The organism is Streptomyces sp. NPDC018263 (assembly GCF_055562575.1).
The window spans coordinates 1-111071 of record NZ_JBVHFA010000010.1; the positions used below are offsets into that span (position 1 = coordinate 1).

The following is a 111071-nucleotide window of genomic DNA, read 5'->3' on the forward strand; positions in this document are numbered from 1 at the left end:
AACGCCCGGTTACATTCCGAACCCGGAAGCTAAGCCTCACAGCGCCGATGGTACTGCAGGGGGGACCCTGTGGGAGAGTAGGACGCCGCCGAACTCCTTTTACAGCTCCGGCTCTTGGGCATACAGCCCGAGAGCCGGAGCTTTTTTGCGTTGCTGTAGTGTCAGGGTGCGTTGTCGTCACTTTCGTACAGGAGGCTTCCGGGTGGAGGTCCAGGAGACCCGTGTCCAGACGGACCGGGTCCTCACCATCCCCAACATCCTCAGCATGGCCCGGCTCGCCGGCGTCCCACTGTTCCTGTGGCTGATTCTCCGGCCGGAGTTCGGAGGCCCCAAGAGTGATGGCTGGGCTCTCCTGGTCCTGGCACTGAGCGGCGTCAGCGACTATCTGGACGGCAAGCTCGCCCGGCGCTGGAACCAGGTCAGCAGCCTCGGCCGGCTCCTCGACCCGGCCGCCGACCGGCTCTATGTACTTTCCACGCTCCTCGGCCTCACCTGGCGCGAGATCCTGCCACTGTGGCTGACCGCGCTGCTGCTGGCCCGGGAACTGGTTCTGCTGGTGATGGTCGGCATCCTCCGCAGGCACGGCTATCCGCCGCCCCAGGTGAACTTCCTCGGCAAGGCGGCCACCTTCAACCTGATGTATGCCTTCCCGTTGCTGCTGCTCAGTGACGGGAGCGGTTGGATCGCGTCACTCGCCGCTGTTTTCGGATGGGCGTTCGCCGGATGGGGTACAACCCTGTATTGGTGGGCAGGAGTGCTTTATATGGTCCAGGTCCGGCGTCTGGTGCGCGCGGACTCGTTGGCCGACGGAACTCCGCGATCGTCCACGACGTGACGCTTCGATGGCCCGCGAGGTAAAAGTGCGGGACAATCTGGACGGGTGAAGTCGGCTAGACCGTCATCTCTTCGAGGAGGACGCTTCCGACATGAAGGCCGTCGTGATGGCTGGAGGCGAAGGCACACGCCTGCGCCCCATGACCTCTAGCATGCCCAAGCCGCTCCTGCCCGTGGCCAACCGCCCGATCATGGAGCACGTGCTCAGGTTGCTCAAAAAGCATGGGCTCAACGAGACCGTGGTCACCGTGCAGTTCCTGGCGTCGCTCGTCAAGAACTACTTCGGGGACGGCGAAGAACTCGGCATGGAGCTCACGTATGCCAATGAGGAGAAGCCACTCGGTACCGCCGGAAGCGTCAAGAACGCCGAGGACGCGCTCAAGGACGACGCGTTCCTCGTCATTTCCGGTGACGCTCTGACCGACTTCGACCTCACGGAGCTGATCAACTTCCACAAGGAGAAGGGAGCCCTGGTCACGGTCTGCCTGACCCGGGTCCCCAATCCGCTGGAGTTCGGCATCACCATCGTGGACGAGGAGGGCAAGGTCGAGCGCTTCCTCGAGAAGCCGACCTGGGGCCAGGTCTTCTCCGACACGGTGAACACGGGCATCTATGTGATGGAGCCCGAGGTGTTCGACTATGTCGATCCCGATGTCCCCGTCGACTGGTCCGGAGATGTCTTCCCCCAGTTGATGAAGGAGGGCAAGCCCATCTACGGCTACATCGCCGAGGGCTACTGGGAGGACGTCGGCACCCACGAGAGCTATGTGAAGGCCCAGGCCGACGTCCTCGAGGGCAAGGTCGACGTCGACATCGACGGATTCGAGATCTCGCCCGGCGTCTGGGTCGCCGAGGGTGCCGAGGTGCATCCTGACGCGGTGCTGCGCGGCCCGCTCTACATCGGTGACTACGCCAAGGTCGAGGCGGGCGCGGAGATACGCGAGCACTCCGTCATCGGCTCCAACGTGGTCGTCAAGAGCGGTGCCTTCCTGCACAAGGCCGTCGTCGCGGACAACGTGTACGTCGGACAGCAGAGCAATCTCCGCGGCTGTGTGGTCGGCAAGAACACCGACATCATGCGGGCCGCGCGGATCGAGGATGGCGCGGTCATCGGTGACGAGTGCCTGATCGGCGAGGAGTCGATCATCCAGGGCAACGTCCGGGTGTACCCGTTCAAGACCATCGAGGCCGGCGCCTTCGTCAACACCTCGGTCATCTGGGAGTCCAGGGGGCAGGCGCACCTCTTCGGGGCGCGCGGGGTCACCGGCATCCTGAACGTGGAGATCACGCCGGAGCTGGCCGTGCGGCTGGCCGGCGCGTACGCCACCACCCTGAAGAAGGGCACCACGGTCACCACGGCCCGTGACCACTCCAGAGGCGCCCGTGCGCTCAAGCGCGCGGTGATCTCGGCCCTCCAGGCCAGCGCGATCGACGTGCGCGACCTGGAGAACGTGCCGCTGCCCGTGGCCCGGCAGCAGACCGCGCGGGGCAGCTCCGGCGGCATCATGATCCGGACCTCGCCGGGTGTGCCGGACTCGGTGGACATCATGTTCTTCGACGCCAAGGGCGCCGACCTCTCCCAGGGCAGCCAGCGCAAGCTGGACCGGGTGTTCGCGCGCCAGGAGTACCGGCGGGCGTTCCCCGGCGAGATCGGGGACCTGTACTTCCCGTCCAGCGTCTACGACTCGTACACCGGGTCGCTGCTGCGGAACGTGGACACGACCGGGATCGCCGAGTCCGGGCTGAAGGTCGTCGTCGACGCGTCCAACGGCAGCGCCGGTCTGGTGCTGCCCAGCCTGCTCGGCAAGCTCGGCGTGGACTCGCTGACCATCAACCCCGGTCTGGACGAGTCCCGGCCCACCGAGACCGAGGAGATGCGGCGCAAGGGCCTGGAGCGGCTCGGGGAGATCGTGGCGTCCTCCGGGGCGGCGTTCGGTGTGCGGTTCGACCCCGTCGGCGAGCGGCTGTCGCTCGTGGACGAGAAGGGCAGCATCATCGAGGACGACCGGGCGCTGCTGGTGATGCTCGACCTGGTCGCCGCCGAGCGGCGCAGCGGGCGGGTGGCGCTGCCGGTGACCACGACCCGCATCGCGGAGCAGGTCGCCGCGTACCACGGCACCCAGGTGGAGTGGACGACCACCTCGCCGGACGACCTCACGCGGGTCGGCGGCGAGGAGGAGACCATCTTCGGCGGTGACGGCAAGGGCGGCTTCATCGTCCCCGAGTTCAGCAGCGTCTACGACGGCACGGCGGCGTTCGTGCGGCTGATCGGGCTGGTGGCGCGGACGCAGCTCACGCTGAGCCAGATCGACGCCCGGATTCCGCGGGCCCATGTCCTCAAGCGGGACCTGGCGACGCCGTGGGCGGTCAAGGGTCTGGTCATGCGCCGGGTCGTGGAGGAGGCGGGCGACCGCTTCGTGGACACCACCGACGGCGTGCGGGTCGTGGAGAGCGACGGCCGCTGGGTGATGGTCCTGCCCGACCCGGCCGAGGCGGTCACGCACCTGTGGGCGGAGGGCCCGGACGACGCCTCCGCGCAGGCCCTGCTGGACGAGTGGTCGGCCGTGGTGGACAGCGCCGGCCGCTGATCCCCCTCACGCTACGAATCTGCCGGGCAGTGCCCCACCGGGGGTGCTGCCCGGCAGGTGTATGGGGCTCGTTCGAAGACACCGCTCGCGGCATGCGACGATGTGCGGCATGCCGCAGCAACCCCCCGTTCGGAGCAGCCCCGCGCGGCCGAGGCGTCCGGATGCCTCCATGTCGTTGATCACCAATGTGATGGACCACAGTCTCGACGACGGGTACGCCGAGGCCGCCGCGCGCCGGAAGTCGCTGGGTGAGGGCGGTCTGCCGAAGACCCTTCGCGCCAAACTGGGCCTCGCGGGCGGGCTGGTGCTCGCGGCCCTGGTGGTGACGGTCGGCGCGTCGCAGGCGCATGTCGCGGCTCCCGTGGTGGCCAAGGAGCGCCAGGAGCTGATCGACCGCATCGACCGGGAGACGACGGCCGCGGACAAGCTGGAGAGCGGTGTGGACCGGCTCCGCGAGGATGTCGGCGCGCGGCAGCGGGCGGCGCTGCGGCAGACCGGGGGCAGCCAGGTGGACCTGGTGAGTCTGCTGTCGGGTGCCACCGCGGTGCACGGGCCCGGGGTGAAACTCGTGGTGAACGACGCCAAGGAGGCGGGCACCGGGGGAGACGGCACCGATCCGCGTGAGTCCGCCGGCTTCTCCGACACCGGGCGGGTGCGCGACCGGGACATGCAGCGCGTGGTCAACGGGCTGTGGGCGTCGGGCGCGGAGGCGGTGTCGATCAACGGGCAGCGGCTGACCGCCCTGTCCGCGATCCGTGCCGCGGGTGACGCGATACTGGTCGACAACAGGCCGCTGGTGCCGCCGTACACGGTGCTGGCGGTGGGTGACGGCCGAAAGCTGAGCACCGCGTTCCAGAACAGCGCCGACGGGCTCTATCTGCACGCGCTCCAGGACAACTTCGGTATCCGCACCGCCATCTCCGCGGAGGGCGACGTCCGGTTGCCCGCCGCACCGAGTGTGATCGTACGAACAGCACAGCCGAGCGCCGAGCAGGCCGAGAAGACAGAGAAGGGCACATCGTGATCGCCGTACTGGGCCTCGTCGTGGGAGTGGTGGCCGGACTGTTGGTCCGGCCCGAGGTTCCGGCGGTGGTCGAGCCGTATCTGCCCATCGCCGTCGTGGCGGCGCTGGACGCCGTGTTCGGCGGGCTGCGGGCGATGCTCGACGGGATCTTCGACGACAAGGTCTTCGTGGTGTCGTTCCTGTCCAACGTGGTCGTGGCCGCGCTGATCGTGTTCCTGGGCGATGAGCTGGGCGTGGGCGCGCAGTTGTCCACCGGTGTCGTCGTGGTCCTTGGCATCCGGATCTTCTCCAACGCGGCGGCGATCCGGCGCCACGTCTTCCGGGCGTGAGCGGGATGAGCGACCAGGAGGAGCGGCCGGAGAACGGGCTGCGCAAGGAACTGCCCGCGGAGCAGCCGCCCCGGGCCCCCGAGCCGCAGCCGGCCCCCGCGCCCGAACCCGCGCCCGCCGGGCCGGTGTCGGACCAGGCACCGCCGCCGCAGCTCACCGGGCGTCAGCGGCTGATCGACGGCCTCTGGCCGCCCCGGCTGACGCGGGCCCAACTCATCGTGGCGCTGCTGCTGTTCGGGCTCGGTTTCGGCCTGGCCGTGCAGGTGGCCTCCAACAGCGACGGCGACAGCGCGCTGCGCGGGGCCCGCCAGGAGGATCTGGTGCGCATCCTCGATGAACTGGACGACCGTACTCAGCGTCTTGAGGACGAGAAGCAGGGACTGGAGAAGCAGCGTCAGGAGTTGCAGAGCAGCTCGGACCAGGCCGCGGAGGCGCGCCGGCAGACCGCCGAGAAGGAGCGCCAACTCGGCATACTGGCGGGCACCGTGGGTGCCACCGGTCCCGGCATCACCATGACCGTCCAGGACACGAAGGGAGCAGTCGAGTCCGACATGCTGCTCGACGCGATCCAGGAGCTGCGCGCGGCCGGGGCCGAGGCGATACAGGTCAACGGGGTGCGGGTGGTGGCGAACACGTACTTCTCGGACGCCGACGGCAGCGTCGCGGTCGACGGGAACAAGATCAACGCCCCTTATCGTTTCAAGGTCATCGGCAAGCCGCAGGACCTCGAACCGGCGTTGAACATCCCTGGAGGCGTGGTGCAGAGCTTGGAGAAGGAGCAGGCCACGGTGAGTGTGGAACGCTCGGACAAGATCGTCGTGGATGCCTTGCGGCAAGCGAAGCTGCCTGACTACGCTCGGTCGTCCTCCCGGTGAACCGGGGGTGCATGGGCGGCGTCGGGCGGGGGCATGAGGTTGCGGGGGGTCGCCGCACCGAAGAGGTGGTGCGTGGTGGAAACTGTCGAGTGGACACGGACGTTGTGAAGATGTCCGGATCGGTCGGCATAGGCATTCTGGGTTCGTCCTGCCCCACGGGCGGGTCTGTTTCGGTCAAGGGGAATCGCCCGTGAAGTTGTTTGGGAAGTTGTTCGGCAAGAGCGCGCGAGAGGCCAACGAGAACGCGACGGCCCGTCATCGCGCACAGCCCGACGAGGAAGGGCAGCGTCCGCTGTTCCGGGACCAGGTGGCTGGTCCGGGCGGTGGCACTTCCGGGGGACAGGGCGCGGCGTCCGTTGACCCTGGCCAGGGCGGCGGCATAGGTTTCGGGCAACCGTCGCGGCAGGAGGCTCCGTCCATGTCGGCCCTGGTGTGTACGAGGTGCGGGAACCGCAACGCGGAGAACGCCCGGTTCTGCTCCCACTGCGGCGCCCCGCTGCGTCCCGGTGTGGCACCGGAGCGTCCGTCGGAGACCACGTCCACGATCTCGATCTCGGGAATCGAGGCGTACGACTCCGAGGCCACCGGCCAGACGGCGATGCCGATGCTGTCGCCCGAGGCGCAGGCGGCGGTCGACGCGCTGCCGATCGGTTCGGCGCTGCTGGTGGTCCGCCGGGGTCCGAACTCCGGCAGCCGCTTCCTCCTGGACAGCGACCTGACCACGGCGGGGCGTCACCCGCAGAGCGACATCTTCCTGGACGACGTGACGGTCTCCCGCAGTCATGTGGAGTTCCGCCGCTCGCCCGACGGTTCCTTCACGGTGGCCGACGTGGGCAGCCTCAACGGCACCTACGTCAACCGCGAGCGGATCGACCAGGTGGCGCTGGCCAACGGTGACGAGGTGCAGATCGGCAAGTACCGGCTGGTCTTCTACGCGAGCCGGCAGGGAGTCTGACCGACCCCCGGGCGCCCGTCCGGGGGAACCCCAGGGAAGGTCCATGCTTCAAACACCGAGCGGCGGTGCCGGAAGCGGTACCGCCGCCAGGGACAGTGGGCTGATGAGCATCGGCACGGTGCTGAACGTGCTGCGCGACGAGTTCCCCGAAGTCACCATCTCCAAGATCCGCTTCCTGGAGACGGAGGGGCTCATCGAGCCGCAGCGGACCCCCTCGGGGTACCGCAAGTTCAGCCCCCGTGACGTTGAGCGCCTCGGCCATGTCCTCAGGATGCAGCGGGACCACTATCTGCCGCTCAAGGTGATCCGGGAGCATCTGGACGCCATGGAGCGCGGCGACGCCGCCCCCTTGCCCGTGGTCGGCCGGCAGCGCAGCGGCGACGGCGAGCCCGAGGAGGCCGAGCGGTCCACGGTCGCCCGCATCGGCCGGGACGAACTGCTGGCCGCCGCCGACATCGGCGAGGCCGACCTGCGCGAGTGGGAGTCGTACGGCCTGCTCGCCCCCCTGGCGGACGGCGTGTACGACGCCGAGGCCGTCACCGTGGCCGCGCTGGTGGCCGAACTGGGCCGGTTCGGTATCGAGCCCCGCCATCTGCGGGTGATGAAGGCGGCCGCCGAACGCGAGGCCGGGCTGGTCGACCAGGTCGTCGCCCCCCTGAAGCGGCACCGCAATCCGCAGACCAGGACGCTCGCCGAGGCCCGTACCAAGGAGCTGGCGGCGCTCACGATGAAGCTGCACTCGGCGCTCGTGAAGGCCGCGCTCGGGGTGCGGCTGCCCTGACGGGTGGTGTGCCGCGACCCGGCCGGCTTGCGCCGGATCGCCCACCTGTTCCCGGCCCGACTACCCAAACGTCCCGAGCACGGCCTAGGGTTGCTGTGTGAACGAGCTCGATGTCGTAGGTGTCCGGGTCGAAATGCCCTCCAACCAACCGATCGTGCTCCTGCGCGAAGTGGGAGGCGACCGCTACCTCCCCATCTGGATCGGGCCGGGGGAGGCGACCGCGATCGCCTTCGCCCAGCAGGGCATGGCTCCCGCGCGTCCGCTGACGCACGACCTGTTCAAGGACGTGCTGGAGGCGGTCGGCCAGGAGCTGACCGAAGTACGCATCACCGATCTGCGAGAGGGCGTCTTCTACGCGGAGCTGGTGTTCGCCAGCGGAGTCGAGGTGAGCGCGCGGCCGTCCGACGCCATAGCGCTCGCCCTGCGCACCGGCACGCCGATCTACGGCAGTGACGGGGTGCTGGACGACGCGGGCATCGCCATCCCGGATGAGCAGGAGGACGAGGTGGAGAAGTTCCGCGAGTTCCTCGACCAGATCTCGCCCGAGGACTTCGGTACCAGCAGCCAGTGACGCCGGGGGCCGGCCGGGTGGACGAAGGGTCCGCATCCGGCCGGCCCGTGGCGCACTGTGACGCCCGAGCGAGGGCACATGCCAACGTCCCGTGAGAGCGTCCTACGCCTCTCCGCGAGCGCATTCGGCTAGCCTTTCCCCGCGGTGGGACACGAGAAACCACTCTCAGGGTGATTATCACTCGGCGTGCCGAGTGTGGCGATCGTTGACGCACCCCTGGTGACTGCCTACCGTCGACAAGGCAGGTCAAGGACGGAGGTCGGCGTGAGGATGAGCGGCGACGGTACGGCTGGGGGTGCCCCCGGACACGGTTTCGGGGACAGCGGCCCGTACCTTCCCCCGAGCGCACGGTTTCGGCCGGGCGGGGGACACCCACAGCTCGGCGGCGTGGCCGATCACGCTCCGCAGCGGCCGACGGTGGTGCCTGACGGTGAAGGGGCGGCGGCCATGACGTCCGAGGAGATCGGATACCGCGGTCCCACGGCCTGTGCGGCCGCCGGGATCACCTACCGGCAGCTCGACTACTGGGCCCGTACGGGACTGGTCGAGCCCAGTGTGCGGCCCGCCCACGGCTCGGGCACCCAGCGGCTGTACAGCTTCCGCGACGTGGTCGTGCTGAAGATCGTCAAGCGGTTCCTGGACACGGGCGTCTCGCTCCAGAACATCCGCTCGGCCGTGCAGCACCTCAGGGAGCGCGGATTCCGCGACCTGGAGCGCATGACCCTGATGAGCGACGGCGCCATGGTCTACGAGTGCACCTCGCCGGACGAGGTCCACGCGCTGCTCCAGGGCGGCCAGGGCATCTTCGGGATCGCCGTCGGCGTGGTCTGGCGGGACGTGGAGAGCGCCCTGTCGCAGCTCCACGGCGAGCGGGTCGACACCGGTGAGACGCTCATCGGGCACAACCCGGCCGACGAACTGGCGCGGCGGCGCAACCGCGCCGTCTGAGACCGCTCGGCACCGTTTTCCACAGAGCGCGCCCCCGCGCGGGGCGGTTGTCAGTGGCGTGGTGCAGCATCGGACCTGTGAGAAACGCGCCCACCATCCTCCATCTCGACATGGATGCCTTCTTCGCCTCGGTGGAGCAGGCGTCCAAGCCGAGTCTGCGCGGGAAGGCCGTCGTGGTGGGCGGGATCGGGCCCCGCGGGGTGGTGGCCACAGCGTCGTACGAGGCGCGGGTGTTCGGCGTGCACTCGGCGATGCCCACCGCGCAGGCCCGGCGGCTCGCGCCGAACGCCGCGTACCTCACGCCGCGCTTCGCGCTGTACCGGTCGATCAGTGACCAGGTGATGGCGTTGCTGCGGGAGTTGTCCCCGCTGGTGGAGCCGCTGAGCCTGGACGAGGCGTTCGTGGACCTGGAGGCTGGGAACGCCGCCTGGGACGAGGCGTCGGCGCGCGAGACCGGGGCCCGGCTGCGCGCCGACATCCGCGCGGTGACGGGGCTGACCGGGTCGGTGGGGCTGGCCGCCTCCAAGATGCTGGCGAAGATCGCCTCGGAGCGGGCCAAGCCCGACGGCCTGGTCCTCATCGAACCGGGCACCGAACGCGCCCTGCTGTCCCCCATGTCCGTGCGCACGCTGCCCGGCGTCGGCCCCGCCACCGGCGACCACCTGCGGCGCGCCGGGATCACCACGGTGCTGGAGCTGTCCGAGGCGGGTGAGGACGAACTGGTCCGGCTGCTCGGCAAGGCCCACGGACACGCGCTGTACGCCATGGCGCTGGCCCGCGACGACCGGCCGGTGGTGGCCGAGCGGGAGGCCAAGTCGGTGTCGGTGGAGGACACCTACGCCGTCGACATCCACGACCGGCTGCGCATCGGCCTGGAGGTCCGCCGCCTCGCCGACCGGTGTGTCCGGCGGCTGCGCGGGGCCGGGCTCTCCGGGCGCACCATCGTGCTGAAGGTGCGGCGGTACGACTTCTCCACCCTGACCCGCTCCGAGACACTACGGGGGCCCACGGACGACCTCGCGGTCATCCGGGAGGCGGCCGCGCGGCTGCTGGAGTCGGTGGACACCACGGGCGGGGTGCGGCTGCTGGGCGTCGGCGTGTCCGGGCTCGCCGACTACACCCAGGAGGACCTGTTCGCCCAGGCGGCGGGGGAGCTGCCCGAGGAGACCCCGGAGGAGTCCTCGCCCGCCTTCGGCCCGGAGAGACCCGAGCCCGCCGCGCCGGAGTGGCGGGCGGGCCAGGACGTACGGCACCCGGAGTACGGGCACGGGTGGGTGCAGGGCAGCGGCCTGGGGCGGGTCACCGTGCGCTTCGAGACCCCGCTCTCCGCGCCCGGCCGGGTACGGACTTTCCGGTCCGACGAGGCCGGGCTGGAACCGGCCGACCCGCTCCCGCTGGTGGCCCAGGCGGAGGCGGCCGTCGCGGAGGGGGAGACGGACGGCGGATGAGGGGAGCGGCTCAGGACTCCTCGGTGCCCGCCACATGGCCGAAGTCGCGGTCCGGGGTGGGCCGGGCGGAGGGGCCCACGTCGAGCCCGTAGTGGTGGTAGAGCTGGAGTTCCTGCTCGGGGGAGAGGTGGCGGCCCACGCCGAAGTCGGGGGCGTCCTTGATGAGGGCGCGTTCGAAGGGGACGCGGAGGGCGCCGTCGACCAGTTCGCTGGGCTCCAGCGGGACGAACGCGTCGCGGGAGAAGAGGCCGGTGCGCACCGCCGCCCACTCCGGGACGCCGGTCGCGTCGTCGAGGTACACCTCGTCTATGGTGCCGATCTTGGTGCCGGCGCGGTCGAACGCCTTGCGGCCGATCAGGCTGCGCGGATCGATGTCGGTCTGCACGATCCCTCTCCCTTCACATGGTCGCAACTCATCCGTAAGCACCACAAAAGAGCAGAATCAGCCGGTCGGCCACTCGAACGCCGCGCTCAGGACCCCGCTGGTAGGCTGAACTCGGCTGCTGACCCCGTGCGGGAGAGTCCTCCGATCACATGCGGAGGCGCCGAAGGAGCAACTCCTCCCCGGAATCTCTCAGGCCCCCGTACCGCACGGACGAGGTCACTCTGGAAAGCAGGGCGGGCGTCCATGACTCCCGCTCTCACCGACGGTGCAAGCCGGGGTCCGCGAAACCCCCGGTGAAGCTCTCAGGTACGAGATGACAGAGGGGGAGGCCGGTGGGCACCCGAGCCGTGGTGCCCCTCGCAGGTCGCGTCAGACCAGGAGGCCTCCGCACATGACCGCCCCTCGCATTCCGCTCACCGAGCTCGAAGCGGGCATCCCCTTCGAGCAGCGCCACATCGGGCCCGACCAGGAGGCGCGCGCCAAGATGCTCGCGCAGGTCGGTTACGGCTCCCTCGACGAGCTGACCGCCGCCGCCGTGCCGGACGTCATCAAGAACGCCGACGCGCTCGACCTGCCCGGCGCCCGCACCGAGGCCGAGGTGATCGCCGAGCTGCGCGGTCTCGCGGACCACAACGAGGTGCTCGGCTCCATGATCGGCCTGGGTTACCACGGCACCTTCACCCCGCCGGTCATCCTGCGCAACGTCATGGAGAACCCCGCCTGGTACACGGCCTACACGCCGTACCAGCCGGAGATCTCCCAGGGCCGGCTGGAGGCCCTGCTGAACTTCCAGACCATGGTCGCGGACCTCACCGGGCTGCCCACCTCCGGCGCGTCCCTGCTGGACGAGGGCACCGCCGCCGCCGAGGCGATGGCGCTCTCCCGGCGCATGGGCAAGAACAAGAAGGGCCTCTTCCTGGTCGACGCGGACACCCTGCCGCAGACCATCGCCGTCATCGAGACCCGCGCCGAGCCGGCCGGTGTCGAGGTCGTCGTCGCCGACCTGAGCGACGGCATCCCGGCCGACATCGCCGCCCGCGACATCACCGGCGTCCTGCTCCAGTACCCCGGCGCCTTGGGTGCCGTGCGCGACCTGAAGCCGGTGATCGAGCAGGCGCACGAGCTGGGCGCCCTCGTCACCGTCGCCGCCGACCTGCTCGCGCTCACCCTGCTCACGTCGCCCGGCGAGCTGGGCGCGGACATCGCCATCGGCACCACCCAGCGCTTCGGCGTCCCCATGGGCTTCGGCGGGCCGCACGCCGGCTACATGGCCGTGCACGAGAAGTTCGCCCGCAGCCTGCCCGGCCGGCTGGTCGGCGTGTCCGTCGACGCCGACGGGCACCGCGCCTACCGCCTCGCGCTCCAGACCCGTGAGCAGCACATCCGCCGCGAGAAGGCCACCAGCAACATCTGCACCGCCCAGGTGCTGCTCGCCGTCATGGCCGGCATGTACGCCGTCTACCACGGCCCGGACGGGCTGCGGACCATCGCCCGCCGCACCCACCGCTACGCCACGATCCTCGCCGGGGGCCTGCGCGCCGGCGGTGTCGAGATCGTGCACGGCGCCTACTTCGACACCCTCACCGCGCGCGTGCCCGGCAGGGCCGCCGAGGTCGTCGCCGCCGCCCGCGAGGGCGGGGTCAACCTGCGCCAGGTCGACGCCGACCACGTCTCCCTCGCCTGCGACGAGACCACCAACCGGGCCCAGGTCGAGGCCGTCTTCGCCGCCTTCGGCGTCGAGGGCGACATCGAGGCGCTCGACGCTTCGGCCGAGGACACCCTGCCCGAGGCGCTGCTGCGCACCGACGACTACCTCACCCACCCGGTGTTCCACGAGCACCGCTCCGAGACGGCCATGCTGCGCTACCTGCGCAAGCTGTCCGACCGCGACTACGCGCTCGACCGGGGCATGATCCCGCTCGGCTCCTGCACCATGAAGCTGAACGCGACCACCGAGATGGAGCCGGTCACCTGGCCCGAGTTCGGCGCGCTGCACCCCTTCGCCCCCGCCGAGCAGGCCGAGGGCTACCTCACCCTCATCCGCGAGCTGGAGGACCGGCTCGCCGAGGTCACCGGCTACGACAAGGTCTCCCTCCAGCCCAACGCCGGGTCCCAGGGCGAGCTGGCCGGGCTGCTCGCCGTACGCGCCTACCACCGGGCCAACGGGGACGCGCAGCGCACGATCTGCCTCATCCCGTCCTCCGCGCACGGCACCAACGCCGCGAGCGCGGTGATGGCCGGGATGAAGGTCGTCGTCGTGAAGACCGCCGGGGACGGCGAGATCGACGTCGAGGACCTGCGCGCGAAGATCGAGCAGCACCGTGACGAGCTGTCCGTGCTGATGATCACCTACCCGTCGACGCACGGCGTCTTCGAGGAGCACGTCGCCGACATCTGCGCCCAGGTGCACGACGCGGGCGGCCAGGTGTACGTGGACGGCGCGAACCTCAACGCCCTCGTCGGCCTCGCCAAGCCCGGCCACTTCGGCGGCGACGTCTCCCACCTGAACCTGCACAAGACGTTCTGCATCCCGCACGGCGGCGGCGGCCCCGGCGTCGGTCCGGTCGGGGTCCGCGCCCACCTGGCGCCGTACCTGCCCAACCACCCGATGCAGCCCGCGGCCGGTCCGGAGACGGGCGTCGGCCCGATCTCGGCGGCGCCCTGGGGCAGCGCGGGCATCCTGCCCATCTCCTGGGCGTACGTCCGCCTGATGGGCGGCGAGGGCCTCAAGCGGGCCACCCAGGTGGCCGTGCTCTCCGCCAACTACATCGCCAAGCGCCTGGAGCCGCACTTCCCGGTGCTCTACACCGGCCCGGGCGGTCTGGTCGCGCACGAGTGCATCATCGACCTGCGCCCGCTGACCAAGGCGACCGGCGTCAGCGTCGACGACGTGGCCAAGCGCCTGATCGACTACGGCTTCCACGCGCCGACCATGTCCTTCCCGGTGGCCGGCACGCTGATGATCGAGCCGACCGAGTCCGAGGACCTGGGCGAGCTGGACCGGTTCTGCGACGCGATGGTCGCCATCCGCGCGGAGATCGAGAAGGTCGCCTCCGGCGTCTGGCCCGCCGAGGACAACCCGCTGCGCGGCGCCCCGCACACCGCGGCCGCGCTCGGCGGCGAGTGGACGCACGCCTACAGCCGCGAGGAGGCCGTCTTCCCGGCCGGGGTCTCGGCGGCCGACAAGTACTGGCCGCCGGTGCGCCGTATCGACCAGGCGTTCGGCGACCGCAACCTGGTCTGCTCCTGCCCGCCGCTGGACGCGTACGAGGACTGAGCACCCGCGTGAGAGAAGGCCCCCTGCCCGGGGTTCGGGCGGGGGGCCTTCCTCGTGTCCGCTCAGGCCTCGTGTCCGCTCAGGCCGTGGCGAGCGAGACCTCGGTGGACTTGATCAGCGCCACCACGGAGTCGCCCTCCGCCAGCTTCAGCTCGGCCGCCGACTCGTGGGTGATGGCCGAGGTGACCTCGGCGCCGGGCACCGCGACCTTCACCGAGGCCATCGCCGTGCCCATGGTGATCTCGCTGATCGTGCCCGCGAGCTGGTTGCGGATCGAGATGTGGTCGACCGGCCCGGTGGCCAGGGACACCTCGGTCGCCTTCACCAGGGCGCGCACGGGGGTGCCCTCGGCCAGCCGGAGTTCCCTGGCGGCCTCCTCGGTGATCGCCGCAGTCAACTGCTGACCACCGGCCAGCCGGATCTTGACGGTCGCCATGACCTCACCGGGGTGGACCGCCGTGACGGTGCCGGGAAGCTGGTTGCGGATGCTCATGCTCATGGGGCCACACCGTAGCCGCAGCAAGGGCTCATGCCGGGTATGCGTGGGTCTGCGTCGCCTTGACGGTCGCCCACACCGACGCACCGGTGTGCAGGTCCAGCTCGGCGGCGGCCGCCGTGGTGAGGTCGGCGGCGAGGTCGATCTCCCCGGTGAGGTCCGCGCGGATCTGGTCGCCGTGCGTCTCCAGGCCGGCCACCTCGCAGCGCCACAGGTTGCGGGCGCTCGCCCCGGTGGGCCGGTCACGGAACAGGGTGACGGCCACCGGCGGGAACGCCACGAACACCGGCCCCGACAGGTCCTCCGTGGTGGCGACCGACGGCCCGCCGTCCAGCCGCACCGCGTGCCCGTCCGCCTCGCCCCGGTAGAGGTTGAGGCCGACCAACTGCGCGATGTAGTCGGTACGGGGATGCCGGGCGATCTCCGTGGGCGTGCCCTCCTGCACCACCTGGCCGTCCTCGACCACCACCAGCCGGTCCGCCAGCACCATGGCGTCCAGCGGATCGTGCGTCACCAGGACGGCGACCGCCTCGAACTCGGCCAGGTGCCGCCGCAACTGCGAGCGGACCTCCAGGCGGGTACGGGCGTCCAGCGCGGCGAGCGGCTCGTCCAGGAGCAGCAGCCGGGGCCGGGTGGCCAGCGCCCTGGCCAGCGCGACCCGCTGGGCCTGGCCGCCGGAGAGCCGGCGGGGCTTGGCGCCCGCGTGTCCGGACAGGCCCATCCGCTCCAGCCAGGTGGCGGCCTGCGCGCGTGCCTCGGCCTTGCCGGTGCCCTGACAGCGCGGGCCGAAGGCCACGTTGTCCAGCGCGGTCAGGTGCGGGAAGAGCAGATAGTCCTGGAAGACCACGCCGACCGGGCGCTTCTCCGGCGCGGTGCGCTCCAGCGCGGTGCCGTCCAGCCGCAGATGGCCCTCGGAGAGCGGGACGAGGCCCGCGAGGGCGCGCAGGGCGGTGGTCTTGCCCGCGCCGTTCGGGCCGAGCAGCGCGACCACGTCACCGGGGGCCGCGCGCAGGGACACGTCCAGCCGGAAGGTGCCCCGGTCGACCACGAGACGGGCGTCGAGGCCCTGTTCGTCCGCCGCCCTCAGCAGGGCGGGAGGCGCGTCGATGTCGGTCATGGGGCGGTCGTCCTCCGTCGGCGCCGGCGTGGTCGGTGTCTTCCATCCTGGCGGCACCGTCACGCTCCCGTCATCCACCGGTCCCGCAGCCCCGCGAGCACCGCGATGGACACGGCCAGCAGGATCAGGCTGAGCGCGATGGCGGCCTCCGGGTCGTTCTGGAGGGCGAGGTAGACCGCGAGCGGCATGGTCTGGGTACGGCCGGGGAAGTTGCCCGCGAAGGTGATCGTGGCCCCGAACTCACCGAGCGCGCGGGCCCACGCCAGTACGGCGCCGGCCGCGATGCCGGGGGCGATCAGCGGCAGGGTGACCCGGCGGAACGCGGTGAAGCGGGATGCGCCGAGCGTGGTGGCCGCCTCCTCGTAGCGCGGGTCGGCCGCCCGCAGGGTGCCCTCGACGCTGATGACCAGGAACGGCATCGCGACGAACGCCTCCGCGATCACCACACCGGCGGTGGTGAACGGCAGGGTGATCCCGAACCAGGCGTCCAGCGACTTGCCGACGACGCCATTGCGGCCCAGGGCCAGCAGCAGCGCGACACCGCCGACGACCGGGGGCAGCACCAGGGGCAGGGTCACCAGCGCGCGCACCAGACCCCGGCCGGGGAACTCCGTACGGGCCAGCAGCCAGGCCAGCGGCACGCCGAGCACCAGGGCGACGGCGGTGGCCGCGGTCGCGCTGACCAGGGAGAGCTGGAGCGCCTGCCACACCTCGGGGCTGGTGAGCTGGGCGGGCAGGCTGCGCCAGGGGGCGCGGACCAGCAGGGCGAGCAGCGGCACCAGCAGGAACGCCATCGCCAGCAGGCCGGGCACCAGCAGCGGGACCGGCACGCCGCCGCGGGCGGCGCGGACACGCGGGCGCCGTGGCCCGCTCCTGCCGGGACGGGCCGCAGCGGGCTGCTTCAGATCGGTCACGGCTTCAGGAAGCCGGCCTGCGTCAGCACCTTCTGGCCGTCGGGGGACTTGACCAGGGCGATGAACGCGGCGGCCGCGTCGGCGTTGTCCGAGTTCTTCAGCGGGGCGATCGGATAGTCGTTGATCGCGTCCTCGGACTCGGGGAACTCCACGCCCTGGACCTTGCCGGCGGCGGACTTCACGTCGGTCCTGTAGACCAGGGACGCGTCGGCCTCCTTCAGCTCCACCTTGTTCAGGGCGGCCTTGACGTCCTGCTCGTAGGAGACCGGGGTGACCTTGACGCCGGCGGCGTCGAGCACCTTCTGCGCGGCCGCGCCGCACGGCACGGTCCTGTCGCAGAGGACGACCTTGAGCTTCGGGTCGGTGAGGTCCTTGAGCGAGGCGATCTTGCCGGGGTTGCCCGGCAGGGTGGCGATCTCGAGCTGGTTGCGGGCGAAGGTCGACGGGGCGCTCGTCGTGTCCTGCTTGCCGGTGACGATCGCCATGGTCTTGGGGCTGGCGGCGGCGAACACATCGGCCGGGGCACCGCTGGTGATGCTGGCGGCGAGGGTGTCGCTGCCACCGAAGTTGAAGGCGACCTTCGTGCCGGGATGCCGCTGCTCGAACTGCTCGCCCAGCGTGGTGAAGCTCTCCTTGAGGGAGGCGGCCGCGAACACGGTGACCGTGCCGGACAGCTTGGGGGAGGCGGAGTCGGAGCTGTCGGCCCTGGCGGGCGTGGACCCGTCGGAGTTGGAGCAGGCGCTGAGGGCCAGCAGGGCGGCGACTCCGACACCGGCAAGCGGCAGCGTCCGGCGGGTCCGGCGTGCGGTACGGGTCTTCACGGGTCTTCTACTCCTCGTCTCGGCGGAACAACGCTCGCGCCCTTCCAGGGGGCCGGAGGTCGGCCACGAGAACGATGATACTGCCGCATCTGCCAGACGTAAGCTGCCTGTCATGCCGCATGAGCCGTGAAGTTGTGATGGGGGGCTGGCATATGCGCCAGGCCGGGGACGCTCAGTAGCGTCAGTAGCGGTCGATGTGCACGTTGGTCGACTTCACGCGCGCGGTGGCCTCCATGCCGACCTCGAGACCGAGTTCGTCGACGGCCTCACGGGTGAGCAGCGAGACCAGCCGGTGCGGGCCCGCCTGGATCTCCACCTGGGCGGCCACGTCGCCGAGCTTGATGGCGGTGACGATGCCGGGGAAGGCGTTGCGCACGGAGGTGACCGACGTCTCCTCCTCGGCCGTCCCGCCCGCCTGGGCCAGCTCGACCGAGAACGCGGCGAGGTCCTGGCCGGCGATCAGGCGCCGCCCGGACTCGTCGCGGTGGGTGGCCATCCGGCCGGCGTCGGCCCAGCGGCGGGCGGTGTCGGGGCTCACGCCGAGGAGCCGGGCGGCCTGGCCGATCGTGTAGGACTGCATGCTGGTCACCATAGATCGAGAGGCCGGCGGCCGGGCACCGGGGCGTGTTCCGGGCGGACGCGGCGGCGTCCGGACGGGTCAGCCGGTGTGCACGCGGGGGCGGCGGGCCCGGTCCGGCTCCGCCTCGCGCAGCACCTCGCGGGTGACCGGGGCGACCTCGCCCTGGCCGAAGAGGAAGAAGCGCAGGAAGTTGGCGAACGGGTTGCCCTCCGTCCACTCGAAGAAGATGTGCGGCGTACGCCCGGTCAGGTCCCGTACGTGCAGCAGGAGTGCGGCGAGGGCGTTGGGGATGGAGGAGGACTCCACGGTCAGCACCCGGTAGCGGTTGTGCAGGACCTCGCCGCGCACCGTCAGGCACGTCTCGAACTCGGAGGGGTCGACCACCGTGACCTCGACGAAGACGAAGTCCTCCTGCTCGGGCATGTCGTTGTCGGTACGGATCTGCTCGATCTTGTCGCGGTACTCGGCCCGGTCGCGGTTGTCGGGCTCGTTGGCGATGAACCGGATCTTCCGGCTGGCCATGTCCCGGACGAACCGCTCCGCCATCGGGTCCATCGCCACGCTGGTCACCCGCAGCTCGAAGGAGCGGGCCAGCCGGGACAGCAGGGAGACCAGCATGATGCCCGCGATGAAGCAGGCGCCGATCTTCACGCCGTCCGGGCGCTCGATGACGTTGGCGACCGTGGTGTACAGGAACACCGCGGAGATCACGCCGAAGCCGATGGTCCAGCCGCGCTGCCCCGCCTTGCGGGCGGCGATGGTCACCGCGATGGCGGCCGAGCTGATCAGCACCAGCACACCGGTGGCGTAGGCGCCGCCCTGCTTGTCCACGTTGGCGTCGAAGAGCCAGGTGACCAGGAAGGCGATCAGGATGAAGACGATGACCATCGGGCGCACCGCCCGCGCCCAGTGCGGGGCCATGCCGTACCGGGGGAGGTAGCGGGGCATCAGGTTGAGCAGGCCGGCCATGGCGGAGGCGCCGGCGAACCACAGGATGGCGATGGTCGAGACGTCGTAGACCGTGCCGAAGGCGTTGCCCAGGTACTCGTGGGCGAGGAAGGCGAGGGCACGGCCGTTGGCCTGGCCGCCGGGCTTGAACTCGGCGGCCGGGATGAGCAGCGTGGTGATGAAGCTGGTGGTGATCAGGAAGCAGCTCATGATCACGGCGGCGGTGGTGAGCAGCTTCTTGGTGTCCCGGATGCGGCCCGCCGGGCGTTCCTCGGCGTCGTCCTCGTCGCCCTGCACGTGCGGCATCACCGCGACGCCGGTCTCGAAGCCGGACAGGCCGAGGGCGAGCTTCGGGAAGACGATCAGGGCCACGCCGATCATCACGAAGACGTTGCCGTGCTGGACGGTCAGCGCGTCGGTCCAGTCGGTGACCACGTGCTCGGCGGTCAGCACGTGCCACAGGCCGGTGATCACCACGACGAGGTTGAGCGCCAGGTAGACGCCGACCAGGGCGACCGCGACCCCCATGGCCTCCAGGAAGCCCTTGAGGAAGACCGCCCCGAGCAGCGCCACCAGGATCAGCGTGATCAGCATCTGGTGGCCGCCCAGCGTGCTGGTCAGATGCGGGTTCTCCACCAGGTGGGTGGAGGCGTCGGCGGCCGAGAGGGTGATGGTGATCAGGAAGTCGGTGGCCGCGAACCCCAGCAGGGTCAGCACGAACAGCTTGCCCTTCCAGAAGGACAGCAGCCGCTCCAGCATGGCGATGGAGCCCTGCCCGTGCGGGCTCTCCTGCGCCACCCGCCGGTACACCGGGAGGGCGCCGGCCAGGGTGACGATCACCAGCACGATGGTCGCCAGCGGGGAGAGCAGTCCGGCCGCGAGGGCCGCGATGCCGGGCTGGTAGCCGAGGGTGGAGAAGTAGTCGACGCCGGTCAGGCACATCACCCGCCACCAGCGCTGGCCCTGGTGCGGGGGTTCCGGCTCGGCGTGCGGACCGGTCAGGCCACCCCGCTTGCCCATGTCGGAGAGCCCCTGCAGCATCCAGCCGCGCAGACGGCTGGGAGGGTGCTCGGTCGTGGCCATCGGCGTGCTCCAGGTGGTGCGGCTCGGCTGCCTGCGGTCACTGCCTGCGGTCATGCGGACAGCCGGACCAGCGTATGCGGAGAGTGACGCTTGCCCCATGGGTTCCGGACCGGGGAGGCGTCAATCCTGCGTTAAGAATGGGCCGACGGGGGCTGCTGGTGGACGATAGGTGGAGGCCCGGAGCCTGCCTGGACAGGAACGCGGTGTACGGGCGGCGCCCGGAGGGGAGGTGTTCTGGGCTCCGGGGGCGGACACCGAGCGTCATCTCGGGCAAGATCGTCGGGCGGTCGTCCGCACCTTGTCCATGCTGCCTCGCGCGGGGGCGGTCCGCAGCCCAGCGCGCGCGGGGTCAGAGGCTCGCGGGGTCAGAGGCTGCGGATGTCCATGCGCCAGTGCCAGGCGTTGCGGCGGTGGACGGCCGTCAGGTCGGACTCCAGCGGCGAGGGCGGCACCGCGAGCACCGGGCAGCGGGCGTGGGCCAGGCACTGCCGGGAGACCCGCCCGGAGAAGGCCCGGCGCAGTCCGCGGCGGCCCGCGCCCACCACCAGCAGGTCGTCCTCGCGGTCCGCGACCGCCAGCAGCGCCCGGCCCGGCGTGCCGCGCACGATCACCGCGTGCAGCGGGAGGCCGGGGCCCTCCTCACCGAACAGGTCGTCGAGCAGGGAGGTCAGCCGGTGTTCCGCCGTCCGCTGCCACTCCTCGGTCAGCGGGTCGGCCACCGCGGAGCGCCGGCCGGTCGGATCACCGCCCGGCGGCGTCCAGGCGAGCACCGGCCACAGCTCGGCGGCCAGCCGGTGGGCGAGCGCGGTGGCCCGGCGCAGGACCGTGACACTGCCCAGGGACCCGCTCACACCGACGACCACCCGCGAGGCCAGGGGGGCGTTGTAACCGGACATCACTTCACGCTCCTCGGGGGACGGACCGCTCGCGCATCCTTGTTCCATCCCACTCCCGTCCGGCCCGTTCGACCAGCCGGCGGCCTCTTCGCCGGCCCCGGACACGCGTCGGGGCCGGTGCGCACCGTGTGTGCGTCCGGCCCCTCGGGTCGTCGGGCGGCCTCGGCGGACCGCGTCGGGCACTGCTCAGGCGGCGGTCATGAGTGCGCCGAGCGGTCGGTGGGGGGCGATGACGCGGCCGTCGGGCAGCAGCTCACCGGTGTCCTCGAAGAGCAGAACGCCGTTGCACAGCAGACTCCACCCCTGTTCCGGGTGGTGCACCACGAGACGGGCCGACTCGCGGTCGGCGGACTCGGCTGGCGGGCAGGTCGGTTGATGCTGGCACATGGGCGGGATCTCTCGCTTTGTCGTGGTCATGTCCGTCCCCCGTGGTGAAACATCGGTCGGAATCCAGTGTTGCCCGCTGGGCGTCGTTCCGCAGGGATTTCGCAGCACCGCTCCTTACCAGTTCATGACGCGTCACTCTCGCGGACGGTTCAATCCAACCGCACTGTCCCTTTGGGTGGTTCGGTGTGACCGGAAAGGGCTAGTCCACTTGGGGGAGTGGCAACTATTCGCTCACAGGAGCGGGCAATTACTCGCACGAGCGAAATGTGTGGGGCTCACGGAAATGCGCGCACGCCGGGCAGGAATCCGGCGTACCCGGAGAAAAGGCCGTACCCCGCTTCCGCGCCGGGAAGCGGGGTACGCGGGGGGCCGGATCAGGCGGGTGAGCCGAGAAGGGGCACGGGAGTCGCACGATGGGTCAGCACCGGCAGCAACTCCGAGACGCGGTGCGGCCGGTGGGCCCGGATGCCGGGCGGCGCCGGGGCGAGCGGCACCAGGAGGTCGGTGGCGGCGGGGTGGCCCTCGGCCGGGTCGGCGGCGGGGTCACCGTGCAGCCACAGGGTGAGCATGTACAGGCCCGGCACCGACAGCAGGCGCGGCTGGTACGGCTGGAGCAGCGCCTCGGCCTGCTGGAGCGCCCGTTCGGTGGACGGGATGTAGGGGCCCTCGAAGAAGTGCGAGAAGGCCCAGCCGTCCGGGGTGAGCACGGTGTCGGCCGCCGCGACCGGGCGGTCGCCGGCCCGGATGACGAACCGCCAGCCCGTCAGCCGCGTCGCGGACAGACCCTCGGGGGTGATGTGGTCCAACACGTGCAGGGCGAGCGGGAGTTCGGGCGTGACCGGACCCTGCGCGGCGCGCAGGGCAGGGGTGCGCGCCTCACGGACCGCGGTGGGGGAACCGAGGGCCGTGAGGACGGAGTGCAGTGCGGGCGCGGGCGCGGGGGGCACGTGCAGCGGCATGGTGGGTCGCCTCTCGTTCGACAGGCGCGGCGGCGCGAGGGGTGGGGCGGACAGCACTGTCTGCTCACAGGTGGAGGGCCGGGGGCGGCGGGGCCCGGAGCGGACGCGGCTGCGCGGAGATCTGCCGGTCGTCGACCGACGCCCGGAATACGGCGGAAACGCGTCAGAAACCGGTACCGAGGCACCATCCTTCGGCCCTGTCCGCGAAGTTTATACGACACGTGTTCACCTGTTGTTTCGGCTATCCGATTTCGACGGCCCGGGCAAGGCGATATCCGGTCGCGGATACGTGCTGAACATCCCGATTTCCCGGCTGCGGGGCTCCGCTGACCTCGCCGGACCCGGCTCACGCGGTCGGCCGATTGTCGTCGGCGTTTTTCACGAGGCGATCAGGGCACCCGAAGATGCGTGATGCGGCATGCCTCGTGAATGTGCCGCAGGACACTTCCGTCAGAATAATGGGCGGCGAGGCCGGATGCGGCGTTATCGATCGCTTCCGCTGGGCATCATCCCAACCGATCCGGGAGCCCCGGCGGCCGGACCCTCGGGCCGCCCATCCGAGGAGGGACACTTCCATGGGGGAGAAGGTCGTGGCAGGCCCGTTCGACCTGTCCGATCGCCAGCGCTACCGCGAAAAGCTCCAGAAGTGCCTGGCGGGACTGGAGCGACTGCTGGCCGAGAAACGGTTCGACCGTCCCAAGAACCTGATGGGGCTGGAGATCGAATTGAATCTGGCCGGCCCCGACGGTATGCCGAAAATGCTGAACGGCGAGGTACTGGAGCGGATCGCCAGCCGCGATTTCCAGACCGAACTCGCCATGTTCAATCTGGAGGTCAACATAGCCCCGCACCGGCTGGGCGACCGGGTATTCGACCGGCTCGCGGAGGAGCTGCGCACCTCCCTCGCCTACGCCGACCGCAAGGCGGGCGAGGTGGACGCCGGAATCGTGATGACCGGCATCCTGCCCACGCTCGGCCGGGACGACCTGGTCTCGTCCAACCTCTCGGAGGTGGACCGGTACGCCCTCCTCAACGACCAGATCGTCGCCGCGCGCGGTGAGGACTTCCGGCTCGACATCGAGGGCGTGGAGCATCTGCGCTGCACCTCACGCTCCATCGTCCCCGAGGCCGCCTGCACCTCCGTGCAGCTCCATCTCCAGGTGACGCCCGACCGGTTCGCCGACGTGTGGAACGCGGCGCAGGCGGCCTCGGCCGCCCAGATCGCGGTCGGCGCCAACTCGCCGTTCCTGTTCGGGCACGAGCTGTGGCGCGAGTCCCGGCCACCGCTCTTCCTCCAGGCCACCGACACCCGCCCGCCCGAACTCCAGGCCCAGGGCGTGCGACCGCGCACCTGGTTCGGCGAGCGCTGGATCACCGGCGCCCACGACCTGTTCGAGGAGAACCTGCGCTACTTCCCGCCCCTGCTGCCGATCTGCGACGACGAGGAGCCACTGGAGGTCCTCGACGCCGGCGGAGTGCCCAGGCTGGCCGAACTCGTCCTGCACAACGGCACGGTGTACCGCTGGAACCGCCCGGTCTACGACATCGCCGACGGCGTTCCCCACCTCCGGGTGGAGAACCGGGTGCTGCCCGCGGGGCCCACCATCACCGACGTGATCGCCAACGCCGCCTTCTACTACGGGCTGGTGCGCGCGCTCGCCGAGGAGTCCCGCCCGGTGTGGAACCGGCTGCCCTTCGAGGCCGCCGAGGCCAACTTCGACGCGGCCTGCCGGTACGGCATCGACGCCCGCTTCACCTGGCCCCGGCGCGGCCGCTACGGCGGTACGGCCGAGGTCGACGCCGTCACCCTGGTCCGCGACGAGCTGCTGCCGATGGCCGCCGCGGGGCTGGACGCGTGGGGTATCGAGGCCGCCGACCGGGACTTCTATCTCGGGGTCATCGAGGAGCGGTGCCGCAAGCGGGTCAACGGCGCCTCCTGGCAGGCGGCCACCTTCCACCGCGCGCTGGAAAAGGGCCTCGGCCGGGAGAAGGCACTGGCCGCGACGACGCGCCGGTACGCCGAGCTGATGCACGCCGGGGAACCGGTGCACACCTGGCCGGTGGGGCTGCCGGAGCCGGTGCCGCTGGGCTGAGGGCCGTTTCCGGAGGCCCTGTCCGAGGGCACGGCCGCGCGCGGGTGTCCCGTCCGTGTGCGGCCGTGCCGTGTGCCACCCGGTGCGCGGCCCGGCCGGGTCCTTCTGCGATCCTTTGCCCGAACACAGGCGCGCGGGGGCAGGTCGAGCCGCCCGGCGCCCGGAACGCGGGTGGAGGCGGAACCGGTGGCCGAGTCCTTGGCGTGGCAGCAGCCCTCCCGGCGGACGCTGCGGGACGAGACGCTGATCGTGCTGGCGCTCTCGCTCGGGGCGAGCGGGGTGTCCGCGCTCATCAGCTTCATCGGCTCGGTCACCAAGCCCGGCGGGCTCAAGGACCAGGCGGCCACCCTCAACGCCTCCGCCGCGCCCGGCCGGCCCTGGCTCGACCTGGCCTGGCAGCTCTTCGGGATCGCGTCCGCGCTGGTGCCGGTGGCACTGGTCGCGTATCTGCTGTGCCGGGAGGGCGCGAGCCTGCGCGTTCTCGGCTTCGACCGGGGGCGCCCCTGGTCCGACCTGGCGCGGGGCGCCGCCGTCGCGGCCGTGATCGGCAGTACCGGGATCGCCTTCTACCTGGCGGCGCGCGGGCTCGGCTTCAACCTCACCGTGGTGCCGGAGGCGCTGCCCGACGTGTGGTGGAAGTACCCGGTGCTGGTGCTGTCGGCGGTGCAGAACGCGGTCCTCGAAGAGGTCATCGTCGTCGGCTATCTGCTGCGCAGGCTGGGCCAGTTGGGCTGGACGCCGGGGACCGCGCTGGTGGCCAGCGCGGTCCTGCGGGGCTCGTACCACCTCTACCAGGGCATCGGCGGCTTCATCGGCAACATGGTGATGGGCGTGGTGTTCGTCTGGCTGTACCGCCGCTGGGGCCGGGTCGGCCCGCTGGTCGTCGCCCACTCGCTGCTCGACATCGGCGCCTTCGTCGGATACGCCCTGCTGGCGGGCAAGGTGGGCTGGCTGCCGACGCCCTAGGCCAGGAGTTCGCCGTCGATCACGGTGACCGCGCGGCCCCGGAGCAGGGTGCGGTCGCCGCGCAGGCCGGTGTGGACCAGGCCGGTGCGGCGGGACGCCTGGAGACCGGTGAGGTCGTCGCGGTCCAGGCGCGCGGACCAGTAAGGGGCGAGCGCCGTGTGGGCGCTGCCGGTCACCGGGTCCTCGTCGATGCCGACGTTCGGGAAGAAGCAGCGGGAGACGTAGTCGGCGCCCAGGGTGGGGTCCTCGGCGCGGGCGGTCACGATCACGCCCCGGCTGGAGCAGCCGCCGAGTTTCCGGTGGTCCGGGGTCAGCTCCAGCACGGTCTTCTCGTCGGCCAGTTCCACCAGCAGGTCTCCGACGTTCGGTCCGGTGTCGAACGCGGCCACCGGCTCGGCGCCCAGCGCGTCGGCGAGCCCCGCCGGGACCTCGACCTCGGTGAGCGGGGCGGTGGGGAAGTCCAGGGTGATCTCCCCGTCCCCGTGCCGCGTGGCGACGAGGACACCGCTGCGGGTGGCGAACCGCAGGAGACCTTCGTGGGCGCCGGTGGCGTACAGCACGTGCGCGGTGGCCAGGGTGGCGTGCCCGCACATCGCCACCTCCGTGACCGGGGTGAACCAGCGCAGCGCCCAGTCGGCCTCGCCGCCGCCGGGCAGGCGGTGGGCGAAGGCCGTCTCGGAGAGGTTGACCTCGGCGGCCACTTTCCGGAGCCAGTCGTCGTCCGGGAACGGGTCGTCCAGGAGCAGGACCCCGGCGGGGTTGCCGGTGAAGGGGCGGTCGGCGAAGGCGTCGACGATTCGGATGCGCATGCGCAGACCCTAGGGGGTCCTTGGGCCGTGCGGCCAAGGCCAGTTGAGCAGGAGTGGCCTTGGCCGGACGGGGCTCAGGGCGCCAGCGGAAGCTGCCGCTTGTGCTCGGTGCGGTGGTAGCGGTCGACGATCGTGGTGTACGCGGGCTCGCCGACCGGCTTGCCCTCCAGGAGGTCGTCGATGTCGTCGTAGGTGACGCCGAGGGCCGTCTCGTCGGCCTTGCCGGGGTCGAGGGTCTCCAGGTCGGCGGTCGGGGTCTTCCACACCAGCTCGGCGGGGGCGCCCAGGGCGTCCGCCACGGCGCGGACGCGGCGCTTGGTGAGACCGGTCAGCGGGACGACGTCGGCCGCGCCGTCGCCGTACTTGGTGAAGAAGCCGGAGACCGCCTCCGCCGCATGGTCGGTGCCGACGACCAGGCCGTCCTCGGCGCCGGCCACCGCGTACTGGGCGATCATGCGCTGGCGCGCCTTGATGTTGCCCTGCACGAAGTCCTGGTGGTACGCGTCGCGGAAGACCACCCCGCCGGCCACGATCGCGTCCAGCGCGGCGTCGCTCGCGGGACGGATGTCGACGGTCAGGGTGCGGTCGGGGCGGATGAAGTCCAGCGCGAGCTGGGCGTCGGCCTCGTCGGCCTGGACGCCGTACGGCAGCCGCATCGCGTAGAAGACCGCCTCGTGGCCGGCCGCGCGGGCCCGCTCGACCGCGAGCTGGCACAGGCGGCCCGCCGTGGTCGAGTCCACTCCGCCGCTGATCCCGAGCACCAGTGAACGCAGGCCCGTGGAGGTCAGGCGCTCGGCGAGGAAGGCGGTCCGGCGCTCGATCTCCTGCTCCGCGTCGAAGGACTCGGGGACCTGGAGATCGCGGGCGATCTCCTTCTGCTGCGGCGTGGGGGCCAGGTCGGTCATGCTGCTCGTTCCTCACACTTCGGCGGCGGCCCTCACCTGCGGGGCCCGTGCCATTCTGGCAAACGCCGGGCGCCCCGCTGCGCGACGGGTCACGCCTCCCGCGCCGCCCGCTCCACCCGCGCCCGGTGCACCACCCACCAGACGGGGTCGTCCGACGGCATGCTGGTGTTGCCCCGGTCCATCCCGGTCGCGCCGTCCACCAGCTCCCGGACGATGTCGGCGTGCCCGGCGTGCCGCTGGGTGTCGGCGAGGACGCGTACGACCGCGTGGTGCAGGGTCACCTCGTCCCGGCCGCTCGGCCACCAGGGCACCCGGCCGACGGTGTCCAGCGGCAGTGCCTCGACCGTCGCGTCCGCGTGCGCCCAGGCGCGCCGGTACAGCCCCACGATGTCCGCCCGCGACTCCTCGGCGGTGGCCCACATGTCCGCGTTGACCTCCGCCCCGTCCGCCAGCCACGGCAACGGCTCCTTGGAGGGCCGCCCGAAGGTGTCCCCCAGATACCCCAGCTCGACCCCGGCCGCATGCTTCACCAGCCCCAGCAGATTGGTACCGGTCGGCGTGAGCGGACGCCGGACGTCGTACTCCGGGAGCCCGTCGAGCTTCCAGAGCAGGGCTTCCCGCGCGGACCTCAGATAGCGGAGGAGGTCGGCCTTGGGGTCGGGCGTGGTCATGGGGCGGGTCCGTCCTGGAAGTCGTCGGGCGGGGGTCTCCTGGCAGCGGACGGTCGCGCCGCGCGTTCTACAGCGGGACCAGGAGGCAGAACTCGTTGTTCTCCGGGTCGGTGAGGACGGTCCAGGAGACGTCGCCCTGCCCGAAGTCGAGGTCGGTGGCGCCGAGGGCACGGAGGCGGTCGGCCTCTGCGGCCTGGTCGTCGCCGGGGTAGGGGCGGAGGTCGAAGTGGACGCGGTTCAGGCCGGACTTGGCGTCGGGGGTGCGGACGAACTCGAGGTAGGGGCCGACGGCCTTGGCGGAGCGGAGCCGGGCGAGGTCGTCGGTGACCTCGTGCACGTTCCAGTCCATGGCCTCGCCCCAGAAGCGGGCCATCGCGTGCGGGTCCGCGCAGTCGACGACCACCGCGGCGACGGGGCCGGTGTCCCCGTACAGCTCACGGGGTTCCAGTACGCAGAACTCGTTGCCCTCGGGGTCGGCGAGGACGGTCCACGGGACGTCGCCCTGGCCGATGTCGACGGGCGTGGCGCCCAACTCGGCGAGCCGGGCGAGCAGTTCCGTCCGGTGGGCCTCGGAGGTGGTGGCGAGGTCGAGGTGGACGCGGTTCTTCACCGTCTTGGGTACCGGGACATTCAGGACGTCGATGCAGACGGCCTCGGGCGAGGGGTACGTGACGCCCTCGGGCTCGACATTCGTCTCGTCGGGCGTGTCCCCGGTGACCTTCCAGCCGAGCGCGTCCGCCCAGAACCGCCCGAGCGCGGACTTGTCCGTGGCCTTCATGGAGATCTGCACCAGGCGCGTCGTCATGCGGGTGATCGTATGCCCGCGGGGTGGGCGGCGGGCAACCGATTTGCCGGCCGCCGAGCAGGCTCGGGCGGAGCGGCGGCACCCGTGCGGGTTTTTCACGGCAGGGGCTTGTCGGTGAGCTGAGTACCGATATATCGTTGACGTGTCGCGTAAGGAACGCGATGGGATGTGATGGATCGAGAACGGAACGGAGTGATCGTGATGCACGGTCATGGATTTCAGCGAGGGCCCTGGGCAGCGGGTCCGGGGCGGCACGGGCGGCCCGGGTTCGAGGGGGAGCGCGGGGCGTTCGGGCCCTTCGGGCCGGGTGGGCCCGGGTTCGGGGGCCCGATGTTCGGCGGACCCGGATTCGGGGGCCACCGTGGACGCGGCGGACCGAGGGGGAGGGCTCGGCGCGGTGACGTGCGGGCCTCGATCCTGGCGCTGCTCAAGGACCGGCCGATGCACGGCTACGAGATGATCCAGGAGATCGCCGAGCGCAGCGGCGGCGCGTGGAAGCCGAGCCCCGGCTCGGTGTACCCGACGCTGCAACTGCTGGAGGACGAGGGCCTGATCGTCAGCGAGAGCGAGGGCGGCAAGAAGCTGTTCGCGCTCACCGAGGCCGGCCGCACCGCCGCGGAGGAGGGGCCGGACGCCCCCTGGGAGGAGGCTTCGCGGGGCGTCGACTGGGAGGCGCTCAGCGAGATCCGCCAGGCCGGGTCCGGTCTGATGGAAGCCTTCGGGCAGGTCTGGAAGACCGGCACCAAGGAGCAGCGGGACAAGGCGCTGGCCGTCCTCAACGACGCCCGCAAGAGGCTGTACCTCATCCTCGCCGACGAGGACTGAAGCCCTGGCCGGCGAGCGCCGGGGGCTCAGGCCGCCGGCACCCGGCGTATCACCGCCGCGTCGAACAGGTCCCACGCCCGCGGGAAGGGGCCCTCGTCATGGCAGTGCCAGGCGTCCCAGAACAGGTCGGCCGGCAGTGCGTCCCCCGGGGCGTACACCCGGTAGACGTACTGCTTGCCGTCGACCGCCGGCAGGCCCACCAGCCAGCACAGGCATCCTTCCTTCACTTCATGTGAGACGTGTGAGGGAGCCGTGTGGTTGCCCTGGGGGCGCGCGACGGACCGGACGCGCCCCCGAGAAGGAAGGCGCGGCCTCATCCGTGAGGAGGAGACGGCGTACGCCGGTCTCCACTCTGCGTGGGACGCGCGAATGGTTCCCCTCGCTGATGTGGAGGGACCGCCGTGACTGATGGGGTGGGGCCGTGGAACCCCGTACAGCCGGTCGGGCCGTCCCCGACGAGGGCGACGCCGGCACGCCGGACGACACCGGACTCGACGCGACGCTCGCCGCGGTCGTCGCCGGTGCCCGCCGCCGCGCCGTGCGGGACGGCGACCGGCAGATCGACACCGCGCACCTGCTGCACTCCCTCCTCGACGCCGACCCCGAGGCCCGCGCCGCCATGGGTCCCCAACTGGTCCGGCTGCTCGGCTACCTGGTGCAGCGCAGCATCGGTTACGGGCTCGGCTGGCAGCGCGTGGCGGAGGGCGGCGGCACACCGGGCGCCGTACCCAGGCCCGTGCGCGGCGACGGCACCTTCGAGGGCCCCGAGCGCTGGTCGCCCCTCGCGGCCGAGGCCATGCGGGACGCCCGGCGCCGCGCCGTACGCCGGGGCGAACTCCAGGCCAACGGGCTCGATCTCCTCGCCGCCCTGGTGGCCGACCCGCGCTCGCGCGCCGTCGAGGTGGTGGAGCGCGCCGGGATCCCGGCGGGCGCCCTGGCCGCCGGGAAGGCACCCCGCGCCACGGGCGGCTGACCCACCGTCCACCTTCTGAGACAGGTGTCAACAGGGGTGACGCTCATGTCATCGCCTGTCATCATGTGCGCGTGCGTACGTCCGGAAACAGTGGGAGCGGCCGAGGCGCCGGGCTGGGCCTCGCGCTGGTCTCGGCCCTGGCCTTCGGTGGCTCGGGAGTCGCGGCCAAGCCGCTGATCGAGGCGGGCCTGGACCCGCTGCACGTCGTCTGGCTCCGGGTCACCGGTGCCGCCCTGGTGATGCTGCCCCTCGCGGTGCGGCACCGCGCGCTGCTCCGGCGGCGCCCGGCGCTGCTCGCCGGGTTCGGGCTGCTCGCGGTCGCCGGAGTGCAGGCGTGCTACTTCGCCGCGCTCTCCCGCATCCCGGTCGGCGTCGCGCTGCTGATCGAGTACCTGGCTCCGGCGCTGGTGCTGGGCTGGGTCCGGTTCGTGCAGCGGCGGCCGGTGACCAGGGCGGCCGCGCTCGGCGTGGTCCTCGCGGCCGGCGGCCTCGCCTGTGTGGTCGAGGTGTGGTCCGGGCTGCGCTTCGACGCGCTCGGCCTGCTGCTCGCGCTGGGGGCCGCCTGCTGCCAGGTCGGCTACTTCGTCCTGTCCGACCAGGGCGGCGACGCGGGGGAGCGGGCGCCCGACCCGCTCGGCGTGATCGCCTACGGCCTGCTGGTCGGCGCCGCCGTGCTCACCCTCGTCGCACGGCCCTGGACCATGGACCGGTCGGTGCTGACCGGCACCGCGCACCTCGACGGCACGCCGGTGCCCGCGCTCGCGCTGCTCGCCTGGATCGTGCTGGTCGCCACGGTCGCCGCCTACGTCACCGGCGTGCTGTCGGTACGGCGGCTGTCGCCGCAGGTCGCCGGGGTCGTCGCGTGTCTGGAGGCGGTCATCGCCAGCGTGCTGGCCTGGGTGCTGCTGGGCGAACATCTCTCGCTGCCGCAGGTGGCCGGGGGTGCGGTCGTCCTCCTCGGCGCGTTCATCGCGCAGTCCTCGGCGCCGGCCAAGGCACGTGACGTGCCGGTCGCGGAGGGCGGCGCGGAACGGGAGCTGTCGGCACGGGGGACCGCGGCCTAGGCTCCCGCCGGGGCTGCATGCCCCACGCCTCCGAACTTGTGTTGGGGCGGACTCCAACTCCTAGGTTCCGGAGCATGCGATACATCAAACTCGGAACGACCGGACTGCAAGTCTCCGCCATCGCCCTCGGCTGCATGAGCTTCGGCGAGCCGGACCGGGGCGGCGAACCCTGGTCCCTGGGCGCGGACGCCAGCCGGGACATCATCAAGCAGGCCATCGAGGACGGCGTCAACTTCCTCGACACGGCCAATGGGTACAGCGCCGGAAGCAGCGAGGAGATCGTCGGCCAGGCGGTCAAGGACTTCACCCGGCGCGAGGAGGTCGTTCTCTCCACCAAGGTCTGGATGCGGATGCGCCCCGGCCCGAACGGCGCCGGACTGTCCCGCAAGGCGATCTTCGCCGAGCTCGACGCCTCCCTGAAGCGGCTGGGGACCGACTACATCGACCTGTACCAGATCCACCGCTGGGACTACGACACCCCGATCGAGGAGACCCTCGAGGCGCTGCACGACGCGGTCAAGTCCGGGAAGGTCCGCTACATCGGGGCCTCTTCCATGTACGCCTGGCAGTTCGCCAAGGCCCTTTACCTGGCTGACCTGAACGGCTGGACCCGGTTCGTGTCGATGCAGGACCACTACAACCTCATCCACCGAGAGGCAGAGCGGGAGATGCTCCCGCTCTGCGCAGACCAGGGCATCGGCGTGATCCCGTGGAGCCCGCTGGCGCGGGGCAGGCTGGCACGGGTCCGGGACACCGCCACGGCGCGTGCCGAGACCGACGAGGGCGGCAGGATCCTCTACCGCGACGGGGACCAGGCAGTGGCCGAGCGCGTCCACGAGATCGCGGCCAGGCGGGGTCTGTCCCCGGCCCAGGTCGCCCTGGCCTGGGTCATGCGCAACCCGGTGGTGACCTCGCCCATCGTCGGGGTCACCAAGCCGGCCCAGTTGGCCGACGCGGTGGCCGCGGTGGACATCGAACTCGACGAAGACGAGGCCGGCTACCTGGAGGAGCCCTACCAGCCGCACGAGGCCGCCTACCTGGAGGAGTCCTTCTACAAGTCGCGCCCTGTGGCGGGCTGACGGGCGCCCCTGGTCAACTCGGAGAGGTAGCCCGGCAGTTCGGTTCCGGGGGCCAGGTCGGCGTCGGGCAGCGGGGCCGTGTACGTCCTCTGTACGGGGACGACTCCGGCCCAGTGCGGGAGGGTGAGGTCCTCCGGCTCGTCGTTGACGCCGCCGGTGCGGACCTTGGCCGACACCTCCTGAAGGTCCAGCCGGATCACCGCGGTCGCCGCCAGTTCCTTGCGGTTGGCGGGGCGGGAGTCGGCCGAGCGGCCCGGCACCACCTGGTCCACCAGGGCGTCCAGCGCTGTGCGGCGCTCCTCGGGGTCGGTGACCTCGTACGCGACGCCGTGCACCACCACCGAGCGGTAGTTGATCGAGTGATGGAAGGCGGAGCGGGCCAGCACCAGGCCGTCGACATGGGTAACCGTCAGGCACACCGGCAGTCCGGGATCGGCGGCGCCGGTCATCCGCAGCGGGCGCGAACCCGTGGACCCGTGCACGTACAGCCGCTCGCCGACCCGGCCGTACAGCGTGGGCAGGACCACCGGGGCGCCGTCGCGGACGAAGCCGAGGTGGCAGAGGTAGCCCTCGTCGAGGATCGCGTGCACCGCCTCGCGGTCGTACGACGCCCGCTGCGGGGCCCTGGTGGGCACGGTGCGGTCGGTCGGTGCGTAGTCGGCCTGCGGCGCTGCCTGTCCGGTGCCCTGCATGGCGTCCCTCCCTGGACTGATGGATTGCACTAGTGCATAATCTGATTTGTGCTAGGAGAGTATCCGATTCAGGGGCGCGGCGCAGCGGAGATCGCGGCCAGCGTCGAACACGCGGTCGGCTCGGGGGAGCTGTTGCCGGGCCAACCGCTGCCGCCCATGCGGGAGTTGGCGGCCCGGCTCGACGTCAATCCCAATACGGTCGCGGCCGCCTACCGCACCCTGCGCGAGCGCGGGGTGATCGAGACCGCGGGGCGCCGGGGCAGCAGGGTCCGCCCCAAGCCCGCCACCACCGGCCGCGACGAACTGCGCCTCGATGTGCCCGAGGCTGCGCGGGACCTGTCCACCGGCAACCCCGACCCGGCGCTGCTGCCCGCCCTGGGCCCGGCGCTCGCGGAGGCGGCCGCCCGTGCGGACCGCGCCCCGGCGCTGTACGGCGACGACCCCGTCGACCCGGAGCTGGTCGGCGCCGCCCGCGCGGCGCTGGACGCCGACGGGGTTCCGGCCGGGCCGCTCACCCTCACCTCCGGCTCGCTCGACGCCATCGAGCGCGTCCTCGCCGCCCATCTGCGGCCCGGCGACGCGGTCGCCGTGGAGGACCCCGGCTGGGGGAGCGTGCTGGACCTGATCCCGGCGCTCGGGCTGCGGACCGTGCCCGTCGGCGTGGACGACGAGGGTCCGCTTCCCGCCGAGCTGGACGCCGCCCTGCGCTCCGGCGCCCGCGCCCTGCTCGTCACCACCCGCGCCCAGAATCCCACCGGTGCCTCGGTGAGCGCCGACCGTGCCCGCGAGCTGCGTGCCGTGCTGCGCGAGCACCCCGGCACCGTGTTGATCGAGGACGACCACGGCCACGGCTTCGTCGACCTCCCCGCCCACCCCCTGGCGGGCGCCACCCCGCACTGGGCCTTCGTCCGCTCCGTCTCCAAGACCTACGGTCCCGACCTCCGGCTCGCCGTCCTCGCCGGGGACACCCGCACCGTCGACCTGGTGCGCGGCCGCCAGCGGCTCGGCCCCGCCTGGGTGAGCCACCTGCTCCAAGGTGCCGTCGCCCGCCTCTGGGCCGACGGGGCGGTGGGCCCGGAGGCGGCGGCGTCCTACAGCACGCGCCGCCGACGCCTGCTCGACGCCCTCGCTGAGCGCGGTGTCACGGCCTACGGCCGCAGCGGCATGAACGTCTGGGTCCCGGTCCCCGACGAAACCGGCGCCGTCGCCCGCCTCCTCCAGTCCGGCTGGGCGGTAGCCCCCGGCGCCCGCTTCCGCCTGAACTCCCCACCGGCGATCCGCATCACCGTCTCGCCGCTGGCGGAGGAGGACATCGCACCGCTGGCGGACGCGGTGGCGGCGGCGGTACGGCCGTCTCCGGCGCGGTCGTACGGGTAGGGCTGGGTGGCGCGGTGGCATGGCGTGCGGGTCCGTGCCGTGCCTTCGAGCAGGACGCCCGCGTGCAGGCCCCGGCGGAGTTCTTCGAGCAAGGCGCCAGGTCGGGCAGCCGCCCTGTCCCGACGCTGCTGCTGCGAGCGGGACGCGCGCTGATTCACGCGTCCCGCGCGGCCAACCAGGGTGAGGATGAGCCCTCCCCAGCCCGACCCGCGGCGCTACTTCGCCGCCGACCCCCGCCTGACCTGCGTGAGCGCCGCCCCCGCGATCACGATCGCCGCCCCCACCGGCGTGGTCCAGCGGAGGGACTCGCCGAGGATCGTCACTCCGGCCACCGTGGCGATGACCGGGACGAAGTAGGTGACCATCTGGGCCGTGGTGGGGCCGACCTCTGCGACGAGGCCGTACTGGACGAGCATCGCCACGCCCGTGCCGAGGGCGCCCAGGGCGGCGACGGCGAGGAGGGGCACTACCGGGAAGTGGGCTGGGCGAGACGTGAACAGGGGTGTCAACACCGCCAGTTGGAGCGTGGCGAGGAGAAGCTGCGCACCGGTCATCGACAGATGGGAGTTGCCCGTGCCGGCCAGGGTGCGGCGGACGTAGATCCAGCCGACCGGGTAGCTCAGGGAGGCCAGGAGGGCCAGGGCGGTGCCTCGGGCGTCCAGGCCGTGGAAGCCCTGCCAGGCGCCGAGGACGGTCAGGACGCCGAGGAAGCCGAGGCCGAGGCCGGCGACGCGGACGCGGGTGGGGCGGTCCTCGGAGAGGGCGACCAGGGAGAAGACCATGCCCCACAGCGGGGAGGTGGCGTTGCAGATGCCGGCCAGCGTGGAGGGGATCGTCAGCTCGGCGAAGGCGAAGAGGGAGAAGGGCAGGGCGTTCAGGAAGAGAGCGGCCACCGCCAGGTGGGCCCAGGTGCGGACGCCGCGCGGCAGCCGCTCCCGCTTCACGGCCATGGCCGCCACCAGCACCAGCGTGCCGAACAGCAGGCGGCCCAGGGTGACTTGGAAGGGGGCATAGGCGCCCGTGCCGACCTTGATCAGGAGGAAGCTGAAGCCCCAGATCAGGGACAGCAGGCCGAAGCGGAGCCGCCAGTCGAGAAGTCGGGGCGACCGGGTGAGGGCCGGGGCGGGGGACTGGGTCCGGGAAGGGGTGACCGTGCTCATGCCGTCAAAGATGCTGGACGCAACTTCGTAGCACAATCGAGAATCCGAGCGGGATACCGTTTAGGATCGCTTACATGTTGAACCTGGAGCGCCTGCGCACCCTGCACGCCTTCGCCCGGCACGGCTCGGTCAGCGCCGCGGCCGAGGCGCTGCACGTGACCACGTCCGCGGTGTCCCAGCAGCTCGGCAAGCTGGAGCGCGAGGCCGGACAGCGGCTGCTCGCCAAGAACGGGCGCGGAGTGCGGCTCACGGACGCCGGACGCCTGCTGTCCGAGCACGCGGCCCGCATCCTCTCCCAGGTCGAGCTGGCCCAGTCCGACCTGGAAGCCCACCGGGGCCAGGTCGCCGGGGAGCTGAGGATGTCCGCGTTCCCCACCGCCGCCCGCGGCCTCTTCCCCGCCGCCCTCGCCGCACTGCGCGCCCAGCACCCCGCCCTGCGGCTGCGCTCCTGCGAGCTGGAGCCCGAACTCGGCGTCGCCGGGGTCGCGCGCGGCGACCTGGACCTCGCGGTCGTCCTCGACTGGTACAACAAGCCGATGCCGGTACCCGACGGCCTCGTCAAGGCACCCCTGCTCGACGACCCCGCCGAGGTGGCCCTGCCCGCCGGGCACCCGCTGGCCGGCCGGGACGAGGTCGACCTCGCGGAGTTCGCCGGGGACGAGTGGATCACCTGGGGCGAGGGCGAGTTCTGCCACGAGTGGCTGCTGTTCACCCTGCGCTCCAAGGGCGTCGAACCGCTCGTCGGCCACCGCGCGGGCGAGACCCACACCCAGCTCGCGCTGGTCGCCGCCGGGCTCGGCGTGTGCATCGCGCCCCTGCTGGGCCGCGACCCGGTACCGCCCGGCGTCGTCCTGGTCCCGCTCAAGCAGCGGGTGCGGCGGCACGTCTACGTGCTGTGGCGGGCGGACGCCGACCGCCGCCCCTCCATCCGCGCCGCCGTGGACGGGCTGCGGACGGCGGCCGCGCGGCTCGGCTGAGCCCCCTCAACGGCCGCCCAGCTTGCGGAAGTCCCAGGACACGACCTTCTCCGGGGTCAGCCGGGCCCAGGCGTGCCGCCCGTCGTGCGGCATCTCGTCCATGCCGAAGTTCTTCCGCGCGAACAGCGTCTCCGCCGTGTCGAGTTCGGCGCACAGCTCCCCGGTGCGGGGCACCTCTCCCACGAACTCCACCCGCCCGGACAGCTCGGCGCCGCGCAACTGGTCGTACTCCTCACCGGAGTCGACGACCACCGCCACCCGTGCGTCGTGCCGGAGCTGGGTCCAACGCCTGCTGCGCACCACGGAGTAGAGCCACAGCGAGGTGCCGTCCCAGGCGAACCACAGTGCGCTCACGTGCGGGGTGCCGTCCGCCGAGACGGTCGCCACCCGGCAGGTGCGCTGACCGGTCAGGAACTCGTCCAGCTCGCCGGGCGTCATCATGATCTTCCGGCCCCGGCGCTGCTGCGTGACGCTCATGCGGCCCCCCTCGCCGGTCAGGCCAGCTTGATCTCGTCGCCGGACACGCTGATCTTCTCCTCGGGCAGTGGAGCCGTGGCCGGCCCCTGTTTCACGCTGCCGTCCGCCACCGAGAAGTGGCTGTTGTGACACGGGCAGACGATCACCCCGTCGGCGACACTGCCCACCGCGCAGCCCTGGTGCGTGCACTTGGCGGAGAACGCCTTGTACGTGCCCGCGCTGGGCTGGGTGACCACCACGCCCTTGTCCTTGAAGATCTTGCCGCCGCCCTCGGGGATGTCGGCGGTCTTGGCGAGGGCGTCCCCGGCGGAACCGGAGCCGACCTCGTCCGAACCGCCGTCCCCCGAACCGCAGGCCGTCAGCGCCACGGTGAGTCCGGCCGCACCCGCCGCCGCGAGCACGGTACGCCGGTCCGGTCCGGCAGTGGGTCGGGGCGTTGCGCTGGTCATGGGGCGTTTCCTTCCGCCGTGGGGTGAGCGTTGCTGATCCGTCCAGGGGTACGGCCCCATGGCACTCGACGTTCACCGACGGCCCCGATCCTCGCCCCCTGGGCATGAGGAGGGCGTAAGGGCGCCGCCGCCCGTCAACTCCCGGCGAGCGGCGCCCAGGTGTGCACCCAGGCCAGCAACTCCGGTGTGTGCAGGGCCGGTACCCACAAGTCGGCCCGGTGCGCATCGTCCCCGTCCGGCCGGGGGCCGACGCCCAGCACACGCAGCCGGGCCCGGCGGGCCGACTCCACGCCGGTCAGCGAGTCCTCGACGGCCAGCGCCTCCTCCGCGTCCACCCCGCACAGCCGCGCCGCCGTCTCGTACACGTCCGGCCACGGCTTGGGGCGGATCGTGCCGGTGGCGCCGGCCGGGATCGCGGAGGGGACGACGAGGTGCGCGAAGTGGGCACGCAGCCCGGCCCGTTCGAGGCTCGCCTCCACCACCTCCGAGGGGCAGTTGCTCGCCACGGCGAGGGGGAGCCTGCCGGAGAGCAGCCGGACGATCTCGACGGCGCCCGGCATCGTCACCGGGTCGTCCGCGACGAGGTCGAGGAAGTGGTGCAGGAGGGCCGCCGTCAGGTCGGTGGTCAGCTCGGGCTTGTGCACCGCCTCGGCCATCAGCCGCCCGCAGTCGGCGTAGTGCACCCCCTTGGCCTGGTCGGCGAAGCCCGGCGGGGCCTGGAGGCCGAAGCCCCGGAAGGCCCGGACGCGGGCCTCCTGCCAGTGGCGCTCGCTGTCCATCAGCGTGCCGTCGCAGTCGAAGACGACGGCCTTGGGGGACCAGCCCAGCAGATGATGGCCCGTGGTGGACACAATGACCTCCCTGTAACGGGCATTCCCGGCATAGCTCGGGAAACGGAAACATCGTGACCGCTACGTTATTTGCGCGCTCAGAGTGAGGAAATGACTACAAAGAGTTATCGACGGTGAGGGGTTTCGGGGTGTATGCACCCTCTGGGTGCCGGGCGGCGGCAGTGGTCACCAGGCCGGCCAACGGCATTGTGTGAAAGCACAGTTGAGGAATACTCACCATTGCGCCGCCCCCGATGCACGAGGGCCGCCGCTCCACCGGTGAAGTACCGAAACGGTGGGGTTGCGCACCGTTTACCACTCGCCCGCGTTCATCCTCGAAAGAAATGCGCAATTACCGCGCGAGTGTGGTTGCGGCTTGCTCCCGGCGCACGCGGGCGCACTACATTCGTCGGCGTCGGGAACGTTGAGCGAGGGTGGACGGGACGTTGCAGGAACGCGCCAGGGCAACGCGCCGGTCACTTCTGGAGGCGGCGGCCTCCCTCTTCGCCGAACGCGGGTACGCCGGCACCAGCGTCAACGACATAAGCAGCAGGTCGGGGCGGACGAGCGGCGCCGTGTACTTCCACTACGCGAGCAAGGAGGGCATCGCCCTCGCGGTCGTCCAGGATCGTTTCGCCACCTGGCCCGAACTCACCGCCCGGTATACGAACGACGCGGTCCCGCCGATGGACCGGCTGGTCGCGCTGAGCTATGACATCGCCAAGGCTCTGGCCGAGGACCCCGTCACGCGTGGAGGCGCCAGGCTGTGGGCCGAGCGGGACGTCATCAACGCCACGCTCCCCGACCCCTTCGCCCTCTGGACCGCCGCCGCCACCCGCCTGCTGGCCCAGGCGCGGGCCACCGGCCAACTGGCCCCGCACATCCGGCCCGCCCCCACCGCGCGCGCCCTGGTGCGCGCCTTCTTCGGCCTCTGCTCGCTGACCGAGGCGCTGGAGGGTACCGCCACCATCACCGCCCGCCTGGCCGAGTGGTGGCACCTCACCCTGCCGTCCCTCCAGGCGGCGCCGAAGAGCTGAGGCGCACCGGCAACTCCCGCACGCTGTTTCCCACGAAGCTGGCGTGGCGCGGCAAGTCCGCCTCCGGCATGGCGAGTTCGAGGTCCGGGAAGCGGGCGAACAGCCGCTCCAGCGCGACCGTCGCCTCCAGCCGGGCCAGCGGAGCGCCCAGGCAGTAGTGGGTACCGTGCCCCAGTGACAGGTTGCGCACGGCGTCGGCGCGGGCCGGCCGCGTGACGTCGAAGCGGTCGGCATCCGGGCCGTGCGCCGCCTTGTCGCGTCCGGCGGCGGAGTAGCCGGCCAGGACCGGGGTGCCCGCCGGGATCGTCGTACCGTCGACGTCGAGGTCCCGTACCGGGTAGCGGAACGGGAAGTAGCTCACCGGGGAGTCCCAGCGCAGGGTCTCCTCCACCACGTCGGCCCAGCTCGCGGCCCCGGAGCGGACCAGGTCGAGCTGGTCGCGGTGGGCGCACAGGGCCCGTACGGCGTTGGTGATCAGGTTCAGGGTGGTCTCGTGCCCCGCCACGATCAGCAGCACCAGCGTGCCGATCAGCTCCTCCTGCCCGAGCCGGTCGCCGCCCTCGTCGCGCGCGGCGATGAGGGCGCTGGTCAGGTCGTCGCCGGGATGCGCGGCCTTGCTCACGGCTATCTCGCCCAGAACGCCCACGAGTTCGCGGTTGGCGGCCAGCGCCGCCTCCGGGCCGATGTCGGTCGCCACCACCTGATTGCTGAGCCGGTGCAGAGAGTCGCGGAACCGCTCTTCCACACCGAGGAGTTCACAGATGACGCTCATCGGCAGCGGGAGCGCGAAGCGCTGCCGGAGATCGACGACGCCGTCCGCCGCCGCCAGGTCGTCCAGCAGTGCTTCGGTCAACTCCTCGACGCGCGACCGGAGTCCGTCCACCCGGCGGGGGGTGAAGGCCCGGCTGACCAGGGACCGCAGCCGCCGGTGGTCCGCCCCGTCGGCCGTGGTCATGCCGCGCACGGTGGCGAAGGTCAGCAGCGGCCAGCCCGGTGCGATCCGGCCCTCGCGCAGCGCCCTGAAGTGCGTTGCGTCCTTGGCGACTTCGGGATGCTGGAGGAACTCCCGCAGCGCGTCGTGACCCAGGACGGCCATCCCCTCGATGCCGCCCGGCAGTTCGACGGGCGCCACCGAACCGAGGCCCAGCAGACGGGCGTTGTCGGCGTGCGGGCAGCCCCCGGCGGGGTTCAGGCGGTGCGGGGCTTCGAAGGGCGACGTCGCCATGGTGCTCCTTACGGCCGGGAGGGGGCGTCGCCGATCGTAGGGGCGGCAGGTCGGCCGAGGTAGTGGGCGCGGCCGGGTCGGCGGCGGTGACGTCGAAACGCATACGGTTCTGGCCCGGCTCGGGGCCGTCGGCCCGCTGGAAGCCGAGGCCCGGGCCGTCCTCCCGCCGGAGCCACACGTACGGGCCCGTGCGGCCCGGGAGCGGCCGGAACAGGGGCCGAGGCGGGGCGTCGTACGCGAGATAGCCTGGGCGAATGCTGACCGAAGTCACCGCCACCCGGTTCGTCACGCCCCTGCGTGAGGGCGGCTCGCTGCCGGGGCTCGTCGAGGCCGACGATCTCGGGCTCTACGTCCTGAAGTTCACCGGCGCCGGGCAGGGCCGCAAGACCCTGGTCGCCGAGGTCGTCTGCGGGGAACTCGCCCGGCGCCTCGGCTTCCGGGTGCCCGGCCTGGTGACCGTCGGGCTGGACCCCGTGCTCGGCCTCGGCGAGCCCGAGCGGCAGGTGCAGGACCTGTTGCGGGCCAGCGGGGGCGCCAACCTCGGCATGGACTTCCTCTCCGGTGCCCTCGGCTACGACCCGCTCGCCTTCCCGGCCGACTCCGGGGAGGCGGGCCGGATCGTGTGGTTCGACGCGCTGGTCAACAACGTCGACCGCTCCTGGCGCAACCCCAACCTCCTGGTGCAGGGAGGCGGGCTGTGGCTCATCGACCACGGCGCCACCATGATCTGGCATCACAACTGGCCCTCCGTGGACGCCTCCGCCGCGCGGCCCTACGACGCGGCCGACCACGCCCTCGCCCGCTTCGCCCCCGACGTCACCGCCGCGGCCGCCGACCTGGCCCCCCTGGTCACCGAGGAGCTGCTCGCCGAGGTCACCGCCCAGATCCCCGACGCCTGGCTGGCCGACGAGCCCGGCTTCGACACCCCCGACGACCTGCGCCGTGCCTACGCGCGCCCGCTGCTCGCCCGCGCGGGCACCGTCCACGAACGCATCGAGGGTCTCAAGGAGAGCAAGTGAGCGAGCACCACATTCACATGGCCGGAGATGTGGTCGAGCGCCACATCATCCGGGGCGGCCAGGGCGGCGACCGCGAGGTGTACGAGTACGCCCTGCTGCGGGTCGTCCCCCGCGTCGAGCGCGGAGAGCGGATCAACGCGGGCGTGCTCGTCTACTGCCGCGCCCGCGGTTACGTCGGCGCCCGCACCCACCTGGACGAGGCCCGGCTGCTCGCCCTCGACCCGGACGCGGACGTGGCAGGGGTGCGGGCCGCGCTCGGCGCCGTGGAGCGGATCTGCGCGGGCGGGGAGGCGGCCGGGCAGGCGGCCGGCGACGACGCCGGGCGGCGTTTCCGCTGGCTGATCGCGCCCCGTTCCACCGTCGTGCGGCCCGGCCCGGTGCACACCGGGCTGACCGCCGATCCGGTGGCCGAGACGGAGCGGCTGCTGGACCTCCTGGTGAGGTAATGGATCACACCGCCCGGTGTCCCGTTGACACCGCGTGCCAGGGCTTCTAGCGTCACGGGTGCTGAAGGTACTAAGCGGTCGCTCACCGCACGGCGGGTCCGGTCCGGACCGGCCGGGTTCTCTCAAGGGCGAGGAGAAGCAGCAATGTCCACCACTGAACAGCGGGTCGCGGTAGTCACCGGCGCGGCGCGCGGCATCGGGGCGGCCACCGCCGTCCGGCTGGCCGCCGAGGGTCACGCCGTCGCCGTCGTCGACCTGGACGAGGCCGCCTGCAAGGACACCGTCGAGAAGATCACCTCGGCGGGCGGCAAGGCCCTCGCGGTCGGCGCCGACGTCTCCGACGAGGCGCAGGTCGAGGCCGCCGTCGCGCGGATCGCGGAGGAACTGGGCGCGCCGACCATCCTGGTCAACAACGCCGGTGTGCTCCGCGACAACCTGCTGTTCAAGATGAGCGTGTCCGACTGGGACACCGTGCTCAGTGTGCACCTGCGCGGCTCGTTCCTGATGACCAAGGCCGTGCAGAAGCACATGGTGGACGCGGGCTTCGGCCGGGTCGTCAACCTGTCCTCGTCCTCCGCCCTCGGCAACCGCGGCCAGGCCAACTACTCGGCCGCCAAGGCGGGTCTCCAGGGCTTCACCAAGACCCTCGCCATCGAGCTGGGCAAGTTCGGCATCACCGCCAACGCCGTCGCCCCCGGCTTCATCGCCACCGAGATGACCAAGGCCACCGCCGACCGCGTGGGCATGGGCTTCGACGACTTCAAGAAGGCCGCCGCCACCCAGATCCCGGTCCAGCGCGTCGGGGAGCCCGAGGACATCGCCAACGCCATCGCCTTCTTCACCGGCGAGGCGGCCGGATTCGTCTCCGGCCAGGTGCTGTACGTCGCGGGCGGACCGCTCGACTAGCCGGTCCGACCACGAGGAACCTGGAGCACACGGACATGACTGAACTTCCCGCACTCTCCGGCAAGGCCGCGCTCGTCACGGGCGCCAGCCGGGGCATCGGCTACGGCGTCGCGGAGGCCCTGGTGGCACGCGGTGACCGCGTGGTCATCACCGGCCGCAACGAGGAGGCGCTGAAGGAGGCCGTCGAGCGGCTCGGCGCCGACCGCGTCATCGGCGTCGCCGGCAAGGCCCACGACCTCGCCCACCAGACCGAGGCCGTCGAACGCGCCATGGAGGCGTTCGGCCGCGTCGACTACCTGGTCAACAACGCGGGCACCAACCCGGTCTTCGGCCCCATCGCCGACGTCGACCTGGACGTGGCCCGCAAGGTGTTCGAGACCAACGTGATCTCGGCGCTCGGCTTCGCCCAGAAGACCTGGCACGCCTGGCAGCGGGAGAACGGCGGCGCGATCGTCAACATCGCCTCCGTCGCCGGGCTCGCGCCCTCCCCGTTCATCGGCGCGTACGGCGTGAGCAAGGCCGCGATGATCAACCTGACCCAGCAGCTCGCGCACGAGTTCGCGCCCAAGGTGCGGGTCAACGCCATCGCCCCGGCGGTCGTGAAGACCAAGTTCGCCGAGGCCCTGTACGAGGGCCGGGAGGAGGAGGCGGCCGCCTCCTATCCGCTCGGCCGGCTCGGCGTCCCCTCCGACATCGGCGGGGCCGCGGCCTTCCTCACCTCCGCGCAGTCCGACTGGGTCACCGGTCAGACGCTCGTCGTGGACGGCGGCATCTTCCTCAACGCCGGGGTCGGCTGACCCTCCCCGCGCCGCCACGGGCGCCGTTCCCCTCGCGGGGAGCGGCGCCCGTACGCGTTCCACGACGGGGTTCGCGACATGACAACGTAGTCATCGAAAATTGATCAACAACCCATGTTTCAGGGGAGGTTCAGGAGGTCCGGTGCTGCGGTATGGTCTGCCGACCTTGGTACGGCGGATCGAGGAGCGAGCACGTGTTCAAGCGGAACAGAGTCCGGCGCAGGGTCGCGGCGGCCGTGTCCCTGACCTCCCTCATCACCCTGCTGCCCGGCTGCGGACTGCTCTCCGGCGGCGGCCCGGACGACAGCAGCCCGATCGTGGTGGGGACGACGAGCGCGCCGAGCACCCTGGACCCGGCGGGCGCCTGGGACGGCTCCTGGGAACTGTTCCGCAACGTCTACCAGACCCTCCTGGCCTACCCGAACGGCGCGACCACCCCGCAGCCGGACGCCGCCGAGAGCTGCTCCTTCACCGACTCCACCAGCCGCACCTACCGCTGCAAGCTGCGTTCCGGGCTGAAGTTCACCGACGGCCACCCCCTCGACGCCGAGGCCGTCCGGCACTCCATCGACCGCATCCGCACCATCAACGCCCCGAGCGGACCCGCCGGCCTGCTGGAGGGGCTGGACCGGGTGGAGACCACCGGCACGCGGGAGATCGTCTTCCACCTCAAGAAGCCCGACGCCACCTTCCCGTTCGTGCTCGCCACCCCCGCCATGTCCCTCGTCGACCCGCGCGAGTACCCCGCCAACTCGCTGCGCAAGGACGACGACGTGCACGGCTCCGGCCCGTACCGGCTGGAGTCCTACGAGGAGGGCGAGCGGGCCGTGCTGGTGCGCAACGACGGCTATCAGGGCTTCGCCGAGCGGGAGAACAAGGCGGTGACCATCCGGTACTTCCAGGACTCCGCCGCGATGGTCGAGGCGCTGCGCGACAAGCGGATCGACGTCACCTACCGGGGACTCGCCGCCGACGACATCCTCACCCTCCAGCAGCAGTCCCCGGCCGGTCTGCAACTGGTCGACGGCACCGGCACCGACATCAGCTACCTGGTGTTCAACCCCAAGGACCGCTGGGCCGGGAACCCGGCCGTGCGCAAGGCGATCGCCCAGGTCGTGGACCGGGGTGCCATCGTGCACAAGGTGTACCGGGACACCGTCGAACCGCTGTACTCGATGGTTCCCAAGGGCCTGACCGGCCACGCCACCTCCTACTTCGACACGTTCGGCGAACCCAGCACGGGCAAGGCCCGCGCGGTCCTCGCCGGGGCGGGCATCAAGCAGCGGGTCCCGCTCACCTTCTGGTACGCCTCCGACCGCTACGGCTCCGAGACCGGCGTGATGTTCCGGGAGCTGAAGCGGCAACTGGAGGGCTCCGGGCTGTTCACCATCACCCTGCGCGCCCGCCCCTGGAAGACCTATGTGACCGGCTACCAGAAGGGGGAGTACCCGGTGTTCGGGCGGGGCTGGTTCCCGGACTTCCCCGACGCGGACAACTTCATCGCGCCCTTCGTCGGCGAGCACAACGCGCTCGGCACCCCGTACGTGAGCAAGAAGATCACCGGTGAGCTGCTGCCCCGGTCGCGGGCGCAGGGGGACCGGGCCCAGGTGGTGAAGGACCTGACGGCCGCCCAGCGGATCATGGTGGACGACGCCCGGCTGATCCCGCTCTGGCAGGGCCGCCAGTACATCGCCGCGAGCGACGACATCTCCGGGGGCGAGCGCGCCCTCGACCCCTCCACGATCATGATGATGTGGGAGCTGAACCGGAAGACGAGCTGGTGAGCGGCCTGCCGTCGGCGTTGTCAGTGGTCGCCTGTAGGTTCTGAAGCCTTGGAAGTGACCGCCGATCGTTAGGGACACCGACGTGACCGACATCGCCATGCTGCCCGAGTCCTGGCAGGGCGTTCTGGGCGACGAACTCCAGCAGCCCTACTTCAAGGAGCTGACGGAGTTCGTCGAGGAGGAGCGGGCGAAGGGTCCCGTCTACCCGCCGCGCGAAGAGGTCTTCGCGGCGCTGGACGCGACGCCGTACGACAAGGTCAAGGTGCTCGTGCTCGGCCAGGACCCGTACCACGGCGAGGGCCAGGGGCACGGGCTCTGCTTCTCGGTGCGGCCCGGTGTGAAGACGCCGCCGTCGCTGCGGAACATCTACAAGGAGATGCGCGAGGAGCTGGACCTGCCCGTCCCGGACAACGGCTATCTGATGCCGTGGGCCGAACAGGGCGTCCTGCTGCTGAACGCGGTCCTCACCGTGCGCGCCGGCGAGGCCAACTCGCACAAGGGCAAGGGCTGGGAGAAGTTCACGGACGCGGTGATCCGCGCGGTGGCCTCCCGCCCCGACCCGGCGGTGTTCGTGCTGTGGGGCAACTACGCCCAGAAGAAGCTGCCGCTGATCGACGAGACGCGGCACGTGGTGGTCAAGGGCGCGCACCCCTCGCCGCTGTCCGCGAAGAAGTTCTTCGGCTCGCGCCCCTTCACCCAGATCAACGAGGCCGTCGCCGCCCAGGGTCACGAGCCGATCGACTGGCGCATCCCCGACCTGGGCTGACCGGGGACCGGCCAGGCGGTCTCACCGTTCCCTTCGGGGCCGCCTGCCCGGTATCGCCGCCGGCTGCGGTTAGCGTCGTGGCGGACGGCCGACGTGCGGCCGGTGGACGGTTCCGGAGGGCGCGGTGGCGGAGCGACAGGAGCAGACGGCGCCCGATGCCCTGCTGACCCGGATCGGGCAGATCGTCATGCTGCACCGGGGCGGCGACCGCGAGGAGGCCCGGCGCCGGCTGCTGGAGCTGTGGGCGGAGACGGCCGAGTCCGGCGACGCGCTGCACCGCTGCACCCTCGCCCACTACCTGGCCGACACCCAGGACGACCCGGCGGACGAACTCGCCTGGGACCTCAGGGCGTTGTCGGCGGCCGACGAGCTGACCGACGGCCGGCCCGGCGCCGACCCGGCGAGCGTGCGCGGCTTCTACCCCTCGCTGCACCTCAGCCTCGCCGCCGACTACCTCAAGCTGGACCGTGCCGACGCCGCCCGCACCCACCTGCGCCGCGCCCGCCGCGCGGCCGACACCCTCCCCGACGACGGCTACCGCACCGGCGTCCGGGCCGCGATCACCCGCCTGGAACTCCGCCTCCCCGGCACCGGCCCCTCGGAGGGCGACGGCTGGGGGCCACCGCGACAGCGGCCGACGCGTTAACGCCCGTACGCCCGCTCGCAGATCGTCGACTGAGGGCTGTTCTTGGGCCAGCCGCCGTACTTCTTGCCCAGCGCGCACACGTTCGGGATCTGCGGCACCGCGCGGGGCGCGCGCGGGGTGTCGGTGCGCGGACGCTCCGGGTACGCCCGGCGGGGGGCCGGGACGACGGGGGCGCGCCGGGGCTCGGGCACGGCGGCGGGCGCCGGCCGGCGCGGCTTCTCGGCGCTGGGGGAGGGGCCGGTCCGTTGCAGCGACTCCTGGCCCGGCTCCTGGTCCATATGGGGCAGCGCGCTCCCGTCCGGCCGGGCCGCCGCCGCCCGTGACGGCGGGCCGCCCGGCCCCGAGGCGGGCACCGCCGGCCCGTGCACGGTCATGCACCCGGTCAGAGTCGTGACGGCCACCAGCAGCGCCGCGGCAGACGAAGTTCGATCCACCCGCCCACTCTGCGCACCCCTTCGCCGTCATCCACCACCGACGTGCCCGCGATGCCCCACACGAGTGATCTCTCGCCCCACGGGGAGGGCGTGGCGCGGACGCAGGCTGACGCGCTCAGTGGCCGAGCCCTCGGAGCGACTCCGGCCAGGGTCGCGGGAGCCCGCCGTATGCTTCCGGGGACGGGAACGCGGGACAGCGGTAGGGAGAACACAGGTGAAGGTCGGCTGCATCGGACTCGGCGACATCGCGCGGAAGGCGTATCTGCCGGTCCTCGGCACACAGCCCGGCCTCGACCTCCACCTCCAGACCCGCACCCCGGCCACCCTCGGCGCCGTGGGCGACTCGCTGCGCATCCCCGCCGGGCAGCGGCACGAGACGCTGGACTCGCTGCTGGACGCCGGGCTCGACGCGGCCTTCGTGCACGCGCCCACCGCCGTCCACCCGGAGATCGTCACCCGGCTCCTGGAGGCGGGCGTCCCCACGTACGTCGACAAGCCGCTCGCCTACGAACTCACCGAATCCCAGAAGCTGGTGGAGCTGGCCGAGAGCCGGGGTGTACCGCTCTTCGTCGGCTTCAACCGCCGCTACGCCCCCGGCTACGCGCAGTGCCTGGAGCACCCGCGCGACCTGATCCTGCTCCAGAAGAACCGGGTCGGCCTTCCCGAGGAACCGCGCTCGATGATCCTGGACGACTTCATCCATGTAGTCGACACCCTGCGCTTCCTGGCGCCCGGCCCGGTGGACGACGTCACGGTGCGGGTCCGTACCGAGGACGGGCTGCTCCACCACGTCGTGCTCCAGCTCTCCGGCGACGGCTTCACCGCGCTCGGCGTGATGAACCGGCTCAGCGGCTCGGCCGAGGAGGTCCTGGAGGTCTCCGGGCAGGACACCAAGCGCCAGGTGATCAACATGGCCGAGGTGATCGACCACAAGGGCCAGCCCACCGTGCGCCGCCGGGGCGACTGGGTCCCGGTGTCCCGGCAGCGCGGCATCGAGGGCGCCGTCCTCACCTTCCTCGACGCGGTCCGCGCCGGGCAGCCGCTCAGCGCACGGGACGCGCTGGCGACTCACGAGCTGTGCGAGCGCGTGGTACGAGCGGCTCAGAACCCGTCCGGCGCGGCCTGAGCGTCCGCACGCCCTCCCTCACCCCGAGCACCGTCAGCACCAGCAGCGCGCCGTCCACCGGCCAGTCGCCGTGCCGGACGTACGGGGTGACACCGTGCGCCAGCGGTACGTCGTACACCCGCGCCGCGCTCGCGCCGGTGCCGAGCCAGGGGCCGACGCGCTCGCCGTTCGGGCCGTAGACCGCCGAGACGCCGGTCAGGGTGGCGTGGACCATCGGGCGGCCGGTCTCGGCGGCCCGCAGCGCGGCCAGCGAGGCGTGCTGCTCGGGGGCCCAACTGTGCTGGAAGGACGAGGTGGCGGACTGCCCGAGGATTACGTCCGCGCCGTCCTCGGCGAGGTGGCGGCCCATGTCGGGGAACGCGGTCTCGAAGCAGACCAGCGGACCGACGCGCAGGCGCCCGGCGTCCATCACGACCTGCTCCGTGCCCCGGTGCCGGTCCTCGCCCGCCGCCTTGCCGACCGAGGTGGCCCAGCCGAGCAGCGTGCGGGCCGGTATGTACTCGCCGAAGGGAACCAGGCGCATCTTGTCGTACCGGTCCCCGGTGGGGCCGTCGGGGCCGATCAGGACCGAACTCTTGGAGATGCCGGGGCGGTCGGAGCGGCGGGCGTCGACGTTGACCAGGATCTCGGCGCCGGTCTGCCGGGACAGTGCGGCGATCCTCCGGGCCAGGCCGGGGCGGTCGCCCAGGTCGTGGCCGACGCTGCTCTCGCCCCAGACGACCAGGTCCACGTCCCGGCCCGCCAACCGCCGGGTCAGCGACTCCTCCCGCGCGAACCGCTGCTCCGGGCCGTCGTACACGCCCGGCTGGACGACCGCGATCCGCGCCCGGCCGTCCACGTCCGCGCGCGGGGCCCAGGCGTACGCGGCGCTCGTCGCGGCGGCGGTGGCGATCAGGGAGGCCATGGCGGGGACGCGGGAGGCGGGGACCGAGACCAGCACCGCCAGCGCCACGTTGACGGCGACCACCAGGAAGCTGAGCAGCCAGACCCCGCCCACCGAGGCCAGGCGCAGCGCCGGACCGACCTGCCACTGCGTGGAGCCGAGCATGCCCCAGGGGCCGCCGAGACCCTGCCAGGAGCGGACCAGCTCCACCGCCAGCCACGCCGAGGGCAGCACGAGCAGGGCGGCGAAGACACGGGCGGGGGAGGGGGCGCCGCCCAGGAACCGGTGCACGAGCCGGCCCCAGGGGGCCCAGAGCGCGCCCAGCAGGGCCGCTATCAGGAAGATGAACACATGCAGGCTCGGCAGCAGCCAGTGGTGCACGGCCAGCATGAACCCGAGCCCGCCGCACCAGCCGTCGAGCGCGGCCCGGCGCCCGGTCGGCGCGGTACGGGCCAGCGCGATCCAGGGGACGAGGGCGACGTAGGCGAACCACCACAGCGCGGGCGCCGGAAACGCGAGCACGGGCAGCGCGCCGGCGAGGACGGCCGCGCCGGAGCGGGGCCAGGGGGAGTCCAGCAGCCGGCCGTACGACCTCGTGCTCCTCATCCGGCGTCTCCCTCCCCAGGGCTCTCACCTCCAGTGTGCGCGCCTCGCGCGATCCTGGACAGGGGATAACGGGTGGCGGGGTGGGCTCCGGGTGGCCGAATCTGGTCCCATGACCGACCAACCCACCGCCGCCGAACCGAAGTTCCGCATCCGCGCGGCCCACACGCCCGCCACGATCACGGTGTACCAGGCGTACCGGCCCGAGATCGGCGTCCCGGCGGCCCGCACCGGGCGCTTCCCCGCCGCGTGGAGCCGGTCCCGGATGACGTGGATCAAGCCGTCGTTCCTCTGGATGATGTACCGCTGCGGCTGGGGGACCAAGGAGGGCCAGGAGACCGTGCTCGCCGTGGACATCACGCGCACCGGCTTCGAGTGGGCGCTGCGGAACGCCTGCCTCTCCCACCACGTCCCCGCCCTGCACGGCACCCCGGCCGACTACAGGCGCGTCCTGCGCGAGGCGCCGGCGCGGGTGCAGTGGGACCCGGAGCGGGATCTGCGTCTGAGCCCCCTGCCCCACCGCTCCCTCCAGCTCGGGCTCACCGGGGAGGCGGCGGCGCGGTACGCGGACGAGTGGATCGTGGGCATCCGGGACGTGACCCCGCTGGCGACGGAGATCCACGGGGCGGTACGGGCCGGGCGGCCGGCGGAGGCGAGCGCGTTGCTGCCGGAGGAGTCGCCGTACCCCGTGCCGGAGGGGCTGCTGACTCACCTGGGCGCGTAGATCACCGGGGCGGGGTGCCCGCACTACCCTGGCGACCATGATTCGCGCTGCGGTCTTCGATGTCGGTGAGTGTCTGGTGGACGAGACGACGGAGTACGGGACCTGGGCCGACTGGCTGGGCGTGCCCCGGCACACCTTCTCGGCGGCGTTCGGCGCGGTGGTGGCCCAGGGGCGTGATCACCGCGAGGTCTTCGAGGAGTTCCGGCCCGGTTTCGACCTCGCGGCGGAGCGGGCGCTGCGGGCCGACACCGGGATGCCGGAGGCGTTCGGCGAGTCCGACGTGTACGCCGACGTCCGCGACACCCTGGCCACCCTCCGCGCGGACGGCCTCTGGCTCGGCATCGCCGGCAACCAGGACGCCCACGCCGCCCGCCTCCTGCGCGAACTCTTCGCCACCGACGTCGACCTGATCGGCACCTCGGCCGACTGGGGCACCGCCAAGCCCGACCCGGCCTTCTTCGCCCGCCTGACCTCCCTGGTCCCGGCGGAACCGGACGAGATCCTCTACGTGGGCGACCGCCTCGACAACGACATCCGCCCCGCGGCAGCGGCCGGCCTCCACACGGCCCTCCTCCACCGCGGCCCCTGGGCCCGGCTGACCTGGCCCACGAAGGAAGCCCACCGCCTCCCCCTGTTCCGCATCGAGAGCCTGCTGGAACTGTCGGGGCTGATCAGGGAGTTCAACCGCTCGGCCTGAGGGGGATCAGCCCGCCGACTCCGCCGCGTGCGGGCTCAGGACGCCCGCTGTGACCAGGGCGATGATGAGGATGCCCAGGGCGACTCGGTAGTAGACGAAGGGCATGAAGCTCTTGTTGGAGATCCACTTCATGAACCAGGCAATCACCGCGTAGCCGGAGGCGAAGGCGATGACCGTGGCGAAGAGGGTCGGGCCCCAGGCGATCTCGCTGTTCTCGCCCAGGGAGTGCTTCACCTCGAAGACGCCGGAGGCGAGGACGGCCGGGATGGCGAGGAGGAAGGAGTAGCGGGCGGCTGCTTCGCGCTTGTAGCCCATGAAGAGGCCGCCGCTGATGGTGGCGCCGGAGCGGGAGACGCCGGGGATGAGGGCGCACGCCTGGCAGAGGCCGAAGATCAGGCCGTCGCGGATGCCGAGGTCCTTGAGGGTCTTGCGCTGCTTGGGGCTGCGGTGCCGGCCGCCGGACTCGTCGCGGGCCGCCAGCCGGTCGGCGATGCCTATGACCACACCGACCACGATGAGCATCGTGGCCGTGATCCTGAGGTCGCGGAAGGGTCCCTCGATCTGGTCCTTCAGCGTCACGCCGAGCACGCCGATCGGGATCGAGCCGACGATCACCAGCCAGCCCATCTGCGCGTCGTGGTCACCCCGCATCGACTTGTCGAACAGCGAGCGGAACCAGGACGAGACGATCCGCCCGATGTCCTTGCGGAAGTAGATGAGGACCGCCGCCTCCGTACCGATCTGCGTGATCGCGGTGAAGGCCGCGCCGGGGTCCTGCCAGCCGGAGAAGGCCGCGGTCAGCCGCAGATGCGCGCTGGAGGAGACGGGCAGGAACTCGGTGAGCCCCTGGACGAGTCCGAGGACGAGGGATTCAAACCAAGACATGGAGGTGTGGCGTCCAAGCGCTGGGGAGCGTAGGGGTGATCATGCGACGCAGGGCAGCGTAGCGGGCGCCGATGGCAAAGCCTTCACAGGGGGTTGGTCATGCGATGGTCATGAACGCCGGCGGGCCGGGACGTGGACCAAAGCCGTCCGGGCGGTGGCGTCAACGCGCGCGCAGGTGGTGGCGCTTGCGCCAGGCCAGCACCGTACCGGCCAGCGCGGGCAGCCCGATCACGGCCAGCGCGATAAGAAAGGCGGGGGAGGTCGGCGCGGAGGCGCGGGCCCCGGCGACCGCGTACGCGGCCGTGTTCGGGATCGAGCCCAGCGCCGTGGCGAGAAGGAACGGCAGCGTGCGCATCCGGGAGACGGCCGCGCAGTAGTTGGCCGCCCAGAACGGCACCCCGGGGAACAGCCGGGCCGCCAGCATCGAGCGGAACCCGTGCCGGCTGAGCTGCCCGTCCGCCGCCTTCAGCCAGCGCCCGCGCAGCAGCGGACGCAGCGCGTCCTGCCCGAGCGCCCGCCCGAGCCCGAACGCCAGCCCGGCGCCCAGTACCGTGCCCGCCAGCGCCGAGGTCAGCCCCAGCGTGGAGCCGAACAGCGCGCCCGCCGCCAGGTTGAGCAGGGGGCGCGGGACGAACGCCACCGTGCACAGCCCGTACGCCAGCGCGAAGACACCGGCCGCCGCGAAGCCGCCGAGCTGCGGCGGCCAGCCGTCGGTGAGAAGGCGCTGCGGGTCGAAGACCAGGACGGCGGTGGCCGCGGCCGCGAGCAGGGTGAGCAGCAGGGCGAGGCGGAGGTACGCGGACGGCCACGCGCGTACGGCGGGAGCGGCCGGGGTGACGGGGGTGAGGGGCGCGGCGGGGGTCGGCCTCAGGACGACGGCCGGGGGGACGGCCGTGGCGGTGCCCCCAGAGCGGGTGGTGGCATCGGGCATTCGGCGACAGTAACCGACCGGCGGGTGTGATCGGCGTATGGTCCACGGCCGTTGACGGTCCGAAGGCCGCGGAAAACCGTTCGACGTGGGACGACGCGTCCGCCATGATCTGCGTCATGTTCCGGTACGCCTTCCTCGCAGCATCCGCCCTCGCGGACGCGCCGAAGGCTGCCGTCCTCGTCCTCGTGGCAGCCGTCGACGGCGCCCGAAGCTGACCCTCTCCGGAAAGTCCGGCGGACCCCGCGAGGGGAGGGTCGGCAGGTTCCAGGGGTCCCGGCGCTCCCAGCGCTCTTCACGCATCACCAAGACCACGAGGGACAGCCATGCCCAAGACGGCATACGTGCGCACCAAGCCGCACCTGAACATCGGCACCATGGGCCACGTCGACCACGGCAAGACCACCCTGACCGCCGCCATCACCAAGGTGCTCGCCGAGCGGGGCACCGGCACCTTCGTGCCGTTCGACCGCATCGACCGGGCCCCGGAGGAGGCGGCGCGCGGCATCACCATCAACATCGCGCACGTCGAGTACGAGACGGACACCCGGCACTACGCCCACGTCGACATGCCCGGCCACGCGGACTACGTCAAGAACATGGTGACCGGCGCCGCCCAGCTCGACGGGGCGATCCTGGTCGTCTCCGCGCTCGACGGGATCATGCCGCAGACCGCCGAACACGTGCTGCTCGCCCGGCAGGTGGGGGTCGACCACCTCGTGGTCGCGCTCAACAAGGCCGACGCGGGGGACGAGGAGCTGGCCGACCTGGTCGAGCTGGAGGTGCGCGAACTGCTCACCGCCCAGGGGTATCCGGGCGAGTCGGTACCCGTCGTACGGGTCTCCGGGCTCAAGGCGCTCGCGGGCGACCCGCGTTGGACCGCGTCCGTGGAGGCGCTGCTCGACGCGGTCGACACCTACGTGCCGATGCCCGAGCGGTACCTGGACGCGCCGTTCCTGCTCCCGGTGGAGAACGTGCTCACCATCACCGGGCGCGGGACCGTCGTCACCGGCGCGGTCGAGCGGGGCACGCTGCGCGTGGGGGACCGGGTGGAGGTGCTCGGCGCGGGCCTGGAGGGTGCGGCGAGCGTGGTCACCGGTCTGGAGACCTTCGGCAAGCCGATGCCGGAGGCGCAGGCCGGGGACAACGTGGCGATCCTGCTGCGCGGGGTGCCGCGCGACGCGGTCCGGCGCGGGCACGTCGTCGCGGCGCCGGGCAGTGTGGTGCCGAGCCGGCGGTTCACCGCGCGGGTGTACGTGCTCGCCGGGGCCGAGGGCGGTCGCAGCAAGCCGCTGTCCACGGGGTACCGGCCGCAGTTCTACATCCGTACGGCGGACGTGGCCGGGGAGGTCGGCCTCGGTGAGGCGGGGATCGCCCGGCCCGGCGAGACGGTGGAGATGACCGTGGAGCTGGACCGCGAGGTGCCGCTGGAGCCGGGGCTCGGGTTCGCCGTCCGTGAGGGCGGGCGGACCGTGGGCGCGGGGACGGTCACCTCGGTCGGCTGAGCGGTAAGGGGGTGCGCGGGGCCCGGCTCCGCGCACCCCGTCGGAGCGGCGACAATGGCCGGGTGAGCGAACCGATACCCGTGAGCAGGGTCGTCGACCACGGCACCGCCAAGCTGATGCCCGACGTCGACCGGGACCGGGCCTGGCTGCTCACCGTCGACGGGGCTCCGCAGTCCTACGTCGACCTGGACGAGCCGGAGCACCTGGAGTTCGAGTACGCCCGGCGGCTCGGCCACGCCCTCGACGTCGCGGCCGAGCCCGGCCGGGCGCTGGACGCGCTGCACCTGGGCGGGGGAGCGCTCACCCTGCCCCGGTACGTCGCCGCGACCCGGCCCGGCTCCCGGCAGGACGTGATCGAGGCCGACCAGGGCCTCCTCGACCTGGTCACCGAACACCTCCCGCTGCAGCCCGGCTCGGGCATCACCACCCACGCCGCCGACGCACGGGCGTGGCTGGAGGCGGCCCCCGACGACAGCGCCGACGTCGTCATCGCGGACGTCTTCGGCGGCTCCCGGGTCCCGGCCCACCTCACGTCCCTCGACTACGCCCGAGAAGCGGAACGCGTACTCCGCCCGGCCGGCCTCTACCTGGCCAACCTCGCCGACGCGGCCCCCTTCACCTTCCTCCGCTCCCAACTGGCCAACCTGGCCGCGTTGTTCGAGCACCTGGCCCTGATCGCGGAACCCGCGGTCCTACGGGGCCGCCGCTTCGGCAACGCGATCCTCCTGGCCTCCCACACCCCTCTGAACACGGCCCCCTTGGCTCGCCGCACAGCCGCCGACGCCTTCCCGGCCCGCGTCGAACACGGCGACCCACTGAAGAAGTTCATGGGCACGGCCCACCCCGTAGCCGACTCGAACGCCGTCCCGTCTCCCGAGCCCCCGACCGGCGCCTTCGGCATCGGCTGAGGACCGCGGCAGGGCCGGCCGCCGCGCTACCGCTCGCGCCCGAGGGCCGCCAGCGCGGCCAGGACGCCTGTCATCAGGGCGGCGAGGGAGCCGGCAGTGGCCGCGCCGTCCTGTTTCCCGACCACGACCAGGAGGACGTACGCCCCCGTCGCGATGGCGAGTGACAGCGCGACGACCCACCAGGGGACCGGCGGCCCGCCTTCGGGGGAGCGGCGCGCAGGGGATGACTCGGGTGCAGGTTCGGAAGTCATGCGAGCTGCCTCTCGACGAGTGCGCGAGCACGTCCGAATCGACGCTCCGCACAGCATCTCGGCCCTGGTCATAAATGACTAGCCGTCATGGGCTATTGACTTTTAGCTGGCTGCGCTTCTTGGGAGCTAGTGGTATCGGCCGAGACCGCACTCGTCGTATCCCTGCGACGCAATCCCCTGACGTCCGGGATCAGTAGGACGAGCCCCGTCGCGAGGACGATCAGCGCTGACGTGCCCCACAGGGCCGGGGTGCGGCCGAAGGCGGTCTGGGCTGGCCCGGCCAGGGATGTGGCGAGGGGGATGAGGGCCACTGAGCCGAACCAGTCGTAGGCGGAGACGCGGGAGAGCTTGTGTTCGGGGATTTCCTGGTGGAGGGCGGTCATCCAGGAGACTCCGAAGATCTCCACCGTCGCACCGGCGAGGAACATGACGCCGTAGAGGACCCCTACGGGTACCGGGACGGCGAGGGCGGCGGAGGGGAGGGCCAGGGGGAAGACGGAGAGGGTGCCGGCGAGGAGGAGGCGGCGGGGGCGGTAGCGGGTCATCAGCAGGGCGCCCGCCGCCGTGCCCGCGCCGAAGGCGCCCAGGGCCAGCCCCCAGGGCCCGGCGCCACCCAGGCTGTCGCGGGCGACGAGCGGGCCATACACCGCGTTGGCCGCGCCGACCACCGCGTTGACCAGGGAGAACTGGACGACGATGCCCCACAGCCAGGGCCGCCCGATGAACTCGGCCCAGCCGTCGCGGAGATCGGCCAGCAGCCCCGTGCCCGGTTCGCGGGGCGGGATGTGGCTGACGTCGAGGAACGCGCGGCACGCACCGGCGACGGCGAAGCACCCCGCGTCCAGCGCCAGCACCCAGCCGGGCCCGACCGCGGCGACCAGGGCACCCCCGAGCGCCGCCCCGCCGAGCGCCGCCCCTTGGGTGGCCATCCGGAACAGGGCGAAGGCACGGCCCGCGTGCTCACCCTCGACCGAGGAGAGCAGCATCCCCTCGGCCGCCGGACTGAAGAACGCCTGCCCGGTGCCGCCGAGCGCGGTCAGCAGCATCATCTGCCACAGCCGGGGTTCCCCCGTCAGGACCAGCAGGGCGAACGCGCCCTGGGAGGCGCAGTTGAGCGCGTTGGCCGCGACCATCACCCGGTGCCGGGGCAACCGGTCCGCGACCGCGCCGCCGATGAGCAGGAACACCACCAGCGGCAGGGTGCGGGCCGCCGCCACCAGTCCCACGTCCCCGGCGTCACCGCCCGCGTCCAGCACGGCGAACGCGGCGGCTATCAGCGACCCGTTGGCACCGAGGCCGGTGACGACGGCAGCGCCGGTCAGCAGCGAGTAGTTGCGGCCCGCCCACGAGGGGCGCGGGGAAGAGTCCGGGATCACCGGCCGACTATGGCCGGGCGGCCCTGCGGATGCCAACCCGATTACACGTCGTTCGTCAGCTCTCCGTGGGGTCCCCGTGCAGTCGGACGGAGGACAGGATCTTCATGATGGTCGCCGTGTCGACCTCCTCCTTCACGCCCTTGGCGCCGTAGAGGTCGAACGACACGATGTCCTGGGCGGAGTTGCGGAAGGCGAAGGAGATCGCCTTGCCGTCGCTCGCGCACTTGCCCTTCTGCGGACTGCCCGACGAACGCGCCCACGCGTAGGCGCCCTTGACGCCCGAGGACGTTGTGAAGGGCTTGGTCTTCTTGTCGTACGTGAGGCTCTTCTTGTCCGGCTGGGTGTAACCGCCGTAGACGTACCACGGGACCCGCATCACGGCGGCCTGCTCGGGGCTCTTCGCGCCGCTCTCACCGCGCGTACCGGCCACGGCCAGCGAGGTGTCCTCCGTGCGGCCGTCCTTGTCGCTGTCGTCCGTGCACCACTTGGACTTGTAGACGGCGGGCGCGGACACCGAGGTGATCAGCTTGTCGTCGTCGGCGTGGTCCTCCATGAAGTAGGAGGTGTCCGTGGACTCGAGCTGCCACTCCGGCGGCACGTCGAACGCGGTGCCGAACTTCGGGTTGACGACGACCTTCCAGCCCGCGACGACCGGCTTCTCCCCCTCCCCGCCGCGCGGGTTGTCGTCCGGCGCGGACGAACTCACCGTCGGCTCGGGCGTGGGCGCCTGGCTGATCTTCTTCCCGCCCTTGGCCTCGTCGTGCCCGTCGTCCTTGGAGCCGAGGACCAGATACCCCGTCACCCCGGCGGTGACCACGACCGCGAGGGCCGACACGATGGCGACGACCTTGACCCGCTTGCTCCCGCCCGGCTTGTGCGGCGGCTGCGTCGGCGGCCCCCACTGGGGCTGCTGCCCGTACGGGTTCGGCTGCGGGTACTGCTGGTAGCCGGGCTGCTGATACGGATTCGGCTGCTGGTAACCCGGCTGCTGATACGGGTTGTCCTGCGGGTTCTGCGCGCCCCCTGGCGGCTGCTCTCCTGGCCACATGGCCTGAACCCTAATGCGCCACGGGACACGTTTCGGTCACCGTCCCTCGTCAGGGGCGTACCGAAACGGTCGGAACCGGGGCTGGCCAGGTTCGCTACCCGTCGGTAACATCGCGGTCATGACAGTTGAGAGCGCCTCCATGGGCGACATGCTGGCCGCCGCGGTGCCGATGGTGCGGACCCTGAACCTGGAGTTCATCGAGGTCACCCCCGAGCGCGCGGTGCTCCGGCTGCCGGACCAGTCCGAGTACCACAACCACCTGGGCGGCCCGCACGCCGGCGCGATGTTCACGCTGGCCGAGTCCGCGAGCGGGGCCATCGTCCTGACCGCCTTCGGCGAGCAGCTCTCGCGGGCCGTGCCGCTCGCGGTGCGCGCCGAGATCGATTACAAGAAGCTCGCCCTCGGCCCGGTGACCGCCACCGCCACCCTGGGCCGCCCGGACGCCGAGGTCGTCGCGGAGCTGGACGCGGGCACCCGCCCCGAGTTCCCGGTCGCCATCACCATCCAGCGCGAGGACGGTGCCGTCTCCGGCGAGATGACCGTCGTCTGGACCCTGCGGCCCAACGGCTGACCTCCCTCACCCGGTCGCGGCGGCCGCTGCCCGCAGGGCCGCCGCCGCACCGTGGACGACCGGGTCGCCGTGGCCGAAGACCGCCGTGTCCGCCTCCAGCGCGGCCAGCCGGTGCAGCGACGCGACGGCCCGCGCGCGGTCGGTGTTGAAGACGCCCAGGGTCGTCCGGCCGACGTTCGCGACCGCGTCCCCGGTGAACAGCACCCCCGGCCCGGGCAGGTGCACGGCGATCGACCCGTCCGTGTGGCCCGGCACCGCGACCACCACCGCCCCGCCGCCGAACTCCAGCACGTCCCCGTCCGCCACCTCCCGGTCCACCCGGCACGGCGGAGCCGGGGGCAGGGCCGGGACCCCCGCCCGGATCGGGATCTCGAACTCCTCCAGCACCGGCGGCGCCCCGGCCGCCTCGCCCCGGATCACCGGCGCCTCCAGCCGGTGCGCGACAACCTCAGCGCCGTGCCGGGCGGCGAGACGGGCCGCCGAACCGGTGTGGTCCTCGTGCCAGTGCGTCAGCACGATCCGCCGCAGCTCGCCGTCGAGCACCTCCTCGATCTCCGCCGTCGCGCCCGCCGCCCCGGCGTCGATCAGGGTCAGCTCGTCGCCGTCCCGCCACAGATAGGCCGCCCCCACCGGGAAGCGGAGCATGTGCAGAGTCGGCAGTACCTCGATCAGGTCCATGCCTGAAGCCTGCGCGTCCGGCCGCGCGGGCATGCGGTCGTTCGCCCTGGGCTCAGCGGCCGTGCCCGCCGGCGGTGCGCGGCGACCGGGTAGCCTTCCCGGAGGGCGCGCGGGTTAGGCGCGCCCGGCAGGGTGCGATCGGCGACCGGGAGGAACCGCGGTGCACGTGCAGGAATGGCTGGACTCGGTGCCCGCAGTCGCCGTCTACGCCCTGGTGAGCCTGGTGATCGGGCTGGAGAGCCTCGGCATCCCGCTGCCCGGCGAGATCGTCCTCGTCTCGGCGGCGCTGATGTCCTCCCAGCACACCGGGATCGACCCCTTCGTCCTCGGCGCCTGCGCCACGGCCGGCGCGGTGATCGGTGACTCCATCGGCTACGCGATCGGCCGCAGGGGCGGGCGTCCGCTGCTCGCCTGGCTGGAGCGGAAGTTCCCACGCCACTTCGGCGAGGCCCACGTCGCCACCGCCGAGCGGTCCTTCGAGAAGTGGGGCATGTGGGCCGTCTTCTTCGGCCGCTTCATCGCCCTGCTCCGCATCTTCGCCGGGCCCCTCGCGGGTGTCCTGCGCATGCCGTACTGGAAGTTCCTGATCGCCAACGTGCTCGGCGGCGTCGTCTGGGCGGGCGGCACCACGGCCGTCGTCTACTACGTCGGCATGGTCGCGGAGGACTGGCTCAAGCGGTTCTCCTGGGTGGCGCTGGCCGCCGCGGTCGTCGTCGGCCTCGCCTCCTTCGTGGTCATGAAGCGCCGCTCGCAGCGCAAGGAGTCCACGGAGCAGGCCCCCGAGGCCGAGCCGGTGGGCGCCGACCAGGCGTAGGGGCCCCGCCCGCGCCCCTCCTACTCGTGCACGGCCCGGTGCGTCTTCGCCAGGTCCGCGTACAGCGTGCCGTTCAGGGTGACGCCCTGCCGCTCCTCCTCCGACAGCTCCCGGCGCACCTTCGCCGGAACCCCCGCCACCAGCGAACCGGGCGGCACGACCATGCCCTGCGGCACCAGGGCCTGGGCGGCGACCAGGGAACCGGCGCCGATCACCGCGCCGTTCAGCACGGTCGCGCCCATCCCGACCAGGCAGTCGTCCTCGACCGTGGCGCCGTGCACCACGGCGTTGTGGCCGACGGAGACGCGCTCACCGATCGTCAGCGGGAAACCGGGGTCGGCGTGCAGGGTCGCGTTGTCCTGGATGTTGGCGTCCGCGCCGACGGTGATCCGCTCCACGTCACCGCGCACCACGGCCCCGTACCAGACGCTCGCGCCCGCCCGCAGGGTCACGTCACCGATCACCGTGGCGTTCGGGGCGACGAACGCCTCCGGGGCGATCTCCGGTTCCCTGCCGCCGATGCCCACGATCAGGGCCTTGTGCGTCATCCGTGTCCACCGTCTTCCTGCTGGGCGAAAATCGGGCCGGACCGCGCCGGGCGGTCACCCCGCGCACGGTAGGGCATCGCGGTGCCCGCCGGATGGGGTGAAGATCACAGGCGGCCGGCGTCTCGCGGTGAGTGACCGCTGAGTAACGTGGGCGGGTGCCGAAGCGCAAGAACACGTTCTCCTCCTGGCGGCAGGGGCTCGCCCAGCGTGCCGTCCATGCCGCGTGGGGCTGGGTGCAGCGCAGCGGTGCGGTCACCGCCGAGCATCCGGGCCGCTTCCGGTTCCGCGCGATCGGTGAGGCCACCCGGCTCGCCTTCCCGCTCGGCACGGTCTTCGGCGAGCCCTGGATCACGCTCGGCTCGCACTGCATCATCGGCGAACAGGTCACCCTCACCGCCGGCCTCATGCCCGATCTCGACCTCGGCCCCGACCCGATCCTGCGCATCGGGGACGGCGTGGTCCTCGGCCGGGGCAGCCACGTCATCGCGGACACCACGGTCACCATCGGCCGCGACTGCTACTTCGGCCCGTACGTCTACGTCACCTCCACCAACCACTCCTACGACGACCCGCACGAGCCCATCGGCCGCCAGTGGCCCCGGATGGAGCCCGTGGAGATCGGCCCCGGCTGCTGGATCGGCACCGGCGCGGTGATCCTGCCCGGCGCCCGGATCGGCCGGAACGTGGTGGTCGCGGCCGGCGCGGTGGTGCGCGGCACGGTCCCGGACCACGCCGTGGTCGCCGGGGCACCCGCCCGCGTCGTACGCCGCTGGACGCCCGAGGAGGGCTGGCAGCCACCCCTGCGCACCCCCGCACCGGTGCCGCCCCCGGCCGGCGTCAGCTCCGCGCAACTGGGCGCGCTGGCCGCGCTGGACGAGGAGCAGGTGGAGCAGCTCGCCAGGCTGGACGTGGAAGGCTAGACCGCGTGCTCCGTACCGGACCGCGCAGTACAGTGCGGTGCACGGCCGGGTGCGGCGCGCCGCCGCCCCGTGCACCCGATCCGGTCATTCCTTCCTGTGACCGAAGAGGCCCCTGTGACCTCTGTGCCCCCCGATGTGATCTGCAATGGACGTGATGTGGCGGACCTCGACCTGCTGACCCGGTCCCTGGCGCGCAACGTCCGCCGCTGGCGCACCGAGCGCGGCTTCACGCTGGACACGCTGGCCGCCCGCGCCGGGGTCAGCCGGGGCATGCTCATCCAGATCGAGCAGGCCCGCACCAACCCCAGCATCGGTACCGTCGTCAAGATCGGCGACGCGCTCGGGATCAGCGTCACCACCCTGCTCGACTACGAACAGGGACCGCGCGTGCGCGTCGTCCCCGCCGACCAGGCGGTACGGCTCTGGCACACCGAGGGCGGCAGCTACAACCGGCTGCTGGCCGGCACCGAGGCGCCCGGCCCGCTGGAGCTGTGGGACTGGAACCTGATGCCGGGCGAGCACAGCAGCGCCGACCCGCACCCCTCCGGCACGGTCGAGCTGGTCCACGTCACCTCCGGCGAACTCACCCTGGAGGTCGACGGGGTACGGCACGCGGTCCCGGCCGGGGCGAGCGCCACCTTCGAGGCGGACACCCCGCACACCTACGGCAACGAGGGCGACGTACCCCTGCGCATGGTCATGGCGGTCTCCGTGCCCCCAGTGCGCTGAGGGGCACCGGAAGAGGGCTGTTACGGTGCCGCCATGCGCGCCCCCATCGGAGACTTCGACAACGCCCTCCCCGCCCCCGAGGCCCTGGCCGAACTGACCTCACCGGTCGCGGAGGCGGTACGGAACTGGCGGGGGAGCGTCCCCGCCGAGCAGATCCTGTACGTCGACACCGACCCGGACCTCGCGGACACCGCCGTCTTCGTCCAGCACTACGGCGCCGACCTGCCCGAGCTGAGCGCCAACTGCGTGGTGGTCGCGGGCAAGCGCGGCGGCGAGACCACGCTCGCCGCCTGCCTGGTGCTGTCCCGGACGAAGGTCGACGTGAACGGCACGGTCCGCCGTCAACTGGGCGCCCGCAAGGCGTCGTTCGCGCCCATGGACCTCGCCACCGGCGAGACCGGCATGGAGTACGGCGGCATCACCCCGCTCGGACTCCCCGCCGACTGGCCGCTGTTGGTCGACTCCGCGGTGCTGGACCTGCCCTACGTCCTGGTCGGCAGCGGCCGCCGGCGCGGCAAACTCCTGGTACCGGGCAAGGCGTTCGGAGAGATCCCCGGCGCGGTCGTGATCGAGGGGCTCGGGATCCAGGGCGACACGCTCTAGCCCAGGCGGGGGATCTCGATCGCCGGGCAGGCGTCCATCACCATCTCCAGGCCCGCCGCCCGCGTCCGTTCGTACGCCGCCTCGTCCACCACGCCGAGCTGGAACCAGACCGCGCGGGCGCCCTTGGCCACCGCCTCGTCGGCCACCGCGCCGGCCAGCTCGCTGTTGACGAACACGTCGACCACGTCCACGTCGAACGGGATGTCGGCGAGGCTCGCGTACCCCTGCTCGCCCCCGACCGGCTCGGCCTTCGGGTGCACCGGCACCACTCGCTTGCCGTACCGGCGCAGCACCTCGGCGACTCCGTAGGCGGCCCGGTTCCGGTTGTTCGAGAGGCCGACCACCGCCCAGGTGTCGCCCGGGCCGGTCAGGATGGTGCGGATCGTCGCCTCGTCGCCGTACACGGCGGCCTCCTCCAGATGCGGGAACTGTGCGGTGGGGACAACAGCGGGTGCCGCGCGCCGATTCCCCCGCTTGCCCGCCACGCTGTCCGGAATCGGCACAAGGTGCTGCGTCCGGGCCTCCGCGCGCCTACGCTCGCTGCGTGCTGCGCATCCTCGACGCCCGGACCGGCGAGCCCGTCCCCGCCACCCCCGCCCGCCGGGGCCTGACCCGCGTGGAGGCCCACGCGGGCGGCCTCGACCTGACGGCGCTGCGGGTACTGCTCACCGCCGACCTTCTCGTCCGCGCCCTGGAACTGGGCGGCACCCCCGTCTGGACCATGCTCACCGCACCCCGTGAACAGGCCGAACTCGGCGCGGCGGCAACGGCGTTGAGCATCCGCCCGTTCGAGGACAGCCGGGACGTGGCATCCGGCCTGGGGGAGGCCCAGGTGGTGCATGTGCGGGCCGCGACCGAGGCGCTTCCCGGCGCCGGAGTGGTGCTCGCCGTGGCGCCGGCCGGGTGGGACGGCTCCGGAAAGGACGTGCAGGAGCTCCTGGCGGACCCCGGCGCCCTGCGCCTGGCGCTGCTCTCCGTCCCGCGCGGCGAGCCCGCCGAGCTGGACGCCGGCGCGCTGGAGGAGGCCGCGCGGACCGCCGCCGAATGGCGCACCGGGGTGGCCCGCTGGGCGAACCAGCCCTCGCGCCCGGTGCCGGACGAGGTCCGCGCCCGGCTGCGCGCGGCCTGGGAGGACGACCTCGACCTGCCCGGCGTCCTCGCGGTGCTCCGGGACGTGGGACACGCCCCGGACGTCCCCGACGGCGCCCGCTTCGAGACCTTCCTCTACGCCGACCGCCTCCTCGCCCTCGACCTCGCGGGGGAGCTGGGCAACCCCGGCTGAGGTTTCAGCCGACGTGCACCCAGGGCCGTCGCTCCGGGTCCGGTTCCGCGCGGCGGAGCACCTCGCGGGTGACCGGGGCCGCCTCGCCGTTGCCGAAGACCAGGAACTGGAGCAGGTGGCCGATCGGGTTGCCCTCGGTCCAGTTGAAGTAGACGTGCGGCACCTTGCCGGTGCGGTCGCGCAGGGCCAGCAGGACGGCCGCGATGGTGTTGGGCACCGTCGGCCCGTCCGCGCGCAGCCGCCGTACCCCGTGCTTCTCGTCGCCATGGACGGTGATCTCGGCGGTGAAGTCGGAGGAGTCCCGCACGAACACCTCCAGGAACACCACCGAGGCGCCCTTGGGGAGCCGGGTGTGCTGGCGCTGCTCGCGCTCCTTCTCCCGGTACTCCCGTCTGCTGTGCTCCTGCGGCTCGTTGGCGATGAGCTGGAGCGGGCCGTGCTCGGCCGCCTCTTCGATGATCCGCAGCGCGGCCTCGTCGAACACCACGTCCGTGGCGCGCAGTTCGAAGGCGCGGTGCACGCGGGAGCCGAACGAGGTCAGCATGATCAGCACGATGAAGATGGACGCGATCTTGATGCCGTCCGGCCGCTCGATGACATTGGCGACCAGGGTGTAGGCGAAGACGGCGGTGATCGCGCCGAAGCCGAGGGTGGCCGCCCGGTGTCCGCGCCGGTGCACCGCGACCGTGGAGGCGAAGGCGGCCGAGAGCATCAGCACCAGCACGCCGGTCGCGTACGCCCCGCTCTGCGCGTCCACACTGGCGTGGAACCACAGGGTGATCAGCACGGCCGCCGCGAGGAACACCAGGACCAGCGGGCGTACGGCGCGCGTCCACTCCGGGGCCATGCCGTAGCGGGGCAGATAGCGCGGGACCAGATTGAGCAGGCCGGCCATCGCGGAGGCGCCCGCGAACCACAGGATGGTGATGGTCGACAGGTCGTACACCGTGCCGAAGATCTCGCCGAGGTACTGGTGGGCGAGATAGGCGAGGGCGCGTCCGTTGGCCGGCCCGCCGGCCTGGAAGTCCTTCTCGGGGATCAGGATCGTCGTCGCCAGGCTGGAGAGCAGCAGCAGGCAGCTCATGATCAGCGCGGCGGTGGTGAGCAGCTTGCGGGCGCCCCGGATGCGGCCCGCCGGGTTCTCGTAGGTGTCCTGCGCGCCGCCCTTGATCTGGGGCATCACCGCCACGCCGGTCTCGAAGCCGGACATGCCGAGCGCGAGCTTGGGGAAGACCAGCAGGGCCACGCCGACCATGGCGAGCGGCGAGGAGTGCTCCGCCGTCATCAGATGCGTCCAGTCCTCGATCCGCACCGGGTGGGTGAGGATCTGGTAGGCGCAGACGGCGAGGACCACCACATTGAGGGCGAGATAGGTGGCGACCAGCACGACCGCGATCCCGATGGCCTCCTGGAACCCCTTCAGGAAGACCGCGCCGAGCAGCCCGAGCAGGACCAGGGTGATCCAGACGCCCTCGCCCCGGGTCCAGTGCGGGGCGAACGGATTCTCCATCACATGCGCGGCCGCGTCCGCCGAGGACAGCGTCATGGTGATCATGAAGTCGGTGGCGGCGAACCCCAGCAGCACCAGCACCAGGATCTTCCCGGACCACCAGGACAGCAGCCGCTCCAGCATGGCGATCGAGCCCTCGCCGTGCGGGCTCTCGCGGGCCACCCTGCGGTAGACCGGGAGGGCGCCGAACAGGGTCAGCGCGATCAGCACCAGGGTGGCCAGCGGGGAGAGGGCACCGGCCGCGAGGGCGGCGATGCCGGGCTGGTAGCCGAGGGTGGAGAAGTAGTCGACGCCGGTCAGGCACATCACCCGCCACCAGCGGTGGCCCTCGTGGTCCTCCTGCGGAGTGCGGTGCGGTCCCGGATGCCGGGCGGTCCGCTCACTCAGACCCTCCAGCAGCCAGCCTCGGCAGCGGGCCCGCACGGAGCCCGGGGCGGGGCCGCCGGTGTCCGCGGGCCGCACGGGGACGCTGGTCATACGCTGCTGCCTCCTCACCCGCGGCCCACCGCGCGGGTCGCCTGATCGCTGAACGCGTCTGCCCCGCATCCTCCCCCGCACACCGGCGAGGGAACGCGGCGGCGCTCCGCATAGGCTGGCACGATGCAGGACGAGTACCGCACAGTGGCCCGCGCGGGTGTGCACGAGACCGAGATCAACCGCTCCCGCTTCCTGTGCGCGCTCGCCCCGGCCGCCACCGAGCGGGAGGCGCAGGAGTTCATCGCCGGGGTCCGCAAGGAGCACGCCGACGCCACGCACAACTGCTGGGCGTACGTCATCGGCGCCGACGCCTCCACCCAGAAGGCCAGCGACGACGGCGAACCCGGCGGCACCGCCGGAGTGCCCATGCTCCAGATGCTGCTGCGCCGGGACATGCGGTACGTCGTCGCCGTCGTCACCCGGTACTACGGCGGGGTGAAGCTCGGCGCGGGCGGGCTGATCCGCGCCTACGGCGGGTCGGTCGGCGAGGCGCTGGACGCCGTCGGCACCCGCACCCGGCGCCGCTACCGGCTGGCCACGGTGACCGTCGACCACCAGCGCGCGGGCAAGGTGCAGAACGACCTCCGCGCCACCGGCCGCGAGGTCCGCGACGTCCGCTACGGCGAGGCGGTCGCCATCGACATCGCCCTCCCGGACGCCGACGTCGACGCCTTCCGCGGCTGGCTCGCGGACGCCACGGCGGGCTCGGCGGACCTGGAGCTGGGCGGCGAGGCGTACGGGGACGCCTGAACCGGGCCAATCGGGCATAACACCCAAATCCGATGCGACCGGGGTGCGTTGTCCGACCCTCCCGTTAGTCTCGGGGTCCATGAGACTCCTGCACACCTCCGACTGGCATCTCGGCCGGGCCTTCCACCGGGTGAACATGCTCGGTGCCCAGACCGAGTTCATCGGCCACCTCGTCGCCACCGCGCGCGAGCGGGCCGTGGACGCCGTCGTGGTGTCGGGAGACGTGTACGACCGCGCGGTGCCCCCGCTGGCAGCGGTCGAGCTGTTCGACGACGCCCTGCACCGGCTCGCCGAGCTGGGCGTGCCCACCGTGATGATCTCCGGCAACCACGACTCGGCCCGCCGTCTCGGCGTCGGCGCCGGACTCATCGACCGCGCGGGCATCCACCTGCGCACCGACCCGGCCGCCGTCGGCACCCCGGTCGTCCTCGCCGACGACCACGGCGACGTCGCCTTCTACGGGCTGCCCTACCTCGAACCCGCCCTGGTCAAGGACGAGTTCGCCGTGCCGAAGGCCGGACACGAGGCCGTGCTCGCCGCCGCCATGGACCGCGTCCGCGCCGACCTCGCCGGCCGCGCCCCCGGCACCCGCTCCGTCGTCCTCGCCCACGCCTTCGTCACCGGCGGCGAGGCCAGCGACAGCGAACGGGACATCACCGTCGGCGGAGTGGCCGCCGTACCCGCCGGGGTCTTCGCCGGCGTCGACTACGTCGCCCTCGGTCATCTGCACGGCTGTCAGCGGATCACCGAGCGCGTCCGCTACTCCGGCTCCCCGCTCGCCTACTCCTTCTCCGAGGCCGACCACCGCAAGAGCATGTGGCTCATCGACCTGGACGCCGAGGGCGCCGTCACCGCCGAGCGCCTCGACTGCCCGGTGCCGCGCCCGCTGGCCCGCCTCCGGGGCACCCTGGAGGAGCTGCTCGAAGACCCCGGGCTGAGCCGCCATGAGGACGCCTGGGTCGAGGCCACCCTCACCGACACCGTCCGGCCCGCCGACCCCATGGCCCGGATCGCCGCCCGCTTCCCGCACACCCTCAGCCTCGTCTTCGCCCCCGACCGCGCCCCGGACGACCCGGCCGTGTCCTACGCCCGGCGCCTCGCAGGCCGCAGCGACCAGCAGATCGCGGAGGACTTCGTCGCCCATGTGCGCGGCGCCGCCCCCGACGACCGCGAGACCGAGGTGCTGCGCGACGCCTTCGACGCCGTGCGCGCCGACGACGCGGTGCGGGAGGTCGCCCGATGAGGCTGCACCGGCTCGACATCACCGCCTTCGGCCCCTTCGGCGGCGCTCAGAGTGTCGACTTCGACGCGCTCTCCGCCGCCGGGCTCTTCCTGCTGCACGGCCCCACCGGCGCCGGGAAGACCTCCGTCCTCGACGCCGTCTGCTACGCCCTCTACGGCTCCGTACCCGGTGCCCGGCAGGGCGGCCAGGGCACCCACCTGCGCAGCGACCACGCCGAACCGGGTACCCGCACCGAGGTCCGGCTCGAACTCACCGTCGCCGGGCGCCGGCTGGAGATCACCCGGCAGCCGCCGTGGGAACGCCCCAAGAAGCGCGGCACCGGCACCACCCTCGACAAGGCCCAGACCTGGCTGCGCGAGTACGACGCCGTGCGCGGCACCTGGAAGGACCTCAGCCGCTCCCATCAGGAGATCGGCGAGGAGATCACCCAGCTCCTCGGCATGAGCCGCGAGCAGTTCTGCCAGGTCGTCCTGCTGCCCCAGGGCGACTTCGCCCGCTTCCTGCGCGCCGACGCCGAAGCCCGCGGCAAACTGCTCGGCCGCCTCTTCGACACCCAGCGGTTCGCCGACGTGGAGAAGCGGCTCGCGGAGCGCAGGCGCGCCACCGAGGCACGGGTGCGCGAGGGCGACACCGCCCTGCTCGCCGACGCCCACCGGATGCAGCAGGCGGCCGGTGACGCCATGGAGCTGCCCGGCCTCGCCCCCGGCGATCCGGGGCTCGCCGTCGCCGTCCTCGCGGCGGCGGCCGTCGCCCGCAGCACCGCCCGCGAACGCCTCACCGTCGCCCGCTGCGGGCTCGCCGCCGCCGAGTCCGCCCACACCCGCGCCCAGGAGGAACTGGCCGGCACCCGCGAACTCGCCCGGCTCCAGCACCGGTTCACCGAGGCCCAGGACCGCGCCGCACGCCTCGCGGAGCGGGCGGGGGAGTACGAGGAGACGCGGGCCCGCATGGAGCGCGGCCGCAAGGCCGAGACCGTGGCACCCGCGCTGGAACTGCGCGAGGACGCGGAGAACGCGCACCGGCGGGCCACCCTGGCCGAGGAGACCGCCCGGCGTGCGCTGCCCGAGGACCAGGCCGGCTCCGGCGTCCCCGGCCTCGCGGCCGCCGCCCGCCGCGCCGCCGAGGAACTCGGCTCCCTCGCCTCCGCCCGCCGCGCCGAACACCGGCTCACCGAACTGCTCGCCGAGCGCGCCGGGCTGGACCGCGAGGAACGCGCGGACGAGCACACCGCGCGCGAGGCGGAGGCGTGGCTCGACGGCTGGGAGCCCGCCCGCGCGGCCCTCCAGGCCCGTATCGACTCCGCCCAGGAGGCCGCCTCCCGCGCGGAGTCCCTCGCCGTCCGGCGTGACCCCGCCCGGCGGCGGCTCGACGCGGCCCGCCGCCGCGACCGGCTGACCGCCGACGTCGCGGACGCCGCACGCCACGCGCTGGACTCCGGGCAGCGCGCGCAGAAGCTGCGCGAAGACTGGCTCGACCTCAAGGAACAGCGCCTGACCGGCATCGCCGCCGAGCTGGCCGCCCACCTGACCGACGGCGCCCCCTGCGCCGTCTGCGGAGCCACCGAGCACCCCGCCCCGGCCCGCAAGGACGCCGGACACGTGGACCGGGACGCCGAGCAGCGCGCCTTCGACGCCCACCAGGAGGCCCAGCGGGAGCACGTCGAGCACGAGCGCCGCAGCACCGAGCTGCAAGCCGCGCTGGACGCCGTCACCGCCGAGGCCGGGGACACCCCCGCCGACCGCATCGCCACCGAAGTCACCGAGCTGGAGCGGGAGTTCGAGCAGGCGCGCCGGGACGCCTCCACCCTGCACGCCGCCCATGAGGAGCTGCGCCGGGCCGAGGCGGAGCGCGAGCGACGGCTCCAGGCGCGCCAGCAGTCCGCCGTACGGGCCGCCGCCCGGCTCACCCGGCGCGACACCCTCGACCGTGAACAGGCCACGCTCGAAGCCGAGTTGACGCGGGCGCGCGGAGCCGCCGAGAGCGTCGCCGCCCGCGCCGCCCAACTGGAGCGGCTCACGGCCGTGCTCACCGAGGCCGCCGACGCCGCGCGTACGGCCGAGGAGGCGGCCGTCCGCCTGAAGGACGCCGACGCCCGCCTGGCCGACGCCGCCTACCGGGCGGGCTTCGACACCCCGGCCGCCGCGGCCGGTGCCCTGCTGGACGCCGCCACCCACCGCGCCCTCCAACACCGCCTGGACGAACGGCAGTCGGAGGAGTCCGCCGTACGTGCCGTGCTCGCCGAGCCCGAGACGGTGGCCGCCTCCCGGCAGGCCCCCGCCGATCTCGCCGCCGTCACGGAGCGCGCCGCCGATGCCGAGCGGCGCCTGCGGGAAGCCGCCTCCGCCCGCGACGAGGCCGCCCGCCGCACCACCGAGCTGGACCGGCTCTCCGCCCGCGCCGAGGACGGTGCCCGGCGCCTCGCCCCGCTGCGCGAGGAGTACGACCGGGTGGCCAGGCTCGCCGCCCTCGCGGCCGGCACCAGCGCGGACAACGAACGCCGGATGCGCCTGGAGTCGTACGTCCTGGCCGCCCGCCTCGAACAGGTCGCCGCCGCCGCGACCGCGCGCCTGAGGCTGATGTCCGCCGGGCGCTACACCCTCGTCCACTCCGACGACCGCAGCGGACGCGGGCGCAGCGGGCTCGGGCTGCACGTCGTGGACGCGTGGACCGGCCGGGAGCGGGACACCGCGACCCTGTCCGGCGGCGAGACCTTCTTCGCCTCGCTCGCGCTCGCCCTCGGCCTCGCCGACGTGGTCACCGACGAGGCGGGCGGGGTCCGGCTCGACACCCTCTTCATCGACGAGGGCTTCGGCAGCCTGGACGACCAGACGCTCGACGAGGTCCTCGACGTACTGGACTCGCTGCGCGAACGCGACCGCAGCGTCGGCATCGTCAGCCACGTCGGAGACCTGCGCTGCCGCGTCCACGCCCAGTTGGAGGTCGTGAAGGACCGCACGGGGTCGTCACTGCGGCGGCGCGGGACCTGACAGGTCAGGGCTCCACGCCGTCGATGGCGAGGGGCAGATGGCGCGGCCCGCGCAGCACCGCGTTCGGCCGGTACGGCGGCGGGTCCGCCACCAGCCGGGGGTTGTCCAGCCGCCGCGCCAGCTCGGCCAGCGCGATCTGCGCCTCCAGCCGGGCCAGCGGCGCGCCGAAGCAACTGTGGATACCGCTGCCGAAGCCGAGGTGCTGGAGGTCGTCCCGGTCGGGGTCGAAGCGCTCGGGGTCCTTGAAGCGCTCCGGGTCCCGGTTGCCCGCGGCCAGCATCAGCCAGATCCGGGAGCCCTTGGGGATCGTCACCCCGCGCACCTCGATGTCGGTGATGCAGGTGCGCTGCGGCACGAGCTGCACCGGAGGCTCGTAGCGCAGCAGTTCCTCCACGATGTTCACCGCCAGCTCCGGCTCCTCGCGCAGCCGCCGGAGGTACTCGGGGTACCGGAGCAGGGTGAGCATGCCGTTGGCGATCAGGTTGACGGTGGTCTCGTGACCGGCGATCAGCAGCAGGACGGCCGTGCTGAGCACCTCCATCATGGTCATGGCACCGTCCGGCCCCTTCCCGGCGGCCAGGTCGGAGAGCATGTCGTCGCGCGGGTCCTTGGCGCGCTCCTCCACCAGCCCGGCCAGATACATGCCGAGCTGGGTCCGTGCCTCCTGCGCCTTCCGCACGAACTCGGGGTCCGCGCCCTGCCGGGTCTCCGGGTCCAGGCTCGCCACCAGCGGGTCCACCCAGGCCCGGAACCGGGGCTCGTCCTCGCGGGGCACTCCGAGCAGCCGGCAGATCACCGTCACCGGGAACGGATAGGCGAACTGGTCGACCAGGTCGATCTCGGTCTCCCCGGCGAGACCGTCGATCAGCTCGTTCACGATCCCGTACAGCTCGTCCCGCATGTCGTCGACGCGGCGCGGCTCGTGCGGGGGCCCGAACGCGCTGTTGGCGATCCGCCGCAGCCGGTCGTGCTCCGGCGGGTCCAGCCGGATGAACGACGGCGGCAGCCCGGTGTTCTCCGCCTGGTTCAGCTCGTCCGCGCCCGCCGCCGCCAGGTTCGCCGCGTCCGAGCTGATCCGGGGATCGTGCAGCAGGCTCTCGATGTCCCAGTACGAGGAGATGACGTACGGGCCGTCCTCCTCCTCGTGCAGCACCGGGGTGCGGCGCAGCTCGGCGTAGAGCGGGTAGGGGTCGGCGCGGTTGGCGAAGTCGGTGATCCGGGCCACCAGCGAGGGTTCGGTCATGACAGGTCCTTGGAGCGTCGGGGGCGCCCACCGGAGGGGACGGGGGGCCGGACGGCGGTCAGTGGTGGCCGGGGGTGAAGACGAGCCGGCGGTCGGCCGGCGAGTAACCGCTGAGGGTCACGGTCGGGCCGTGGGTGGGCAGGGCCGGGTCGGGGAAGTCCGCCGGGACCGCCTTGCGGCCCTCCGGGCGCCGGTCCATCGTCGGGTACTCCACCGGGAAGGGCGCGCCCTGCTCGATCTGCCGCTGGCAGTACTCCAGCCAGCGGGCGTTGTCGAAGGTCACGGCGGCCACGATCCGCCCCTTGTAGCCGTACACGCCGACGAACCGGCGCTCGGCCGTGGACCCCTGGATGATCATCAGCTCCTCGCCCATGGGCGGCACGCCCACCGACTTGATGTTCACCCCGAACTGCGAGGACCAGAAGGCGGGCATCCACATGTGCGGGCGCCGGTCGGAGGCGGGACAGATCATGTTGTGCGCGGCCGTCTCCGCCTGCGCCACCGCATTGCCCCAGTGCTCCAGCGACAGGAACTGGTAGCCGAACAGCGCGTGCGGGGAGCGGGCCACGTCACCGGCGACGAACACGTCGTCCGTGACGATCCCCCGGAAGTCGAACGCCCGGCACCCCGCGTCGCTCGCGATGCCGCGCGGCCCCGCGCCGAGCCCCGAGCCGTTCAGCCACTCGGTGTTGCGCAGCGACCCCAGCGAGACCACCACGACGTCCGCCTCGACCACGCTCTCGTCGGACAGGTGCACCGACCGCACCCGGCCCATCGGGTCGCCCTCCAGCGCGGTCACGGTGACATGGGTGCGCAGGTCGACACCGTTCTCCACATGGAGGTCGGCCGCGACCGCCCCGATCACCCCGCCGAGCGCGCCCACCAGCGGGGCGCCCGCGCGCTCCGCGACCGTCACCTCCAGGCCCATCTCCCGGCAGGCGGAGGCCACTTCGGAGCCGGCGAACCCGGCGCCGATCACCACGACCCGCTTCGCCCCGGCCCGCAGCCGCTCGGTCAGCGCGGTCGCGTCGTCACGGGTGCGCAGCACGAAGACGCCGTCCAGCTCGGCCTCCTCCGCCACCGGCCAGGGGCGGGCACGCACCCCGGTCGCGATCAGCAGCCGGTCGTACTCCACCTCCTCGCCGTCGGCGAGCAGCACCCGCTTGCCCGTCAGGTCCAGCCCGGCCGCCGGGACACCGAGCCGCCACTCGGCGTCCAGGTGCCGGCGCCGGGGCAGCTCGGTGTGGAGCGGAGACGCCTTGCCCAGCAGCACCGCCTTGGACAGCGGCGGCCGGTCGTACGGCTCGTACGGTTCGTCGCCGATCAGGGTGAGGGAGCCGGTGAAGCCCTCCGCGCGCAGCGTCTCGGCCGCCCGGAGCCCGGCCAGCGAGGCGCCGACGATCACGATGCGGCCCTCGCGCCGCAGCCAGTCCACGTAGTCAGCGGCCATCGCGCGGCTCCCAGGGGGCACCGGAGAAGACCTGCACGGGCTCGACGGGCGCGCCCTCGTGCAGACCCTCCACCGTGATCGCCTGCACCGGGCAGGCGGCGGCCGCGCGGGCGACCGCGTCGCGTTCCTCCTCGGCGGCGAGCGGGTTGTAGAGCAGTGCCTCCTCGCCGTGCATGGTGAACACGTCGGGGGCGAGGAACGCGCACTGGGCGTATCCCTGGCACTTGTTGAGATCGACGACGATCCGCATCGACGCTGCGCCCTTTCCGGTGGCCTGCTCCGGTCGTCCCCCGACCGCAAGCATCGGCGCGCCGGTACCGGGGCCGCGCGCCGGGGCGCGCCGATCGGGTGAGCCGCTCAGGTCAGGATCACGCGTCGCCTGCGCCCGCTGACCAGCAGGATGTGCACGCTCAGCAGCAGCGACCAGGCGGGAAAGACCAGTTCGGCCCAGGGCACGTTGGAGGAGACGAAGAGCAGCAGCAGCGCGGTCACCGCGCCCACCGCGGTCAGCCAGCGCGGCAGCACGCCCATCCGCCTGCCGATCACCGACATGGACGACACGAAGACGGCCGCCATCCGCATCGCGTAGTCCGTCATCAGCGTGTACGCGAAATGGCGGCCGAAGTCCCAGGTGGCGAGCGAGGGCGTACTGCCGGCCGGGTGCGCCACGGCCAGTACCGCCGTCGCGGCGGCGGCCGCGCCGAACAGCATCGCGGTGAAGACCAGCCCGCTGCCCAGCAGCACGGTCGCCAGGAACCGGTCCTCCGCGTCACCCACGTGCGCGCGCACCGCGCCCAGGAACCACAGGAAGAAGATGCCGGCGAACGGGATCAGCGCCAGCGCCGCCCGCACCGCGTCCCGCCGCGCGGAGTCGGTGAACCCTCCGGCGCCGACCGCGTCGGCACCCTCGGGGATGCCGAGCCGCATCAGCACGATCGTCGCCGCCAGCAGCAGCGCGAACACCACCCCGGCGAGTCCGGCCGCCCGAGGCGTCTCCAGCGGCCGCCGACCCGGCCTGTCGCGTTGCATGAGCGGCCCACCTCCATCGAGCGACGGCCCCCGCACCAGCAAGCAGCCGGTACGGGGGCCACGCCACCCGGGCGGGGCCGTACGGCCGAGTCAGAGCCGGGACAGCTCGTCCACCAGGTCGTCCAGGCCCAGCGAACCCTGGGACAGCGCCGCCATGTGCCACGCCTTCGGGTCGAAGGAGTCGCCGTGCCGCTCCCGCGCCCGCTCCCGGCCCAGCAGCCAGGCCCGCTCGCCCAGCTTGTAGCCGATCGCCTGGCCCGGCATCGTCAGATAGCGGGTCAGCTCGCTCACCACGAAGTCCGCCGGACGGCTGCTGTGCGCCCGGAAGAACTCCTCGGCCAGCTCAGGCGTCCACCGCTCACCGGGGTGGAACGGCGAGTCCGCCGGGATCTCCAGCTCCAGGTGCATACCGATGTCGATGATCACCCGGACCGCGCGCATCATCTGCGCGTCCAGGTAACCGAGCCGCTCCTCCGCGTCCGTGAGGTAGCCCAGCTCGTCCATCAGCCGCTCCGCGTACAGCGCCCAGCCCTCGGCGTTGGCGCTGACCATGCCCACCGTGGCCTGGTAGCGGGACAGGTCCGCCGCGACGTGCGCCCACTGCGCGAGCTGGAGGTGATGGCCGGGCACGCCCTCGTGGTACCAGGTGGACACCAGGTCGTACACCGGGAACCGGGTCTCGCCCATCGTCGGGAGCCAGGTCCGGCCCGGCCGGGAGAAGTCCTCGGAGGGACCCGTGTAGTAGGGGGCCGCCGCACCGCCCGGCGGGGCGATACGGGACTCCACCCGCCGTACCCGCTCGGCCAGTTCGAAGTGGGTGCCGTCCAGGTCCGCGATGGCCCGGTCCATCAGGCCCTGGAGCCACTCGCGGACCTCGTCCACGCCCTCGATGTGCCGGCCGTGCTCGTCCAGGTGCGCCAGCGCCACCCACGGCGTCCTGGCGCCCGGCAGCACCTTCTGCGCCTCCTTCTCCATCTCCCCGAGCAGCCGGTGGAACTCCGCCCAGCCGTAGGCGTACGCCTCGTCCAGGTCCAGGTCGGTGCCGTTGAAGTAGCGGGCGCTGCGGGCGTACCGCTCGCGGCCCACCGTGTTCGGGGCGTCCGCGACGGCCGGGGCGTACACGTCCCGCATCCAGTCGCGCAGGGAGGCCACCGAGGCCGTCGCCGCGCGGGCCGCGTCGTCCAGCTCCGTGCGCAGCGCGTCGGGGCCGGCCGCGGCGAAGTCCTCGAACCAGCCGCGCCCCTCGCCGGTGTCCGCCCACTCGGTGAGCTGCTCGACGAAGGTCGCCGTCGGCCGGGGCGCCGCGTACAGGCCGCGCTCCAGACCGAGGGCGAGGGAGGCGCGGTAGCCCTCGTAGGCGGCCGGGACCGCGCGCAGCCGCTCGGCGATGGCCGCCCAGTCCTCCTCGGTCTCCTGCGGGGTCACGGAGAAGATGTCCCGCACCGAGTGGCCCGGCGTGTGCATGTTGCCGACCGCGCGCAGGTGTTCGTGCGCGTCGTGCATGGCCAGTTCGGCGGTGAGCCGCTCCCGCAGCAGCCGCCCGCAGCGGCGCTCCGCGTCACTGTCCGCGCCGGGCAGGCGCTCGGCCTCGTCCAGCCGGGCGAGCGTCGTACGCGCCAGATCGGCCAGCGCCTCCTGGCCGGCGGGGGAGTAGTCGGGCAACCGGCTGGAACTCTCCCGTACACCGAGGTAGGTGCCGATGACCGGGTCGAGGGCTAGGAGGTCGTCCACATAGGCGTCGGCGACCTGACGGGGCAGCAAGCTCTTGGTGTCGGACATGGCGTCCATCCTGGTACCGGAGGTGCGTCCGCGTCACCGGTGCACCGGCGATTTCAGCTCTCGGCATGACCGGGCGGCAGCAGCGGCCCGCACTCCCACTGCTGGAAGATCAACCGGGTCTCCACCCGCGCCACTTCGCGCTGCGAGGTGAACTCGTCCAGCACCAGCCGCTGGAGGTCGGCCATGTCGGCGACCGCCACATGCACCAGGTAGTCGTCCGGGCCGGTCAGATGGAACACCGTCCGCGCCTCCGGCAGCGCCCGCACCCGCTCCACGAACGGCCCGACCAGCTCCCGCCGGTGCGGCCTGACCTGCACCGACAGCAGCGCCTGCAATCCCCGGCCCAGCTTCGCCGGGTCCAGCCGGAGCTGATGGCCGAGGATCACGCCCGACCGGCGCAGCCGGGCCACCCGGTCCAGACAGGTCGACGGCGCCACCCCCACCCGCGCGGCGAGATCGCGGTACGTGGTCCGGGCGTCGTTCTGCAGCAGCCGGAGCAGATGCAGATCCACCGGGTCCAGTACGACGGATGCGTCCATCGGCCGAACGTAACACGGGTGTTCGCCCCCTGAACCCGTCCGGTGTTCACCCTTCGGTCATGGAATCGAGCAGCAACGGCGCCGCCGACACCGTACGCAGGGCACTGGCCACCGAGGCCGTGCACGCCGGCCGGGAGGACCTGACCGCACAGGGCCTGCACACCCCGCCCATCGACCTCTCCACCACCTACCCCTCCCGCGACAGCCGGGACGAGGCCGCCCGCATCGACGCCTTCGCGGCCGAGGGCATCCTCCCCGAGGGGCCGCCCGTCTACGCCCGGCTCGGCAACCCCACCGTGGCCCGCTTCGAGACCGGTCTCGCCCGACTCGAAGGCACCGAGTCCGCCGTCGCGTTCGCCAGCGGCATGGCCGCGCTCAGCGCCGTGCTGCTCGCCCGGTCGGCCGTCGGCCTGCGCCATGTGGTCGCCGTACGGCCGCTGTACGGGTGCAGCGACCATCTGCTCACCGCCGGGCTGCTCGGCACCGAGGTCACCTGGACCGACCCGGCCGGGATCGCGGACGCGCTGCGCCCCGACACCGGCCTGGTGCTGGTCGAGACCCCGGCCAACCCCACGCTCACCGAGGTCGACATCCGGGCCGTCGCCCACGCCTGCGGGACCGTGCCGCTGCTCGTCGACAACACCTTCGCCACGCCCGTGCTGCAGCGCCCCGCCGAGCACGGCGCGCGGCTGGTGCTGCACAGCGCGACCAAGTACCTCGGCGGCCACGGCGACGTGATGGCCGGAGTGGTGGCCTGCGACGAGGAGTTCGCCGGGCAACTGCGGCGGATACGGTTCGCCACCGGCGGGGTGCTGCACCCGCTGGCCGGCTATCTGCTGCTGCGCGGTCTCGCCACGCTGCCGGTCCGGGTCCGGGCGGCCTCCGCGACCGCCGCCGAGCTGGCCGGCCGGCTCGCCGGCGACCCGCGCGTGGCCCGCGTCCACTACCCGAAGCTGGGCGGCGCCATGATCGCCTTCGAGGTGCACGGCGACCCGCACGAGGTGATCGCCCGCGTCCGGCTGATCACCCCGGCGGTCAGCCTGGGCAGCGTCGACACCCTCATCCAGCACCCGGCGTCCATCAGCCACCGCATCGTGGACACCGTCGACCGGCACGGCGCCGGGGTGGGCGACCGGCTGCTGCGGCTGTCGATCGGCCTGGAGGACGCCGAGGACCTGTGGGCCGATCTGTCCGGCGCGCTGGGGGAGCAGGTCCCGGCGCCGGTACCGCTTTACGAGGCCGTCAACTGAGCCTTTCACGACGGGAGTTCCCATGACGACGGCCCGGCGGCTGGTCACCGCCGGGCCGTCCGCGCTACCGGCAGGTCAGAGCCGGAGCTGCCCGCCGCCGCTCTTCTCGGGGGCGCCGGCGCGGGCCGGGGCCAGGCGGGCGGTGATTACGAGGGTGCCCTCCTCGACCTGGTAGTCCAGGGGCAGCCCGAGGCCGCGCATCGCCGCGACCATCCCGGTGTTGGCGGACCGGGTCACCGCGTACACGCTCGCGCAGCCCGCCTCCACCGCCATCCGCACCAGCCGCTCCAGCAGCTCGGTGCCGACACCGCGCCGCTGCCAGTCGTCCTCCACCAGCAGGGCGACCTCGGTCTCCTCGCCGTCCCACAGCAGATGACCGAGGCCGACCAGGCGGCCGGAGGCGGTCTGCGCGGCCAGGGTGCGGCCGAAGCGCGGGCTGAGCAGATGGTTCAGATAGCGGTCGGCGTCGCGCACCGGGCCGTGGTAGCGCAGATCGAGGGTGCGGTCCGAGCAGCGCTCGTGCATCGCGCGGGCCGCGTCCAGGTCGCCGGTGTCGACCCGGCGCACGGTGATCGCGTTGCCCTCGGGCAGCGTCAGCACATCGTGCGCGCGCGGGATGCGCGGGCCGAGGCGGCTGTCCAGCTCCACCAGCGCCCGCGCCCGCGCGAACTCGGTCGGCGTGAACGGCAGATACGGCCGCTCCACGCTCAGCACGCCCCCGTCCGGTGCCCGCAGTCGCAGCACGGTGTCCTCCAGCACCCCTTCGGCGGGCACCGGCTCGCCGCCGGTGCCGGCGGGCAGTGAACGGATCGTGCACCGGCCGAGCAACTGGCGCAGAGCCAGCGGGAGTTCGGCCGCGTCCAGCGCGGTGCGGGTGGCGAGGCCCAGGACGCGGGTGGGGGCGTCGACCAGATCATGGGCGTCGGCCCGCTCGATCCAGGTGGAGCTGCCGCCCGACTCCGCGATGACACGGGTCAGTTCGGCGGCCGTCAGGGAGTCCGGGGCCCGCAGCAGAAACTCGTCCACCGTGCCGTCGGCCAGCGGATGCGTCTGGAGGCTCAGGATGTCGACCCGGTGCGTGGCCAGCGCCGTGCAGAGCGCGGCCAGCGAGCCGGGTTCGTCCCGTACGGTCGTCCGCATCCGCCACAGGGCGCCGGGGCCTCCTTGCGCGGACGGCCCGGCCGGGTGCGCGGACGCGCTCGGCCGGGCGCCGGTATCGCCTGCCTCACCGGTGGGCGGTGCGTGCACATGGCGCCGGGCCCACCAGGTGTGGAACCCGGCCGTCGCGGCCAGGGCGAGCGCCGAGATCAGCAGCAGGGCGGGGCCGTCGGGGCCGTGCCCGATCAGGTTCGCCACCGCGTCGGCCACCGCGACGGCCGTGAACAGGGCCGCGAGTTCGACGAGGTCCCGCCGCCAGTGGTGCACGGGACGCCCGTGCCGGGTCCGGATCGCGCTCCGCGTCGATCGCCGCGCCGATTTCCGGTTCGTTCGAGAGATGTCCGCAGTCATGCGGCCACTGTGCAGGAATGGTGTTGCGTGATCACGAACGCTCTGTGACCGATGGGTAAAGCGTGGTTGTGCCCGAGTTCGTCGCACTTTCTACCATCGGCGGACGAGCCGTCAAAACCGATGTGCCGCACGGCAGTTGGCGTGCCGCGCGCCGGGGGATGACGCCGGTGCGCGACACGCCCTTCAGGTTACGGGACGTCAGTCCCCGGCCGGGCTGCTGCTCCCGTCGAGGATGACGCGGGCGACGAGCGCCGGGTCGTCGTTCATCGGGACGTGCCCGCAGCCGGGCAGCCGGACCAGCCGGGCGTGCGGGATGATCCGCTTGGCCCGCACACCCTGGCGGCGCAGCAGAATCCGGTCGTGCGCGCCCCAGGCCACGGTGACCGGAACACCCGGCAGCGGGTCGGTGAACCGCACCGTGGTGCCGGTGCGCAGCGTCGCCTCGAACGCGGTGGCCCCGGCCAGCGCCAGCGTCTCCGCGACCACCGCCTCCGGGGCCCGGCGCGCGGGACGCCGGTAGATGGTGCTGGTCAGCGCGGTGCGGCCGACCGCGCTGCGGGACATCCGCTCCACCACCGGCAGCGGCAGCCGCTGGGCCAGCCCGCGCATGGTGAGCAGCACCCCGAACGCGTACCGCCGCTCGGCCTCGGTCCAGAACCCGGCCGGGGCCAGCGCGGTGACGGACCGCACGGTCTTCTCCCGGCCCAGCTCCAGGGCGAGCAGTCCGCCCAGTGAGTTCCCGGCCACGTGCGGGCGGTCCAGGTCCAGCGCTTCGAACAGCGCGCCCAGTACGGAGTTGATCGTCGGCAGATCGTGGGCGAGGCCGTCCGGCAGGTCCGGCGAGGCGCCGAAACCGGGCAGGTCCACGGCGACGACCTCGCGCTCGGTCGCCAGGATGTCGACCACCGGGTCCCACGCCTGCCGGTGGTGCCCGATGCCGTGCAGCAGCACCAGCGGATCACCCCGCCCCACCCGCTGGTACGAGACGGTCACATCCTTCGTCCCGGACGGGGCGGGAACCTTGAAGGAGACGGTGGCGGACATACGAAGCTCCTCGGGACGGCTGCTGGTGGACGCCGTAGACAGCTTGTCAGCAATTGCTACCGGCGGGTAGCCCTCGGGCGCCGTGTCGCGGAACCCGCTGGAATCAGGCCGCGAGCGCCGCGGCGACCACGCTGGCGAAGGCTTCCGGGGCGTCCAGCATGATGTTGTGCCCGCAGTCAGCGACCGCGACCACGGACACCCCGGCCTCCCGCAGCCCCTCCGCGCCGGGCAGCGGCCCGTCGGCCTCGGGGTGGAGGAAGGTACGCGGAATGTCCGAGCGCACCAGCAGCTCCCGCATGGTCGGCACCGTGCCACGGGCGAGACAGGTGGCACTGCGGTGCAGGGCCGTACGGTCGGTCAGGCGCATGGTGGCCCACCAGAACGCACCGGCCCGGTCCCGGACCTCCTCCCACCCGCCGTTCACGAACTCCGCCTCGGAGAAGGCCGCGATACCGCTGCTACCGAGCGCGCCCCGCACGGGCTCGACCGGGTCGAGGTTGGCGTCGACCAGCACCAGCCGGGACACCAGCTCCGGGTGCCGGTCGGCCAGCACGACGGCGACGGAACCGCCCATGCTGTGCGCGATCACCTCGGCCCCCGTCACCCCTGCCTCGGTCAGCGCGGCGGCCAGCGCCCCGGCGTGCGACTCCAGGCTGTAGTCGAAGTCCTGCGGCCGGTCGCTCAGGCCGTGCCCCAGCAGGTCGACCAGGAGCGTGCGGTGCCCGGCGATCAGCGGATGGGCGGCCGCCTCGGCGAAGTAGGCGGCCGCCGTGGCACCCAGGCCGTGCAGATAGACGCGGGGCGCGTCGCTCCCCGGCAGCTCCACCCAGCGGATGCGGTCACCCCCGGCGGTGACGACGGCGTCCCGGATGCTCACGGCGGTTCCCCCTGATCGACGGTGTACGAGTGATCGACGGTGTACGAGCAGATGATCTTAAACCTTCCGCCGTCCCGCCCGGTGCCGCCCCGCCGGGGTCCGCGACGCGCCAGGAACGACCGAATTCGTCTGGACACCGACGGGTGCGACGGGATGGGATGGAAACCGTGACGACCGAGACCGCGATCGATGTCTTCGAAGAGAACCGGCCGCTGCTGACCGGCGTCGCCTACCGCATGCTGGGCCGCGTCGCGGACGCCGAGGACGTGGTGCAGGACGCCTGGCTGCGCTGGTCCCGCGCCGACCGCGCCGAGGTCCGCGAACCCCGCGCCTACCTGGTCCGTATCACCACCAGGCTGTCCCTGGACCGGCTCCGCCAGGTCAAGTCGCGCGGTGAGGTGTACGTCGGCCCCTGGCTGCCCGAGCCGTACACCACCGACTTCGGCGACACCGTCCCGGACACCGCCGACCGGGCCCTGCTCGCCGACTCCGTGTCCGTGGCCGTCCTCGTCGTGCTGGAGTCGCTGTCCCCCCTGGAGCGCGCGGTGTTCGTGCTGCGGGAGGCGTTCGGGTATCCGTACGCCGAGATCGCGGAGCTGCTGGACCGGGGCGAGCCCGCCGTACGGCAGTTGGCCGGGCGGGCCCGCAGACACGTCGAGGAGCGCCGGCCGCGCTACGACGTGGACCCCGCCCAGCGCCGGAAGCTGACCGAGCGGTTCCTGGCGGCGGCCACGGAGGGTGACCTCGCCGGGCTGATGTCCCTGCTCGCCCCGGACGCCCGTCTGGTCGGCGACAGCGGCGGCAAGGCCAAGGCGCCGGTGCGGGTGCTGTTCAGCGCGGACAAGGTGGGGCGCTTCCTGGCCGGGGTGTCCTCGAAGAACGTGTTGCCCGGCATGACCCACCGGTACATCGAGGTGAACGGCGGTGTCGCGGTGCTCGTGCTGTCCGAGGGCAGGCCGGACACCCTGTTCCAGCTCGGCATCACCGACGGCGCGATCAGCGCCGTCTACATCATCCGCAACCCCGACAAGCTGCGCGTCCTGGCGGAGGACAGACCTCGGGGGCGTGCGAACTCCATGTGAACGCTCGGTCACCTGGGCACCGGGCGAGTGGGCAGGGATGGGACAATTGGTCTTGACCAAGCATCAGGGCCGCCCTATGGTCGCAAAGAACTGCAACAACCTTTAATAAACAAGGGCGCCAAAACCGCCGGAGCACGGCACTTGCGGAGGACAGGGTGGGGACCACGCAACTGGAAACGGTGCCGGAGCCGAAGTACTTGCACCTCAAGACCGTACTGAGCGAGGCGCTGGACTCCGAGTTCTCGGTGGGGGAGATCCTGCCGAACGAGCGCGATCTCGCCGCCCGGTTCGGCGTCGCCCGCGCCACGCTCCGGCAGGCGCTGGAGCAACTCGAACTGGAGGGACGCCTGCAGCGCCGCCGGGGTGTCGGTACGACCGTCGCGCCGCCGCGCGTCGGCGTCGCCCTCGGCACCGGCCGGCAGACCTGGCCCGGCACCGGTGACGACGCCTGGCAGCCGATGGACTGCGCGCGGGCCGTCCCGCCCGCGCCGGTCGCGGCCGCCCTGGACACCGGTACCGAAGAGGTGCACCTCGTCCGCCGGTTCCGGATGTCGCAGGGCCGGCGCGTCGCCACCGAGCTGCTGTACATCCCGGCCGCCTCGGTGCCCGACCTGAGCGCCATCGACGCGCCCGCCGGGCCGGCCCGCGCCCGCGCGGTGCTGCGCGAACTCCAGCGGCTCGAACTCGACGGCCAGGACCGCGCGGTGGAGCTGGGCTCGGCCGGTGCGGAGGACGCGAAGGAACTCGACCGGCTGCCCGGCTCGCCCGTCCTCGTCGTCACCACCCGGTTCAAGGCCCAGGGCCGTACCGCCGCGCTGGGCGTGGCCACCTACCGCGCCGACACCTGCCGCCTCACGTTCGGCGACACCCCGGACGTCGAGATACACCACGACCCGGAACGCCGCGCCTCCTGAGGGCAGCGGTATCGCACACCCCGCCGCGCCCCGGTATCCCACCGGGGCGCGGCGGCATGTGGGCCGCACGCCCCGAATGCGCCGTGGGCCTCACGCCCCCACGGCGCCCTCGACCGCGAACAACTGCCGTTCCACATGGTCCAGTGCCAGCCGCAGCGCGCCCGTGGCCACCACCGCCTCGCCCAGCAGGGACAGGGCCACGGCCGGGGGACGGAGACAGTAGCGGGCCAGTTCGCGGTGGAGCGGGTCGAGGACGCCGTCCAGGCCGGCCGCCCAGCCGCCGACCACCACCAGCTCCGGGTCGAGCGCCAGCACCAGCGCGGCCACGTCGTGCACCAGCCGCTGGATGAACCGTTCCACCGCCGCGAGGGCCGAGCCGTCGCCCTCCCGCGCCAGCGCGAAGACCTGGGTGACCGCCTGCTCGTCCAGCGGCGGCAGCGGCTCGTCCGTGGTGGACAGCAGGGCCTCCGGGGTCGCCTCCCGGCCCAGCAGATGCAGCGCGCCGATCTCCCCGGCCGCCCCGCCATGCCCCCGGTGCAGCCGGCCGCCGATCAGCGAGCCCGCGCCCGGACTCAGCCCGGCCAGCACGAACACCACGTCGTCGGTGTCCTTCGCCGCGCCCTGCCAGTGCTCGGCCACGGCGGCCGCGTTGGCGTCGTTCTCCACCAGCACCGGGCACCGGAAGGACCGGCTGAGCCGCTCGCCCAGGTGGAGCCCGGTCCACTGAGGCAGCGCGGTGCCCAGGCGAACCGTTCCGTCGGCCTCCACGATGCCCGGAGTGCCGACGCCCACGGCACGCAGCGAGCCCCGCGCGACACCGGTGCGGCGCAGCAGCTCGGCGACCGTGCCGCGCAGCCTCTCCAGCCGCTCGTCGGCCGGCGCCTTCTCGTCGACCTCGCGGGTCTGCGTGCCCAGCACCCGCCCGTCCAGGTCGGCGACGACCGCGACGACCCGGTGCGCGCCGATCTCCAGCCCCAGCAGATGCCCCGCCTCGGCCCGGAACCTGAACCGGCGCGCGGGCCGCCCCTGACGGCGGGCGGTGCCCTGCTCGGCGGCCCGCTCCACCACCAGACCCGCCTCGGTCAGCCCCTCCACGACCCCCTCGACGGTCGGCCGGGACAGCCCGGTGGCCCGGGTGATCTCCGTGAGCGTCGCGCAGTCGGTGTCGCGCAGCGCGCGCAGCACCACCGCGGAATTGATCCTCCGCAGCAGCGAGGGATCACCACCGGTCAACTGCCCCACGGTCCGTCCTCCCAGCTCGCGGGCGTATGTGGGGCGGATCGTACTCGGCCCCGACCACCCCGGCGAGGGCCGGGCGGTCACCGGGGCGCGACGAACCCCGACTCGTAGGCCGCGATCACCGCCTGGGTACGGTCCCGCGCGCCCAACTTGGCGAGTACGGCGCTCACATGCGACTTCACCGTCTCCGCCCCGACGACCAGCCCGGCGGCGATCTCCGCGTTGGTCAGCCCCCGCGCCATCAGCCGCAGCACCTCCGCCTCCCGCTCGGTCAGCCGGGCCCCCGCCAGCGGCTCGTCCGCCGCCCGGCCGGTGCCGTACCGGGCGGCCAACTGCCGTACGGAGGCCGGGAAGAGCAGCGAATCGCCCGCCGCGACCAGCCGTACCGCGTGCACGATCTCCTCCGGGCGGGACCGCTTCAGCAGGACCCCGTCCGCGCCCGCGCGCAGCGCCTCGTAGACGTACTCGTCGTCCTCGAAGGTGGTGACCACCAGGATCTTCGGCGGTTCGTCCACCGTGCGCAGCACCGCGCGGGTCGCCTCGATGCCGTCCAGCAGCGGCATCCGGACGTCCATGGCCACCACGTCCGGGCGCAGACTCCGCACCAGCGGAATCACGGCGGCACCGTCCGCCGCCTCCCCGACCACCTCGATGTCGGGCTGCGCCCCCAGCACGGCCCGCAGACCGGCGCGGACCAGGGGTTCGTCGTCGACGAGGAGTACGGTGACCGGCATTCGGCCAGCGTAGATCAGCTCAGGGGAAGCTCGGCCCGGACGAGCCAGGTGCCCGCTTCCGGGCCGGCGCGGGCACTGCCGCCGAGCAGGGCGGCGCGCTCGCGTATGCCGCGCAGCCCGCTGCCGCCGCTGCTTCCGGGCGGCCCGGCCGGGAGCGGATTGCTTATCTCCAGGGCGAGTTGGCGTCCCCCGGCCGTCACCCGCACCCGTACCGGCACCGCGCCCGCGTGCCGCAGGACGTTGGTCAGCGCCTCCTGGAGGATGCGGTAGCCCTCGCGGGACACCGGGCCGGGGAGCGACTCCACCGCGCCCGTCGCCCGGAAGTCGACCTCGGCGCCGGAGGCACGCGCCGACTCCAGCAGGCGGTCGGCGTCCGCCAGGGTCGGGCGGGCGCTCGCCGGCCGCTCCGCCTCCCGCAGCACCCCGAGCACCCGCTCCAGGTCCTCCAGCGCGGCCCGGCCCGTCTCCTCGACGGCCGTGAGCGCCCGCGCGGTGAACTCCGGGTCCCCGGCGGCCCGCGCGGCCCCGGCCTGCACCACGGCGACGGTCAGCGCGTGCCCGATCGAGTCGTGCAACTCCCGTGCGATCCGGGTCCGTTCGAGGAGCTGCTCGGTCCGCTCCTCCAGCGCGGCCAGCCGTTCGGCCGCCGACGGCCCGAGCAGCCGGCGCGCACACCGGGTGACCAGCGCGCCCAGCCCGAGCACCACACCGTACAGCGCGAGCAGGGGGAGCGGGGCGAGCAGGGCGTACGCCCGGTGCGGCGGGAGCCCGTGCAGGAAGGCGGGCGCCGGACCCCACGCGCACTGCGCCAGTTCGACGGTCAGTACGGGCAGCCGCACCGTGGCGAACATGGCGACCGCGCCGAGCAGCATCCGCAGCTCCAACCAGAGCAGCGTGCGCCCCCGGTCCCGCCAACTGCGCGCGGGCTCCTCGGAGATGCCGGGCTCCGCCTCGCCGGGCGTCAGCAGCAGCCGCGCCTGCACGCCCTCACCCCGGCGCACCGCCGGGATCAGCGCGACGGGAACGAGGAACAGCGCCGGCGCCCACGGCGTGCGCGGGTCGATGAACATCCAGAACGCCACGCTCAGCATGGGCACCCACAGATGCAGCAGACGCGTGTACGTCGTCCCGCGCAGCAGCGGGCGCAGGAAGCGGGCCATGCCGTCATCCTGACAGCCGCGCCCCGCGAGCGGCCTCCCCCGCACGGGGGATCGGGTCCCCGCTCGCGGGGGAGGCGCGTACCCGCCCGCCCGGCGAGGCTCTTGCCATGACCAGCATCGAACTCCGCGACCTCACCAAGGAGTACGGCGGCAGACGCGCCGTCGACCACCTGACCCTCACCGTCCGCCCCGGCCGGGTCACGGGCTTCCTCGGCCCCAACGGCGCGGGCAAGTCCACCGCCATGCGGCTCGTCCTCGGCCTCGACCGCCCCACCTCCGGCACCGCCACCCTCGACGGCCGCCCCTACGCCGAACTCCGCGACCCCCTGCGCCGGGTGGGCGCCCTGCTGGACGCCCGCGCCGCCCACGGCTCCCGCACGGCCCACGACCACCTGCTGGCCCTCGCCGTGAGCAACCGCCTCCCGGTCACCCGCGTCGGCGAGGTGCTGGAGCAGACCGGCCTCGCCCCCGTGGCCCGGCGCCGGGTGCGCACCTTCTCCCTGGGCATGCGCCAGCGCCTCGGCATCGCCGCCGCGCTCCTCGGGGACCCCGAGGTGATCCTGCTCGACGAACCCGCCAACGGCCTCGACCCCGAGGGCATCGTCTGGGTCCGCACGCTGCTGCGCGGGCTGGCGGGGGAGGGCCGAACGGTCCTGGTCGCCAGCCATCTGATGGGGGAGACGGCCGCGTTCGCGGACCACCTGGTCGTCCTCGGCCGGGGCCGCCTCCTCGCGGACATCCCGGTGCGCGAATTCATCGACGCCCGCGTACGCCCCCGGGTGCGGGTCCGCAGCACCGACGCCGACGCGCTGGGGGCCGTCCTCGCCCGGCACGGGTACGAGGGGGAGCGGGCGGCGGACGGTACGTGGACCGTGCGGCACGCGCGTGTGGAGGAACTCGGGCGGCTGCTGGCGGAGGAGGGGGTGCCCGTGCTCGAACTCGCCGCGCGGGAGGCGAGTCTGGAGGAGGCGTACCTCGGTCTGACGGCCGGCGAGGCCGAGTTCACCGCACAGCCGCAGGAGGTCTGACCATGCCGTTCGTACCCGTACTGCACGCCGAGTGGATCAAGATCCGGACGCTGCGGTCGCTGCTCGGGGCGCTGGGGGCGGTGCTCGTCGTCACCGTGGCCTTCTCGGCGGTCACCGCGGCCCGGGCCGGCCGGTCCGACCCGCTGTACTCGGTGTTCTCCGGCGTCAGCCTCGGCCAGGTCGCCGCCGTGGTCTTCGGCGCGCTGGCGGTGTCCGGCGAGTACCGGGGCGGTGCGCTGCGGCTGACGCTCGCCGCCGTGCCGGACCGGACGCGGTGGTTCGCCGCGAAGGCCGTCGCCGTCGCGCTGCCGATGCTCGCGGTGGGGCTGCCGACCGGCTGGTCACGCTGGCGGTGGGCAGGGCGACGACGGGGCTCACCTGGGCCGAGGGGCTGCGCGGGGCGGTCGGCTGCGCGCTGTACCTGACGCTGATGGCGCTGTTCGCCGCCGGACTCGCGGCCGTGCTGCGCAGCGGGGCCGGCACGCTCGGGCTGCTGATCCCCTTCCTGCTGACCGTGTCCTTCGTCGTCGGCGACCTCGCCTCCGGCGCCGCCGACTACCTGCCCGACCGCGCGGGTCAACTCGCCCTGCACAGCGCCCCGGAGGGACCGCTCGGTCCCTGGACCGGGCTCGCGGTGACCGCGCTGTGGGCGGGCGCGGCACTGGGGGCGGGCGCGTGGTGCGTACGGCGGCGGGACGCCTGACGCGCCGCCAATTGTCAGTGGCGGCGGCTTTACTGGAACACATGGACGTCGTCGCACGGCACCTCGCCGCCATCGACCGGCTCCGCACGCGGGACCTCCCGGCGGGCGGGGCCGGTCACCACACCGTGGAACTGGAGCCCGGCCACGGACCGAGAAGGGCTGCGGACGACCTCCAGGCCCTCCGCGAAGCGATAGCCCAGCGCCTCGCCGCCCGCTGGGGCGAGACACCTCCCTGGGGCCAGCTCACGCTCCGCCTACGGCTCGCACGCGGCGAAGACATACCCGAACCCTGGGCCACCCTCTGCCTGCGCACCGACGAACTCGACGTGTGGCAGGCGGGGGAGGTCTGGCTCGCCGTCGGCGTGGCCGACCGGGACGAGGCCGACGAGATACGCCTCCTCGCCATGGCGACCCGTACGCCCCCGCCCTAGTCCCCGGCCGCCTCGCGCAGCCGAGCGAACTCCTCCGCCATGCCCGCCATGGTCCAGTGGGCGTTCAGACCGCTGGGATTGGGCAGCACCCAGACCCGCGTATCCCCGAACGTGCGCTCCTGCGGCCCCACCTGGGCCTTGCGGTCGCCGAAGGCGGCCCGGTAGGCGGTCACGCCGACCACGGCCAGCCAGCGGGGTGCGCAGCGCTCCACCTTGGCCGCCAGCACCCGGCCGCCCTCGACGTACTCCTCGGGCGACAGCTCGTCCGCGCGGGCCGAGGCCCTGGCGACCACGTTGGTGATGCCGAGACCGTAGGAGAGCAGTTCGCGCTCCTCGGCGGGGTTCAGTTGGCGCGGGGTGAAGCCGGAGCGGTGCAGCACCGGCCAGAAGCGGTTGCCGGGGCGGGCGAAGTGGTGGCCGGTGGCCGCCGACATCAGGCCCGGATTGATGCCGCAGAACAGGACATGGAGGCCGTCCGCGAGCACGTCGGGGACGAGACGGTCGCGGGCGGCCTCCAGCTCTGCCTGGGTGAAGCGGGTCAGAGAATCGCCCCGGGGGTGTAACCGGCCGCCTGCGGGCGCTGCTTGGCGATCTCCTCGATCCGGCCCACGACCACGCCGACCTGGTCGGCGGCCGCACCGGTGAAGGACAGCTTGTCCGCCATCAGGGCGGCCAACTGCTCGCGGTCCAGCGGCAGCCGGTCGTCGGCGGCGAGCTTGTCCAGCAGATCGTTGCGCTCGGCGCCCTGCTCGCGCATGGCGAGCGCGGTGGCCACCGCGTTCTCCTTGATCGCCTCGTGCGCGACCTCGCGGCCGACGCCCGCGCGCACCGCGCCCATCAGCACCTTGGTGGTGGCGAGGAACGGCAGGTAGCGGTCCAGCTCGCGGGCGACGACGGCCGGGAAGGCGCCGAACTCGTCCAGCACGGTCAGGAACGTCTCCAACAGGCCGTCCAGCGCGAAGAACGCGTCCGGCAGCGCGACCCGGCGCACCACCGAGCAGGACACGTCACCCTCGTTCCACTGGTCGCCCGCCAGCTCGCCGGTCATCGAGGCGTAACCGCGCAGGATCACCATCAGGCCGTTGACGCGCTCGCAGGAGCGGGTGTTCATCTTGTGCGGCATCGCGGACGAGCCGACCTGGCCGGGCTTGAAGCCCTCGGTGACCAGCTCGTGCCCGGCCATCAGCCGGACGGTCTTGGCCAGCGAGGACGGCGCCGCCGCCAACTGCACCAGCGCGGTGACGACCTCGTAGTCCAGCGAGCGCGGGTAGACCTGGCCGACCGAGGTGAACGCCTGGCCGAAGCCCAGGTGGTGGGCGATGCGCTGCTCCAGCTCGGCCAGCTTGGCCGCGTCCCCGCCCAGCAGGTCCAGCATGTCCTGCGCGGTGCCGACCGGGCCCTTGATGCCGCGCAGCGGGTAGCGGCCCAGCAGCTCCTCGACCCGGCCGTAGGCCACCAGCAGCTCGTCGGCGGCGGTGGCGAACCGCTTGCCCAGGGTGGTGGCCTGCGCGGCCACGTTGTGCGAGCGCCCGGCCATGACCAGCTCGGCGTACTCGCCGGACAGCCTGCCGAGGCGGGCCAGCACGGCCACCGTGCGGTCGCGGACCAGCTCCAGGGAGAGCCGGATCTGGAGCTGCTCGACGTTCTCGGTGAGGTCGCGCGAGGTCATGCCCTTGTGGACGTGCTCGTGCCCGGCGAGATCGTTGAACTCCTCGATCCGCGCCTTCACGTCGTGCCGGGTGACCTTCTCGCGCTCGGCGATGGAGGCCAGGTCCACGGTGTCGAGGACGCGCTCGTAGTCGGCGATCGCCTCGTCCGGCACCTCGATGCCCAGATCCTTCTGGGCGCGCAGCACGGCGAGCCAGAGCTGTCGCTCCAGCCTCACCTTCTGCTCGGGCGACCAGAGCGTGGCGAGCTCGGCGGAGGCGTACCGTCCGGCGAGGACGTTGGGGATGCGGGGCTTGGCGGGCGCTGAAGTCACGTGTACGGATTGTACTGGCGATTCGTGCAGGCCAGCGCCGTGGGGTGGCTCGGAGGAAGCTACAAGGCGCGCGGAGCGGGCACCGAAGGCGGATTCCCTACTCTTGCGGTATGCGCATGCGTCCTACGTTGAGCTGGACCCCGAGCGGCGATCTGCCGCCGGGCATCACCGATCCGGCGCCGGTCGCCGAGGCACTGGGCGCGGGCGGGGTGCTCGTGCTCAGCGGGGCGGGCATCTCCACCGAGTCCGGCATCCCCGACTACCGGGGCGAGGGCGGCAGCCTGAGCCGGCACACCCCGATGACCTACCAGGACTTCACCGGTGGGGCCCAGGCCAGGCGCCGGTACTGGGCCCGCAGCCACCTCGGCTGGCGGACCTTCGGCCGGGCCCGTCCCAACGCCGGGCACCGGGCGGTCGCCGCGTTCGGACGGCACGGCCTGCTGTCCGGCGTGATCACCCAGAACGTCGACGGCCTGCACCAGGCGGCCGGGAGCGAGGACGTGGTGGAACTCCACGGCAGCCTCGACCGGGTCGTCTGCCTCTCCTGCGGCGACCTCAGCCCCCGCCGCGTCCTCGCCGGGCGCCTGGAGGAGGCGAATCCGGGGTTCGACCCGGTGGCCGCCGGCATCAACCCGGACGGCGACGCCGACCTCACCGACGACCAGGTCGGCGACTTCCGCGTGGTGCCCTGCGCGGTCTGCGGCGGCATCCTCAAGCCGGACGTGGTGTTCTTCGGCGAGGCCGTTCCGCCCGCCCGGGTCGCGCACTGCCGGGCCCTGGTCCGCGAGGCGACCGCGCTGCTGGTGCTCGGCTCCTCGCTGACGGTGATGTCCGGGCTCCGCTTCGTCCGCCAGGCGGCCGAGGCCGGCAAGCCGGTGCTCGTCGTCAACCTGGCCCCGACCCGGGGCGACGTCCACGCCCTCGCCCGCGTCGCCCTTCCCCTGGGCCCGGCCCTCACCACCGTCGCCGGGCGGCTCGGCGTTCCCCTGGAGGGTGCCGACTCCCGCACCGGGTGACCGGTGCTACGCCGGGTCCTCGTGCGTCACCTCGTAGGGCAGCAGGTCCGGGCGCTTGGCCGGGAGGCCGTCGCCGGAGGAGCGGCCGGTGAGGCGGCGGCCTATCCACGGCAGCAGGTACGTCCGGGCGAACCGCACGTCCTCGACCCGGCGGGCGCGCCAGCCCAGCGGCGGGGTGGCCGCCATCGGGGTGCGCCACTCGGCGTCCTCGGCGTCGTGGCCGAGCGCCTGCCAGACCGCCTCCGCCACCCTGCGGTGCCCCTCGTGGGTGAGGTGCAGCCGGTCCACATCCCATAGGCGCGGGTCGCCCAGCGAGGGCGCGCCGTACAGGTCGACCACCACCGTGTCGTGCTTGGCGGCCAGCTCGTCCACGCAGGCGAACAGCTCCTCCATGCGCGGCCGGAACCGGTCCAGCACCGGGCCCTGGCGGCCGGGGCTGCGCATCAGCACCAGCCGCTCGCAGTTCGGGGCCAGCGTTTCCACGGCCTCGGTCAGCAGGTCCCGTACCCGGACCATGTCGCACTTGGGGCGCAGGGTGTCGTTGAGGCCGCCGACCAGCGTGATCACGTCGGGCCGCATCGCGGCCGCGAGCGGGACCTGCTCGTCCACGATCTGCTGGATAAGCTTGCCGCGTACCGCGAGGTTGGCGTACCGGAAACCGGGCGTGCGGGCGGCCATCCGGGCCGCCAGGAGGTCCGCCCAGCCCCGGTAGGAGCCGTCGGGCAGCAGGTCCGACATGCCCTCGGTGAAGGAGTCACCGACGGCGACGAGGCTGGTGTACGCGGGAGGTGTGGGATTCGTCTGCATGGCGACAGCGATGGTATCCCGGCGCCATACCCGCCGGTCGGTGCCCCCGTACCCGGCCCCCGCACCGCTCAGGCGGGCTGCCCGAACAGCTCCCGCAGCACGTCCTCCATGGTCACAAGCCCAGCCAGCTTCCCGTCCGCGCCGATCACCGCCGCCACATGCGTACGGCTGCCGCGCATCGCGGTGAGCACGTCGTCCAGCGGGGTCGACTCCCGCACCCGCGCGATCGGCCGCATGTCGCGCAGCCGGAACGGCACGTCGCGCGGCGAGGCGTCCAGCGCGTCCTTCACATGCAGGTAGCCCACGATCCGGCGCCCCACGTCGACCACCGGGAACCGGGAGAACCCCGACTCCGCCGACAGCCGCTCCAACTGCTCCGGGGTCACCCCGACGCTCGTGTAGACCACCCGCTCCAGCGGCACCACCACGTCCCGGACCGGGCGGCTGCCCAGCTCCAGCGCGTCGTGCAGGCGCTCCTGCGCCCGGTCGTCGATCAGGCCCGCTTCGGTGGCGTCCTTGACGATCTCGGCCAGCTCGGTGTCGGTGAAGGTCGCGGACACCTCGTCCTTGGCCTCCACCCGCAGCAGCTTCAGCAGGCCGTTGGCGAAGGCGTTGATGGCGAAGATCACCGGGCGCAGCGCGCGGGCCAGCGCCACCAGCGGCGGCCCGAGCAGCAGCGCGGTACGGACCGGCTCGGCCAGCGCGATGTTCTTCGGCACCATCTCGCCCAGCAGCATGTGCAGATAGGTGGCCAGGGCCAGCGCGATCACGAACGACACCGCGTGCCCGGCGCCCGAGGGCACCCCCATCGCGTGGAAGACCGGCTCCAGCAGATGCGCGATGGCCGGTTCCGCGACCACACCGAGGACCAGCGTGCACAGCGTGATGCCGAGCTGCGCGGCCGCCATCAGCGCCGACACGTGCTCCAGCCCCCACACCACCCGCCGGGCCCGCCTGTCGCCCTCCATGGCCAGCGGCTCCACCTGCGAGCGGCGCACCGAGATCAGCGCGAACTCGGCGCCCACGAAGAAGGCGTTGACGACCAGGGTCGCCAGACCGATCAGGATCTGTACGGCGGTCATCGCGCCCTCCCCGTCGACTTGTCGGCGTGCGTGCCGTCCGATTCCTTCACCGGCGCGTGCAGCAGCACCCGCGCGGCCCGGTGCCCGGAGGCGTCCACGACGTCGAGGCGCCAGCCGTCGACGTGCACGCTGTCGCCGGCCTTCGGGATACGGCCCAGCTCGGTGGCGATCAGCCCGGCCAGCGTCTCGTACGGGCCGTCGGGCACCCTCAGGCCCACCCGCGCCAGTTGGTCGGTGCGGGCCGCGCCGTCCGCCGAGTACAGGGCGCGGCCCTCGTCGTCGGTGCCGGCCGGGGCCAGGTCGGGGGTCTCGTGCGGGTCGTGCTCGTCGCGGACCTCGCCCACGACCTCCTCGACGATGTCCTCCAGCGTCGCCACGCCCGCCGTGCCCCCGTACTCGTCTATGACGACGGCCATGGTGCGCTTGCCCGACAGCCGGTCCAGCAGCCGGTCCACGGTCAGGGACTCCGGGACCAGCAGGGGTTCGCGCATGATCTGGGTGACCGAGCGGACCGGCCGGTCCTCCGCGGGCAGCGCCAGTACGTCCTTGATGTGGGCGACGCCGACGACCGAGTCCAGGTTGCCCCGGTAGACCGGGAAGCGGGACAGGCCGGTGGCCCGCGTCGCGTTCGCCACGTCCTCGCAAGTGGCCAGGGTGTCGAGGGCGACGACCTGGACGCGCGGGGTCATCACGTTCTCCGCCGTCAGATCGGCGAGGTTCAGCGTGCGCACGAACAGCTCGGCGGTGTCCGGCTCCAGCGCGCCCGACTTGGCGGAGTGCCGGGCCAGCGCCACCAGCTCCTGCGGGCCGCGCGCGGAGGCCAGTTCCTCGGCGGGCTCCAGGCCGAAGCGGCGGACGACCCGGTTGGCGGTGTTGTTGAGGTGGGTGATGAAGGGGCGGAAGGCGAGGCTGAACCAGCGCTGCGGGGTGCCCACCCGCTTGGCCACGGCCAGCGGCGAGGAGATCGCCCAGTTCTTCGGCACCAGTTCGCCGACGACCATCAGGAACACCGTCGACAGGGCGGTGCCCAGCACCAGCGCGGCCGAGCGGGCCGAGGTGTCGGACAGGCCCATCGCCCGGAACGGCCCCGACAGCAGCGCCGCGATGGACGGCTCGGCCAGCATGCCGACGACCAGGTTGGTGACGGTGATGCCGAGCTGCGCGCCGGAGAGCTGGAAGGTGAGGTTGCGTACGGCCTTGAGCGCGCCGGGGGCGCCGGTCTCGCCGCGCGCGGCCGCCCGCTCCAGTTCGCCGCGCTCGACCGTGGTGAGCGAGAACTCGGCTGCCACGAAGGCACCGCAGGCGAGCGACAGCAGGATCGCCACCAGCAGGAGCAGCACTTCGGTCATCGGGTCACCTCCGTCCCAGGATCGGTCAGGACGGGGTGGACCGCGCGATGTCGGTGGCGCGGACTGGGAGGATCGCCCATGGGTGGACGCTCACAACCTTTCATCGAGTGCCGAGGTGCTGCCTCAATGGTAAAGGATCAGCAAAGCGGCCCGTACGGGTTCAGCCGTTCAGCGGCTTGACCCAGCGACGCCACTTCTCCTCCGGCCCATACCCCGCAGCGCTCCAGGCATGATGTGCGCTCTCGTTGCGCACCAGCACCATCGCGTCCACCCGGCGCCCGCCCAGCGCCGCGAACCGGTCCTCGGCCGCCGCCAGCAGCGCCCGCGAGATGCCCCGGCGCCGGTGGCCGGGGTGCACCGCGAGCCGGTAGGCCGAGCACCGCCAGCCGTCGAAGCCCGCGATGACCGTGCCCACCAGCTCCCCGTCCAGCTCCGCCAGGAGCAGCGCCTCCGGGTCCCGCTCGATCAGCCGGGCCACCCCCGCGTGGTCGTCGCTGATGCTCGTGCCCTCTGCCGCCTCGCCCCAGAACGCCAGCACGGCGTCGATGTCGGCGGGGACGGCGTGACGGATGCCCGGATCGCTCATGAGCCGAGCCAAGCAGAGCACCCGGACGCCGGGCCAGGGAGTTTCCGGCATGCGAGACCCGGCGGCCGCACTCCCCGTCAGCGGGACTGGTCCCGCTCTCGGCGTACCTGGGCCCGGCGGCCCTTGACGTTGGCGCCGCGCATCGCGCTCACCACGTCGTCCGCCGCCTCCTCGGGGACCTCCACCAGGGAGAAGCGGTCCGCGATCTCGATCGCGCCGATGTCCCGGCCGCTCAGCCGGGTCTCCCCGGCGATGGCGCCGACGATGTCCTGCGGCCGTACGCCCGAGCTGCGCCCGGCGCCGACGAACAGGCGGGTCATGCCCGGCGAGGTCCGGCCGCGGGGCCGTCCGCGCTGGCCCCGGTCGCGGTCGCCCCGGCCCCGGTCGCCGCGGTCGCGGTCCCTCGGCGCCAGCTCCGGGATCTCCTCCTCATCGAAGGCCGCGCCGCCGGACTCGTGCGCCAGCTTCACCGCCGCCAGCGCCACGTCCATCACGTCGAACTCGTCCCCGAGGGTCTCCACCACCACCCGGAAGCGCTCCAGGTCCTCGTCCTCCAGCAGGCTCTCGTGCAGCGCGGCCCGCGTCAGCTCCAGCCGCCTGGCCCGCAGGTCGGCCACCGAGGGCACCTTCTCCAGCGGGACCTTGCGGCCGGTCGCCCGCTCGATCGCCTTGAGCATCCGGGACTCGCGGGGCTCGGCCAGCGTGATCGCCACGCCCTCGCGGCCCGCGCGCCCGACCCGGCCGATGCGGTGCACGTACGACTCCGGCGCGGAGGGCACGTCGTAATTGATCACGTGGGTGAGGTGCTCGACGTCGATGCCGCGCGCCGCGACGTCGGTGGCAACCAGCAGGTCCGCCGTACCGCCGCGCAGCCTGCCCATCACCCGGTCCCGCTGCTCCTGGCTCAGCCCGCCGTGCAGGGCCTCGGCGCGGTAGCCGCGGCCGTTCAGGGTCTCGGAGAGCTGGTCGACCTGGTCGCGGGTGCGGCAGAACACGATCGCCGCCTCCGGGGACTCCACGTCCAGCAGCCGCCCCAGCGCGGCCGGCTTCTGCGCCCGCCCCACGATGTACGCCGACTCCCGGATGCGCGGCGCCTCGCCGGGCGCCGGGGCCTCCCGCTCGATCCGCACCCGCACCGGGTCGCTGAGGTGCTTGCGCGCCATGGAGTCGATCCGCGAGGGCATCGTCGCCGAGAACAGCACCGTCTGCCGCTCCTCCGGCACGTTCTCCAGGATCGAGTCGATGTCCTCGGCGAACCCCATGTCCAGCATCTCGTCGGCCTCGTCCAGCACGACCGTGCGCAGACCGCCGAGCGGCAGCGTGCCGCGCGCGATGTGGTCCAGGGCCCGGCCCGGTGTCGCCACCACCACGTCCACCCCGCGCTGGAGTTCGCGGAGCTGCCGGCCGATGGGCTGCCCGCCGTAGACCGGCAGTACGCGGACGCCGAGGGCGTTGCCGTAGCGGTGCACGGCCTCGGAGACCTGGATGGCCAGCTCACGGGTCGGCACCAGCACCAGCGCGCTGGGCCCCTTGCCCTTGCCCTCGGCGGCGATGCGCTGGATCACCGGCAGCGCGAACGCGGCGGTCTTGCCCGTGCCCGTGGCCGCCTGTCCCAGCAGGTCGTTGCCCTGCAGCAGGGGCGGGATGGCCTCCTGCTGGATCGGCGTGGGCTCCTCGTAGCCGAGCGCGGTCAGCGCTCCCTGGATCTCGGGGGCCAGGTCGAGATCGGCGAAGCCGACCTGACCGTCGCTGGAGTTCGTCGTCATGGCGCATCCCTTTTTCCGGCTGGGGGACGCGGTACCTGGGTGACAGGCCGGGCCTGGCGGCCCTGAAAGACGCGCGGGCCCGCGAGCGAGCCCGAGGTCCGCGCCGGGACGCGCCCCCTTGCAGTTCACGCGGTACGGACCATCTATACCGTGCCGTGCCGGGGAGAAACCCGCCACCGGACCGGGCCCGCTCACTCGTGGGCGATGGCCGCCAGCACGTTCATCCGCGACGCCCGCAGCGCCGGGAGCAGGGCCGCGACCACGCCCACCACCGCCGAGCCGATCATCACGGCGACGATGGTGCTCCAGGGCACCTGGAGTTCCTTCATCCCGCGCAGCGCCAGCACCTGCTGGCCGCACACGCCCCACACCAGTCCCAGCGCCAGCCCGAGGACCGCGCCGAACACCGCGATCACCACCGACTCCAGCCGGATCATCCGGCGCAACTGCCGCCGGCTCAGGCCGATCGCCCGCAGCAGACCGATCTCCCGGGTGCGCTCCACCACCGACAGCGCCAGCGTGTTGACCACCCCGAGCACCGCGATCACGATCGCCAGCCCGAGCAGCGCGTACACCAGGTACAGCAGCACCGAGATCTGATCGTGCACCAGCTTCTTGTAGTCGGCCTGGTCGCGGACCTGGAGCTGCGGGTACGGCTTGAGCGCAGAGGTCAGGGCGGCCCGCAGCCCGGCCGCGTCGGTGCCGGGCGCGGCGTTGACATAGAGCACCGAGTCCTGGCCGCCGGGGACGTACTTCTCGACCGTGCCGAGGCCCAGGAAGATGCCGCCCTGCGTGCCGAAGCCCTCCGGCGAATCCAGGTTGGTGAGCGCGCCGACCGTCAGCGGGACCACCTTGCCGCCGGGGAACTCGACCGGCAGCACGCTGCCCGTCCGCGCCCCGTGGTCCCGCGCGAACCCGGCGTCCATCGCCAGCCGGCCGTCCGCCAGCGCGGCCCCGGTGCCGCCGCTCGCGTAGGTGAGGTGCACGACGTCGTCCAGCCGCGGACCGTACGCGGAGGCGGTCGTCTGCACCCGCTTGCCGTCCGGCATCCGCACCGCGAGCGGCGTGATCCGCTGCGGTACGACCAGCCCGACGCCCTCCGTCCCCTGCACCGTGCGCCGCACATCGGCGCTGAACGGGGTGAAGTTGGCGCTCTGCACGATGAAGTCCGCGCCCAGGGTGCGGTCGATCTGCCGGTCGAAGGAGGCCGACATCGAGGCGCTCGCCACCGACATCCCGCCGACCAGTGCGAGGCCCACCATCAGCGCCGCCGCCGTGGCGCCCGTACGGCGCGGGTTGCGCAGCGCGTTGCGCTGGCTCATCCGGCCCACCGAGCCGAACAGCGCCGGGAACGCGCCGCCCAGCACCCGGATCACCGGCCGCACCAGCAGCGGTCCGGCGATCACCATGGCGATCAGGGTCAGCACCACGCCGAGCCCCAGCAGCGCGGCGGCCGGAGCCGCCTTCGTCGCCGCCACGCACCCGGCCAGCGCCGCCGCCCCGGCCACGCCCATGACCGCGCCCGCGATCGCCCGGCCGGTCAGCGGCTTGTCCACCCCGGCGATCTCCGCGTCCGACAGCGCCGCCATCGGCGACACCGTCGCCGCCCGCCGCGCGGGGAGGTACGCGGCGACGAAGGTGACGCCGACCCCGACCACGTACGCCGCGACCGGCGTGCCCCAGCCGATCACCATCTCGGTGGCCTTCAGGTTCATCCCGAACAGGCTCATCAGCCGGATCAGCCCGTACGCCATCCCGATCCCGGCCGCGAGGCCCAGCGTGGAGCCCGCCACGCCGAGCAGCAGCGCCTCCAGCAGCACCGAGCGCCGCACCTGACGCCGGTCCGCGCCCAGCGCCCGCAGCAGGCCGAGTTCCCGGGTGCGCTGGGCGATCAGCATGGAGAAGGTGTTGACGATCAGGAAGACGCCGACGAGCACCGCGATCCCGGCGAATCCCAGCATCACGTACTTGATCACGTCGAGGAAGCCGCCCAGGTTCGCCGCCGCCGACTTGGCCTGCTCGGCGGCGGTCCGCAGCTCGTAGCCACCGCTGCCGATCGCGGCGGCCACCCGGTTCTTCAGCTCCGGGTCGGTGACGCCCGGCGCGGCCTGCACCGAGATGGCGGTGGCCTTGTCCGCCGAGCCCAGCAACTGCTTCCCGGCCGTGGCCTGGTCCAGGAAGACCAGGGCGGCGCCGGGGTTGGTGGTGCGGAAGGTGGCGATGCCGACGACCCGTACCCGGAACGTGCCCGGCTGGGCCTGCACGGTCAGCGTGTCTCCGATGCCGACGTGCTTCTTGCCCGCCGTGTCCGCGTCCAGCAGCGCCTGGTCCGCGCCGCGCGGGGCGTGACCCGAGGTCAGCTCCACCGGGCTGCGGTCGGTCACGTGCCAGGAAGTCGCGATCGTCGGGGCGCCGGTGGTCGGGCCGACGGACCGGTTGCGGCTGTCGACCACCGTGACGTTCTGCACCGACACGTCGGCGTGCGCCTCGGCGACACCGGGGACCTTAGCCACCCGGCCCGCGAGGCCGGCGGGGACCGTCTGTGTCGCGCCGCCGGGGACGGGGGAGCGCAGGTCCTGCTTCGGGCCGACCGTCACATCCGCCGCGGTGGACGCGAACAGCCGGTCGAAGGTACGGGTCACCGTGTCGGAGAAGATCAGGCTTCCCGAGACGAACGCCACGGACAGCACGACGGCCAGCGCGGAGAGCGCCAGCCGCCCCTTGTGCGCGAGAAAACTTCTCAGGGTCGCCTTGAGCACGGTGGTTCAGTCCTCCCGCGCCACGGCGTCGTCGCCGAGCCGGCCCCGCACCACGTCGAACGCCTTCATCCGCTCCAGCACGGTGTCCGCCGTGGGCCGCTCCATCCGGTCCACGATCCGGCCGTCCCCGAGGAAGAGCACCAGGTCGGAGTGGGCGGCGGCACCGGGGTCGTGCGTCACCATGACCACGCTCTGCCCCAGGTCGTCCACCGCGCTGCGCAGGAAGCCCAGCACCTCCAGACCCGAGCGGGAGTCCAGGTTGCCGGTGGGCTCGTCCGCGAAGATCAGCTCCGGCTGCGAGGCCAGCGCCCGCGCACACGCGACCCGCTGCTGCTGGCCGCCGGACAACTGGGCCGGGCGGTGCCCGAGCCGGTCCCGCAGCCCCAGCCGGTCGATCACCTGGTCCACCCAGCCGGGCTCGGGCCTGCGGCCCGCGATGTCCATCGGCAAGGTGATGTTCTCCGCCGCCGTCAGGGTGGGGATCAGATTGAACGACTGGAAGACGAACCCGATCCGGTCCCGGCGCAGCCGGGTCAGCTCGGCGTCCTTCAACCCTGTGATCTCGGTGTCCCCGAGCCACACCTGCCCGGCCGAGACCGTGTCCAGCCCGGCCAGGCAGTGCATCAGCGTCGACTTCCCCGACCCCGAGGGCCCCATCACGGCGGTGAACCTCCCCCGCGCGATGTCCACGTCCACCGAGTCCAGCGCGACCACGGCCGTCTCCCCGGTCCCGTACGCCTTGGTCAGCCCCCGGGCCCGCGCCACCGTCCCCCGGCCCGGCACCGCGCCCGGCGCGTCCTGAGCAGCAGATGTGAACAAGATGCACTCCCCAACGCCTCGACAGCCCGACTCCACGACCACGCCCGAGCCTAGTGTGACCCGAACCACACCTGAAACGGTGTTCGGCAATCGGTGGAGCGGCGGATGCGGCAGGGGAGGAATCCGTACGCTCCTAGGCCACCCCCTCCCGCTCCCGGAACCCGTCCGCGTCCCACGTCCCCCACAGGCGGGGGGACAGCCAGGCCGGGGCCTGGGTGCGGAAGTCCGCAGGGGGCAGGGTGCCGGTGCCCTGGGGGAGGGCGCCCAGGAGGGGGGCTCCCGCGACCTCCGGGAGGTCGGTGACGTTGCAGCGGGTGGCGAGGTCGGGGGAGGGGGGCCAGGAGCCGATGACCACGCCGGTCAACTCCAGCTCGCGGCGCTTCAGTTCGCGGGCCGTCAGCTCCGTCGCGTTCAGGGTGCCCAGGCCGGCCGGGGCGACCAGGAGGACCGGGGCGTTCAGCAGGGCCGCCGCGTCGGCGAGGGTGTTGCCCGCGGGGTCGAAGCGGACCAGGAGGCCGCCCGCGCCCTCGATCAGGACCAGGTCGTGGTCGGTGGCGAGCTTGGCGGCGGCTTCCGCCACGTCCTGGGGGTGGACGGGAGGGAGCCCGGAGCGGCGGGCGGCCGTGGCGGGGGCCAACGGGTCGGGGTAGCGGGCCAGTTCGCGGGCCGTGACCGGACCCGCGAGGCGGACCACCTCGTCGGCGTCGCCGCGCTCGTCCGGACCCACGCCCGTCTGCGCGGGCTTCAGGACGGCCACCGAGCGGCCGGCCGCGACAGCGGAGGCCGCCACGGCGGCCGTCACCATCGTCTTGCCGATCTCCGTGCCCGTGCCCGTGATCACCAGTACCGGCATGTCATCCCTCCCGCGCCGCGGCGCACACCGCGCGCGCGATCCGTGCCACGTCCGCGTCGTCCGTGACGTACGGCGGCATCGTGTAGACCAGATCGCGGAAGGGGCGCAGCCACACGCCCTCCCGCACGGCGGCCCGCGTCGCGGCCGCCATGTCCACCTCGTGACCGAGCTGGACCACCCCGATGGCGCCCAGCACGCGCACGTCCCGGACGCCGGGCAGCTCCGCGGCCCCGGCGAGACCCTCCCGCAGGCCGGACTCGATCCGCTTGACCTCGCCCCGCCAGTCCTGCCCGAGCAGCAGTTCCAGCGAGGCACACGCCACGTTGGCGGCCAGCGGGTTGCCCATGAAGGTCGGTCCGTGCGCGAGCACCGGCAACTCGCCGCGCGAGATGCCGTCGGCCACCCGCGCGCTGCACAAGGTCGCCGCCAGCGTGAGGTAACCGCCGGTCAGCGCCTTGCCCACGCACATCACATCGGGCGAGACCGCGGCATGCTCCGCCGCGAACAGCGCGCCCGTACGCCCGAAGCCGGTGGCGATCTCGTCGAACACCAGCAGTACGCCGTGCGCGTCGCACGCCTCGCGCAGCACCCGCAGATACGCGGGGGAGTGGAACCGCATCCCGCCCGCGCCCTGTACCACCGGCTCCACGATCACGGCGGCCAGTTCGTCCGCGTGCCGCTCGATCAGGGACCGCAAGTGCTCCGCGTACGCCTCCTCGTAGCCGGCGGGCGGCGCGTCCGCGAAGACCTGGCGGGGCAGCGCGCCGGACCACAGCCCGTGCATACCGCCCTCCGGATCGCACACCGACATGGGGTGCCAGGTGTCGCCGTGGTACCCGCCGCGCCAGGTCAGCAGGCGCCGCTTGCCGGGGCGGCCGAGCGAACGCCAGTACTGGAGGCACATCTTGACGGCCACCTCGACGGACACCGACCCGGAGTCCGCCAGGAAGACGTGCTCGAGCCCCTCGGGCGACATGTCGACAAGAAGCTTCGCCAGCCGTACGGCGGGCTCGTGGGTGAGCCCGCCGAACATCACATGGCTCATCCGCCCCAACTGCTCGCGCGCGGCCTCGTCCAGCACCGGATGCCGGTAGCCGTGGATCGCCGACCACCAGGACGACATCCCGTCGACCAGCTCCGCGCCGTCCGCCAGCCGCAGCCGGACCCCGCTCGCCGACTCCACGACGAGCGGTTCGCTCCGGCCCGGCATCGGACCGTACGGATGCCACACATGCCGCCGGTCCAGCTCCAGCAGCTCGGCCGTACCCGGGTCACGCATTGGGCGCGAGGTCCGTCCCGGCACCCCGGCGGCGCACGGCGACCAGGTCGGTGCGCGGCTCGGCGGACGCGGGCGCCTCGGCCGCGACCGGGGCCGTACCGCAGACCCCGCCCCCGGCGTGCGGCCCGCACCCGGAAGCCTCCGCGTCCGGCCCGCACCCGCCCGCCGCCGCGTGCGACCCGCAGCCGCCCCCGCCGCCAGCCGCCCGGTGTTCCGGCAGCGTCACCTGGTCCGCGCCCTCCACCTCGAACCCGGCGTCCGCGATCATGTCCAGGTCGGCCTTGCCCGCCTGGCCCTCGCTGGTCAGGTAGTCACCGAGGAAGATCGAGTTGGCCAGATGCAGCGCGAGCGGCTGGAGCGAACGCAGGTGCACCTCACGGCCGCCCGCGATCCGCACTTCCACGTCCGGGCAGACGAAGCGGACCATCGCCAGGACGCGCAGACAGCGCTGCGGGGTGAGGTTCCACTCCTTGGCCAGCGGGGTGCCCTCGAACGGGATCAGGAAGTTCACCGGAACGGAGTCCGGGTCCAGCTCGCGCAGCGCGAACACCACGTCCACCAGGTCCTCGTCGCGCTCACCCATGCCCGCGATCAGACCCGAGCAGGCGGAGAGACCGGCCGCGTGCGCCTTGTGCACCGTGTCCACCCGGTCGGCGTAGGTGTGGGTGGTGGTGATGTCGCCGTAGGTCGACTCGGAGGTGTTGAGGTTGTGGTTGTAGGCGTCGGCGCCCGCCGCCCGCAGCCGCTCCGCCTGGCCGTCGGAGAGCAGGCCCAGGCAGGCACACACCTCGACACCGTCGTTCTGTTCCTTGATGGCCTTGATGGTGTCCGAGACCCGGTCCACGTCCCGGTCGGTGGGACCGCGCCCGGACGCCACCAGGCAGACCCGCTTGGCGCCCCCGGCGAGCCCGGCGGCCGCCGCCTCGGACGCCTGGTCGGGCTTGAGCCAGGTGTACTTGAGGATGCCCGCCGTGGAGCCCAGGCGTTGCGAACAGTAGGAGCAGTCCTCCGGGCACAGGCCCGACTTGAGGTTGACCAGATAGTTGAGTTTCACCCTGCGGCCGAACCAGTGCCGCCGCACCTTGCCGGCCGCGGCCACCACATCGAGCAGGTCGTCGTCGGAGGTGGCGAGCACGGCGAGCGCTTCCTCGCGCGTCGGCGTCTCGCGCCGCAGTCCCTTGTCCACCAGCGTGTTCAGCAGGTCCATGAGGGTTGATCCTGTCCTACCCGACCGCTCCGGGCCAAGGAGACTTCGCACAACGACCCGGGTTCACCGTGTGGGTATTGCCACATCATGGGCGGCTCTCCCCGCCGCTAGTGTCTGTCTGTTGTCTACAAAATCTGGTGTCTGCACAAGCGCCCACCAGAGCAAGCCCCCGGAGGAGCCATGGCGTTCGGCTGGATCGACGAGCAGGCCGAGGCGCGCCGCCGCGCCGGACTCCTGCGGACCCTGCGCCCCCGCCCCGCCGACTCGCCCCTGCTGGACCTGGCGAGCAACGACTACCTGGGCCTGGCCCGCCACCCGGAGGTCACCGAGGGCGCGGCCGGGGCGGCCCGCACCTGGGGCGGCGGCGCCACCGGCTCCCGGCTGGTCACCGGCACCACCGAGCTGCACGCCCGCCTGGAGACCGAACTCGCCGAGTTCTGCGGCTTCGAGGCGGGCCTCGTGCTGTCCTCCGGCTACGCGGCCAACCTCGCCGCCGTCACCGCGCTCGGCCCGCACGGCTCGCTGATCGTCTCCGACGCGGGCAACCACGCCTCCCTCATCGACGGCTGCCGCCTGGCGCGCGGCACCACCCAGGTCGTCGCGCACGCCGAGCCGGAGGCCGTGGCCAAGGTCCTGGCGACCCATCAGGGAGAGGCAGTCGCCGTCTCCGACACGGTGTTCTCCGTCGACGGCGACGCGGCGCCCCTCGGCCCGCTGGCCCGCGCCTGCCGGGAACACGGAGCCGGACTGGTCGTGGACGACGCCCACGGCCTCGGCGTCCTCGGGGAGGGCGGCCGGGGCGCGGTTCACGCCGCGGGGCTCGCCGGCGCGGCCGACGTGGTGGCCACGGCGACGCTGTCCAAGTCGCTGGGCAGCCAGGGCGGGGTGGTGCTGGGCCCGGCGCGGGTGATCGGCCATCTGGTCAACACCGCGCGGACGTTCATCTTCGACACCGGCCTCGCCCCCGCCGCGGCGGGCGCCGCGCTCGCCGCGCTGCGCCTGCTCCGGCGCGAACCGGAGCGCCCGGCCCGCGTCCGCGCGGTCGCCGCCGAACTGCACGCCCGGCTGACCGCCGAGGGCCTCGCGGCGGTACGGCCCGACGCGGCCGTGGTCTCCGTACGGGCGCCGTCCCCCGAGGCCGCCGTGCGCTGGGCCGCGGACTGCCGGGCCGAGGGGTTGTCGGTGGGCTGCTTCCGCCCGCCGTCCGTCCCGGACGGCGTCTCCCGGCTGCGGCTGACCGCGCGCGCGGACCTGTCGGAGGCGGACATCGAACGGGCCGTACGGGTCATCACCGCCGTTCGGCCCTGCTGAGGCCCGGAAAAACCCCGTCAAATACGGTCTCGCGTCGCAGAGTTCACCCCGTTGAGCGACAGATGTCCGCGTATCTGGGGGGTTGGTTCACCGGACCGCTTCCGTGATGGCAGGCTGGCGTGCAGGCACCAGAGCGGGATCATGCCCGACCTCCGCCCCGCGTCGCCGCGCGGCCCGTGGGAGGACGGCGGGCGCACCCGTGGGAAAGGGACGACTTCGCCATGGCAGACCATCTGGAAGCATCCGTCACTCTGCCGAGCGATCCCGCCTCGGTCCGCACGGCCAGGTCCTACGTGGTGGGCACGCTGGCGAGCTGGGGGCTCCCCGCGGACGACGAGGTCACCGACACCGTGCGCCTCATCGTCTCCGAACTGGCCACCAACGCCGTCCAGCACACCCTGGGCCAGTCGCCCACCTTCACCGTGGACGTCGTACTGGCCCGTGACGAGCTGCTGCTCATCGGGGTGACGGACAGCCACCCGAGGATGCCGAAGAGACTTCCGGCCGCCGTCGCCCAGGACAACGGGCGCGGTATGGCCATCATCCGGTGCCTCACCGTCGAGTGCGGCGGCAAGCTGCGCGTCCGCCCGACCCGCGAGGGCGGCAAGACGGTCTTCGTCGAGCTGCCCTGGTGCGTGCCGAGCCAGCCGCGGCCCGCCACGGCCTGCCCGGAGCCCTCTCCGGCCCGCTGAGAGCCCATTGAGGGCCGACTGAGGGCCCCGGTGGGCCCCGGTGGGCGCCGGGAGCGGCCTCGGGGCGCGCGTACGCCCGTTGAGGCCGTCCCCGGCCGTGTCCCGCCGGACCTAGTTGACCCGGCCGTACCAGACGCTCTTGGTCCAGATCTTCTGGAGCCGCACCACGTCCCCGGTCTTCGGCGCGTGCCAGATCTTGCCCTTACCGGCGTAGATGCCGACGTGGTAGACGCTGGAACCCGAGTGGAAGAACACCAGGTCACCGGCCTTGCGGCGGCCCGAGGAGATGTGGTGCGTCTTGTTGTACTGCTGGGCTGCCGTGCGCGGCAGCTTCTTGCCGGCCTTCTTGAACGAGTACAGCGTCAGGCCCGAGCAGTCGAAGCGGCCCGGCCCGGTGGCTCCGTAGCGGTAGGGGGCGCCCTTCTTGGACGCCGCGACCTTCAGTGCCTTCGACGCGGTGGTCGCGGCGGAGGCGTCGGTGGCCAGACCCGGCACCATGATCGAGCCGCCCACGGCGGCCAGGGTGAGGGCCGAGGCGGTGCCGGCCCGAGCCATCAGCGACGGGACACGATTGAGCGCAGTCATGCGCAACCCTTCGTCAGCCGCCTGTGAAGGATGACCTGTCGGATTCGGGCTGGCGAAGTTGCCCGGCCGTGTCACCACGGCTTCACCCCAAGGGCTGCTCGGCACGATCGTCCGCGACTCGCGGACATCCGTCCCGGCGACCCGGCTTGCTCGGGTCCTCCACTCCTGCCGATGCACTTCTGTCGACCGGTCATCCGGGTGGCGGCAGGACTCGGCGTCCGCCCGGATGCGCCCCGCCGTTGTGGCGGGGTCTTGTCGTCAGTCAGGGATCTTGGCCCACTCCTGTCCGAAAATCCCAATGGAACCGGGGGTTTGTGGTGTTACTCACCACTCACCCGTTCGGGTGGACAGGGGTGTGTCCGAGCCGCCGTCAACTCCCCTCCACGGCCCCGGACCTGGGCTTCGGTCGCCGCGCTGCGGCCCGCAGGGGGCTTCGCGCGCAAGTCGGCGGGCCCGGAAACGGGCCCGGAGATACACCGGTCGGCGGTAGCACGTTCGGCCTGTTTCGGCTCGGCGGACGACACGCCGGGCCCCGTCCGGCCGTAGGCGGTGTCCGGGTCAGCCGACACCGTCGGGCGGGAGCGCGACGCGCGCGGTGCGGCGCTCCCCGTCCAGCACCCGCAGGGCGTGTGCCAGCGTGCGCCCGTGCAGCTCCCGTTCGCCCCGTCCGTGCATCAGTGCGAGCGCGTCGCGGAGCGCGGCCGCCGTGCGGACCAGCGCCTGCGCGGCCCTGAGGGCCCGGTACGTGTCCCCGTGCCGGGCCGGGTTGGCCCGGCCCAGCAGGTCGGCCGCCTCCAGGTAACGGTCGATCAGCTCGCCCTCGGCCCGGGTCAGCGCGGGCAGCGGCGGCAGCTCCTCCGGCAGCACGGCCCGCTCACCGGGCGCCGGGCAGGTTCTCGCGGGCGCCCACGATCCCGTCGACCAGGCCGTGTTCCAGGGCGCCGGTGGCGTCCAGCACCCGCTCGCGCTCCAGGTCGGCGTGGACGGTGGCGGCGTCCCGGCCGGTGTGCCGGACGAGCAGCTCCTCCATCAGCTCCCGCGCCCGCACCAGCTCCGCCGCCTTGATCTCCAGGTCGCTGGGCTGCCCCCGCACCGGCTCGGCCAGCTCCGGCTGGCGCAGCACCACCCGCGAGCCGGGCAGCGCGAACCGCTTGCCCGGCGCCCCGGCCGCCAGCAGCACGGCGGCCACCGAGACGACCTGGCCGAGGCAGTAGGTCTCCACGTCGCAGCCGACGTAGCGCATCGTGTCGTACACCGCCGTCATGGCGTGGAAGTCGCCGCCGGGGCAGTTCAGGTACAGCGTGATGTCCCGGTCCGGGGCGGCGTGTTCGAGCTGCATGAGCTGGGCGATCACATCGGTGGCCGCCGCGTCGTCCAGCGGCGTGCCCAGCAGCACGATCCGGTGTTCGAACAGCTTGGAGTACGGGTCGAGCGTGCGGCGGACGCCTCCGTCGCGCTCGGTGAACTCGGGCAGGACATGTCGGGCGTTGGATCGGGTCATGGCACACCCCTCCTGATCGACGGGGCCACTGGCGACCCCGCTTCTGTAAAAAATGTACAGGATGTACGTGACGTTAGAATGGGTGCATGGCCTACGAGATTCCGGTGACGCAAGCCAGGGCTGAGCTCGCCGACCTGATCAACCGGGTGGTCTACGGCAGTGAGCGGGTCGTGGTGACCCGGCACGGCAAACCGCTCGTCGCACTGGTCTCCGCCGCCGACCTGGCGCGGCTCGAAGCGCTCGACGCGCAGGCCGCGGAGCAGGACGAGCAGGTGATCAGCTCCGTCTCCGGCGTCCGCGAGGTCCCCGCCTCCGTGCCGCAGGAGCGGCAGCGCTTCGGTATCGCCGCCGAGCACCGCCGGCCCGGCACCACCTGACGGCCGAGCCGCGCCGAACGCGCGCCGGTTAACGTCGCCGAAACGCCGGCGAACTAGCCTTCGCTCCCACGCCACCAGGGGTTTTCGCCATGAGCCGGCCCCGAGCCGTGGCCGCGGCAACCGGGCCCCGCACGGTCCGGAGCGAGGACTGTGAGGTGGGACGTGCAACTGACCCCGCACGAGCAAGAGCGACTGCTGATCCATGTGGCGGCGGACGTGGCCGAGCGGCGCCGGGCCCGCGGCGTGCAGCTCAACCACCCCGAGGCGATCGCGCTCATCACGTCGCACATCCTGGAGGGCGCCCGCGACGGCCGGACCGTCGCCGAGCTGATGTCCTCCGGCCGCAAGGTGCTGACCAGGGACGACGTGATGGACGGCATCCCCGAGATGATCCACGAAGTCCAGGTGGAGGCCACCTTCCCGGACGGCACCAAGCTGGTCACCGTCCACGACCCGATCGTCTGAGGGGGCCCGCGATGATTCCCGGAGAGGTGCTGTTCGCGGACGCCCCGGTCGTCTGCAACGAGGGCCGCGAGTCCACCCGGCTCACCGTCCTCAACGCCGCCGACCGGCCCGTCCAGGTCGGCTCCCACTACCACTTCGCCGAGGCCAACCCCGGCCTGGACTTCGACCGGTCCGCCGCGCGCGGCCGGCGGCTGAACATCGCCGCCGGTACGGCCGTCCGCTTCGAGCCCGGCATCCCCGTCGAGGTCGAACTCGTCCCCCTCGGCGGCGCCCGGATCGTGCCCGGACTGCGCGGCGAGACGGGAGGTGCCCTCGATGCCTGAGATCTCCCGCGCCGCCTACGCCGACCTGTTCGGCCCCACCACCGGCGACCGCATCCGGCTCGCCGACACCGACCTCCTCGTCGAGATCGAGGAGGACCGCTCCGGCGGCCCCGGCGCCTCCGGCGACGAGGCGGTGTTCGGCGGCGGCAAGGTCATCCGCGAGTCCATGGGCCAGTCCCGCGCCACCCGCGCCGAGGGCACCCCGGACACCGTGATCACCGGCGCCGTCGTCGTGGACCACTGGGGCGTGATCAAGGCCGACGTCGGCATCCGCGACGGCCGGATCACCGCCCTCGGCAAGGCCGGCAACCCCGACACCATGGACGGCGTCCACCCCGACCTCGTCATCGGCCCCGAGACCGAGATCATCGCGGGCAACGGGCGCATCCTCACGGCGGGCGCGATCGACGCCCATGTGCACTTCATCTGCCCGCAGATCGCGGACGAGGCGCTGTCCTCCGGGGTCACCACCCTGGTCGGCGGCGGCACCGGACCGGCCGAGGGCTCCAAGGCCACCACCGTCACACCGGGCCCCTGGCATCTCGCCCGGATGCTGGAGGCGATGGAGGCGTACCCGGTCAACGTCGGCTTCCTCGGCAAGGGCAACACCGTCTCGCAGGAGGCGATGCTGTCCCAGATCAGGGGCGGCGCCGTCGGTCTCAAGCTGCACGAGGACTGGGGCTCCACCCCGGCCGTCATCGACGCCGCCCTCACCGTGGCCGACCGGACCGGCATCCAGGTCGCCATCCACACCGACACGCTCAACGAGGCCGGGTTCGTGGGCGACACCCTCGCCGCCATCGCCGGGCGGGGCATCCACTCGTACCA

At 72.8% G+C, this 111071-nt stretch carries 111 protein-coding genes, 1 rRNA gene, 2 pseudogenes and 2 riboswitches (1 of these 116 running past the window's edge); of the genes and pseudogenes, 55 read left to right on the plus strand and 59 right to left on the minus strand.

Annotated features, from left to right (window positions below; genetic code table 11):
- The 11 genes and pseudogenes from rrf to ACZ3HQ_RS27030 form a co-directional block, all read left to right on the plus strand.
- Positions 1 to 94: ribosomal RNA gene (gene rrf / locus ACZ3HQ_RS26980) — 5S ribosomal RNA — on the plus strand; the annotation flags it as partial.
- A 108-nt stretch (positions 95 to 202) separates the two neighbouring features.
- Positions 203 to 835, plus strand: coding sequence for a CDP-alcohol phosphatidyltransferase family protein (locus tag ACZ3HQ_RS26985; protein ID WP_031181999.1), 633 nt, complete (start codon positions 203 to 205; stop codon positions 833 to 835).
- Between the two features lie 91 nt (positions 836 to 926).
- Positions 927 to 3422, plus strand: coding sequence for a sugar phosphate nucleotidyltransferase (locus ACZ3HQ_RS26990; protein WP_467514798.1), 2496 nt, complete (start codon positions 927 to 929; stop codon positions 3420 to 3422).
- A gap of 100 nt (positions 3423 to 3522) precedes the next feature.
- Entirely contained in the window at positions 3523 to 4446 is a 924-nt protein-coding gene (locus ACZ3HQ_RS26995; RefSeq protein ID WP_467514800.1) for a DUF881 domain-containing protein, read from the plus strand.
- The gene (locus tag ACZ3HQ_RS27000) at positions 4443 to 4775 is read left to right on the plus strand and encodes a small basic family protein (protein ID WP_030808725.1); all 333 of its coding nucleotides are present in this window, start codon (positions 4443 to 4445) and stop codon (positions 4773 to 4775) included. The genes ACZ3HQ_RS26995 and ACZ3HQ_RS27000 overlap by 4 nt, the downstream gene beginning before the upstream one ends.
- A 5-nt stretch (positions 4776 to 4780) precedes the next feature.
- On the plus strand, positions 4781 to 5650 hold the full coding sequence (locus ACZ3HQ_RS27005) for a DUF881 domain-containing protein (protein WP_467514802.1): 870 nt from the start codon (positions 4781 to 4783) through the stop codon (positions 5648 to 5650).
- 82 nt (positions 5651 to 5732) lie between these two features.
- A complete protein-coding gene (locus ACZ3HQ_RS27010) occupies positions 5733 to 6605 on the plus strand; it encodes an FHA domain-containing protein (RefSeq protein WP_467515105.1) in 873 nt (290 codons plus the stop codon).
- 43 nt (positions 6606 to 6648) lie between these two features.
- On the plus strand, positions 6649 to 7386 hold the full coding sequence (ftsR, locus tag ACZ3HQ_RS27015) for a transcriptional regulator FtsR (RefSeq protein WP_467514803.1): 738 nt from the start codon (positions 6649 to 6651) through the stop codon (positions 7384 to 7386).
- A gap of 97 nt (positions 7387 to 7483) precedes the next feature.
- Positions 7484 to 7957, plus strand: a complete 474-nt coding sequence (locus tag ACZ3HQ_RS27020) for a bifunctional nuclease family protein (RefSeq protein WP_004002801.1) — start codon at positions 7484 to 7486, stop codon at positions 7955 to 7957.
- A gap of 264 nt (positions 7958 to 8221) precedes the next feature.
- A complete protein-coding gene (locus ACZ3HQ_RS27025) occupies positions 8222 to 8905 on the plus strand; it encodes a MerR family transcriptional regulator (RefSeq protein ID WP_086695648.1) in 684 nt (227 codons plus the stop codon).
- A 77-nt stretch (positions 8906 to 8982) separates the two neighbouring features.
- Positions 8983 to 10445: pseudogene (locus tag ACZ3HQ_RS27030) on the plus strand (DNA polymerase IV).
- On the opposite strand, the gene ACZ3HQ_RS27035 reads toward ACZ3HQ_RS27030, so the two are convergent.
- Positions 10364 to 10738 carry a PRC-barrel domain-containing protein gene (locus ACZ3HQ_RS27035; protein WP_467514805.1) on the minus strand — a complete coding sequence of 125 codons (375 nt, stop codon included), beginning with the start codon at positions 10736 to 10738 and terminating at the stop codon, positions 10364 to 10366. The pseudogene ACZ3HQ_RS27030 and the gene ACZ3HQ_RS27035 overlap by 82 nt on opposite strands.
- Positions 10739 to 10857: 119 nt before the next feature.
- Positions 10858 to 10953, plus strand: a riboswitch (glycine riboswitch).
- A gap of 176 nt (positions 10954 to 11129) precedes the next feature.
- Here ACZ3HQ_RS27035 and gcvP point away from each other — a divergent pair.
- The gene (gene gcvP / locus ACZ3HQ_RS27040; RefSeq protein WP_467514806.1) at positions 11130 to 14015 is read left to right on the plus strand and encodes an aminomethyl-transferring glycine dehydrogenase; all 2886 of its coding nucleotides are present in this window, start codon (positions 11130 to 11132) and stop codon (positions 14013 to 14015) included.
- 79 nt (positions 14016 to 14094) lie between these two features.
- Here gcvP and ACZ3HQ_RS27045 read toward each other — a convergent pair whose 3' ends face one another.
- The 9 genes from ACZ3HQ_RS27045 to ACZ3HQ_RS27085 all read right to left on the minus strand — a co-directional run bounded on the left by ACZ3HQ_RS27045 (position 14095) and on the right by ACZ3HQ_RS27085 (position 22216).
- Positions 14095 to 14514, minus strand: coding sequence for a TOBE domain-containing protein (locus ACZ3HQ_RS27045; RefSeq protein WP_467514808.1), 420 nt, complete (start codon positions 14512 to 14514; stop codon positions 14095 to 14097).
- Between the two features lie 28 nt (positions 14515 to 14542).
- The gene (locus tag ACZ3HQ_RS27050; RefSeq protein WP_467514810.1) at positions 14543 to 15628 is read right to left on the minus strand and encodes an ABC transporter ATP-binding protein; all 1086 of its coding nucleotides are present in this window, start codon (positions 15626 to 15628) and stop codon (positions 14543 to 14545) included.
- Between the two features lie 59 nt (positions 15629 to 15687).
- Positions 15688 to 16542 (minus strand): ABC transporter permease, encoded by an 855-nt coding sequence (locus ACZ3HQ_RS27055; protein ID WP_467514811.1) that lies wholly within the window; start codon positions 16540 to 16542, stop codon positions 15688 to 15690.
- The gene (modA, locus tag ACZ3HQ_RS27060; RefSeq protein ID WP_467514813.1) at positions 16539 to 17363 is read right to left on the minus strand and encodes a molybdate ABC transporter substrate-binding protein; all 825 of its coding nucleotides are present in this window, start codon (positions 17361 to 17363) and stop codon (positions 16539 to 16541) included. Before modA ends, ACZ3HQ_RS27055 begins: the two co-directional genes overlap by 4 nt.
- Positions 17364 to 17544: 181 nt before the next feature.
- Positions 17545 to 17943, minus strand: a complete 399-nt coding sequence (locus ACZ3HQ_RS27065) for a TOBE domain-containing protein (RefSeq protein WP_350907404.1) — start codon at positions 17941 to 17943, stop codon at positions 17545 to 17547.
- Between the two features lie 78 nt (positions 17944 to 18021).
- Positions 18022 to 19974 carry an APC family permease gene (locus ACZ3HQ_RS27070; RefSeq protein ID WP_467515107.1) on the minus strand — a complete coding sequence of 651 codons (1953 nt, stop codon included), beginning with the start codon at positions 19972 to 19974 and terminating at the stop codon, positions 18022 to 18024.
- Between the two features lie 365 nt (positions 19975 to 20339).
- Positions 20340 to 20870 (minus strand): universal stress protein, encoded by a 531-nt coding sequence (locus ACZ3HQ_RS27075; RefSeq protein WP_467514815.1) that lies wholly within the window; start codon positions 20868 to 20870, stop codon positions 20340 to 20342.
- A 186-nt stretch (positions 20871 to 21056) separates the two neighbouring features.
- Entirely contained in the window at positions 21057 to 21257 is a 201-nt protein-coding gene (locus ACZ3HQ_RS27080) for a DUF5999 family protein (protein ID WP_467515109.1), read from the minus strand.
- 374 nt (positions 21258 to 21631) lie between these two features.
- Entirely contained in the window at positions 21632 to 22216 is a 585-nt protein-coding gene (locus tag ACZ3HQ_RS27085) for a hypothetical protein (protein WP_161203626.1), read from the minus strand.
- Positions 22217 to 22791: 575 nt separating this feature from the next.
- Here ACZ3HQ_RS27085 and ACZ3HQ_RS27090 point away from each other — a divergent pair.
- Together ACZ3HQ_RS27090 and ACZ3HQ_RS27095 are read left to right on the plus strand one after the other, a co-directional pair.
- Positions 22792 to 24309: a glutamate-cysteine ligase family protein gene (locus tag ACZ3HQ_RS27090; protein ID WP_467514817.1), complete on the plus strand. Its 1518-nt coding sequence runs from the start codon at positions 22792 to 22794 to the stop codon at positions 24307 to 24309.
- Between the two features lie 186 nt (positions 24310 to 24495).
- The gene (locus tag ACZ3HQ_RS27095) at positions 24496 to 25275 is read left to right on the plus strand and encodes a CPBP family intramembrane glutamic endopeptidase (RefSeq protein WP_467514819.1); all 780 of its coding nucleotides are present in this window, start codon (positions 24496 to 24498) and stop codon (positions 25273 to 25275) included.
- Here the strand turns inward: ACZ3HQ_RS27095 and ACZ3HQ_RS27100 are convergent.
- The 4 genes from ACZ3HQ_RS27100 to ACZ3HQ_RS27115 all read right to left on the minus strand — a co-directional run bounded on the left by ACZ3HQ_RS27100 (position 25272) and on the right by ACZ3HQ_RS27115 (position 28465).
- Positions 25272 to 26084, minus strand: a complete 813-nt coding sequence (locus tag ACZ3HQ_RS27100; RefSeq protein ID WP_467514821.1) for a PhzF family phenazine biosynthesis protein — start codon at positions 26082 to 26084, stop codon at positions 25272 to 25274. The genes ACZ3HQ_RS27095 and ACZ3HQ_RS27100 overlap by 4 nt on opposite strands.
- A gap of 74 nt (positions 26085 to 26158) precedes the next feature.
- A complete protein-coding gene (gene nadE / locus ACZ3HQ_RS27105) occupies positions 26159 to 26989 on the minus strand; it encodes an ammonia-dependent NAD(+) synthetase (RefSeq protein ID WP_467514822.1) in 831 nt (276 codons plus the stop codon).
- 89 nt (positions 26990 to 27078) lie between these two features.
- Complete coding sequence (locus ACZ3HQ_RS27110) at positions 27079 to 27660, minus strand: DinB family protein (protein WP_467514824.1); 582 nt, start codon at positions 27658 to 27660, stop codon at positions 27079 to 27081.
- 67 nt (positions 27661 to 27727) lie between these two features.
- Positions 27728 to 28465, minus strand: a complete 738-nt coding sequence (locus ACZ3HQ_RS27115) for a VOC family protein (RefSeq protein WP_467514826.1) — start codon at positions 28463 to 28465, stop codon at positions 27728 to 27730.
- Positions 28466 to 28666: 201 nt separating this feature from the next.
- Here ACZ3HQ_RS27115 and ACZ3HQ_RS27120 point away from each other — a divergent pair, with 201 nt between their 5' ends.
- Positions 28667 to 29290, plus strand: a complete 624-nt coding sequence (locus ACZ3HQ_RS27120) for a PadR family transcriptional regulator (RefSeq protein WP_467515110.1) — start codon at positions 28667 to 28669, stop codon at positions 29288 to 29290.
- A 26-nt stretch (positions 29291 to 29316) separates the two neighbouring features.
- Here ACZ3HQ_RS27120 and ACZ3HQ_RS27125 read toward each other — a convergent pair whose 3' ends face one another.
- Entirely contained in the window at positions 29317 to 29490 is a 174-nt protein-coding gene (locus ACZ3HQ_RS27125) for a hypothetical protein (protein ID WP_107030798.1), read from the minus strand.
- Between the two features lie 221 nt (positions 29491 to 29711).
- Between ACZ3HQ_RS27125 and ACZ3HQ_RS27130 the strand changes: the two genes are divergently transcribed.
- The 3 genes from ACZ3HQ_RS27130 (at position 29712) to ACZ3HQ_RS27140 (ending at position 32406) form a co-directional block, all read left to right on the plus strand.
- Complete coding sequence (locus ACZ3HQ_RS27130; RefSeq protein WP_467514828.1) at positions 29712 to 30263, plus strand: peptidase; 552 nt, start codon at positions 29712 to 29714, stop codon at positions 30261 to 30263.
- A 65-nt stretch (positions 30264 to 30328) separates the two neighbouring features.
- On the plus strand, positions 30329 to 31327 hold the full coding sequence (locus ACZ3HQ_RS27135) for an EamA family transporter (protein WP_467514829.1): 999 nt from the start codon (positions 30329 to 30331) through the stop codon (positions 31325 to 31327).
- 74 nt (positions 31328 to 31401) lie between these two features.
- The gene (locus ACZ3HQ_RS27140) at positions 31402 to 32406 is read left to right on the plus strand and encodes an aldo/keto reductase (protein ID WP_467514831.1); all 1005 of its coding nucleotides are present in this window, start codon (positions 31402 to 31404) and stop codon (positions 32404 to 32406) included.
- On the opposite strand, the gene ACZ3HQ_RS27145 is transcribed toward ACZ3HQ_RS27140, so the two are convergent.
- Complete coding sequence (locus tag ACZ3HQ_RS27145) at positions 32379 to 33098, minus strand: pyridoxamine 5'-phosphate oxidase family protein (RefSeq protein ID WP_467514833.1); 720 nt, start codon at positions 33096 to 33098, stop codon at positions 32379 to 32381. The genes ACZ3HQ_RS27140 and ACZ3HQ_RS27145 overlap by 28 nt on opposite strands.
- A 48-nt stretch (positions 33099 to 33146) precedes the next feature.
- Between ACZ3HQ_RS27145 and ACZ3HQ_RS27150 the strand changes: the two genes are divergently transcribed.
- Complete coding sequence (locus ACZ3HQ_RS27150; RefSeq protein ID WP_467514835.1) at positions 33147 to 34475, plus strand: aminotransferase class I/II-fold pyridoxal phosphate-dependent enzyme; 1329 nt, start codon at positions 33147 to 33149, stop codon at positions 34473 to 34475.
- Between the two features lie 215 nt (positions 34476 to 34690).
- On the opposite strand, the gene ACZ3HQ_RS27155 is transcribed toward ACZ3HQ_RS27150, so the two are convergent.
- On the minus strand, positions 34691 to 35635 hold the full coding sequence (locus ACZ3HQ_RS27155) for a DMT family transporter (RefSeq protein ID WP_467514838.1): 945 nt from the start codon (positions 35633 to 35635) through the stop codon (positions 34691 to 34693).
- A gap of 74 nt (positions 35636 to 35709) precedes the next feature.
- Between ACZ3HQ_RS27155 and ACZ3HQ_RS27160 the strand changes: the two genes are divergently transcribed.
- Complete coding sequence (locus ACZ3HQ_RS27160; protein ID WP_467514840.1) at positions 35710 to 36612, plus strand: LysR family transcriptional regulator; 903 nt, start codon at positions 35710 to 35712, stop codon at positions 36610 to 36612.
- Between the two features lie 6 nt (positions 36613 to 36618).
- Here the strand turns inward: ACZ3HQ_RS27160 and ACZ3HQ_RS27165 are convergent, their stop codons facing one another.
- From ACZ3HQ_RS27165 to ACZ3HQ_RS27175, 3 genes are all read right to left on the minus strand, one after another.
- Complete coding sequence (locus ACZ3HQ_RS27165; RefSeq protein ID WP_467514842.1) at positions 36619 to 37089, minus strand: pyridoxamine 5'-phosphate oxidase family protein; 471 nt, start codon at positions 37087 to 37089, stop codon at positions 36619 to 36621.
- 17 nt (positions 37090 to 37106) lie between these two features.
- On the minus strand, positions 37107 to 37538 hold the full coding sequence (locus tag ACZ3HQ_RS27170; RefSeq protein WP_467514845.1) for a Rieske (2Fe-2S) protein: 432 nt from the start codon (positions 37536 to 37538) through the stop codon (positions 37107 to 37109).
- 134 nt (positions 37539 to 37672) lie between these two features.
- Entirely contained in the window at positions 37673 to 38389 is a 717-nt protein-coding gene (locus ACZ3HQ_RS27175) for an HAD family hydrolase (protein WP_467514847.1), read from the minus strand.
- Between the two features lie 413 nt (positions 38390 to 38802).
- Between ACZ3HQ_RS27175 and ACZ3HQ_RS27180 the strand changes: the two genes are divergently transcribed.
- Positions 38803 to 39405 carry a ScbR family autoregulator-binding transcription factor gene (locus ACZ3HQ_RS27180; RefSeq protein ID WP_467514848.1) on the plus strand — a complete coding sequence of 201 codons (603 nt, stop codon included), beginning with the start codon at positions 38803 to 38805 and terminating at the stop codon, positions 39403 to 39405.
- Here the strand turns inward: ACZ3HQ_RS27180 and ACZ3HQ_RS27185 are convergent.
- Positions 39368 to 40630 carry a cytochrome P450 family protein gene (locus ACZ3HQ_RS27185; RefSeq protein ID WP_467514850.1) on the minus strand — a complete coding sequence of 421 codons (1263 nt, stop codon included), beginning with the start codon at positions 40628 to 40630 and terminating at the stop codon, positions 39368 to 39370. The genes ACZ3HQ_RS27180 and ACZ3HQ_RS27185 overlap by 38 nt on opposite strands.
- 254 nt (positions 40631 to 40884) lie before the next feature.
- Between ACZ3HQ_RS27185 and ACZ3HQ_RS27190 the strand changes: the two genes are divergently transcribed.
- The 7 genes from ACZ3HQ_RS27190 (at position 40885) to ACZ3HQ_RS27220 (ending at position 46994) form a co-directional block, all read left to right on the plus strand.
- A complete protein-coding gene (locus ACZ3HQ_RS27190; protein WP_467514852.1) occupies positions 40885 to 41649 on the plus strand; it encodes a HipA family kinase in 765 nt (254 codons plus the stop codon).
- Positions 41646 to 42095, plus strand: a complete 450-nt coding sequence (locus ACZ3HQ_RS27195; RefSeq protein WP_467514853.1) for a DUF3037 domain-containing protein — start codon at positions 41646 to 41648, stop codon at positions 42093 to 42095. The genes ACZ3HQ_RS27190 and ACZ3HQ_RS27195 overlap by 4 nt, the downstream gene beginning before the upstream one ends.
- Before the next feature lie 144 nt (positions 42096 to 42239).
- On the plus strand, positions 42240 to 43001 hold the full coding sequence (gene fabG / locus ACZ3HQ_RS27200) for a 3-oxoacyl-ACP reductase FabG (RefSeq protein ID WP_467514855.1): 762 nt from the start codon (positions 42240 to 42242) through the stop codon (positions 42999 to 43001).
- A gap of 35 nt (positions 43002 to 43036) precedes the next feature.
- Positions 43037 to 43798, plus strand: a complete 762-nt coding sequence (locus ACZ3HQ_RS27205; RefSeq protein ID WP_161204087.1) for an SDR family oxidoreductase — start codon at positions 43037 to 43039, stop codon at positions 43796 to 43798.
- 194 nt (positions 43799 to 43992) lie between these two features.
- Positions 43993 to 45582, plus strand: coding sequence for an ABC transporter substrate-binding protein (locus ACZ3HQ_RS27210; protein WP_467514857.1), 1590 nt, complete (start codon positions 43993 to 43995; stop codon positions 45580 to 45582).
- Between the two features lie 82 nt (positions 45583 to 45664).
- The gene (ung, locus tag ACZ3HQ_RS27215) at positions 45665 to 46348 is read left to right on the plus strand and encodes a uracil-DNA glycosylase (protein ID WP_350907354.1); all 684 of its coding nucleotides are present in this window, start codon (positions 45665 to 45667) and stop codon (positions 46346 to 46348) included.
- A 124-nt stretch (positions 46349 to 46472) separates the two neighbouring features.
- Complete coding sequence (locus ACZ3HQ_RS27220) at positions 46473 to 46994, plus strand: hypothetical protein (protein WP_467514861.1); 522 nt, start codon at positions 46473 to 46475, stop codon at positions 46992 to 46994.
- Here ACZ3HQ_RS27220 and ACZ3HQ_RS27225 read toward each other — a convergent pair.
- The gene (locus ACZ3HQ_RS27225) at positions 46991 to 47428 is read right to left on the minus strand and encodes a hypothetical protein (RefSeq protein ID WP_467514863.1); all 438 of its coding nucleotides are present in this window, start codon (positions 47426 to 47428) and stop codon (positions 46991 to 46993) included. The genes ACZ3HQ_RS27220 and ACZ3HQ_RS27225 overlap by 4 nt on opposite strands.
- A gap of 214 nt (positions 47429 to 47642) precedes the next feature.
- Between ACZ3HQ_RS27225 and ACZ3HQ_RS27230 the strand changes: the two genes are divergently transcribed.
- Positions 47643 to 48554: a Gfo/Idh/MocA family protein gene (locus tag ACZ3HQ_RS27230; protein ID WP_467514865.1), complete on the plus strand. Its 912-nt coding sequence runs from the start codon at positions 47643 to 47645 to the stop codon at positions 48552 to 48554.
- On the opposite strand, the gene lnt is transcribed toward ACZ3HQ_RS27230, so the two are convergent.
- Positions 48472 to 50043, minus strand: a complete 1572-nt coding sequence (lnt, locus tag ACZ3HQ_RS27235) for an apolipoprotein N-acyltransferase (RefSeq protein ID WP_467514867.1) — start codon at positions 50041 to 50043, stop codon at positions 48472 to 48474. The genes ACZ3HQ_RS27230 and lnt overlap by 83 nt on opposite strands.
- A 109-nt stretch (positions 50044 to 50152) precedes the next feature.
- On the opposite strand from lnt, the gene ACZ3HQ_RS27240 reads away from it, so the two are divergent.
- A complete protein-coding gene (locus ACZ3HQ_RS27240) occupies positions 50153 to 50764 on the plus strand; it encodes a DUF4291 domain-containing protein (protein WP_467514869.1) in 612 nt (203 codons plus the stop codon).
- Between the two features lie 37 nt (positions 50765 to 50801).
- Positions 50802 to 51461 carry an HAD family hydrolase gene (locus ACZ3HQ_RS27245; RefSeq protein ID WP_467514870.1) on the plus strand — a complete coding sequence of 220 codons (660 nt, stop codon included), beginning with the start codon at positions 50802 to 50804 and terminating at the stop codon, positions 51459 to 51461.
- Between the two features lie 6 nt (positions 51462 to 51467).
- Here the strand turns inward: ACZ3HQ_RS27245 and ACZ3HQ_RS27250 are convergent, their stop codons facing one another.
- Together ACZ3HQ_RS27250 and ACZ3HQ_RS27255 are read right to left on the minus strand one after the other, a co-directional pair.
- The gene (locus ACZ3HQ_RS27250; protein WP_467514872.1) at positions 51468 to 52346 is read right to left on the minus strand and encodes an undecaprenyl-diphosphate phosphatase; all 879 of its coding nucleotides are present in this window, start codon (positions 52344 to 52346) and stop codon (positions 51468 to 51470) included.
- A 160-nt stretch (positions 52347 to 52506) separates the two neighbouring features.
- Entirely contained in the window at positions 52507 to 53277 is a 771-nt protein-coding gene (locus ACZ3HQ_RS27255) for a TVP38/TMEM64 family protein (protein WP_467514873.1), read from the minus strand.
- Between the two features lie 323 nt (positions 53278 to 53600).
- On the opposite strand from ACZ3HQ_RS27255, the gene tuf reads away from it, so the two are divergent.
- Positions 53601 to 54779 (plus strand): elongation factor Tu, encoded by a 1179-nt coding sequence (gene tuf, locus ACZ3HQ_RS27260; RefSeq protein WP_467514875.1) that lies wholly within the window; start codon positions 53601 to 53603, stop codon positions 54777 to 54779.
- Positions 54780 to 54841: 62 nt separating this feature from the next.
- Complete coding sequence (locus ACZ3HQ_RS27265) at positions 54842 to 55687, plus strand: spermidine synthase (RefSeq protein ID WP_467514877.1); 846 nt, start codon at positions 54842 to 54844, stop codon at positions 55685 to 55687.
- A gap of 26 nt (positions 55688 to 55713) precedes the next feature.
- Here ACZ3HQ_RS27265 and ACZ3HQ_RS27270 read toward each other — a convergent pair whose 3' ends face one another.
- The 3 genes from ACZ3HQ_RS27270 to ACZ3HQ_RS27280 form a co-directional block, all read right to left on the minus strand.
- Positions 55714 to 55938, minus strand: a complete 225-nt coding sequence (locus tag ACZ3HQ_RS27270) for a hypothetical protein (RefSeq protein WP_467514878.1) — start codon at positions 55936 to 55938, stop codon at positions 55714 to 55716.
- Positions 55939 to 56030: 92 nt separating this feature from the next.
- Complete coding sequence (locus ACZ3HQ_RS27275; protein WP_467514880.1) at positions 56031 to 57314, minus strand: MFS transporter; 1284 nt, start codon at positions 57312 to 57314, stop codon at positions 56031 to 56033.
- Between the two features lie 55 nt (positions 57315 to 57369).
- Positions 57370 to 58362: a DUF8017 domain-containing protein gene (locus ACZ3HQ_RS27280; RefSeq protein ID WP_467514882.1), complete on the minus strand. Its 993-nt coding sequence runs from the start codon at positions 58360 to 58362 to the stop codon at positions 57370 to 57372.
- A gap of 118 nt (positions 58363 to 58480) precedes the next feature.
- Between ACZ3HQ_RS27280 and ACZ3HQ_RS27285 the strand changes: the two genes are divergently transcribed.
- Positions 58481 to 58933, plus strand: coding sequence for a DUF4442 domain-containing protein (locus ACZ3HQ_RS27285; protein WP_467514884.1), 453 nt, complete (start codon positions 58481 to 58483; stop codon positions 58931 to 58933).
- A 6-nt stretch (positions 58934 to 58939) separates the two neighbouring features.
- Here ACZ3HQ_RS27285 and ACZ3HQ_RS27290 read toward each other — a convergent pair whose 3' ends face one another.
- On the minus strand, positions 58940 to 59611 hold the full coding sequence (locus tag ACZ3HQ_RS27290; RefSeq protein WP_467514885.1) for an MBL fold metallo-hydrolase: 672 nt from the start codon (positions 59609 to 59611) through the stop codon (positions 58940 to 58942).
- A gap of 160 nt (positions 59612 to 59771) precedes the next feature.
- On the opposite strand from ACZ3HQ_RS27290, the gene ACZ3HQ_RS27295 reads away from it, so the two are divergent.
- Positions 59772 to 60425: a DedA family protein gene (locus ACZ3HQ_RS27295; protein WP_467514887.1), complete on the plus strand. Its 654-nt coding sequence runs from the start codon at positions 59772 to 59774 to the stop codon at positions 60423 to 60425.
- Between the two features lie 20 nt (positions 60426 to 60445).
- Here the strand turns inward: ACZ3HQ_RS27295 and ACZ3HQ_RS27300 are convergent, their stop codons facing one another.
- A complete protein-coding gene (locus ACZ3HQ_RS27300) occupies positions 60446 to 60973 on the minus strand; it encodes a gamma carbonic anhydrase family protein (RefSeq protein ID WP_467514889.1) in 528 nt (175 codons plus the stop codon).
- A gap of 155 nt (positions 60974 to 61128) precedes the next feature.
- Here ACZ3HQ_RS27300 and ACZ3HQ_RS27305 point away from each other — a divergent pair, with 155 nt between their 5' ends.
- From ACZ3HQ_RS27305 to ACZ3HQ_RS27315, 3 genes are all read left to right on the plus strand, one after another.
- Positions 61129 to 61893, plus strand: coding sequence for an acyltransferase (locus tag ACZ3HQ_RS27305; RefSeq protein WP_467514890.1), 765 nt, complete (start codon positions 61129 to 61131; stop codon positions 61891 to 61893).
- Between the two features lie 156 nt (positions 61894 to 62049).
- Positions 62050 to 62622, plus strand: a complete 573-nt coding sequence (locus tag ACZ3HQ_RS27310; RefSeq protein WP_467515111.1) for a helix-turn-helix domain-containing protein — start codon at positions 62050 to 62052, stop codon at positions 62620 to 62622.
- 33 nt (positions 62623 to 62655) lie between these two features.
- Positions 62656 to 63225 (plus strand): YbaK/EbsC family protein, encoded by a 570-nt coding sequence (locus ACZ3HQ_RS27315; RefSeq protein WP_467514892.1) that lies wholly within the window; start codon positions 62656 to 62658, stop codon positions 63223 to 63225.
- Here ACZ3HQ_RS27315 and ACZ3HQ_RS27320 read toward each other — a convergent pair.
- Positions 63222 to 63629 carry a CoA-binding protein gene (locus ACZ3HQ_RS27320; protein WP_467515113.1) on the minus strand — a complete coding sequence of 136 codons (408 nt, stop codon included), beginning with the start codon at positions 63627 to 63629 and terminating at the stop codon, positions 63222 to 63224. The two genes, ACZ3HQ_RS27315 and ACZ3HQ_RS27320, sit on opposite strands and share 4 nt — an antisense overlap.
- A 140-nt stretch (positions 63630 to 63769) precedes the next feature.
- Between ACZ3HQ_RS27320 and ACZ3HQ_RS27325 the strand changes: the two genes are divergently transcribed.
- Complete coding sequence (locus ACZ3HQ_RS27325) at positions 63770 to 64507, plus strand: hypothetical protein (RefSeq protein WP_467514893.1); 738 nt, start codon at positions 63770 to 63772, stop codon at positions 64505 to 64507.
- Between the two features lie 4 nt (positions 64508 to 64511).
- On the opposite strand, the gene ACZ3HQ_RS27330 is transcribed toward ACZ3HQ_RS27325, so the two are convergent.
- Complete coding sequence (locus tag ACZ3HQ_RS27330) at positions 64512 to 66494, minus strand: APC family permease (protein ID WP_467514894.1); 1983 nt, start codon at positions 66492 to 66494, stop codon at positions 64512 to 64514.
- Between the two features lie 123 nt (positions 66495 to 66617).
- On the opposite strand from ACZ3HQ_RS27330, the gene ACZ3HQ_RS27335 reads away from it, so the two are divergent.
- The 3 genes from ACZ3HQ_RS27335 (at position 66618) to ACZ3HQ_RS27345 (ending at position 71474) form a co-directional block, all read left to right on the plus strand.
- The gene (locus tag ACZ3HQ_RS27335; protein WP_135791137.1) at positions 66618 to 67244 is read left to right on the plus strand and encodes a YigZ family protein; all 627 of its coding nucleotides are present in this window, start codon (positions 66618 to 66620) and stop codon (positions 67242 to 67244) included.
- 79 nt (positions 67245 to 67323) lie between these two features.
- Entirely contained in the window at positions 67324 to 68487 is a 1164-nt protein-coding gene (locus tag ACZ3HQ_RS27340) for an exonuclease SbcCD subunit D (protein WP_467514896.1), read from the plus strand.
- On the plus strand, positions 68484 to 71474 hold the full coding sequence (locus ACZ3HQ_RS27345; RefSeq protein ID WP_467514897.1) for an AAA family ATPase: 2991 nt from the start codon (positions 68484 to 68486) through the stop codon (positions 71472 to 71474). The genes ACZ3HQ_RS27340 and ACZ3HQ_RS27345 overlap by 4 nt, the downstream gene beginning before the upstream one ends.
- A gap of 4 nt (positions 71475 to 71478) precedes the next feature.
- Here the strand turns inward: ACZ3HQ_RS27345 and ACZ3HQ_RS27350 are convergent, their stop codons facing one another.
- The 6 genes from ACZ3HQ_RS27350 to ACZ3HQ_RS27375 all read right to left on the minus strand — a co-directional run bounded on the left by ACZ3HQ_RS27350 (position 71479) and on the right by ACZ3HQ_RS27375 (position 77514).
- Entirely contained in the window at positions 71479 to 72717 is a 1239-nt protein-coding gene (locus ACZ3HQ_RS27350; RefSeq protein WP_467514898.1) for a cytochrome P450, read from the minus strand.
- Between the two features lie 58 nt (positions 72718 to 72775).
- On the minus strand, positions 72776 to 74167 hold the full coding sequence (locus ACZ3HQ_RS27355) for an NAD(P)/FAD-dependent oxidoreductase (RefSeq protein ID WP_467514900.1): 1392 nt from the start codon (positions 74165 to 74167) through the stop codon (positions 72776 to 72778).
- Positions 74157 to 74417, minus strand: coding sequence for a ferredoxin (locus ACZ3HQ_RS27360; RefSeq protein ID WP_359700362.1), 261 nt, complete (start codon positions 74415 to 74417; stop codon positions 74157 to 74159). The genes ACZ3HQ_RS27355 and ACZ3HQ_RS27360 overlap by 11 nt, the downstream gene beginning before the upstream one ends.
- 107 nt (positions 74418 to 74524) lie before the next feature.
- Complete coding sequence (locus ACZ3HQ_RS27365) at positions 74525 to 75196, minus strand: hypothetical protein (protein WP_467514902.1); 672 nt, start codon at positions 75194 to 75196, stop codon at positions 74525 to 74527.
- 90 nt (positions 75197 to 75286) lie between these two features.
- Entirely contained in the window at positions 75287 to 76975 is a 1689-nt protein-coding gene (locus tag ACZ3HQ_RS27370) for a DUF885 domain-containing protein (RefSeq protein ID WP_467514904.1), read from the minus strand.
- A 53-nt stretch (positions 76976 to 77028) separates the two neighbouring features.
- Positions 77029 to 77514, minus strand: coding sequence for an Lrp/AsnC family transcriptional regulator (locus ACZ3HQ_RS27375; protein ID WP_350907302.1), 486 nt, complete (start codon positions 77512 to 77514; stop codon positions 77029 to 77031).
- 59 nt (positions 77515 to 77573) lie between these two features.
- Between ACZ3HQ_RS27375 and ACZ3HQ_RS27380 the strand changes: the two genes are divergently transcribed.
- On the plus strand, positions 77574 to 78764 hold the full coding sequence (locus tag ACZ3HQ_RS27380; RefSeq protein ID WP_467514907.1) for a trans-sulfuration enzyme family protein: 1191 nt from the start codon (positions 77574 to 77576) through the stop codon (positions 78762 to 78764).
- 75 nt (positions 78765 to 78839) lie between these two features.
- Here ACZ3HQ_RS27380 and ACZ3HQ_RS27385 read toward each other — a convergent pair whose 3' ends face one another.
- From ACZ3HQ_RS27385 to ACZ3HQ_RS27395, 3 genes are all read right to left on the minus strand, one after another.
- Positions 78840 to 80189, minus strand: a complete 1350-nt coding sequence (locus tag ACZ3HQ_RS27385) for a GNAT family N-acetyltransferase (RefSeq protein WP_467514910.1) — start codon at positions 80187 to 80189, stop codon at positions 78840 to 78842.
- 282 nt (positions 80190 to 80471) lie between these two features.
- The gene (locus ACZ3HQ_RS27390; protein WP_467514912.1) at positions 80472 to 81317 is read right to left on the minus strand and encodes an alpha/beta fold hydrolase; all 846 of its coding nucleotides are present in this window, start codon (positions 81315 to 81317) and stop codon (positions 80472 to 80474) included.
- Between the two features lie 103 nt (positions 81318 to 81420).
- Positions 81421 to 82188: an alpha/beta fold hydrolase gene (locus ACZ3HQ_RS27395; protein WP_467515115.1), complete on the minus strand. Its 768-nt coding sequence runs from the start codon at positions 82186 to 82188 to the stop codon at positions 81421 to 81423.
- A gap of 173 nt (positions 82189 to 82361) precedes the next feature.
- On the opposite strand from ACZ3HQ_RS27395, the gene ACZ3HQ_RS27400 reads away from it, so the two are divergent.
- Positions 82362 to 83276 carry an RNA polymerase sigma-70 factor gene (locus ACZ3HQ_RS27400; RefSeq protein ID WP_467514914.1) on the plus strand — a complete coding sequence of 305 codons (915 nt, stop codon included), beginning with the start codon at positions 82362 to 82364 and terminating at the stop codon, positions 83274 to 83276.
- A 155-nt stretch (positions 83277 to 83431) separates the two neighbouring features.
- Positions 83432 to 84190, plus strand: a complete 759-nt coding sequence (locus ACZ3HQ_RS27405; protein ID WP_467514916.1) for a GntR family transcriptional regulator — start codon at positions 83432 to 83434, stop codon at positions 84188 to 84190.
- 90 nt (positions 84191 to 84280) lie between these two features.
- Here ACZ3HQ_RS27405 and ACZ3HQ_RS27410 read toward each other — a convergent pair whose 3' ends face one another.
- The 3 genes from ACZ3HQ_RS27410 to ACZ3HQ_RS27420 form a co-directional block, all read right to left on the minus strand.
- Positions 84281 to 85432 carry an ROK family protein gene (locus ACZ3HQ_RS27410; RefSeq protein ID WP_467514918.1) on the minus strand — a complete coding sequence of 384 codons (1152 nt, stop codon included), beginning with the start codon at positions 85430 to 85432 and terminating at the stop codon, positions 84281 to 84283.
- Between the two features lie 77 nt (positions 85433 to 85509).
- Positions 85510 to 86163 (minus strand): response regulator, encoded by a 654-nt coding sequence (locus ACZ3HQ_RS27415; RefSeq protein WP_467514920.1) that lies wholly within the window; start codon positions 86161 to 86163, stop codon positions 85510 to 85512.
- A gap of 14 nt (positions 86164 to 86177) precedes the next feature.
- On the minus strand, positions 86178 to 87323 hold the full coding sequence (locus tag ACZ3HQ_RS27420; protein WP_467514922.1) for a sensor histidine kinase: 1146 nt from the start codon (positions 87321 to 87323) through the stop codon (positions 86178 to 86180).
- 107 nt (positions 87324 to 87430) lie between these two features.
- Between ACZ3HQ_RS27420 and ACZ3HQ_RS27425 the strand changes: the two genes are divergently transcribed.
- The 3 genes and pseudogenes from ACZ3HQ_RS27425 to ACZ3HQ_RS27435 all read left to right on the plus strand — a co-directional run bounded on the left by ACZ3HQ_RS27425 (position 87431) and on the right by ACZ3HQ_RS27435 (position 89485).
- Positions 87431 to 88351 carry an ATP-binding cassette domain-containing protein gene (locus ACZ3HQ_RS27425; RefSeq protein WP_467514925.1) on the plus strand — a complete coding sequence of 307 codons (921 nt, stop codon included), beginning with the start codon at positions 87431 to 87433 and terminating at the stop codon, positions 88349 to 88351.
- Positions 88352 to 88353: 2 nt separating this feature from the next.
- Positions 88354 to 89054, plus strand: a pseudogene (locus ACZ3HQ_RS27430) (ABC transporter permease).
- Positions 89055 to 89095: 41 nt separating this feature from the next.
- Entirely contained in the window at positions 89096 to 89485 is a 390-nt protein-coding gene (locus tag ACZ3HQ_RS27435; RefSeq protein WP_467514927.1) for a hypothetical protein, read from the plus strand.
- Here the strand turns inward: ACZ3HQ_RS27435 and mug are convergent.
- Together mug and purB are read right to left on the minus strand one after the other, a co-directional pair.
- On the minus strand, positions 89482 to 90027 hold the full coding sequence (mug, locus tag ACZ3HQ_RS27440; RefSeq protein WP_467515116.1) for a G/U mismatch-specific DNA glycosylase: 546 nt from the start codon (positions 90025 to 90027) through the stop codon (positions 89482 to 89484). The two genes, ACZ3HQ_RS27435 and mug, sit on opposite strands and share 4 nt — an antisense overlap.
- Positions 90024 to 91466, minus strand: a complete 1443-nt coding sequence (gene purB / locus ACZ3HQ_RS27445; RefSeq protein WP_467514929.1) for an adenylosuccinate lyase — start codon at positions 91464 to 91466, stop codon at positions 90024 to 90026. Before purB ends, mug begins: the two co-directional genes overlap by 4 nt.
- A 110-nt stretch (positions 91467 to 91576) precedes the next feature.
- Between purB and ACZ3HQ_RS27450 the strand changes: the two genes are divergently transcribed.
- Positions 91577 to 92482 (plus strand): NAD-dependent protein deacetylase, encoded by a 906-nt coding sequence (locus ACZ3HQ_RS27450; protein ID WP_467514931.1) that lies wholly within the window; start codon positions 91577 to 91579, stop codon positions 92480 to 92482.
- A 6-nt stretch (positions 92483 to 92488) separates the two neighbouring features.
- On the opposite strand, the gene ACZ3HQ_RS27455 is transcribed toward ACZ3HQ_RS27450, so the two are convergent.
- From ACZ3HQ_RS27455 to bioB, 10 genes are all read right to left on the minus strand, one after another.
- Positions 92489 to 93289, minus strand: coding sequence for an SGNH/GDSL hydrolase family protein (locus ACZ3HQ_RS27455; RefSeq protein WP_467514933.1), 801 nt, complete (start codon positions 93287 to 93289; stop codon positions 92489 to 92491).
- Positions 93290 to 93357: 68 nt separating this feature from the next.
- Positions 93358 to 94371: a hemolysin family protein gene (locus ACZ3HQ_RS27460; protein ID WP_467514935.1), complete on the minus strand. Its 1014-nt coding sequence runs from the start codon at positions 94369 to 94371 to the stop codon at positions 93358 to 93360.
- A complete protein-coding gene (locus tag ACZ3HQ_RS27465; RefSeq protein ID WP_467514937.1) occupies positions 94368 to 95720 on the minus strand; it encodes a hemolysin family protein in 1353 nt (450 codons plus the stop codon). The genes ACZ3HQ_RS27460 and ACZ3HQ_RS27465 overlap by 4 nt, the downstream gene beginning before the upstream one ends.
- A gap of 160 nt (positions 95721 to 95880) precedes the next feature.
- Positions 95881 to 96306 (minus strand): GNAT family N-acetyltransferase, encoded by a 426-nt coding sequence (locus tag ACZ3HQ_RS27470; RefSeq protein WP_467514939.1) that lies wholly within the window; start codon positions 96304 to 96306, stop codon positions 95881 to 95883.
- A gap of 77 nt (positions 96307 to 96383) precedes the next feature.
- Complete coding sequence (locus ACZ3HQ_RS27475) at positions 96384 to 98072, minus strand: DEAD/DEAH box helicase (RefSeq protein ID WP_467514941.1); 1689 nt, start codon at positions 98070 to 98072, stop codon at positions 96384 to 96386.
- A gap of 191 nt (positions 98073 to 98263) precedes the next feature.
- Positions 98264 to 100831 (minus strand): ABC transporter permease, encoded by a 2568-nt coding sequence (locus ACZ3HQ_RS27480; protein ID WP_467514943.1) that lies wholly within the window; start codon positions 100829 to 100831, stop codon positions 98264 to 98266.
- 6 nt (positions 100832 to 100837) lie between these two features.
- Positions 100838 to 101650: an ABC transporter ATP-binding protein gene (locus tag ACZ3HQ_RS27485; RefSeq protein WP_467514945.1), complete on the minus strand. Its 813-nt coding sequence runs from the start codon at positions 101648 to 101650 to the stop codon at positions 100838 to 100840.
- A 133-nt stretch (positions 101651 to 101783) separates the two neighbouring features.
- Entirely contained in the window at positions 101784 to 102503 is a 720-nt protein-coding gene (bioD, locus tag ACZ3HQ_RS27490) for a dethiobiotin synthase (protein ID WP_467514947.1), read from the minus strand.
- A gap of 1 nt (position 102504) precedes the next feature.
- A complete protein-coding gene (locus ACZ3HQ_RS27495; RefSeq protein WP_467514949.1) occupies positions 102505 to 103782 on the minus strand; it encodes an adenosylmethionine--8-amino-7-oxononanoate transaminase in 1278 nt (425 codons plus the stop codon).
- Entirely contained in the window at positions 103775 to 104989 is a 1215-nt protein-coding gene (gene bioB / locus ACZ3HQ_RS27500) for a biotin synthase BioB (protein ID WP_467514950.1), read from the minus strand. Before bioB ends, ACZ3HQ_RS27495 begins: the two co-directional genes overlap by 8 nt.
- Positions 104990 to 105169: 180 nt before the next feature.
- Between bioB and ACZ3HQ_RS27505 the strand changes: the two genes are divergently transcribed.
- Together ACZ3HQ_RS27505 and ACZ3HQ_RS27510 are read left to right on the plus strand one after the other, a co-directional pair.
- On the plus strand, positions 105170 to 106300 hold the full coding sequence (locus tag ACZ3HQ_RS27505) for an 8-amino-7-oxononanoate synthase (protein WP_467514952.1): 1131 nt from the start codon (positions 105170 to 105172) through the stop codon (positions 106298 to 106300).
- Positions 106301 to 106521: 221 nt separating this feature from the next.
- Positions 106522 to 106992: an ATP-binding protein gene (locus tag ACZ3HQ_RS27510; RefSeq protein WP_467514954.1), complete on the plus strand. Its 471-nt coding sequence runs from the start codon at positions 106522 to 106524 to the stop codon at positions 106990 to 106992.
- Between the two features lie 111 nt (positions 106993 to 107103).
- Here ACZ3HQ_RS27510 and ACZ3HQ_RS27515 read toward each other — a convergent pair whose 3' ends face one another.
- The 3 genes from ACZ3HQ_RS27515 to ACZ3HQ_RS27525 all read right to left on the minus strand — a co-directional run bounded on the left by ACZ3HQ_RS27515 (position 107104) and on the right by ACZ3HQ_RS27525 (position 109078).
- On the minus strand, positions 107104 to 107577 hold the full coding sequence (locus tag ACZ3HQ_RS27515) for a C40 family peptidase (protein ID WP_350750566.1): 474 nt from the start codon (positions 107575 to 107577) through the stop codon (positions 107104 to 107106).
- A gap of 3 nt (positions 107578 to 107580) precedes the next feature.
- A riboswitch (cyclic di-AMP (ydaO/yuaA leader) is annotated at positions 107581 to 107763 on the minus strand.
- A 372-nt stretch (positions 107764 to 108135) separates the two neighbouring features.
- Positions 108136 to 108444, minus strand: coding sequence for a hypothetical protein (locus tag ACZ3HQ_RS27520; RefSeq protein WP_467514956.1), 309 nt, complete (start codon positions 108442 to 108444; stop codon positions 108136 to 108138).
- Between the two features lie 7 nt (positions 108445 to 108451).
- Positions 108452 to 109078: an ATP-dependent Clp protease proteolytic subunit gene (locus tag ACZ3HQ_RS27525; RefSeq protein WP_467514957.1), complete on the minus strand. Its 627-nt coding sequence runs from the start codon at positions 109076 to 109078 to the stop codon at positions 108452 to 108454.
- Positions 109079 to 109164: 86 nt separating this feature from the next.
- Between ACZ3HQ_RS27525 and ACZ3HQ_RS27530 the strand changes: the two genes are divergently transcribed.
- From ACZ3HQ_RS27530 to ACZ3HQ_RS27545, 4 genes are all read left to right on the plus strand, one after another.
- Positions 109165 to 109455 carry a type II toxin-antitoxin system Phd/YefM family antitoxin gene (locus ACZ3HQ_RS27530; protein ID WP_467514959.1) on the plus strand — a complete coding sequence of 97 codons (291 nt, stop codon included), beginning with the start codon at positions 109165 to 109167 and terminating at the stop codon, positions 109453 to 109455.
- Between the two features lie 162 nt (positions 109456 to 109617).
- Positions 109618 to 109920: an urease subunit gamma gene (locus tag ACZ3HQ_RS27535; protein WP_467515118.1), complete on the plus strand. Its 303-nt coding sequence runs from the start codon at positions 109618 to 109620 to the stop codon at positions 109918 to 109920.
- A gap of 11 nt (positions 109921 to 109931) precedes the next feature.
- Complete coding sequence (locus ACZ3HQ_RS27540) at positions 109932 to 110243, plus strand: urease subunit beta (RefSeq protein ID WP_467514960.1); 312 nt, start codon at positions 109932 to 109934, stop codon at positions 110241 to 110243.
- A protein-coding gene (locus ACZ3HQ_RS27545; protein ID WP_467514962.1) for an urease subunit alpha crosses the window boundary here: on the plus strand, positions 110236 to 111071 show its start. The gene runs 886 nt beyond the window's last position; 836 of the gene's 1722 nt are visible here — the first part of the coding sequence; the start codon lies at positions 110236 to 110238; its stop codon lies beyond the right edge, outside the window. Before ACZ3HQ_RS27540 ends, ACZ3HQ_RS27545 begins: the two co-directional genes overlap by 8 nt.

Coding starts and splice junctions, on each gene's coding strand:
- ACZ3HQ_RS26990 (WP_467514798.1), top strand. CDS start 927: ATGAAGGCCGTCGTGATGGCTGGAGGCGAAGGCACACGCCTGCGCCCC.
- ACZ3HQ_RS26995 (WP_467514800.1), top strand. CDS start 3,523: ATGTGCGGCATGCCGCAGCAACCCCCCGTTCGGAGCAGCCCCGCGCGG.
- ACZ3HQ_RS27005 (WP_467514802.1), top strand. CDS start 4,781: ATGAGCGACCAGGAGGAGCGGCCGGAGAACGGGCTGCGCAAGGAACTG.
- ftsR (WP_467514803.1), top strand. CDS start 6,649: ATGCTTCAAACACCGAGCGGCGGTGCCGGAAGCGGTACCGCCGCCAGG.
- gcvP (WP_467514806.1), top strand. CDS start 11,130: ATGACCGCCCCTCGCATTCCGCTCACCGAGCTCGAAGCGGGCATCCCC.
- ACZ3HQ_RS27045 (WP_467514808.1), bottom strand. CDS start 14,514: ATGAGCATGAGCATCCGCAACCAGCTTCCCGGCACCGTCACGGCGGTC.
- ACZ3HQ_RS27050 (WP_467514810.1), bottom strand. CDS start 15,628: ATGACCGACATCGACGCGCCTCCCGCCCTGCTGAGGGCGGCGGACGAA.
- ACZ3HQ_RS27065 (WP_350907404.1), bottom strand. CDS start 17,943: ATGCAGTCCTACACGATCGGCCAGGCCGCCCGGCTCCTCGGCGTGAGC.
- ACZ3HQ_RS27070 (WP_467515107.1), bottom strand. CDS start 19,974: ATGGCCACGACCGAGCACCCTCCCAGCCGTCTGCGCGGCTGGATGCTG.
- ACZ3HQ_RS27075 (WP_467514815.1), bottom strand. CDS start 20,870: ATGTCCGGTTACAACGCCCCCCTGGCCTCGCGGGTGGTCGTCGGTGTG.
- ACZ3HQ_RS27080 (WP_467515109.1), bottom strand. CDS start 21,257: ATGTGCCAGCATCAACCGACCTGCCCGCCAGCCGAGTCCGCCGACCGC.
- ACZ3HQ_RS27085 (WP_161203626.1), bottom strand. CDS start 22,216: ATGCCGCTGCACGTGCCCCCCGCGCCCGCGCCCGCACTGCACTCCGTC.
- ACZ3HQ_RS27090 (WP_467514817.1), top strand. CDS start 22,792: ATGGGGGAGAAGGTCGTGGCAGGCCCGTTCGACCTGTCCGATCGCCAG.
- ACZ3HQ_RS27100 (WP_467514821.1), bottom strand. CDS start 26,084: ATGCGCATCCGAATCGTCGACGCCTTCGCCGACCGCCCCTTCACCGGC.
- nadE (WP_467514822.1), bottom strand. CDS start 26,989: ATGACCGACCTGGCCCCCACGCCGCAGCAGAAGGAGATCGCCCGCGAT.
- ACZ3HQ_RS27110 (WP_467514824.1), bottom strand. CDS start 27,660: ATGACCACGCCCGACCCCAAGGCCGACCTCCTCCGCTATCTGAGGTCC.
- ACZ3HQ_RS27115 (WP_467514826.1), bottom strand. CDS start 28,465: ATGACGACGCGCCTGGTGCAGATCTCCATGAAGGCCACGGACAAGTCC.
- ACZ3HQ_RS27120 (WP_467515110.1), top strand. CDS start 28,667: ATGCACGGTCATGGATTTCAGCGAGGGCCCTGGGCAGCGGGTCCGGGG.
- ACZ3HQ_RS27140 (WP_467514831.1), top strand. CDS start 31,402: ATGCGATACATCAAACTCGGAACGACCGGACTGCAAGTCTCCGCCATC.
- ACZ3HQ_RS27145 (WP_467514833.1), bottom strand. CDS start 33,098: ATGCAGGGCACCGGACAGGCAGCGCCGCAGGCCGACTACGCACCGACC.
- ACZ3HQ_RS27155 (WP_467514838.1), bottom strand. CDS start 35,635: ATGAGCACGGTCACCCCTTCCCGGACCCAGTCCCCCGCCCCGGCCCTC.
- ACZ3HQ_RS27160 (WP_467514840.1), top strand. CDS start 35,710: ATGTTGAACCTGGAGCGCCTGCGCACCCTGCACGCCTTCGCCCGGCAC.
- ACZ3HQ_RS27165 (WP_467514842.1), bottom strand. CDS start 37,089: ATGAGCGTCACGCAGCAGCGCCGGGGCCGGAAGATCATGATGACGCCC.
- ACZ3HQ_RS27170 (WP_467514845.1), bottom strand. CDS start 37,538: ATGACCAGCGCAACGCCCCGACCCACTGCCGGACCGGACCGGCGTACC.
- ACZ3HQ_RS27185 (WP_467514850.1), bottom strand. CDS start 40,630: ATGGCGACGTCGCCCTTCGAAGCCCCGCACCGCCTGAACCCCGCCGGG.
- ACZ3HQ_RS27190 (WP_467514852.1), top strand. CDS start 40,885: ATGCTGACCGAAGTCACCGCCACCCGGTTCGTCACGCCCCTGCGTGAG.
- fabG (WP_467514855.1), top strand. CDS start 42,240: ATGTCCACCACTGAACAGCGGGTCGCGGTAGTCACCGGCGCGGCGCGC.
- ACZ3HQ_RS27205 (WP_161204087.1), top strand. CDS start 43,037: ATGACTGAACTTCCCGCACTCTCCGGCAAGGCCGCGCTCGTCACGGGC.
- lnt (WP_467514867.1), bottom strand. CDS start 50,043: ATGAGGAGCACGAGGTCGTACGGCCGGCTGCTGGACTCCCCCTGGCCC.
- ACZ3HQ_RS27240 (WP_467514869.1), top strand. CDS start 50,153: ATGACCGACCAACCCACCGCCGCCGAACCGAAGTTCCGCATCCGCGCG.
- ACZ3HQ_RS27245 (WP_467514870.1), top strand. CDS start 50,802: ATGATTCGCGCTGCGGTCTTCGATGTCGGTGAGTGTCTGGTGGACGAG.
- ACZ3HQ_RS27250 (WP_467514872.1), bottom strand. CDS start 52,346: ATGTCTTGGTTTGAATCCCTCGTCCTCGGACTCGTCCAGGGGCTCACC.
- ACZ3HQ_RS27255 (WP_467514873.1), bottom strand. CDS start 53,277: ATGCCCGATGCCACCACCCGCTCTGGGGGCACCGCCACGGCCGTCCCC.
- tuf (WP_467514875.1), top strand. CDS start 53,601: ATGCCCAAGACGGCATACGTGCGCACCAAGCCGCACCTGAACATCGGC.
- ACZ3HQ_RS27270 (WP_467514878.1), bottom strand. CDS start 55,938: ATGACTTCCGAACCTGCACCCGAGTCATCCCCTGCGCGCCGCTCCCCC.
- ACZ3HQ_RS27280 (WP_467514882.1), bottom strand. CDS start 58,362: ATGTGGCCAGGAGAGCAGCCGCCAGGGGGCGCGCAGAACCCGCAGGAC.
- ACZ3HQ_RS27285 (WP_467514884.1), top strand. CDS start 58,481: ATGACAGTTGAGAGCGCCTCCATGGGCGACATGCTGGCCGCCGCGGTG.
- ACZ3HQ_RS27290 (WP_467514885.1), bottom strand. CDS start 59,611: ATGGACCTGATCGAGGTACTGCCGACTCTGCACATGCTCCGCTTCCCG.
- ACZ3HQ_RS27300 (WP_467514889.1), bottom strand. CDS start 60,973: ATGACGCACAAGGCCCTGATCGTGGGCATCGGCGGCAGGGAACCGGAG.
- ACZ3HQ_RS27315 (WP_467514892.1), top strand. CDS start 62,656: ATGCGCGCCCCCATCGGAGACTTCGACAACGCCCTCCCCGCCCCCGAG.
- ACZ3HQ_RS27330 (WP_467514894.1), bottom strand. CDS start 66,494: ATGACCAGCGTCCCCGTGCGGCCCGCGGACACCGGCGGCCCCGCCCCG.
- ACZ3HQ_RS27335 (WP_135791137.1), top strand. CDS start 66,618: ATGCAGGACGAGTACCGCACAGTGGCCCGCGCGGGTGTGCACGAGACC.
- ACZ3HQ_RS27340 (WP_467514896.1), top strand. CDS start 67,324: ATGAGACTCCTGCACACCTCCGACTGGCATCTCGGCCGGGCCTTCCAC.
- ACZ3HQ_RS27345 (WP_467514897.1), top strand. CDS start 68,484: ATGAGGCTGCACCGGCTCGACATCACCGCCTTCGGCCCCTTCGGCGGC.
- ACZ3HQ_RS27350 (WP_467514898.1), bottom strand. CDS start 72,717: ATGACCGAACCCTCGCTGGTGGCCCGGATCACCGACTTCGCCAACCGC.
- ACZ3HQ_RS27355 (WP_467514900.1), bottom strand. CDS start 74,167: ATGGCCGCTGACTACGTGGACTGGCTGCGGCGCGAGGGCCGCATCGTG.
- ACZ3HQ_RS27360 (WP_359700362.1), bottom strand. CDS start 74,417: ATGCGGATCGTCGTCGATCTCAACAAGTGCCAGGGATACGCCCAGTGC.
- ACZ3HQ_RS27365 (WP_467514902.1), bottom strand. CDS start 75,196: ATGCAACGCGACAGGCCGGGTCGGCGGCCGCTGGAGACGCCTCGGGCG.
- ACZ3HQ_RS27370 (WP_467514904.1), bottom strand. CDS start 76,975: ATGTCCGACACCAAGAGCTTGCTGCCCCGTCAGGTCGCCGACGCCTAT.
- ACZ3HQ_RS27375 (WP_350907302.1), bottom strand. CDS start 77,514: ATGGACGCATCCGTCGTACTGGACCCGGTGGATCTGCATCTGCTCCGG.
- ACZ3HQ_RS27380 (WP_467514907.1), top strand. CDS start 77,574: ATGGAATCGAGCAGCAACGGCGCCGCCGACACCGTACGCAGGGCACTG.
- ACZ3HQ_RS27390 (WP_467514912.1), bottom strand. CDS start 81,317: ATGTCCGCCACCGTCTCCTTCAAGGTTCCCGCCCCGTCCGGGACGAAG.
- ACZ3HQ_RS27415 (WP_467514920.1), bottom strand. CDS start 86,163: ATGCCGGTCACCGTACTCCTCGTCGACGACGAACCCCTGGTCCGCGCC.
- ACZ3HQ_RS27420 (WP_467514922.1), bottom strand. CDS start 87,323: ATGGCCCGCTTCCTGCGCCCGCTGCTGCGCGGGACGACGTACACGCGT.
- ACZ3HQ_RS27425 (WP_467514925.1), top strand. CDS start 87,431: ATGACCAGCATCGAACTCCGCGACCTCACCAAGGAGTACGGCGGCAGA.
- ACZ3HQ_RS27435 (WP_467514927.1), top strand. CDS start 89,096: ATGGACGTCGTCGCACGGCACCTCGCCGCCATCGACCGGCTCCGCACG.
- ACZ3HQ_RS27450 (WP_467514931.1), top strand. CDS start 91,577: ATGCGCATGCGTCCTACGTTGAGCTGGACCCCGAGCGGCGATCTGCCG.
- ACZ3HQ_RS27455 (WP_467514933.1), bottom strand. CDS start 93,289: ATGCAGACGAATCCCACACCTCCCGCGTACACCAGCCTCGTCGCCGTC.
- ACZ3HQ_RS27460 (WP_467514935.1), bottom strand. CDS start 94,371: ATGACCGCCGTACAGATCCTGATCGGTCTGGCGACCCTGGTCGTCAAC.
- ACZ3HQ_RS27465 (WP_467514937.1), bottom strand. CDS start 95,720: ATGACCGAAGTGCTGCTCCTGCTGGTGGCGATCCTGCTGTCGCTCGCC.
- ACZ3HQ_RS27470 (WP_467514939.1), bottom strand. CDS start 96,306: ATGAGCGATCCGGGCATCCGTCACGCCGTCCCCGCCGACATCGACGCC.
- ACZ3HQ_RS27475 (WP_467514941.1), bottom strand. CDS start 98,072: ATGACGACGAACTCCAGCGACGGTCAGGTCGGCTTCGCCGATCTCGAC.
- bioD (WP_467514947.1), bottom strand. CDS start 102,503: ATGCCGGTACTGGTGATCACGGGCACGGGCACGGAGATCGGCAAGACG.
- ACZ3HQ_RS27495 (WP_467514949.1), bottom strand. CDS start 103,782: ATGCGTGACCCGGGTACGGCCGAGCTGCTGGAGCTGGACCGGCGGCAT.
- bioB (WP_467514950.1), bottom strand. CDS start 104,989: ATGGACCTGCTGAACACGCTGGTGGACAAGGGACTGCGGCGCGAGACG.
- ACZ3HQ_RS27505 (WP_467514952.1), top strand. CDS start 105,170: ATGGCGTTCGGCTGGATCGACGAGCAGGCCGAGGCGCGCCGCCGCGCC.
- ACZ3HQ_RS27510 (WP_467514954.1), top strand. CDS start 106,522: ATGGCAGACCATCTGGAAGCATCCGTCACTCTGCCGAGCGATCCCGCC.
- ACZ3HQ_RS27515 (WP_350750566.1), bottom strand. CDS start 107,577: ATGACTGCGCTCAATCGTGTCCCGTCGCTGATGGCTCGGGCCGGCACC.
- ACZ3HQ_RS27525 (WP_467514957.1), bottom strand. CDS start 109,078: ATGACCCGATCCAACGCCCGACATGTCCTGCCCGAGTTCACCGAGCGC.
- ACZ3HQ_RS27530 (WP_467514959.1), top strand. CDS start 109,165: ATGGCCTACGAGATTCCGGTGACGCAAGCCAGGGCTGAGCTCGCCGAC.
- ACZ3HQ_RS27540 (WP_467514960.1), top strand. CDS start 109,932: ATGATTCCCGGAGAGGTGCTGTTCGCGGACGCCCCGGTCGTCTGCAAC.